Below are 115,343 nucleotides of genomic sequence, written 5' to 3'. Positions count from 1 at the left end.
AGAACAACAAAACTACGAGGAATGTAGTGATAAGGAGATATAAGATGACAAATCTAGCGGATGTAGAACAAATTAGTCATCATCAAAAAAATGCGGAAATTATTGCAAGACTCGAACGGCTACCCGTCACCGGACGATTGCAATTTATGCGAGTTACCATCGGTATCGCGACCTTTTTTGACGCTTATACTGTTCTTGCGATTGCCTTTGCTTTACCCCAACTCATTACCGAATGGCACCTGACACCTGCCTATGTCGGTGCGATCATTGCTGCGGGCTATGTCGGGCAACTGGTCGGTGCAATCTTCTTTGGTTCTCTTGCCGAAAAAGTCGGTCGTTTAAAAGTGCTGTCTTTTACCATTTTACTGTTTGTGGCAATGGACATTTCTTGTCTGTTTGCTTGGAGCGGAATGTCGCTGTTAATTTTCCGTTTCTTACAAGGTGTTGGCACAGGTGGTGAAGTGCCTGTTGCAAGTGCTTATATTAATGAGTTTATTGGTGCAGAAAAGCGCGGTAAGTTTTTCTTGCTCTATGAAGTTTTATTTCCACTCGGTCTTATGTTTGCAGGTATGGCAGCGTTTTTCCTGATGCCAATTTACGGCTGGAAAGTCATGTTTATTGTGGGCTTAATTCCATCAATCTTGGTCATTCCTTTACGGTTTTTCTTACCTGAGTCACCGCGTTGGCTTGCCTCAAAAGGTCGTTTTAAAGAAGCCGATCAAGTGGTTAAAAGCTTTGAAGACGGTGCCATTAAAAGCGGTAAAACTTTGCCTGAACCTGTGGTGAAAGAAATTAACCCGCAAGGCATGGCAAAAACCGACTGGCGCGAGCTGTTCCGTGGCATTTACCGCAAACGTACCTTTACCCTGTGGGGCATGTGGTTTTGCGTGTATATGGTGAACAATGCCATGGTGACTTGGCTGCCATCTCTTTACAAACAACACTTTGGTCTGTCGCTGCAAACCAGTTTAGGTTATGGCTGGATTACTTCAGGTGTGGGTGTGATTGCCTCTATTATCTGTGCCTTAATGATTGATAAAGTCGGTCGCCGTCCTTGGTACAGTGCAGCGTTTTTCTTGGCGATTATTCCACTCATGAGCCTCTCGGTTTTAGGCGCAAAATCGGCCATGCAAGTGGTGATTTTAGCAACGCTGAGCTATGCCATTTTGCAAACCATTTCATTCTCTTTATACCTTTACGCTGCTGAACTTTACCCAACTCGCCTACGTGCGATGGGTATTGGTTTTAGTACCGCTTGGCTACGTGCTGGCTCTGCAATTGGACCTGTTATGGTTGGTCTGGTTGTTGGTGGCTATGGCATTCAATATGTGTTTAGTGTGCTGGCTGTTGTGGCGCTCATTGGTGGCTTAGTGACCTTCTTGTTTGCCATTGAAACCAAAGGCCAAGTGCTCGAAAAACTCTCTCCTTAATTCATCCATTTCATAAAAAGCTTGCCTAACCCCAGCGTTAGGCAAAGGGCTTATTCATGCTTAAAAAAGGAATTTAAAATGAATAAATATTTGCTATGGAGCTGTATTGGTTTAGGCAGTGTGAGCAATGCGTATGCAGAGCTTCCTCAAGAATTTGGCAAGTTAGAATTAAAACTCAACACCCGTTACTGGAACGATGAAGGCACTGCCCACCCCACGCTTGCCAACCCTTCGTCTTCGTCGAGTGAATATGAACAAAGTGCCTTAGGGCTTGAGTTAAATTATCAGTCACCTTACTTGTGGGGCTGGCTTGGGATGGATGGTTCACTCTATGCAGTCACCAAGTTATTTGACTCTGGCAAGCCTAGCGCTCAGCTTTTAGAAGTCGAAAATAACGGTAAGCTTGATCAAAACTTTGCAACTTTAGGCCAACTCTACATCAAAGCAAAACTCGGCGACAAAGGTGAAATTAAATTAGGTCGCCAGTTGCAAGACTCGCTGTTGCTTAAAAGCACCAATAACCGCGCAGTACCCGATACTTTTTCAGGTGCGAGTGGTCAGTTTCAACTCAATGACCATCTACAAACTTACATCGCCTACTATGACCGCTGGAAACCGCGCAGCATGGACTCTTTTGAAAAACTGGTGACTGAAAATGACGAGCGAATTGATTATGTCGGTTTGCTTGGAGCCAAGTATCAGTACAAAAATTGGAGCGTGAATGCCGAATATTTAAATAGCAAAGATTATTTAAAAAAGTACGGGGCGATTGCTCAATATAAATTGCCCTTGCATGGCCTTGTGTGGACATTTAACACAGGTGCTTTTTTCTCACGTGACGATGGCAAGCTATTTAAATGCGGTGCCGAAACTGAGCTGGACTGTGTCAAAGGTCAAGACATTAACAATCGTGGTAATGGTTACTTTGTCGATGTAAATATGGCCAAGAATAATCTCGAAGGTGGCATTGCCGTTTCAAAGTTTGATGGTTTTTGGATTGAAGATAACTTTGCCGTGCACTCCGACCGCAACTCGGTTTTGACGCAAGACCACGGCACCAACCCATTTCCGACCTCTGCGACCATTGGCCCAGACTTTAGCAATAACGATGAAACCGCCGTTGCCCTTCGGTTGAAATATAACTGGAAAGACTACGTGAAAGGTTTAAAAACCGAAGCGAAGTATATTTATGGCTTTGGTGCTCACCAAAGTAACATCAGCAGTGATATTGAAGGTAAAGAGCGTTACTTTGACTTTACGGTGAGTTATGCCCTGCCGTGGGTGAAAAACTTAGATGTGCGTTATTCATTTTTGCATTATGAGTCGAAGTTTGAAAATGCAAACCTAGGTGAAAAAATAAATGGCATGACCCGTAAAGATTGGGACCAGCACCGAGTATTTATTAATTACCGTTATACATTTTAAGAGCAGGCTAAGCTCAACGCTTAGCCTTAAAAACCGCCTTTCAGCTTATGGAATTAAGCTATATACACTTTTTTTGCATTCAAAAAATGATTTATAGGCAAATTCCTGACTCACATAATATGTTGCCACTGTTTTTGCATAAACAGGCTCATTGTAGGCTTTATTTATTAAATACACCTGATATTTTGTGTACTCAGGAGATCTATAAGCAGTCTGCAAATTTGATTGTAGCTGGATTGCTTTACTCACTCCGGCTTGACGCTCATTCATAATATTTTCAGCCATCTCGAAAGCAGCTTTACACAATGCATCTTTTCTTTCGATCTCGCGCTTCTTGTGCCGCAGTTGAAACAAAGTTTCTTGATTTGGACCTACAGTATTTTGTCCAAGTTCTCTAACAGATCTATTAGAATTCTGGTTAATACGACTATAAGCGGGATCACTTGGATCACTTAATTTATAGATTTCATTAACCGCAGTTAAATTTTCAGCATGTAATGTATTGCAAACTGCAACAACCCCACACAAAAGTAATTTTTTCATATCATCAAGTTCTTTAATTTCGAACTAGAATACTCATTTTTATAAAGAAAATAAATAATTAACTTTATAAAGACAAAGACCTGAATTTTATATTTATGAGCTACTTTCATACATTTTAAAATTTATATAATGGTTTAGTTTAACTTTATTATCACTATTAATTTAATCATTTTAATGGTCCAACTTTTGAGTTTAATTAAAATATAAATTTATATTTAAAATTTTTATAATATTTTATTTAAATTGAATTGACCTATTAAAAACTTATGATTATTATGGTCCCGCTGGCCTACATTGCCAGTCGGTTTTGACAGACCGTTTTTACATACAGCACATCAGATTTATCCTTCTGAGGGAGAAATCTGTGTGAAAACCACCGTCCCCCTAATGTTACGGTAGGGCGGAAGGGGGACACCTTCGGGTGTGCTGGTTCTGTATGTCCGGTCTGTCAACCCTCTTTCGTTCTACCACCCTAATCAATTGACGGTGATTTTGGTGGTAGAGCTCCATACATTTTAAGGAGTTGACCATGCCACGATATAAACTTATCCCCTCTCCCTTATAAACTTTTTATTTATTTAAAATTTGGGTTTTCTATTATCTAAAGTTTTAAATCTATAAATTATTTTTATTTTAAAATTTAAGTCATTTTATTTTATTGCTTTTATAGGCGGGTTAACTATTGCCTTTAAAAATGATTTTAAAACTTAAAATATAGCGGTTTATTTTTTCTCATTGAGATATCCCCAAATCATCACGAGAATAATATGAAATTTTATAAAACTATTTTGGTTTTAGGCCTTGTTGTAGGCGATTACAGCGTTTCTGGTTGTGACATACACACTCAGCAGGAGTTTGAAAAAATTTGCCTGTCAGGTGGACACACCCAAACCAGTTGCGACTGTATTTACCAACGGCTTGAACAAGTGTATTCGCCTCAGCTCATGCAACGTCTAGAACATGTCAGTTTGCAAAGTCCTGCTCTCCCACAGAACTTTGCCCCTACTTTTTTTAGCGTCATGCGGCGGTGCGATAAAGAAGACATGGGCTAAGCGTTTGGCTTAGCTCCCTTATCTCTGTGTCGCAATGGTGGATGACTTTAAATCAGCGCAAAAAATTAAAGTTCTGTTGTGGCACGGGGGCCTGCTTATAAGAAAATATGAATAATGGTAATTTAAATTTTTAAAATAATTAATAGTGAAATATTTTTATAAAATAAACAATATGTTATATAACAATCTAAATTAAATACTAGATAAAACAAATGATTAGTCTTACTGCTATTACTACTGTATTGGGGGCCTTAGTCCCTTTAATGGTTGCGTATATTTCATCGCGGCATAACTTTAAAAAACATCCAAGATTGGAGTTTAGCGAAAGTATTGAAGCTGCTAAAGAGTTTGATGCAATTGTAATCTCTACTGAATCACAGTTAGTAAAAGATCGTGTTGCTCAAAAATTGACAATGAAAAAGAATATCAATTTTCTAGAAACACAGTATTTCTATAGCTATGTAGATATGGAATTTTGGGTTGAAAGATATGTTGATGTTCGGAAATACATAGAACCAATTATTGATGAGAACAATAAGATTGTGGACTTAAAGAATAAATATACTATGGCAAAGGGTATCTTATTTTTATGCATGTATTTCTTATTTGCCATTTTAGCCATGATCCCATTGATGTTTCTAAAGCATTATTTAGAAATCTTGCAGCGAACTATTGATACTATTAGCTTTTTAATAACATTTAATTTAATAATTTGGCCAATTCTATTTGGTCTCATAGCCTTAGGTGCTCTTCATAAAGCTAATAAAATATCGGATGCTTATAATTTTTTAAAGAATTTTGAAAATGAAAGAATAAAAGTTAAGGAATAGATAATTATGGGATGACTAGCAAGCATGAAAAATCCGTGTCCCATTAATTAAATGAAAAGAGCTCATTAGAGCTCTTAGCACTTACTACTTTCAATAAATTTTAGGAAATTGGTTAACGCTAATTTATCTTTAAAGTTAGCTCCTATTCCATATTCTGTAGGATTTCCCTCACACTTCGATAGATCACATTTGGGAAACTCAGCAAAGGCAGAATTCATATTACCTTTTTGCTCAAAATTGAATTCTACGTTTTCCAATTTTCTCAGCTCATCTTTATGATTCATATATTTAGGGTGGATCATTAATCTTGATGGCTCAGATACTCTTTTTTGATTATCTTTAAACCGCTTAACATAAATATATTGATCATTTTTTAATTTAAATTCATGAGCATATTCACGAATATTAGTTTGTGTATACCCTAGCTCTGTCATGAGCTCATAAATTTCCTTACAGCTTAAATATGTCATTTTTACCTATTAAACATTAAAATTTTATAAATTAGCAAAATATTGATCTTTCAACTATATCTTAATTTATTTCCAATTAGACAGTGATTGATATACTTAATAATAAATTATAACTCTTGATTTTAAAATATAATTTTCACCAAACCATAAAGATTTATTAATAAAAAAACCATATTAAAAATTAATTTATAATTTAGATATTATCTTACTTTAGATTAACCTTCACTAGAATAACTTTTAAATACACCTCTCAATTAGGAGCTGTATTCTTTTTAATATCTTCAAAACTACCAATATAAATTGCATCATTTGGTATTTCTACTCGTTTATTATCCTTATCCTTATCCTTATCCTTATCCTCTATTAAAAACTCTACCCATGCATTTTTTCCTAATCCCAAAAGTAAAATATTTGTATTTTTTAATTTAAAATAATCTTTATCTTGTTGGCCTTCTGTCTCTATATTTTCTGCAGGAATACGTGAAGAAAATTTTTTATCAACAAATATTGTCTTTTTATCATGAAAAACTGTAAATTGTTTAACAGAAACAAATAGTAATCTAGAATTCCCCTCATCATACAAATAACCTATTAAAGGCATAAAAATACCTACTAACAACAACGCTAGTAGATTTTTATTTTTTGCTTTCAAAGATTCTTTTTTAAAAGAATCTTTTGTACCTTTTAATAAAATTAATTTCCCTTTATAACCATAATTATTAGCACCATTTAACTCATCATAAAATACTTTTAATAAAAAATATGTACCCAAACCAGAAACTAAAAAAAGTAGAATAGCATACCACTCAAAATTATAAAAAAAGACAAAAAATAAAGATAAAAAAATTAAAAACAAAATATAGAATGTATTTATAAGTGGCGTAATAAAAATAGAACCTCTTTCTTCCCTAACTAAAAACAACTGCAAATTTATTAAACAAATTTTTCTCTTTTCTTTATTAAATATAATTATAAAACTATAAATTATATAATAAATAAAGAAGCCACCAGAGTAACTACATATTAAAAGTAAAACATAAACCAAACCAAAACTTATAGAAATTATTATAAGGTTTAAGGTATCAGTTATAGACAAACCAAGTGGATAATAATCAATTTTCATAAAATATAAAATTAAACCAAATACTCCTCCACCAATCATAAATTTCAATAAATAAGGAAAAAAATCTAAAATATTTTTAAATTTACCTAAAGCATAATCATGAAACTCATTCATTCCTATTTATACCTTATAAAACAATTAAATTATTAATAGATGCTTAACTAAAAACTATAAATATCTTTATTTAATTCATAGTGAAACATCTAAAACAAATATATCAATAAGCCCTTTTAGCTCAATTGGTAGCTGCTTATCCAAAATTTCTTTTAATTCCTGTGCTGAACTAACACCATGCTTAGTTGAGTTTGCAACTTTTTCATCCGCGCCAAACCATAATACAAAATAAATCCCCTGCTGTTCTGCATGTGGATGTATAGAGTATCGTTCAGATAATTGAGTTGTTGCAGCATTGTAGAGCTCTGAATGCCATTGACCTTTTGATTCCAACACCAAGAGTTTTCTTTGATTATCAATAATCTTTGAGAACGTTATATCACAACGATTAGCATTTTGAAGTTGATGCTCAGGTGTTACAGTAATTCCTTTATGCTCTAATCTCAACCGCAACCTATCAGCAACACGTAAAGTAGCCTCAACTTCACCTAATCGTTTAAATTCGCCTGTTTTAGCCGTCTTATATTGCAAATTATAAAAAATATTCTTAGAAGTTGTTTCACTACCATCCAAATCTAATTGAAATATTTTTAATTCCTCTAAAATTAATGATCTCAACCCTTCTACGGTAATTACTCCGTCACTATCTAAAAAATTAACTATTTCTTCTGGTGAAGGAGCATTAAAATTTTTTAGAGCAAGATTTCGAATAATTGTTGAACGAATACTTTTTAAGTCTAATAGCATAGCTTCAAATCTAGAATCTGAAATTAAATTACTTACGATTGACAAAGTATTTTCAGAAATATTTTTTGTAAAATTCCAAATTACATTACTTATAAATCTATATGCTATTTCATTAGGAGGATCCCCTGTTCCCCAAGAATCAGGTAGATTAACCTTCGGCCACTGATCTATGAATGTATCTAAAATCCACCCAATTTTTGTAGGCGTTAATGCCGGCCAAAATGGATAATCGCCATGTCGAATTCCTTCATGTCTATCACTTAAAAGAAATATCGTTTTTTCTTGCTCTTTTAAAAAACTCCAATAAGATACAACTTCTGATTCATCAAGAAAGAAAAATGCTCTTAAAAACCAAAACATAACTTTAGAATTCAAACTTTCAAAATCAATAGTACTTTTTTTAAGTAACGTATTTAACTCATCACATCGTTTTATAATTAGATTTTTTAATTTATTTCTATCACAAAATTGAGCACTTAGATCGAATAATGTTTTTGTGGTTTCTACACTGATATCTGAATATTTATATAACCATTCTAATGGTAACGTGTCTTGAAACTCTTTGAATGTATCACTGTAACGTAACCAGCTTACTTGTGTGTATTTACAGTCGTTATAGGTCAGTTGAGGTTCAATATAATCTTTTAGAAATTGTAGTCGACTTTTAGAGTCAGGGAAAAGTATTCTATCAACTTCCTGTCTAAATGCTTGATGTTCTTTTTCATCAACCGCATAAGAAGGACTATCTATATTTGTTCGTAAGACTTTTAATAATTCTAATTTAACATTTTCAAGATTTCCGCTATCTCTAAATATTTCCAAACACGCAGCATTTAAAATTTCTTCTGAAGAATAGCAAACAGAATCACATTGTGCCTTAGATAATTCAATTAAACTAGGAACATGAGTTTCAATAAATGGTAGACAGTTTCTAAGTGATGTCTTTACTAATTCTTCATCTCCAAATTCCTCTATTATTCTTTGAGGTTGATTCAAAGTTAAGTTTGCGAAATCCTTTAAAAGTCCCCAATGTTCTCCCCTCTCTATAAGTCTTCGATTATTATAGATATAATTTATGTTTTCATTTCTTATCTTTTGTCGTTTGAATTTACCATTTTTCACACGACGTTTATTTATTAAAGCTTGTGTCTCTTTATACTCTTGTTTAGAAGCTAAATTTTTTTTTACCCAAGCTTTTAAAAAATCAGATTTTTCTCTTGCCTGCAACTTTGCATATTTTCGTAGCTCATAGTTAGTCTCATTTCTACTAGTTGAATAAAATTGATGCGAACTTACAAAATATGTCCACAAATTTATATTATTATTTTCAAAGGCCCAATCTAAAATAAAATAATGATCTTGTAATCTTAAGGAAAGCCCGGAATGAGTATAATATGATAATGATTGCCAGCTTACTCGATGGATTTCCTCTAGAGATTTTAGTCCTTCAAATGCTAATAAAATAATATTCTGACGTAGATCATCTTCGTTTTGTAAAACTTTTACAGCAATGCTATCTTTTTCATTCTTACCTTGATGAAAATTTAAATTTCTTAGCCATTTCCAAATCTGATTAGCTTCATATGACTGTTTTTCAATTTCAAAATATCTGTCTAAAAGTGTTCCAATAATTTTGCTTACCCCATTTCGACAATAGCATTCATAATGCTCTTTCCTACAAATACATTGAAGATCATGACTTAAATCATCAAGTAAATTAATGACTAATTCATAATTAAATAAAGAAATAAGACTTTTGATAAAATAATGCTTTCCAAAAATTCTCTTTATACCTTGCTCATTATGACTTGGATATAAAAAAGAGCATTTTTTTAGAAAGCTTAAAATTATTTCATATTGCACAGATATTATGTCAATTTTTTCTATCAAATTAGCAGCAATATCTAATGAAGATTCTGTTCCAATTTCTATAAGTCTGACAATAGATTGTTTAACATCATAATTAATTACTTCACTTACTCTTAATCCAGCTAACTTTCTAATATACTTATCAATATTCTCATCTAATAGAATTTTTTCTAATTCTGGTGCTAAAGATTCAAGTATTCTTGCATTTTCTAGTAACTCTAGAATTAATCCTCTTAGTAATCCCTGTTCTGATTCAACTAATATTGATTTAACTATTAATATAGAATCATCGTCAAAAAAACCTGAGACTGAAAAATTTCTCCACATATCACTACGACGAAAATATGGATCTATATCAGCAAGATTAATTAATTCCTCTAATAAATACTTTTTTGATGAGGATAACAGTTGGGAAGGATCTCCGTTTGCTAAAACTGCATATGGATCGATATGGATTAGGGTTTCTTGCGTTAATTTATTACCTAACGCTGCCATCCACCCTAATAAGCCTCGCAATTCATCACGTACAACTCCATTAGGAGCTATAATTGAAAGACATTGAGATAGTGAAATACTATTACGGTTAGCATTAATTCTTCTTATTAAATAATGTGCAGCCGCGAATTCAGCAATAATTTTGTGGCTCGGCTGATGTTGACTTTCATTATCAGCTAGTTTGAAAAGTCTAGTGGATAATAAAGATGTATAGTGATCTGTATTATCCAAATTAATTAAGGAATCTATTCGCGGATATAGATTATCTAGATCATCTACATTAGTGCTTACACCCTCAGATCCCGATAGCAGTAATTTGGCAAATATTTCCTCAGTACATTCTATTTTTCTAAGTAAAGGTAGATCATTTCTTACATTGAAAGCAATATTTGTCTCTTTTACTAAAGCCTTAACAGCTTGACTAAATATTGATTTTCGATCAGTAAAAACTCTATTACTTTCAATATAAGCGTCTGCAAAAATCTTCAAAAACTGAGGATTGGAAAGCAATTGTTCTAAATTATATTTTTTTACTTCAGATTCAAATTTATGAAAATCTTCTTCTAATTTATAATTTTCAAAGATCTGTTTTTGTTCTAACTCATTAAAAGGAAACAGACGAAGAATGCGTGGTTCAATCTCAAAGTGATCTTTAATTATTCTAGTATAAGATTCATCCCATTCGCTGGATCTACTAGAAATAATTAAAGTAGATGGATCTAGATCTGCGGCTTTTCCTAGTAAACTATTAACCGCTGATTGATCTATTCTTACTAACTCATCTAATGCATCAATAATTAAAATTGAATTTTTTTCTAGATTATTCCTATACGAAAAAGTATTCGCTGTTCTTTTCTTAACATTTAAATAATTTGAAAAGCTCTGTAGTAAAGAGGTTTTACCAGCCCCAGGTTCAGCTAAGATAACTATTATTCTAAAATTCTTTATAACTTCGAGTTCATCGTAGTCTCGTTCATGATCATGAAGCTTTCTTTGCAAATAAAATTCAGAATTCATAGTAAAATATTATAAATATCATATGCATTTTTTACACTGAAATAGTTTGGATGTCTATCAAGAGTAGTTAATTTAAAATTTAAAAAATATTTTACATCCCCCCCTAAACAGATTTCAGCCTATTCATAAAATAACATTATGTTTTAGTAAATTATTTATTAAATTCAAACTCTAATAAAACATATGAGAACTACTATAAGTCTCTTATAATAAAATATTTTCCAATAAAAAACCCCGAAACTTACGTTTCAGGGTTTTTCACGAATCTTGGTGGAGATGGCGGGAGTTGAACCCGCGTCCGCCAGCATTACGCTCGAGAATACTACATGCTTAGATATCGTCTATTGTTTTAACACCAAGTGACCCGACGAACAGGGTACAAGGTGCGATCCTCTAAGTTTGGTATAAAGCCCCGAGGCTTGACTCTATACGGACTTGTGTGCGTGCGCTTCAGTCGGGTTCCCAGACCACAAGTATTCTAGGAAGCGGACAAGCGGCCCTTAGGCAGCTAGAGCGTAAGTTTCGTCGTTTGCGACTATTTAAATGCAAATTTTATTTACGAGAGAAAATGCGCTCTCGGCATGCATCTATGAGTTTCATCACCGGCGTCGAAGCCAATAACATCCCCATGAATGTCTGCACATCATAGCATAACTAAAATAAAATGCTGTGCATTTTATCAACAGTCTGCCACTGATGAACATACTTACATAATTGAGTGCCTTTTGTTTTTTTCAAGGCCCCTTATAAAAAAAAGCTGCCAAAAATGACAGCTTTTTTAAAGTTTGGCCTATAAAGCACCATTGCCTAACACAATCCCTTCACGGCGTGGGTCTACCCCACCTGCATATTTACTCTGATTATTTATATTTACTTTCATAATCGTTGAAATACCACTGGTTTGTGCAGTGTTAGAAATGCCATGCCCTTTTGCTTTTAAGCCTTCAATCAGGTCAACTAAGGAAAGCTGTACATTCGAGCTATCAATATTGGTGTTTTTGCTATTGGTTGCGCCAAAGTTTACAAGCGAAGTCGCCTGCTGTGCATTTAAGTTCCAGTCCAATGCACCCACTAAAGTTTTAACCACATATTGAATGATGGTACCGCCACCTGGTGAACCTGTTGCCATATAAAATTCATCTGGCGTGGTGCCTTTAAACACTAAGGTTGGTGCCATAGTACTACGTGGGCGTTTGCCACCCTCTACACGGTTGGCAACTGGTGCCCCAGTGCTGTCATAAGGGTTTGCGCTAAAGTCAGTTAACTGGTTTGACAGCAAGAAACCATCCACCATGTGGAATGAACCCATGCTCGATTCAACAGTCGATGTCATTGAAACCACATTGCCATAGGCATCTACAATCGTGAACTGAGTTGTGCCATGTTCGACAGTGGTATCTACACCTGCCGCTGTATTGAAATTACCTGCCGGTGCTACACCCATACTTAGGTTCGGATTAATCAGTGCTGCACGTTGTTTTAAGTAATTTTTATCAATAAAACTTGGAATACCCTGTGCCGGCAAACGAACAAAGTCGGTATCTGCTACATATTTGTCACGGTCAGCATAGGCCAAACGCTCTGCCTCAGACACTAAATGCACGCCCATGACATCGGGCACACCACCTTCATTTTCAGGTTTTTTAGGTGGATACAGCGACATATCAAAGTTTTCTAAAATACCCAGCGTCTGCGCAACTGCAATTCCTCCCGAAGATGGAGGCGGCATGGTACATACATAGTAACGGTCACGGTACGTTGTACAAATCGGGTCGCGTTTTTTCACCTGATAGTTCGATAAATCCTGCAAGGTCATCAAACTTGGGGTAATTGGAGTTTTTGCTGGGTCATCCCCTACGGTTTGCCCTGCTTTTGCCACAATGGCTTGTGCAATAGGTCCAGTGTGGAGAGCATTTGCCCCTTGTGAAGCAAGTGCTTCAAGTGTTCTGGCATAGGCTTTATTGGTCATGGTCTCACCGACTTTGCGTGGTGATCCATCTGGGTAGAAATAAGTCGCCATTGCATTTGCATCGAGTGCTAAATTGCCTGCATTACTTGCAATAGCATCTGCCAAACGCCCCGGAATACGAAAACCATTGTCAGCCAAACCAATCGCTTCACCAAAAAGCTGGTTCCATTTAAGTTTGCCATGTTCTTTTTGGGCTTGTTCAAGCAAACGCATCACACCCGGCACACCAATCGAGCGACCACTACGGCGCGCACTTGGTACAGGCGGAGGTGAATTTGGGTCATATATATTTTGGCGAATTAAATAAAATTCGTTGGCTGCCGCTGGTGCGGTTTCACGGCCATCATAAGCAGTGACCTGTTTGGTTTTGGCGTCGTAATACATCATAAAACCACTACCGGCAATGGTGCTCGACTGTGGCTCGACCAAACCAAGCACGGCTTGTACCGCTACGGCTGCATCAACTGCACTACCGCCTGCTTTTAAAACATCACAACCTGCTTTTACCGCAAGTGGCGTGTTTGCCACCACCATATATTTATCTGCGTATTTAACCGTGTTACCGAGTCTATAACCCGATGCACCTTCTGGCGCGGCGGGATCACCATTTTGGTTTGAACCGACCACCACGCTTGAACCGTCTTGTGCCAGTTTGCTACAACTGGTCGGGTCATTATCTACAATTAAATTGGGTGGGGTTGTATTTGAATCATCCTTGGGCTGATCTGACGAGGAGTCATCTCCACATCCTTGTAATAAACCGACTGCTAATAAACTACTGAACAAAAATGAATATCTTTTATTCACGTGATAACTCCAATATATACGCCTGCCTATCCATGCAATTGCCATACAAGCTTCTTTGTTTTCAGGTCTTCAGTTTTTTAATCTTTGATAAAAATAAAGTTTTAATAATATTAAATGATTAAGGGCATTAATCCTGTGCCCTGTGTTATGCCTCCTCGCTTGATATCACACTCTTTTATAACTGATTTGCCCAATTCTGGCATGCTTTATTTCTTTAAATACAGGCAAATTTTACTATTTATAAACTCGCTCATTTTGTAGCAAGCCTAAAAAAAGCACCTCCGAAGAGATGCTTTTTGATGTTTAGTGAGAAGGCATACCACTGACCTGTTTGGGTTTTGGACACAGCCAAATGACCAGCCCCGCAAAGACAAACACAATCGCAAATAGCAAAAATACATGGTTTGCTGACATGGTAATGGCTTCTTTATCGACAAGGTTAGAAATGATTCCTAAGGTCGAGTCAGTCGTAAAACCATTTTGCAGAAGGTTATTTTGTACTTCGGTTGGGTTCAGGTTAGACACCATTTCACTACGGGCAACTTTGGCATGGTCGTCCCACACGGTCACTGCAATTGAAGCACCAATCGCCCCTGCCATGGTTCTTAAGAAGTTCATGAGGCCTGCAGCAGATGCAATCTCTTGCTGGAGCACTGAACCAAGTGCAATGTTAGACAGTGGAATAAAGAAGAACGGTACTGCAAAACCTTGCAAAATTTGCGGCCAAGCCAGTGCCATAAAGTCGGCATCTGTAGTCCAGAATGCCCGCATTAAAGTCACTATACCCAGCAAAATTAAACCAAAACTTGCAAGCGCTCGTGGGTCATGTTTGGTCGAAAGTTTTGCCACAATTGGGGACATGGTCAAACTACCAAAGCCCATGGTTGCAGTTAAATAACCAGCCCAAGTTGCGGTATAGGAAAGGTTCATTTGCAGCCACTGCGGAATTAGTACAATACTGCCAAAGAATGCGCCAAAGCCAAGCGATAAGGCCAGTACCGAAATGGCAAAGCCCCTATGCCTAAAGACTTTGACATCTACCACGGGATGTTTATCGGTGAGTTCCCATATCAGGAACACTACAAAGCCAATGGCGGCAGTTAAAGCTAAAACCACAATGCTCGTGCTGTTAAACCAGTCGCGTTCATGCCCCAAGTCGAGCATAAGCTGTAACGCACCAATCCAGAGAATTAATAGACCTAAACCAACAGTGTCGATTCTTAAAGAAATGGTTTCTGTTTCAGCCACTCTTAACAAGCGCATTGCTGCTAATACACAGACAATACCAACCGGTAAGTTAATAAAGAAGATCCAGTGCCAAGACAGGTTGTCACTAATTAGACCACCCAAAATTGGCCCTAAAATTGGTCCAACGACTGTGGTCATTGCCCATAGGCCCATCGCCTGTGCATGTTTTTCTTGAGGGAAAATACGCATAAGCAAGGTTTGGCTGAGTGGCATAAGTGGACCGCCACAAAGACCCTGACCAATACGGAAAAACACCAACATTTCTAACGATGTTGCCAAACCGCAAAGGAAAGAAAAGACCGTAAAGCCAATTAAACCAAAAATAAAGACCCGCACCGTTCCAAAACGGCCAGCCAGCCATCCCGTTAAAGGTACACAAATCGCTTCTGCAACTGCATATGAAGTAACGACCCATGTCCCTTGTGTACTTGAAACAGCAAGGTTACCGGTAATGTGCGGTACAGAAACGTTGGCAATGGTCGTATCAAGTACGACCATAAAGTTCGACAAGGCAATAACAAACGCTGCCAGTAGTAAACGTCCACCGCTTAACTCGGCAAAAGGTGTTTGCGTTTTCATAAGCGTTTACTTCGCAGATAAGTCGACTTTTGCTTCCATCGACAAGCCAACACGCAATGGGTGTTCAGCAAGTTCTTTCGGGTCAAGTGCAATACGAACCGGTAAGCGTTGAACTACTTTAATCCAGTTACCTGTTGCGTTTTGAGCCGGAATTAAGGCAAAGGCAGAGCCTGTACCACCAGAGAAGCCCACCACTTTGCCGTGGTATTCAACATCATCACCATATAAATCAGACGTCAATGTGACTGGCTGACCTGGGCGGACTTTTTTCAACTGACTTTCTTTGAAGTTAGCATCTACATATAAATCGTTGAGCGGCACAATCATCATCATGCTTGTACCCGGCGCAACGCGTTGACCAACTTGAATATTACGGCGTGTAATCACACCATCAACTGGTGCACGAATCACGGTACGTTCCAAGTCAAGCTGAGCTTGTTCTACATGGGCTTGTGCAACTTGTACATCCGGTGTAGAGGTTTCGCTTACACCCTGAATTAAGGCTTCGTTTGCAGCTAAAGTGCTTTCGGCAGCTTTACGGCTAGAAGTCGCTTGTGCCAAGCCAGCTTTAGCAAGCTCTAACCCTGCTTTAGCAGTTTCAACTGCACTTTGTGCTTTGGTGAGTTCTTCTTTAGATACCGCACCAGAAGCGGCAAGCTGCGCACGGCGATTAAGTTCTAAAGCTGCTTTGTCATAGTCGGCCTGTGCTTGGGCAACTTGTGCTTTAGCACTGTTAATTTCGTCAGCACGAACCACAACTTGAGAGTTTAATGAGCTACTGTTTGCCGCAGTCTGTTTGTATTGGCGTTTTGCTTTGGCAAGCTCTGCCTCGGCTTGTGCCAATGCAATTTTGGCATCACGGTCATCAATACGAACCAGCACATCACCCCGATGTACTGTTTGAGTATCATTTACCAAAACCTGAGCGACCTGACCACTCACCATTGAGGTAATTTGCGCGGTTTCTGCACCGACATAAGCATTATCTGTACTCACCGAGTGATTTAAAAATAATGCCCAAATTGCATATAAAATAGCGGCGATCAATAAAATCAGCGCAAAAAAACCAAGAAATTTTTTGCGCTTGTTTTGGTTGTTGTCATCCGAGGCAGATGTTGTTGGCACTGTTTCTTGTACATTGCTTTGTGCATCAGTCATGGTATGTTCCTAAAGATGAGTTGGCTTTGCCATCAATCTTGCACTACACCTTGTTATAGAGTTTTTATTATTCTATAAACAAGACATATCGCATTGTCAAAGCAGTCAATTTTAACGCTAAAACCTCATGATGTGAGAATAAAAAAATATAACTCATGCGTTCGTTCTAATTAAATTAATGTTTATCTCAAGATTTTTATGAAAATTCTAGCTTTTCAAGCACTAAAAAAAGCGCACATGGCGCTTTTAAAGTGTTCAATTCATCGCCTAATAGGCATATGAAGCGATCCCCGCAGCGATGGGTTTATCTTCATCATTCACCATCGTCATACGCATAGTGCAGCCTTTACGACCTAAACGTAACACTTCTGCACGCGCAATAAAATACTTACCGCGTCCCGGCGCCAAATAATCTACACGCATATCGACGGTTGCCAAGCGTGTAACTTGTTTAATGGTTTCAGGCAGGGTTTCCGGCGTTGAGCGGCGATAGAGATGTTCCATTGCCACAATTCCACCAATGCTATCGAGCAAAGTTGCAGCCACACCACCATGCAAAACCTGAAAAGCCAAATTGCCAATGAGGTCAGGTTTCATTTCAACATAGCCTTCAATATGCCCATCTACCACATGCATAATCATTCCACTATGCTTAAAAAAAGGACAATTATTAAACGCTTTACACAATTGGTTGAGAACCACATTTAGGTCAGTTTTAGCGCCTAATTGTATGTTCCCCGTCCAATTTTTCTTTTCATCACTCATACGTTGCCTAAATTTAAAAGCATGATAAATACCCATAATTTTGTACAAATCTAGCATTATGGGTCTACAATACAGCAGTCGGTTGACAGTAATGGAATATCCGCCAACCTATCCTAGTGTAATACCGAACATCGAGATTGTTATGACTTATACGTTCAATCGTCCTGCATTTCCAGCTACTCGCATGCGCCGTATCCGTAAAAATGACCAGTTGCGTGCGATGGTCAGCGAAACACAGCTCACTACCAATCACTTGATTTATCCAGTATTTGTATTACCAGGACAAAATCAGACTCAAGATATTCCAAGTATGCCAAACATTCAGCGTTTGTCGGCAGATTTATTACTGAAAAAAGCTGAAAGACTTCTGGAATTAGGTGTATCTAAACTGGCTCTTTTCCCTGTAACACCTCAAGAAGATAAAAGCCTCACCGCAGAAGCTGCATGGCGTGAAGATGGTTTAGTTCAAACCACTTGTCGTTTGCTTAAAACAGAATTGCCAGAAATGGTTTTAATTACTGATGGTGCACTCGACCCATATACGACTCATGGTCAAGACGGCATTATTGATGAAACTGGCTATGTACTCAATGACGAGACTGTAGAATGCTTGATTAAACAAGCATTGAGTCACGCAGAAGCAGGCGCCGATGTCGTTGCACCAAGTGACATGATGGATGGCCGTATTGGCGCAATTCGTCAAGCTTTAGAAGCCAATGGTCACATCTATACCAACATCATGGCCTACTCTGCGAAATATGCATCTAGCTTCTATGGTCCGTTCCGTGATGCTGTTGGCTCTGCATCCAACCTAAAAGGTGGTAATAAATATAACTACCAGATGGACTTTGGTAACCGTGCCGAAGCTTTACACGAAGTTGCGCTAGATATTCAAGAAGGCGCTGACATGGTGATCGTAAAACCGGGCATGCCATATCTGGATGTGGTACGTGAAGTGAAAGATACCTTTGGTATTCCAACATTCATTTATCAAGTGAGTGGCGAATACGCCATGTTAGCGGGCGCAATTCAAAATGGCTGGTTATCAGACTCAGTGATTTTAGAATCACTCATGTGCTGCCGCCGTGCTGGTGCAGACGGAATCTGGACTTACTTTGCAGAAACCGCTGCTGAAAAACTCAAGGAAATGAACTAAGTTCGCAGAGAAAGGATAACACTGCATGCATATTGCAATTATTGGCGCGGGCATAAGTGGATTAATGTCTGCGCTGGAGTTGGTTGAACAAGGCTGTACCATCAGCATTTTTGATCAACAACAAGCGGGACAAGCAGCCTCTTGGGCTGGCGGAGGCATTCTCTCTCCGATGTATCCGTGGCGCTATGTGCATGCAGTGAACCAACTTGCCCAATTTGGTAAAGCCTCTTATCAAGCATGGAACCAAAAGCTCTACCCTATTACAGGGATTGATTTTGAAATTCATGACACAGGCATGCTGATTTTTGATGAAGAAGATTTTGACGTTGGGCTTTCTTACGCCGAGCAGTATCAAGAACCAATGCAACGCTGTGAATATTTACAGCGAGATGCCCTAGAGCAAGTCAATCCGCATATTTCCGATCAGTTTCAAGAAGCGATTTATTTCCCTGAACTGTCTAATATTCGTAATCCGCGTGTATTACAGTCCCTGATTCGCTATTTAAAGCAACATCCAAATGTTGAGTTTTTTGAACACACTCCTGTTAAAAAACTGATTCAACAAGGGGATGCCATACAAGCACTCCAAACCGAAGATGGTCGCAAACATACAGCAGACCATTTTGTAATAACTTCGGGCGCTTGGAGCCATTACTGGAACTCTCAATTACAACTCGAAATTCCAGTCGAACCTGTGCAAGGTCAAATGCTGTTATTTAAAACCCCTGCTCACTGGCTACCGACCATGTGTATGAATCGAGTCATGTATTTGATTCCACGTATGGACGGTCATATTGTGTGCGGGTCAAGTATGGCACATCGTGGTTTTGACACCTCTACCGATGAAACGACTCAGCACAATATTTTAGAAGCTTGTTTAGAAATGGTGCCTGAACTGGCCGATTTCCCGATTGTACATCGCTGGGCAGGACTCAGACCAAGTTCACCAAATGGCGTTCCGTATATTGGCAAAATGCCTGAAATGGATAACCTATGGGCAAACTTTGGTCACTTTAGGAATGGTTTGTGTATGGGCGCAGGTTCTGCACAATTGCTTCGTCAACTTATGCTAGGGCAACCAACTTTAGTTGATGCCAAAGCATATTCACCAGAGCGTTTGCAAAATAAAATCTTAGCCTGAGGCGAGTATATTCTCTAAAGCCATTTTTAATTGAGGATAAGCAAACTCAAATCCTTCAGCTTGTAAGGCAGCAGGTTTAACGTATTGCCCATTCAAAATCAATTGCGACTGCTCTCCTAACAAACAGCGGAAAACTGTGCTCGGCGCCGACAACATTGGTTTCTTATTTAAAACTTGTGCAGCTTGTTCAACAAAAGCTTGTTGGGTCACATTTTCTGGCGCTACCACATTATGAATTTGAGCAGATTGAGGATGCTGAAATATAAACTCGATGGCATTTAACACATCTTCAATATGTACCCAAACCACAGGCTGGCGCCCGTGACCAATTTGACCGACTAAATTAAGTCGTATAGGAAATAACATTTTAGGCAAGATACCACCACCCTGCCCGAACACTACGCCTAAACGAATAATTTTAGTATTTTGCTGAGCGTCTGCTAACGCTGCGCGCTCCCACTCTTGGCAAAGCTCGGACATAAAAATAGGTTGTGGCGAGCTTTGTTCAGTGCATACCTCTGTCCACTTTTCTTGAGCATCTATGCCGTAATAACCAATTGCAGAACCAGAGACAATCACTTCGGGAAAAATTTGAGATTGCTTGAGCCACGCATAAAGTTTTCGGGTCGTATTTACCCGGCTTTCAATGAGTTGTTTTTTACGTGACTCGGTCCAGCGTTTCTCACCAATATTGGCACCTGCCAAATTCACCACATAATCAATTTGACGGATTGAGATATCTTCGAACTTTTGTACCCACTGCAAGGCAGGATGGTCAGATTCCCTTCCAGCCTGCCGTGTCACCGCAATCACGTTATAATTTTTTTGTAATAGGAACTTAATTAAATGCGTTCCAATAAAGCCACTGGCACCAGTAATTAATACATTCTTATTCATATTTCCTCCTAAGCTGAGGATTCAAGTTTTATTTTATTGTATAAGACTCATTTATATTTAATCGTATGAGTTTTCGTAGTGATCTATTGCACATTAAACATTTTGTCTGCCATACGCTGTGCCTGTTTGCCATAAAACCAGTAAGTAATTAAATACAGCGGAATAGCCAACATTAAAATCATAATGACCATAATACTTAAGAACTGAGGCTGCTTGAGGTAAAGCATAAAGTTTTGCAAAATCTCAGGGTCTTTTCTTGAAAATAAAAACAGACCGAACAAAACACCACACAAGTTATAGCCCCAAAATATGAGGGTAAAGCCTAAAGTAAATTTCTTTTTTTCTGGTACAGTCGGTGCACGGCGTTCTTTCTTTAAAAATCTAAATAAGACAAAAATCATTGCGCCTAAATATGGAACGGCTGTTAAAATACCGCCTACACTCGCTGGTAATAGTGCTGCAATTACACCGACAATTAAAGTGAGCACGATGCATAAAGCAAAAAACCAGAGAAAGTAAGAACGTAATTTGGTCATATTTTTGCCTAATTTATGGGTTCAAAAAATAATTATAAATTTTTTTCGATTTTTTTTCATTTTTCTGTCAACCAATCCTGATCTCTTGACGTTATATAGGGTAACAAGGTCGCAGCAACCGAATACTTCCTTTGCACGGCATCCGCAAAATTGTTTCGGTGACCTTTCATTACGACTCTTTCTTCCTTCGGATTAGGTTTTGTTAGCAGCCGAAACCCTTGATGAAGTCTTTGACCGACGATTCTCTCATCACTCGAATCGTCGGTTTTTATTTTCTAGTACTTTCATTTATTTTACGCTCACCATACACAATAGTGCTTTCGTGGCTATAAAGGCTATACGTATACTTTTTACACCATAAAAATACGATTTAAATAATATGAACAATATTGCCTATTTCGAAATCCAGTCTTCAAACCCTGCCCGCGATGCGCAGTTTTATCAAGCTGTGTTTGGCTGGCAATTTAAACTCGATGAAAGCTTACCTATTGAATATTACCGCATAGAGACACCTTCAATTATGGGTGGTCTATTAAAACGCCCTGCTCAAACACCGCCAATGGAATATGGCACCAATGCATTTACTTGTTCGGTTCAGGTGGAAAATTTCGATGAGGTAGCTGCAAAAATTTTAGCGCAAGGTGGTATTGTCGCAATGGATAAATTCGCTATTCCGGGCCGCGCTTGGCATGGCTATTTTGTCGATTTAGACCATAACGTTTTTGGTATTTTTCAAGTCGATGAAAATGCAGCTTAAAGATTTTACTTAGCCCATTTATTTTAATTGATAGCCACCGCTTTTTTATCGGTGGCTATTTCATAGGGTCTATTCAGCAAAGCTAAAACTTGCTTCACATGTAATTGGAAAATTTACCGAATTGGCAATCATACATTCATGATGCGCTTCTTCATGCAATTTTGCTGCAAGCTCTGGGTCAGCACCTTTTTCTAAAACAACCTCGGGCCTTAAAATAATTTGAGTAAAGTGACCACGTTTGACCGGATCTGTATCTTCCATAAACCCAAGTGCATGGTCAACATAACTCACAACATGAATATGATTGACTGCACAAAGATGTAAATACCAAAGCTTATGACAAGCAGAGGCTGACGCGACCAATAAATCTTCCGGGTTCCATCTGGTCACATCGCCTAAATAGGCAGGGTCTGATGAACCTTGAATAGTCGTCTTTTGAGGATGCTGAATACTAAAGTCTCGTTTATAAGAACGATAAGATGAAGTGCCTGTACCTGTATTGCCTTCCCACTGTATTTTTACTTCGTATTTATGAATAGTCATTTTATTCTCAAAGTTCATGGTTTGACCTGATAGTAACAAAGCAAAGCTGAAAGGGACAAAATAATTCAGGTTTCATTGCTGGCTTAAATAACGAGCACTTTAAAATGTCTTGATAAAATGTCTTGATAAAATCTCCTGCCAATTTATGCTAACGTATCTGTGTTTATTTTGGCTTGATGTCTGTTTCTATGTCCGTACATTTTCTACATACTTCTGACTGGCATTTGGGGCAGTTTTTTTATAATCACTCACGACATTACGAACACCAAGAATTTTTAAGCTGGTTGCTCACTCAAATTCAAGAAAAACAACCGCATGCTCTGCTTATTGCTGGCGATATTTTTGATGTTATTAATCCGGGTTCTCAGGCACAAAAACAACTCTACCAATTTTTAGCAGATGCGCACCGCATTGCACCACACATGCAAACACTCATGATTGCGGGTAACCATGACTCAGGCTACCGTATTGAACAGGTCGAACCACTTTTAGAAAAATACAATGCAAAAACCGTGGGCGTAGTTCGCTGGAATGAAGATAAAACTCTAGATCTCGATCGGCTACTTTTACCTATTTATAATCAAAATCAAGATATTGTGGCGTGGTGCCTTGCCCTGCCTTTTTTACGCTCGGCCGAAATTACGGGCTTTAACGAATATACCACCAATAGCAAAAATGCGATTGCCTATTTGCACCAGCAACTCATTGCCGAAGCCAAACGTCGCAAGACACCGGATCAAGCGCTTATTTTGATGTCACATGCCCATATGCAAGGTGGCGAGACATCCGACTCTGAACGCCCAATTATTATTGGTAATGAAGAGGCGCTTTCAACGACATTATTTGAAGATGCGGTCGACTATGTCGCTTTAGGGCACTTACATAAACCACAAAAAGTAGGCCAGCCGCACATTCGTTATAGTGGTTCACCCATTCCACTTTCTTTTAGTGAAATTAACTATAAACACCAAGTAGTTGAGGTCAAAATTGACCCTTCTCAAGAGACAGATAGCCGTTTGCAATTTGAAGCTATCGAAATTCCGCGCTGCATACAATTGCACCGCATTCGTGGTGAGCTAAACGAAGTACTGCAACAACTCAAAGCCTTACCACACGGCGTGATTGAAAATATTGACCACCGTGAATATGTCGATATTGAATATTATAGTTTAACGCCGCCACAACCCAATTTACGTCAGCAGTTTGAAGCAGCCCTGCCATCTGACCGCTATCGTTTAGTGCGTATTTCACGTCAATATGTCAATAAAGACACCACTAATTCAAATACTACCCAGCACATTGCACTTGAACCGCCAACACCAGAAAAACTCTTTCAAAACATCTGGGAAAAACAAGGTTACAGCGCCGATGATGCGGTCTTAAAAGATTTTCTGAGCCTAGTACAAGAAGCACAAAAACATCTTGAAAATGATGCAAGCCATTAAGGATATGTCATGAAAATTTTATCCATTCGAATAAAAAATCTGGCATCGCTTGCTGATGAACATTTTATTGATTTTGAAAGCGCACCTCTGGCCCATGCAGGTCTTATTGCAATTGTGGGGAAAACTGGCGCAGGTAAATCGACCATTTTAGACGCGATGTGCCTAGCCTTATTTAATCGGGTTCCACGTCTAAAAGACAGCGATGGTAAGTTAAAAGATGTCGATGGTTCCGAGTTACTGACCAATTCGCCTTTAACCGTCTTACGCCGTGGTACAGGGCATGGTTTTGCTGAGCTTTGCTTTATTGCACAAGATCAAAAACGTTATTTGGCTCGTTGGGAAATTAAACGTGCACGTGAAAACCCAAATGGCAAATTACAAAGTGTGCAGCGCCACTTAAAATGCCTAACCGATGGTGTGGTACTTGCTGACAAAGCCAAAGCGGTTGATGAAAAAGTTAAACAAATTACCCAGCTTTCTTTTGAACAGTTTACGCGTGCCGTATTACTTGCCCAGTCCGAAGTGACCGCATTTTTAAAAGCTCGAGACAGCGAACGCGGTGAATTACTTGAGTACCTAACCAACTCCAGTATTTTTGCTAAAATTGGTGAACTGGCTTTTCGTAAAACAGCAGATATTGCAAAGCAGCGTAAACAGTTGGAAGAATTTTTAGGTCACATTGAAATTTTGTCTGATGAAGAGATTGCTGCATTTACCGAGCAATACCAGCAAGCTGAACAAAACTATCAACAGTTAGAACAACAAAAACATGTCTTAGACAAACAGCAACAATGGTTTGAACGCAAAGCAAAACTTGAACAAGAAGTTCAAGCTAAACAGCAACAGTTTCAAACTCAGCAAAATCACCATCAACAATTGGCTAGTGAACGTGAGCAATTAAAACGTCTCGAAGTTTTCTCTGAAATACGCCCACAAGTTTTTCAGCAAGCTCAAAATTTACAAACACTACAACAACTTGAGCCGCAAATTCAGCAAGCTCAAACTAAGTTTAATGACCTGCTACAAATTTTTGAAACGGGACAAAAACAATATCAACTTGCAGAACAACAGCTCAAACAAACCCTCGATTTTGAGCAACAGCATCAACATGCTTTAAATCAAGTTCGACAGTCCATTCAAGAACGTGCTTTTATTGCCGATGAATATAAAAAGTGCAAAGAAAAAAGACAGGTACTTGAGCAAAAGCTAAGCCCATTGCAACAACAGCAAAACGCTGTACAACAGCAGATTGCACAGCTTGAGCAGAACAAAATTCATTTACAACAGCAGCTGATCCAGACTCAGCAATATGCTGTATTAGATAAGGGTCTTTCAGCACATCTACATCAGCTTGGGCAATTTATTCAAAATTACCAAACGATTGAACAACAGATTGGAAACCCTACCCTTGCTCGCCAAAAGCTATCGGAAGCTAAAAGTGAACTCGAACAACTCACAGCTTCACTAGGCACCGTTGAACAGATTGAGTTAAAGCTTGAACAACAGCGAAAAGATAAAGATCAGAAACTTGCTCAAGTCACGCAGTTAGATCTGATTCAACAGAAAATAAAAATTTATCATGAGATATATGCTGAGCTTCAGCAATTCACTGAAAAACATACTCAAGCCTCCGCGCAAGAGCAGCAGCTTAAAACTGTTTGCCAGTTAGCTGAACAAGACTACCAAACAGCAAAAACTGAACGTGAAAAACTACAACACATCCTACAACAGCAGCGTTTACTACACACCGAAAATATTGAGCAGTTACGGGCCAATCTTAAAGAAGGTGAAGCGTGTTTAGTCTGTGGAAGTACCCATCACCCCTACCGTGTTGATGACAATGCGGTCTCCAAAGCCTTGTTCGATTTGCAGCAACAGCAAGAGCAACAAGCTATTGCACTCGAGCAAACTAAGTTTAATGCATGGCAAACCCAGCAACATGCACTTACTCAGTGCCGTGCCGAGCTTGAACAAGTTCAGAAATACCTAGCTCAACTGCAAGTAAAACAAACGCACTTACAGCAAGAACTTGAGCAAGGGTTTAACCTCAATCAATTACACATTGAGCTTAATCAAGCACCTGAACAAATCTTACAAACACTTAATGAGCTGAGACAAGCGACACAAACTGCCATAAGTTTATTTGACTCAGAAAACTTACGTTTAACCCAAGCCATTAAACAACACAATCAGCTTGTTCAAACTATTCAGCGTAATGAAAGTTTGCTTAATACAGCACAGCAATGGCAACAGCAAGTTCAACATATTGTCGAGTGTTTGTCGGAAACTGAACAGCAGGCATGGCAACAAGCAAGTAGCCAAACAGCTAAGCAGACTTGGGCTATTCTGGATGCACGTGCTAAGCAACTTGAACAACAAGAACAGCTTTCACAGCGTTTTGAACAACAGCAGCAAGAACTTAAAATGTTGACTGCTAGCCTTGAACAAATGGCTAAGCAAATTGATGAGATCGATCAAAATCTCCATGAGATTACGCTTAAAGGTCAACAAAATAATGAGAAAGCGGTATCGCTCATTCAGCAAATGACGGGCCGCACAGACATTAAACCGCATGAATGGTTAATTGAGCATGACGCTAAACGTCAGCACCAACAAACGGCGTATCATGAGGCTAAACAGCGTTTCGAACAAACCAGACAACACTTTGAACAGCAAAAGCAGGCGCTTGATCAACTTAAACATCAGTATCAACACACAGAACAACATCAACATCAGGTTGATGAGCAAATTCAAAACTGGTTAAAAGCCCACACTGATTTTCAAGCATCTGATCTTACGGCGCTCATACAGATTAATTCTGCACAAGAGCAAGACATTCGTAACCGTCTTAATCATGCCGAGCGTTTATTAAGTGAAGCTTCTTCTGCCCTTAAAACAATGCAAGAGCAATTAAGCGAGCACTTACAAACTCAGCCAGATATTGAATACGAAAAGCTCGTTACCCTCATTCAAGACAATATTGCAAAGCTCAAAGCACAGCTTGAAGTGCGTGACGGGCTAAAGCTGAAGCTTGAATTACATCAGCAAAACCTTGCCAAACAGCAACAATACGCTGAGCAAATTCAAAATATTCAGCAAGAAGAACATCGCTGGAGCAAAATTTCAGGCTTGATTGGTGACGCCAAAGGTAAAGAGTTCCGCGACTACGCTCAGCAATATCACCTAGATATTTTAGTTGAACATGCCAACCAACAACTGGCGATGCTTTCTCAGCGTTATACGCTAAAACGCCTAGATCAGTCCTTAAGCCTTGCCATTATTGACCACGATATGGATGGAGAAACCCGCTCCGTCGCTTCTTTATCTGGGGGGGAGTCATTCTTAACTGCACTGGCCTTGTCTTTAGCAATTGCCAATATGGCGTCGGGTTCAATGAAAATTGAATCACTATTTATTGATGAAGGCTTTGGTACTTTAGATGCTTCTTCTTTGCACATGGTCATGAATGCTTTAGACCAATTGCAAAATCAGGGACGTCAGGTCATTCTCATCTCACACATTCAAGAAATGCATGAACGTATTCCTGTACAAATACAAGTGAAACCACTGGGTGCTGGTGCGAGCACCATTGAAGTCGTAGGTTAATTTAATCTAGGTAGTTATCTTAAATTTGATTGAATCTTATATAACAAAGGGGCGTATGAATTACGCCCCCTCTTTTATTGTATGGTCTTGTACTAATTTTTTATTTTTTAAACATCAAAAAATTAATTCACGCAGAGTACGACAATTGCGAAACCAATACAGTACAAACCAAATAAATGCCAGCGTCCATGTTCTAACCATGAAGACAACCATTTTAATGCTAAAAGGCCAGCACCAAAGCTAAAGCACATCCCTACTAAGCTTGGAACTATCGAATGGAATACTTGTCCATGAGCTACGGTTTGTAAGCCTTGAGCGTGAACTAAACGATATAATTCTTTTAAGATTACTGCTGGCGTTAATACCACAGCCAATGCAAAACTGAACTCTTCAGCTTTTTGGCGAGATACCCCTAAAAATAATCCTGTAGAAATGGTTGCGCCAGAACGTGAAAAGCCACGGAAAGGTAAACATAACGCCTGTACTGCCCCAATAATAGAAGCACTACGCAAACTGATTTCACCTGATTGTCCGCGATCTAAACGCGAAGATAAAATAATCAGGACACCTGCCGAAATCAGTGCAGCCGCCATTAATTTTGAGTTACTAAACAAATGCTCAATTTCGAAACTGCTCGCGCCGCCGAAGAATACATGTTTAATAATAGATTGGAGCGCTAAACCGAGTACACCTGTAATGAGGGTTGCCAAAATAATATAGAAGGCTTGTTTTTTAAAACTTTCCCAAGAAGAAAAATAGGTCTTTTTCCAAGATTTCCAAAAGTAAACGATCACGGCAAACATCGTACCTGTGTGCAACATCACAAGTAAGAAGGTCATGTCAGGTGCAGATGGATCATACCCCATTAACTTTTCAGCTAAAATAACGTGGGCGGAACTAGAAACCGGCAATAATTCAGCAAAGCCCTGAATAATTGCCAGAATGAAAACATGCAACAAATCCATACATTACACACTCAAATATTAAAATATCTGGTTTATAAATGAGGAAAATTAAATTTAAATTAACCGATTACAGTTTCGCCACAAAATATTTAACTAAACCTTAAAAGTTATTTTTTTACAACAGGATCACGTTTTCCAAACAAAGCAGTTCCCACACGAACCATAGTTGAACCTGCAGCAATTGCAGCATCCAAATCGCCTGACATCCCCATACTTAACGTGTCCCAGTCTTGCGCGTGGGCATGTTGCTCTTTCACCTCATCAAATAGTTTTTTAGCATCTGCAAAAGCGGCAGTATTGTCTGGTGCCGGAATTACCATTAAGCCACGCAGCTTGATTTTTGGCAGTTGACTTATTTGAGCAACCAATTCGGCAACTTCTTCCGGTGCGCAGCCATCTTTAGTGTCTTGCCCATCAATATTGACTTGCAAACAAATATTAAGTGCAGCTTGGTCATCACCACGTTGGTTAGACAAACGCTCTGCAATAATTAAACGATCTACTCCATGTACCCAGTCAAACTTTTCAGCCAAATGCTTGGTTTTGTTACGTTGAACATGTCCAATAAAATGCCATTCAATATCTAAGTCATGCAGAGCTTCTATTTTATCCAAAGCTTCTTGTAAATAATTTTCGCCGAATGCTCTTTGTCCCGCTGCATACATTTCACGCAATCTTTCACTCGGATGTGTTTTAGATACGGCTAAAAGTTGCACAGTTTCAGGCGCACGCTGAGCATGTTCACAAGCAGTTCTGATTTGCTGTAATACGTGCTGCCGCGCATCTTGCAGGTAATTCATTGACAAGGTTCTCATTTTCAAAAAACTTTTTTGCTTTTCACCTAAAGCGAGGTGTTGGTAAGCCTCGGTGAAAGCCGTATATTATTCTACAAAATAATGACATATTTTGATTTACTTGGGGAAATTATGGATATTACAGAGCTACTTGCCTTCTCTGTGAAAAATGGCGCATCCGATTTGCACTTATCAGCTGGTATGCCACCAATGATTCGTGTCGATGGTGAAGTTCGTCGTATTAACTTGCCAGCCTTAGAACATAAAGATGTCCACCGCCTCGTTTATGACATCATGAATGATAAACAGCGCCGTGACTATGAAGAAAAACTCGAAACTGACTTTTCTTTTGAAGTACCGAATGTTGCGCGTTTCCGTGTGAATGCATTTAACCAAAACCGTGGTGCTGGTGCAGTATTTCGTACCATTCCATCTAAAGTCCTCACCATGGAAGATCTAGGTCTAGGGCAAATCTTTAAAGATATTTGCGACTATCCTCGCGGTATTGTATTGGTCACAGGACCAACAGGTTCGGGTAAATCAACTACGCTTGCAGCAATGCTCGATTATATTAATGAAAACCGCTATGACCATATTTTAACGGTGGAAGATCCAATCGAATTTGTACATCAGTCCAAGAAATGTCTGATTAACCAGCGTGAAGTGCATCGTGATACACATGGCTTTAATGAAGCCCTTCGCTCAGCACTACGTGAAGACCCAGATATTATTTTAGTCGGTGAGATGCGTGACCTTGAAACGATTCGATTAGCACTTACTGCTGCCGAAACAGGTCACTTGGTATTTGGTACGCTTCACACCACATCGGCTGCAAAAACCATTGACCGTGTGATTGACGTATTCCCTGCTGAAGAAAAAGACATGGTTCGTGCCATGCTGTCTGAATCTTTACAAGCAGTTATTTCTCAGACCCTGCTTAAAAAGAATGGTGGTGGTCGTGTTGCGGCACATGAAATTATGATTGGTATTCCGGCTATTCGTAACTTAATTCGTGAAAACAAAGTCGCACAAATGTATTCAGCTATTCAGACTGGTGCTAACCATGGCATGACAACCCTCGACCAAAGCCTAAAAGGTTTGGTTTCACGTGGTGTAATTAGTCCACAAACAGCCCGTACAGCGGCGAAACAGCCTGAATCATTCCTATAAAAACAATAAAATAGCGAGAATACAATTATGGATTTTAATGACTTGCTCAACCTGATGGTTGAAAAAAAATCATCGGATCTTTTTATTACAGATGGTGTTGCACCATCGATGAAGATTAACGGGCAAATTGTTCCAATTTCAAAAAATAGCCTTTCAGGTGAAGTGATTGGACAGCTCTTACATTCCATCATGAGTGAAAAACAACGTAAAGAATTTGCAGAGACTCGTGAATGTAACTTTGCCATCATGAACCGCGATAAAACGGCGCGTTTTCGTGTCAGTGCTTTTCAGCAACGTGACATGCCGGGTATGGTACTACGTCGAATTGAAACGAAAATTCCTTCAATTGATGACTTACAGTTGCCGACTGTGCTTAAAGATTTATCGATGACCAAACGCGGCATTATTATTTTCGTAGGTGCAACAGGTACAGGTAAATCGACTTCATTGGCTTCAATGATCAGCCATCGTAACCATAACTCTAAAGGCCATATCATTACCATTGAGGACCCGATTGAGTTTATTCACGAACATGCGGGCTGCATTATTACTCAACGTGAAGTCGGTATTGATACGGACTCATTCGAAATTGCGTTAAAAAACACGTTACGACAAGCGCCAGATGTGATCTTAATTGGTGAAATCCGCTCTCGTGAAGTCATGGACTACGCAATTGGCTTTGCTGAAACAGGACACCTTGTATTAGCTACAATGCATGCCAACAATGCCAACCAAGCACTCGACCGTATTATTCACTTCTTTGAAAGTGACCGTCATAGCCAGCTTTACATGGACTTGTCTCTTAACTTAAAAGCCATGATTGCACAACAGCTTATTCCAACACCAGATGGTAATTCACGCCGTGCAGCGATTGAGATCTTAATTAACTCACCATTAATTTCAGACTATATCCGTAAAGGTGAAATTCATGAAATTAAGGACTTGATGAAACGCTCACGTGAGCTTGGTATGCAGACCTTTGACCAAGCTTTATTTGATTTATACAAAGCAGGCCAAATTACTTATAAAGATGCGCTTAAACATGCCGACTCACCAAACGATTTACGTTTAACGATTAAACTTGCAAATGAAGGGCCTGATCAAATTACAGACGAAAAACAGCATTTAACTTTTGATCGTCAGTAATTTCTTCATAAAAAAAGGAAGGTTAAACGTAACCTTCCTTTTTTATTTGTTTTCTTTGTGTGAAAACGATTATTTCTTGCGCAATGCATCCTGACATTCAGGTTCATTACAGTAACCATAGAGATTTAATGAGTGACCCGTTAAGGTAAACCCATGTTGTTCTGCTACAGAATGCTGTTCTTTCTCGATAACATCATTAGTAAATTCAATAACTTTGTTGCAGTTTTGGCAAACCAAGTGATCGTGGTGATCTTCTTGCATAATTTCGAAAACAGAATGATTATTTTCAAAATGATGACGTTGAATAATACCCGCAGCTTCAAATTGTGTTAACACACGGTAAACTGTCGCAAGTCCGACATCTTCCCCTTGCTCTAACAAAGTCTTGTAAATATCTTCAGCGCTAAGATGATGTTGTTTTGAATTTTCTAATAATTCCAAAATCTTAATTCGTGGAAGGGTAACTTTAAGTCCAGCTTTGCGCAAATCTTGATTGGAAATAGGCATGAAAAAAGGTCTCTCAACAAATCTCAAGTTGGAATAGGCAATAGAATTTATATGAAGTATGATCTATCCTTTGATCAAATGCATCATAATTTATTGGGATAGTGTAGCAAAATGCAAAAACTCGTGCTGACGTTATTCGTCACTTCACTCCTAGCTGGTTGTTCAATCTTTGGTGTATATAAGGTTGATATTCCTCAAGGGACTCCATTGACTAAAGCTCAAGCCTCTCAAGTACAGGTCGGCATGAATTTCCAGCAAGTGCGCTTTTTGCTTGGTAGCCCAACAGTGACTGATCCCCTCAATCCACAACGTTGGGACTATATCTACAACTATATCCCGGGAACATATGCTAAAAAAGCGAAAATCCCCGCAGCACATGGTCAGCATTTAAAAATTTACTTTGATGGAACTGGAACTGTAACTAAAATTGAAGGTTTAGAGACTATTCCAGAATCGCAACCAGGTTTACCTGCTTCTAAAGAAGCAATTTTAACTGCCCCACCACTATAATCGTTTTTTCTAATAAAAAGAAACCCCTCAAGTGAAAAAACTTGAGGGGTTTTGCTTATTGAGCTGATTGCTTAAAGCGATTGCCTTTAATGTATCTGCCTACTGGGTTCTTCGCGGCACGTTTTCTACGAATATCTTTTGGATTAATCGTTAAAGGTCTATAAACCTCAACTCGATCACCTGCATGTAGCACGGCATCAGCTTCTACTTTTACTCCAAAAACGCCGAGCTGAAGTGGTTCAGGCAAATCAACTTGACTTGATAAACCACTGACTTGAACTGCCTGTGAAGCAGTCATTCCCTCTTCAAATGGAACAGAGATTAGAAACTGTTGCTCTGGCGCTGCAAACGCAACCCAAACTTGTTGAATGCGTTCCATTAGATACTTTGCCCAATTACAGCAATCATTGCCACAATAATTGAAAGCGGCAATACGATACGTACAGCAATACGCCATAGGTTATAAAAAAGTTCATTGCTGAAATTCATCGATTTACGTAAGTGACTAATTTTCATAATCCAACCTGCAAAAATTGCATAGATCAAACTAATGAGTAAGCCCCAAAGCATAAGAATCAACGTAAATAAGTTATGAAGTTCAGGCACAGCCCAAACTGCAATCGCAACAATAAGAATCACCCATTGTAAAACAGGCATAAGCTGACGCTGAGCAAGTTGTTCTCTTGCTAACTGCACAAATAATGCTGATGTCATCACGCCAGTAAATATCCATGTCAAGACAGGTAATTGAGCTTGAAGCGAGAAGAAACCAAAAGCAATTACAGCAATGAGCTGAGCCAACCAAATTGGAAGAACAGTTTTAGTTGCACCGTCTTGAGTCTGAACAGTACCAACACTATTTTGCCAGTAAAGTCCTAACCCTAACCCGCTCGCTACAAGTGCAAGTACGGTTGCATTACCCCACTCTTTAAACTCTACATTGGTCCAATGCCAAGGCTGTAACGTCGTACCCATCATATTTGCCAACACAATAGAAGCGATTACCCCTATGGTCATTAACAAAACAAGAATTTGACGAGGAATAAATGATAAGACCAAGGCAGCAACGGCAAGGCCCGCAAAAATGATTTGACCGGAAACGCCTGGGGCAAACTGCGCAACTAATATATTGCTTGCAGTGCTCAGTACATTACCCGCTAAGAAAGGAATAAAAACAACAGCAAGCCAGCCAACCACGCGCCATTTAGGTGAACTATCTGCTTCACGAGTTAAACTCGATAACGCATTTAAAGCGGTTGTTTTAGATCGTTTTGCTAAAGCAATTTCCAAATAACAAACTGGTAATGCCAATAACAACATTGTGCCAAACCACAATAACCAGAAATCGAGCTGACGATCAATCTGGATGCCCATGGTTGGTGCCAAAGTGGCCATGATGACAAAAGATAAGCAAAACGCCATAAGAGGCGATAACCAACGTGACATAGGTATGTCCTGCATTATGCATTCCTTGAAAAAGTCTTTAGATATTTTGCCCGTCTCATGCATGAAAATCAAAGTCTGCACAATAAAAAAAGCAAACCACCGAAACGATAGTTTGCCGCGCTAACTGTATATTAGAGTTTTTCGAGTTAAATTTATGAGAAAAAACGGGCGAACCAGTTCTTTCCTTTCTTCTTTTCTTTTTCTCTAATAATCCCCATCATATTTTCTTTTACTGCTCCTACATAATCAGCATCATCATGTTGAATATGATTAATTAACCATTTAGCTAAAATTTCTTGTAATTCAGCTTCTATAGTATGCCCCATTTCAAAACGCTCACGATATAACTCTATTTTTTTAATAAACAAGTCATGTACGCGTTTATGAGGTACTCTATATTTATAATCAGCTTCTTCTTGCAAACTTTCTTCAAAGGTAAAATGTGACTGTGTATAATCGATAATATTGTCTAAAACATCTTTAATACGACGTCTATCTTCATCATCTTTTACATCATCAATCTCATTAATATAATCGAGTATTCGTTTATGTTGCTCATCAATAACATCAATACCCGTATTATATTCTGAAGCCCATTTCATTTTCATACACCACCCCCAATGATGATCAATGACTGTTGCATAAAACGCATCTTATCTTTAAAGGGTATAAATAAAAACAAACCTATTTTGTCGGCTTTATATAAATAAAAATAAATAATTAATTAAGTTTTTGATTTATAAAATATTTAATAATATTAACCAACTAAAACAATAAAGTATTTTTTAAACAAAATACTTTATTATTAATTAAGTGAAATATATATTAGCCAAGCAATTACATTTATTTTTACTGAAGATTTAATACTGATCTGCACGAGTAATACGTTTAAGTTCAGGATTTTTTTCTTCACGTATTAATCTTTCAACATGTGTTATTGCTTTTTTTATAGGCTGGCCATGTTGAAATAAAATCATTTCACCAGGTTGATATGCTGTCCAAGTTTCATTATGTGTTAAAGGCTCAGTGGTTATTACTGCAACCCGATCTTCAGGAGTCGTTACTTGACTAAAATCGACTTCGACATCTAAATCGATTAAATGCGCATTATTAAATGGATATTCACGAACGAGCCAATGCAATTTAGTAATTGCATAACTAAATAAAGCTTTGCCATTAGATAAACAGAAATTAAATGTGCCATATTCCGCAATTTGTGGAGAAACTTTCTCTAGCACTTCAAATATCTGTTCAAGACTTGGTTCTTCATAGCCAAATACTTCTACAAGCTGGTCTAATAAATAACAAAATGCTCTTTCACTATCAGTATTTCCTACTGGTGTAAAACGCCCACTCAAGGGTGGATTAAAATCATGTAAATCGCCATTATGAGCAAAAATCCAGTGACGTCCCCATAGCTCACGAATAAAAGGATGTGAGTTCTCAAGTGTAATTTTGCCTTGGGTTGCCTTACGAATATGCGCGATTACGTTACGTGATTTGATAGGATAATTACGTATAAGATCAGCAATTGGTGATTCAACTGCAGACTGGTTGTCTACAAATAATCGGCATGCCTTATCTTCAAAAAAGGCTATACCAAAACCATCACTATGGTCAGAGGTAATTCCTGCGCGCTGTGAAAAACCACGGAAAGAAAAAGTGATATCCGTTGGTGTTGCACAATTCATTCCTAATAGCTGGCACATATTGTTTTAAACTTTTCGCTTCATTACCTCATACATACTATTGTGCATGAGAGTAAAATAGCTTGTAAATCCCAATATGCGCTCGCTATTACAAAATATAAGATATCTTTATCGCTGAGCCATTTTGTTCATTACAAAAGAAGTTGCGATTTTATTCACTTCCAAAAATACAAAATAGTCGAGACAATTAAATTCAGCATCAAAAAAGGCATCTTTAGATAGTTTAGACTGCATACTCAAATACATTTGAAACAGTTTCGGCATGCGTTCATCTTGAGGAAAGCTGAACTCAGGATATTCAGGTTCATAAATTTTTTTAGAACGAATATCGATGGTCTTACTGTCTGGTAATTGCTGAATCTGACGGTGCGTATAGTACGCTCTGGCCAAGTTATCTTGCAGATGAATACTGACACAGCCCATTAAATATTTAGCGCGCATTGACCACAACACTTTAGGTGCAAGATTCAACCATAATGTTGAAAGGGCCTTTCCATTACGGAAACGTGGATGTACACAGGTACGCCCTATTTCCAATACATTTGGCAAATGTGATAAGTGGGGAACAATATCAAATTCATGAGCACTATAGCTTTGTGCAATTTCATGGCCCTGAAAGAGTTTGAGGCGTGTATAAGCTACAATCTCTCCCGTCCATTTCTCACGTAATACTGCATGCTCACAGCTAAAGTCGTAAATATCTTGATCTAAGTTATCTTCAAAATGAATACCGAACTGTTTACTAAATTGTTGTGCACGAAACCGTTGTACATCTTGTAATTCTTTTAAATTATCAACCCATTCAAAGCGAAATTGTGTTTGATTCGTAGCCTTATGGCGATTTAGAGGTAAAGTCCACGTTTGGCGATATTGATTAAATTTTTCCAGCATAATGAACGCTCCTAGTGACACCCCCTACACTAGTCAAAGCTCATGACAAAAAAATGACCAAAATTAAATGGCATAAAAAAAGACCACTTAGCGTGATCTTTTAATGAAAATAATAATTTTAGTGGGCTGAATGAGTACGGTTAGAAATGAGCGTACCTACACCATGGTCTGTAAAGATTTCAAGTAATGTCGCGTGCGGTACACGGCCATCAACAATATGAGCACTCACGACACCGCCTTTTACAGCATCTAATGCACAACCTACTTTAGGAATCATTCCGCCGTAAATCACACCTGTCTCAATTAAACGGTCAACTTCTTGTGTGGTTAATCCGGTTAAGAGATTTTTGTTTTCATCTAATACGCCGGTAATATTCGTAAGCAGAATTAATTTTTCTGCACCCAGTGCTTCAGCAACCTTGCCAGCTACTAAGTCAGCATTAATGTTGTAAGTATTACCTTTTTCATCAACGCCTAAAGGAGCAATAACAGGAATAAAGTCACTTTGAGTAAACATCTCCAATACGTCTGTTTTTACCCCAGTCACTTCACCCACCATACCTAAGTCGATATGTTTGATAGAACCGTCTTCTTCGTGCTTTTCCATTAATAATTTACGGGCACGTAAAAGATTGCCGTCTTGACCCGTGAGGCCAATCGCACGTCCACCATGTTTATTAATTAAATTAACAATGGATTTGTTTACGCTACCACCTAATACCATTTCAACCACTTCCATAGTGGCTTCATCGGTCACACGCATACCGTCAATACGGTCAGACTCACGGCCTAATTGCTTCAAGAAAGAGTCAACTTGTGGGCCACCACCATGTACAACAACCGGGTTTAAGCCCACAGTTTTAAGTAAAACGATATCGCGAGCAAATGAACTTTCCAATTCCGGATCAGTCATCGCATTACCACCGTATTTCACCACCAGCGTCTTACCAGAAAAACGTTGAATATATGGCAAAGCTTCAATCAAGATTTTTGCTTTGTCGACGCCGAGATGCTGATCTTGTGGCATTGCGCCTCTCCTTATTAGGCCTCAGAAAGTTCTTGTGCAATTTGCGGGTAACGCTCTTGCAACATATCAATAAATTTTTGCTGGATTTCCTTTAAACGCAAAGGACTATCAGCGTCAAATCTTACGGTAAAATACTCACCCGTATTTGATGCTCGAATAATGCCAAAACCATCATCAAAATCAAGACGTACGCCATCAATTTTACTAATATGAGCGCCTAAACGATGGCTCAAAATTTCAATGTCTTGCAGTACATGCTTAGGATCTGATTGGTGAGTACTGATATAGGTATCTTCGGTACAGCATCTTTCAGGATAAATAGAAAATAAATCCGAAACTGTTGCGGCACTAGACTCGGTGAAATATTCCATTACACGCAGTGCAGCATATATACCATCGTCATACCCAAAACCACGTCCGTCATTAAACACATAGTGGCCAGCATATTCGCCACCAAAAATGGCTAGGCCTTTGGACTTAGACAAGTATGAACGGAGGAAACTGCTACCCGTACGAATCATTTTCGGTTTACCACCGAGTCGCTCTACGGTTCTTTGAACCATAAGCGAACATTTCACATCAAATACAATTTCTTTATCGGGCTGCTGTTCCAGACACATTTGTGCAAATAGCGACAGTAACCGATCAGCTGTAAGTATGTTGGCTTTTTCATCGAGTAATACGACGCGGTCACCATCACCATCAAGCGCAATACCAATATCTGCTCTTTGTTCGACAATTGTTTTACGTAACTCTTTCAAATGTGCAGCATGTGAAGGGTCTGGCGCATGATCAGGGAATTCGCCATTTGGCGTCGTACGTAAGGCAATAACCTCACAGCCCATCTTTTCGAGTACCAGTTTCGCACAGTGCCCTGCCGAACCATGTAAACCATCTAACACTACTTTTAATGGACGTTTGAGTTGAATGTCGTCAAAGATGGCTTGCTGATATTTTTTGCAAAATTCTGATTTAAATTGAGGGGTTGATAATTCTAATAATGAAATCGGATGAGTAGGAACATAAGTTTGCGCGAACTCACCTACTTGCTGAATCATTTCTGGAGATGGAGGTTCGCTTTTTAAAATCCACTTAATACCATTATCTGATTTTGGATTATGGCTAGCTGTCACCATAATTCCATTACCACCAAACTCACGTGCAATGTAATACATCATCGGAGTTGAGCAACAACCAATGTTTGTAACTTTGAGGCCCTGCTCTACTAATATCTCTTCAATTAAATGCGCATAAGCTGGGCTTGTAAGCCTGGCATCATAACCAATGACCAGTTGAGTTTGTTCTGCTTGTTTATATTGTTGTGCCAATCCATAGGCAATTGAACGGACGACATCCGTAGTTAAATAAGAAAGTTTGCCTCTAATATCGTAAGCACGGAAAATATTTTTTGGGAATGAGTGTCTTACATTCATAGCGTATCTTCTATTTAAAGATCAATCTGATCTATCGCAAAAATATAGAGTATTCAAAAAGGTATTTGCTAAAAAAGTTAAAAGAGTATGAGTAAAGCGTGTTGTAATATAATTCATTGTAACATTCAAGGTATAAAAAGAAACACCTGTAAAACAGGCGTTTCTTTTCATTATTTTTTATAAGTTAATTATTGTTTACCAGTGTGACCAAAGCCACCAGCACCGCGTAAAGTTTCTTCAAATTCCTCTACTTGTTCAAACTCAGCCTGAACAACTGGGACTAAAACATATTGTGCTAAACGTTCACCTGGTTCTAAACGGAATGCGGTTTGACCACGGTTCCAAACTGAAACCATCAATTCGCCTTGATAGTCTGAGTCAATTAATCCGACCAAGTTACCCAGAACAATGCCGTGTTTATGACCTAAACCTGAACGTGGCAAAATTAAACCAGCAAAATTCACATCATGAATATAAATTGCCATACCTGTTTTAACTAATACAGTTTGGCCTGGTTCAATATCAATTGCTTCATCTAAACAGGCACGTAAATCTAAACCTGCTGATCCTGCTGTTGCATACGAAGGTAAAGGCCATTCTTTACCTAAACGTGGATCGAGCAATTTAACTTGAACTTTCATGGGATTTCCTAAAAATTAAAAAAATTAACGCTTTAATAAAGCTTTTAAATTTGCCAAATATTGTTGAGCCTGTTCTTTAGGGTCAACATTTGCTGCAATTTTCTTTTTACGCCCTAACCATTCGAGCTCGTCTTGTGGAAGCTCATCAAGGAAACGGCTTGGGGTCATTTGTTTCATTTGACCACCATTTTTACGCTGTTCTGCCAAAGTTAAAGTTAAGCCTTGACGTGCACGAGTGATTCCCACGTACATAAGACGGCGTTCTTCTTCAATGGTTTCAGCTGCAATCGAGTTCTTATGCGGTAAAAGCTCTTCTTCAAGTCCCATAATATACACAAATGGGAACTCCAAACCTTTTGCTGCATGCAAAGTAAGTAGGTTTACTTTGTCAGTGTCCTCTTCTTCTTGCTGTTGTTCTAACAAATCGAGCAAGACCAGTTTTCGAATAACGCTTTCAATGTTCTTTTCATCAACATCTTCTGCACGATTAATCAGATTTTGAATACTGGTAAATAAATTCTCGATGTTATCGAGCTTACTTTTCTCTTGAGCAGGTGTTGCAGACTGCTCACGAATATAGTCGATATAACCTGCCTCATTCATCATTTGACGAACTTTAGGTACAGGCTCATCGTCTTCTAACAACTCACGAGTAAACGTTGCGATAAAGTCAGCAAACTCATGTAATTGAGTTTCTGCCTTTTTAGGAAGCACCATACTTAAACGCTGGTCGGAAGAGGCACCAAGTAAAGACAAATTATTTTCTTGCGCAAATAATCCTAGCTTCTCAAGAGTAACTGGGCCAATCGCACGTTTAGGCGTATTAATGATACGTAGAAAAGCACTGTCATCTTCAGGGTTAATAATAAGACGTAAGTAGCTCATTACGTCTTTAATTTCTGCACGAGCGAAGAATGATGTACCGCCAGAGAGCTTATACGGAATCTGCATTTGGCGAAGCTGGGTTTCTAATACACGCGCCTGAAAGTTACCACGGTACAATACAGCGTAATCTTTCCAGTTCTTACCATTCATCAGTTTATGAGTCAGTAAGTCTTTGACTACACGTTCAGCTTCATCGTCATCATTACGACAGGTAATAATTCTAATGACCTCACCATGGCCTTTATCACTCCACAATTTCTTATCAAAAATATGCGGGTTATTTTGAATCACACAGTTTGCAGCTTTCAAAATACGGCTGGTCGAACGGTAATTTTGCTCAAGCTTAATAATATGTAAATTTGGAAAATCCTGTTTAAGCAAAGCCATGTTTTCAGGCTTCGCCCCTCGCCATGCATAAATCGACTGGTCATCATCACCAACGGCAGTAAACTGCCCCATTACACCAACCAATAGTTTCACTAAAATATATTGTGCAGTGTTGGTATCTTGATATTCATCGACCAATAAATAACGAACACGGTTTTGCCACTTATCACGTACCTCTGCATTTTCTTGCAGTAATCGTGTTGGCATAACGATTAGATCATCAAAGTCGACTGCATTGTAGGCACGTAAATTACGCTCATAAAGTTGGTAAAGATGGGCAAATTGAACATCTTCGGGTGTTTCACACGTCGAATGTGCTTGTTCTGGCAAAATCAGATCATTTTTCCAATCTGAGATTTTCTTCATTGCCTTGGCAATTAACTCTTTACTCTCAGCACCTGACAAATTATCGCGATGCATCAGGTCCATCAAAATACGTTTACAGTCATCTGCATCCAAAATCGAAAAATTGGCTTTTAAAGGTAAATTTTTAAGTTCTAAACGTAAAAGATTTAAACCAAAAGTATGGAAAGTCGAGACTGATAAACCTTTTGCCTCTTCGCGTGATAAAAGCTTGGTTACACGCTCTTTCATTTCACGTGCAGCTTTATTAGTAAAAGTCATCGCTGTAATACGATGCGCTGGAATACGGCAATGTTGCACCAAATAGGCAATTTTACGAGTAATTACCGATGTTTTACCTGAACCAGCACCAGCAAGCACCAATAAAGGGCCTTGAGTATATTTCATGGCTTCTTCTTGCTTGTCGTTCAATTGACTGGCAGATGACATCGTGTATTACCTCTTAATTTTTCGAGCATGATTATAGTCATCTCTTTTTTAGAATCCCAATAGTAAATCTACGGATATGTATAAATGATGTCTAATAATGCAATTTATGCGCCGCAGAATGTCGTGATTATTTCTTGTACTGCACCCATAAAAAAACCACCCGAAGGTGGTTTTTGAAACAATAAATTAAATCTTATTGTTTAGCATAAATGCTGATTTCTACACGACGGTTTTGTTCACGACCAGAAGCAGTTGAGTTGTCTGCGATTGGGTTAGAAGAACCATAACCTTGTGCATCGATACGGCTTGAAGAAACGCCTTTACCAGCTAAATAGATTTTAACTGATTGAGCACGTGCTTGAGATAATGGAATATTGATAGAGTCATTACCTGTGTTATCTGTGTAACCAGTAACTAAAATCGCACTCTTGTTATCTTCAGCCAATGTTTGCGCTACTTTGTCCAAAGTTGCATAGAAGTTTGGCTTGATGTTTGATTTGTTCGTATCAAAAGTGATGCTACCAGGCATGATCAATTGAACAGAACCATCTGGGTTACGGCCTACTTCTACACCAGTACCCGCCATTTGTTCACGTAATTTTTTCTCTTTTTGGTCAAGATATAAACCACCAGCTGAACCAAGAACTGCACCGATTGCCGCAGCACGGTTGTTTTGACGGCTAGAGTTTGCACTTGATTTAGAAATACCATAACCTGCTGCTGCGCCGATTAATGTACCTAACGCGGCTTTATCGTATTCAATTCCACCAAGGTTGTTACCTGTTGTCTGACAACCAGAAAGTACTACTGCTGCCCCTACGACTGTTGAAATAACTAATGCACGCATTGCATGCCTCCTCACTTTGTGTGTTTTGTTGTCTGGATGAATAATGAAACAAAAAGGAAGTATAAAACATTGATATTTTGTTAATAATAAACAGTTTAGTTAGTTTTTTGTAATATTTTGATGCACTTTAAGACGTGCACTCATCACAATTTCTTCATTGTTGTCTAAGATACCGTTGTATTTCATTTCATGATAGTTATAGTTGAACAACTTTCTATGGATTTTGGATATTCGGGGCCATTTATATGTCAACTGCACCCAATAAGCAATCTGCGCTAAAAAAAATTACACGTGGACTCACTGTCGGTACAGTCATTACAGGTAGCACCTTTTTTCATGGACCACCTGTATTGGCTTTGGGTTTAACCAAGTTATTTAAAAAATCATCCAAAGTAGATGAAACCAACATTCAAATTACAAATAGCTGGCTCAGTGTCAACAATTGGCTCATTGACCATGTTCTACCTAATTTAAAATGGGACATTACGATCGATGAAGGTCTTGATTTAAGTATGCAAGGCCGTTACTTAATGACTTGTAACCATCAAAGTTGGGTTGATACGACTGTAAACCAGTATTTCGGCTTAACCCGTATGCCACTTACCCGTTTTTTTACCAAGTGGGAACTCATCTTTATTCCATTCGTTGGTCAAGCATTTAAAATTTTAGGCTTCCCAATGATGAAACGTCATACCAAAGAGCAAATCGCGAAAAACCCTGAATTAAAAGACCGCGATATGATGGAAGCACGTAAAGCATGCGAACAGCTCTTAAGCCAACCTTTTACATTATTAAACTATTTGGAAGGTACACGCTTTACTCAGGAAAAACATGATCAACAAAATTCGCCATATAAACACTTACTAAAACCTAAAGCAGGTGGTTTGGCACTGGCTTTAAATATTTTAGGCGACAAAATTGATGCTTTAGTTGATATGACGATTGTCTACCCTGACGGTGTACCAGGTTATGGCGATTTCTGGTTAGGTGATGTTTCACAAATTGCGGTAAATCTTCGTAAAATTGAAATACCAGCTTGGGTACTCGGCGGTAACTACGAAGATGACCCAGTTTACCGTGAGCGTTTTCAACAATGGGTACATGAACTCTGGACTGAAAAAGATCAACTCATCGAACAAATGAAAGCTCGATATACTACTTCAACTCATTAAAAGCATTTATAGCTATGCAAAACAGTTCCAGAAAACAAGCACAATATTACCATAAGGACCCAAACAGCATTTCATTTAAGCTGTTTTTGGTTTATGACATCTTTATGGTGTTTATTATTATTTTCAATCTGTTCTGTCTTGCAGCAAATTTCTTTTTAATGAGCAGTATTGGGGCATGGTTTTTCGAACATATTCACTTGCCCCAAGTACTCAGCTTTTATAAAACCTATTTACACCCATGGGTAATTACGACAGAAGCTTGGTTTATTGGCTTTTTAATTACTGAATTTTTTGTCCGTTGGGGCATTTCTATTGTTTATAAACACCATAAACGTTGGTTCTTCTTTCCATTTATTCACTGGTATGAAATTTTAGCCATCATTCCGCAATTGCGTTTTTTACGTTTGTTTCGTGCCGGCATTATTGCCTATCGCTTATATGAATTAGGCTATCCGGTTATTCCTGAAAGCTGGAGAAAAAACGGTTTATTTTATTATCGTGTCGTTATGGAAGAGCTATCTGATCGTGTGGTTATTACGGTTATTGATGGCATTCGTAATGAGCTTCAAACAAGCTCAACACATAAGCAAATTATCCATGAGCTGGTTAACCATCATCGTGAACAATTTACGGTTACCCTGACCTCCATATTACAAGAATCCTTAGCTACAGCATTAAAAGAACAAAAGCCCGCAATTACAAAAGGTGTTGGACAAATTGTTGATCAAGCCATAGAAGATACGCCAGAATTAACCCAATTATTACGCTTAATTCCTTTAGTCGGAGGCCGTATTGAACAGCAAATTCAAAGTATTGGTCAAAGACTTGGGGAAAATATCAGTGCAGGTTTAATAGAACCTTTAATTGAAGGGTCAAAAGAACAGCCCAATGCAACTTATCAATTAATTTCAGAAAAAATAAGTAACGTGAATATTAATAACCGTGAGCTTGAACAACTTGTAGAGTCTGTAGTGTTTGAAAGTCTCGAAGCAATTCGCAAACAAGTTAAAGTCAAACAGTGGCAACAAACCCTTGCGGAGCATGATCGAATCAAAGAATAAGCATTTACTTAATTTTTTATGAAACACGCTAGAGAATTGGCACGATTTGTTCTAGCATTTGCTCTATTTACAATAAACTTAACGATATTACAGCTCGTTTTAACGCCTTGAAGGAAGACTTATGGCTGATATCCGGATTACCGGCAGAATGGTTAACTTTAGCAGGATAACCTTCGATACGAATGATCATGATGTGATCCGCCAGCAATTATCAAATATTCTAAATGAAGGTTCCTATCAGGGAACTGTCGTTATTATAGATAGTACTGTGGAGCAAGAGCTCATTGCTTTAATTCAGTTGTTAGTCAGCTTAGGTTTACAGCCTATGGCGGTTATTGACGGTATTTTAGGTGATGAAGCACGCGCCATTCAGTTCCCTGTATTACCGGCAGACCAGCCATTACAACGCATTAAAGCAACTGCGGAGCAAGTTGCAATTGTAGATAAAGCTGCCCCTGCACAAGCTTCAACAGAAACAAAAAAACCACTAAATAATAATGCAGTTGCCCATATTACCTCTTATCATGATGAAATTTTGCGTACAGGCCAATCTCTTGTACAAGACCAAGGCGATATTATTTTAAAAGCTGGCATGAATAGTGGATCTGAAGTGATTGCTTCAGGAAATATACATATTTATGGCACGGTTCGTGGTAGAGTCATTGCTGGTGCGGGTGGGCACGCTGCTGCACGCATTTTTTGCCAATCTTTAGAGGCTGAACTCGTTTCCATTGCCGGAACATATTGTGTCGCAGATGATATCCCTAAACATGTGGTAAAAAAGCCAGTACATATTTATTTAAATGAAAAGCAAGAGCTTGAATTTGAAGCTCTAGAACTTTAGTTTATTAAGCAAATCACCAAAAAACAGCCCTTTTAAGGGTGTATGTATGACCATAATAGGAGTGGATTCGGTGGCCAAAATTGTTGTCGTAACATCAGGCAAAGGTGGTGTAGGTAAAACTACAACGAGTGCATCTTTTGCAACAGGTTTAGCCCTTCGTGGTCATAAAACTGTTGTGATTGACTTTGATGTAGGCTTACGTAACCTTGATTTAATTATGGGGTGTGAGCGTCGTGTTGTTTATGATTTCGTCAACGTAATTAATAATGAAGCACGTCTGCAACAAGCCCTTATTCGCGATAAAGATATCGAAAACCTTTACATTTTGCCGGCTTCACAAACCCGTGATAAAGATGCTTTGAGCGACGAAGGTGTTGCTCGTGTAATTGATGAGCTTTCTCAAGAATTTGATTACATTATTTGTGACTCACCTGCGGGGATCGAGCGTGGTGCGATTTTAGCAATGTACCATGCAGATGAAGCAATCATTGTGACAAACCCTGAAATTTCTTCAGTACGTGACTCTGACCGCATCATCGGAATGTTAGACAGCAAAACTAAAAAAGTTGAACACAACGAAGGACGTATACGTAAGCATTTATGTATTACACGTTTTAACCCTGAACGTGCTGACCGTCAGGAAATGCTGACGATTGATGATATTTCTAAAGATATTTTACGCGTACCGACATTAGGTGTTATTCCTGAATGTCCAAGTGTATTACAAGCATCAAACGAAGGTAAACCAGTTATTCTGTACTCAGAAACTAAAGCTGGCCAAGCGTATGATGACTTGGTTGCTCGCTTTCTTGGCGAAGACCGCCCTTATCGACACATCACAGCTCAACCTAAAGGCTGGTTAGCACGACTATTTGGAGCGTAGATATGGCAGGATTCTGGAGTAAATTATTTAGCAGTGAAGAAAAACCATCAAGTGCTCAAACTGCCAAAGATCGTTTAAAAGTTATTGTTGCATCAGAACAAGGTTTAGGCCGTCGTTTAAGCCAAGACAAGATTGACCAAATGAAGAAAGAAATCATGCAGGTGGTCAGTCGTTATGTAAGCGGTGTAGGCGAACAGCATATCCAAATGCAAGTTCGTTCTGAAGCAAATATCGAAATGTTAGAAATGAATATCAATTTACCTGAAGAACGATAATTCTATTTCTGACTATTCAATAAATCAGAATCAAGGCAAAATAACGCAAGTTATTTTGCCTTTTTTAAAATGAGGAGATTGTCATGGCATTATCACAGCCAGCAACTTTCAATGAAGAATGGTCCGATGAGCGTGTTTTTGCCTACCTCAACCAACTTCCTCCAAATGGTGTGAATGCAGACTTTCATGTGCTCTACCATGCTTTCAAACATATGCGTCCAAATGACTATGAACGTCTTTTGACTAAATTCGTTGCAGATGGACGAGATATCAATGCAACAAATCCGGAAGGTGAACGCATTCATGACGTGATTGCTAAGTTTCCGCGTCAATCAGCGCCGTTTTTAGAAGTTTTAGCAAAGTTTGCTTAAGCTTCTTTTATTTGAATAAGACTACATAATCTATCTTGGTAGAACTTAGTAGATAGATTATGTGGTTTATTCAAGTATCTAAATTATTTACTTTTATAAAAAATAATCTTAAAGTCATCAGCACTATTTCATTCCAAATATAAATTCATGAATCCAGAACCTATTAATTTAAATCAAACACAATCTATCCAATCAAATCATATAGAAAATTTAAAAGTTATTAGCCTTAATAAGTTTATCGTTCTATCCATAATTTCCTTTGGCCTATACCAAATTTGGTGGGTATTTAAAGCATGGCGATTTTTTCTAATCAAAGATAAATTAAATATTATGCCTGCTGCCCGTGCAGTTTTTTCTATATTCTTTTTATATTCACTATTTAATCGAATAAAAACCTATTCAAAAGAACAAGAATATCCTCATGACTTCTCGTCAGGCTGGATGTATTTAGCATATCTAATTACGAATTTACTGGTTTACTTACCAGAGCCCTATTGGCTCATCTCTCTCTGCGATATTATATTCTTAATACCAGCATTTAAAGCACTGAACTATGCACAAAAACAAATAGAAACGACAATTGAGCAAGAGAAATTCAATACATCTCAAATCACTTTAATTACTATAGGTTCTATTATGTGGCTACTGATTCTTATCAGTTTTATTATATGATTCCTGTATAAATGATCTAAAATTTAACTTATTGATATTTTAAAAATACTAAAATTTAGTGATTTAAAAAGCCTCTTTAAGAGGCTTTTTTTATTGTCTAGATTTACCGGTTTCCAATCAAGAAAATACCAAACACGGTGAAAATACCACCGGAAATACCATCAATCCATTTTGAAAAATTACGGTAAGCTACTCTGAAACTCGGTAATGAGAAAATAAAAGTCACAAAGCAGAACCATAAAATCGTTTCAACCGACACAATAATAAAAAGCAACCAATGAACTTGATCAAGCTGAGGGTTAGCTAAAAATAAAGAGAATACACTACCAAAATAAATCACGGCTTTAGGATTCGATAAATTGGTGAGTAATCCCTTCATAAAAAATAAGTAAGGTGCTTTAGGCAACTCAACAGCTGTAACCTCTTGCTGCTGATCTTTTGAAAATGCTGAACGCAACATTTGATAGCCTAACCAACATAGGTACAAACCACCTGCGATGAGTAACCCTTGCTTTAACCAAGCCATTTTCTCAAAAATAATATTTAAGCCCATCAATGCTAAAGAAGCCCAAAACATAACACCTGCTGTTATTCCTGCCACAACTAACATGGCTTCTTTACGAGAGCGGCTCACTGCGGTCTGCGATACCAGAAAAAAATCAGGCCCTGGAGTAATAAGCGCACAAAAATGAATAAAAGCTAACGTAATTAACGCGACTAACATGTTGTCCTCCTGATTTGTTTCATTGTTATTTATTGAGAAGCACACATTAGCATTTTTTACTATTTGATAAAATCTCAAACTGCCCGTAGTAATTATTATTTTTAACCATAAAAAAGCCTCCGAAGAGGCTTAATTTTAACTATAGATATTAAACTAAAATATCGCGCTTACCATTAGCACCCATAGCACTCACAATACCATTCTCTTCCATTTGGTCGATAATGCGGGCAGCACGGTTATAACCTAAGCTAAACTTACGCTGTAATGATGATGTAGATGCCTTACGAGTTTCTAGGACAAACGATACACATTGGTCATAAAGTGCATCACGGTCTGAAGCACCATCACCCTCTTCAAAGCCACGCGAAGCTGGCTCTTCATCAAATGGTGTTAAGATCTCATCTACGTAGTCTGGTTCACCACGTTCACGCCATGCATCACAAATACGGTTAACTTCATCATCACTAATAAATGCACCATGTACACGTTCTGGCTCAATTTTACCTGGCCCTAAGAACAGCATATCACCATGGCCTAACAAGTCTTCTGCACCACCTGCATCCAAAATAGTACGTGAGTCAATTTTACTGTTTACACGTAAAGCTACACGCGTTGGAATATTGGCTTTAATAAGACCCGTAATAACATCTACCGATGGACGCTGAGTTGCAAGTAACAGGTGAATACCAGCAGCACGAGATTTTTGCGCCAAACGCGTAATCATTTCTTCTGCTTTCTTACCTACCTGCATGATCATGTCGGCGAACTCATCTGCCACAATCACAATTGATGGTAATGGCGTTAAACGAGGTGCACGCTCTTGTGTCGCTGAATCACTTGGTTTCCATGTTGGATCAATCAAGTCTTCTCCATTCGCAATTGCTTCTTCAACTTTTCGGTTGTAGTCACTTAATTTACGAATTTTGAGGAACGACATAAGCTTATAACGGCGTTCCATTTCATTTACACACCAGTTTAGTGCACTAACTGCATCTTTCATGTCAGTGACTACAGGCGTTAATAAATGCGGAATATCGTTATAGTTAGCCAATTCAAGCTGTTTCGGGTCAATTAAAATTAAACGTAATTGATCTGGCGTATATTTAAGTAACATCGACAAAATCATCGAGTTAACGGCAACAGATTTACCTGAGCCAGTTGTACCCGCAACTAACATATGCGGTGCTTTTGCCAAGTCTGTTAGTACCGGATTACCCGAAATATCTTTACCCATTGCCATACTAATCAGAGCACTTGGGTCACGATATGCTGGTGTTTCCAACAGCTCAATTAAACGTACCATTTCACGGGCACTATTTGGTACTTCAATGCCAATATATGGTTTACCCGGAATAACCTCTACAACACGTACAGACGCCATAGACATTGAGCGCGCCAAGTCACGGGAAATATTAGTCACTTTAGATGCTTTCACACCCGGTGCTAAATCTAATTCAAAACGTGTAACAACTGGACCAGGCTGAGCTTCAACAACCTGCGCCTTCACATTAAATTCTTGTAATTTAATCTCAAGCAATTCAGACAAACGCGAAAGCTGCTCTTCGGTAAAGTTAACTTTCTTATTTGGGTCAACCTTATCAAGTAATTCAAAACCCGGTAATGTTGGTAAATCTAAACGCTTTTTGGCTACCTGCATTGCACGCGACATTGGTCGACCTGATGCATCTGTTAATGGCGCATCAAAATCGAATTCATCCTCAAGATTGTCTTCTGGCTTTCCAGCAGTTTCTTGCCAAGCTTCAATGAATTCTTCTTTTGAAAGCTTCTCTGCACCAATCGTAGTTTGAATAGGAGCTTTTACAAATGCTGAAGATTGCGCATAGCTACTTGCTTTGACCGGTTGAGTTGCTGGGGCAATATCTTCATCAATTAATAAGTCATCAAAATCATCAAATACTTGTTCATTTGATAAGTTTTTAGGTGACTGATTTAAATTTGATACAGGTGCAGATGTTTCAACTGATGGATGAGTTGTTTGCGGTGCTACTGCTGATTCAACATGATGATCTTGAACGAACGGAGTATGTACATCAGTAGCAGTTTTACTATTTGGAACTGCTGCAAGCAATTCATCAAAAATCTCATCATCATTCCAATCTAAGACTTGATGAATATTCGATGCTTGAGGTTGTGCTTGTTTAGCCTGATAAGCCGTTTCTTGGAATTGCTCATGACTTGGATGTTCATTTGAATCATCCGCAGCTCTTAACAGTGCATCAATTTCTTGCTTATGACTTGCATCATCGCGCTGTAGGGCACGCCAAACCTCACCTGTCGCTACTAAACGCTCACTGTCTTTTTTAAGCTGTTGAGCTTGTTCAAGCGTACGCTCAAAGTTTTCTGGCTGAGGCGCTGGTTTTTCTTCAACAGTTTCAGACTGACTTTGCTCTTTCGCTAACACATCGGCAAATAAACGCTCCGCCATTTCATCGTGTCGTGTAGAGCTAGCTTTGGTTTGAGTTTTTTCTGGCTGAACATTTAGCTCTGCTTCATCAGTAACGTCAGCATTAGGCATCTCGGCAACTTTTACCGTTGCTGTTTTATTTGCAGGCTGTGTAGTTAAATCATAAGCAGATTCATTTGGCGATACATTCTTATAGAATAAATCTTGTAAATAACTCGGCATTGCTTTGAGCGTAACCCATGTTTTGCTCCACTGCACCCCAAATGCCAAAGTGAACAATACCACTCCGAAAACCAATAAAAATAAGGTCGCACCATAAATTGTTAACAGTTGAGATAAGCTCTGCCCTAATTCATAACCAATAATCCCACCTGCCGCATTATCTAAAGTATCTGCAGGTACATTCCAGTGTAAGTAAAGCAAACTAGACACAACAAGAATTAAGAAGAACTGAGCAGCATAACGGAATGGACGGTTTAGAAAACTATGCGGCCACCAGACTTGAATCGCTTCAACAAATAAGAAAATTGGAATAAGTAAACTTGCCCAACCTAAAAAGCCAAACAGCAAATCTGCAATCCATGCACCGGCAATACCACTTGCATTGGATACTTGCTGAGTATCACTTGAAATATGCATCCAGCCCGGATCAAATGGCGTATATGTTACTGTCGCCAGAAACATATAAATACCAAAAGAGACCAAGAATAATGTCATCAATAAGCGCTGTGCATAAACACTTGACACCGCAGTCATATACTGTCCTGTAACCCATTTAATTATTGGTTTAGAGATGTGAAGACCTACATTTCAGATCTTCAACGAATGAACTTTATATTATGCACCTGTTCTTACAAAAAAGGTGCATGATTCTTTACAGTTGTTGTTAACATAAGGCTCTTCTATATTGTTATATAACTTAATTCGATTGTCCTGATCAATATTATCCACATTGATTTCACGCTATTGGTCGGCAATTTCACGTATAATTTTCAAAATTCTCGAAATAAATAAGGATACCCTCAATGAGTGCTCGTCATTCTCGGTTAATTATTCTCGGTTCTGGTCCTGCGGGTTATAGTGCAGCTGTATATGCAGCACGTGCAAATCTTAAACCAACACTTATTGCTGGTTTACAACTTGGCGGCCAACTTACAACGACAACCGAAGTTGACAACTGGCCGGGCGATCCTGAAGGTTTGACTGGTCCTGCTTTAATGGACCGTATGCAAGCACATGCTGAACGCTTCGGTACTGAACTCGTCTATGACCATATTAATGAAGTGGACTTAAATGTACGTCCTTTTGTTCTTAAAGGTGATATGGATGAGTACACTTGTGATGCATTAATTATTGCAACTGGTGCGACAGCTCAATATCTTGGTTTAGAGTCTGAACAAAAGTTTATGGGCCAAGGCGTGAGCGCATGTGCAACATGTGATGGCTTCTTCTATAAAAACCAAAAAGTAATGGTTGTAGGTGGTGGTAACACCGCTGTTGAAGAAGCGCTTTATTTATCAAATATTGCTGAACATGTAACACTGGTTCATCGCCGCGATTCTTTACGCTCTGAGAAGATTTTACAAGATCACTTATTTGCTAAAGAAAAAGAAGGCAAGATCAGTATTATTTGGAATCATGAAGTTGAAGAAGTCCTTGGTGACAATACTGGCGTAACAGGTGTTCGCTTAAAATCTACAAAAGATGAAAGCAAACAAGATGTACAAGTTCAAGGCTTATTTATTGCCATTGGTCATAAGCCAAACACTGGAATGTTTGAAGGCCAGTTAAACTTACGTGATGGCTATATTCAAGTACAAAGCGGTACTTCAGGTAATGCAACAGCAACTTCTGTAGCAGGTGTTTTCGCTGCGGGTGATGTTGCTGACAGTATCTACCGTCAAGCCATTACTTCAGCTGGTTCAGGCTGTATGGCAGCATTAGATGCAGAAAAATATCTAGATAATCTTTAAGTTTAGATATTTCAAACAGCCGTTATAAAACGGCTGTTTTTTTATCATTTATAATAATTGCTGGCTGCCTCAAATTAATTTTTATAGCATAACCCTTAAGCACACATTATTTTAGTTTTATGAACATACTACCTCTATCTCAATATATTTTTCCAGATCCAGAGGAAGCCGATCCAGATGGTCATGGTCTAATTTGCATTGGTGCTGACCTCTCCCCTTCTACCCTCTATGAAGCATATACTCACGGACTCTTTCCTTGGTTTAATGAAGATGAACCTATTTGTTGGTGGAGTCCTGAACCACGCTGTGTGATTTACCCTCAAAACTATAAACCAAGTAAATCGCTCATTCGGAACATGAAAAAGCACGATTACACCATTACGGTAAACCGTGCTTTTGAACAAGTCATTCGTTCATGTTCACTACCTCGAAGTTATGCTAACGAAACTTGGATTAGCGAAGATATTATTCAAGGTTACTGCGCGTTGTTTAATTCAGGTTATGGCTACAGCATAGAAGTTTGGCAAGACAAACAGCTGGTAGGCGGTTTATATGGAGTTACGATTGGTAAGGGTTGTTTTGGCGAGTCTATGTTTAGTACTCAAACCGATGTTTCTAAAATGGCTTTTTATACTTTAATGTTAATCGGTCAAGAAAATCAGCTTCCTTGGGTCGACTGCCAACTGGTAAATAGTCACTTAATTAGCTTGGGGGCTTGTACACTTTCTCGGCAGGAATATCTTAAATCGTTACAAGATGTAATTATTCACCCCTCTATCAATTGGAAAAAGTATCAAGAACGTGTATTTTCAAGTAAAACAATAGCATTAAATGCAAAATTAATGGAATGATAACAGGAGGGACCAATCATGAAATCATATCACCCGAAGTCCCTTTTAAATGATCTGCAGTACTATATTACTCCACCTCACGATTGCAGCTATTTAGAAAATAAGTCAGCACGTATGGTCTTTTTAGACCCGATTCACCGAATTGATGTGGTGACTCTGTCAGAGTTATCGCGATTAGGTTTTCGTCGTAGTGGTGACTTTGTATATCGTCCTGAATGTCATTTATGCAGACAGTGTTTGTCTTGTCGTGTACCAGTTGCCGACTTCCAAATGAACAGTATGCAAAAAAAAGCATGGAAGCGGAATCAAGACCTTACCATGACTGTTCTGCCAACACGGCAAGCTGCACAAATTCATTATGATTTATATGAACGTTACATTAACGAGCGCCATGCCGATGGTGATATGTTTCCGCCAAGTTTAGATCAATTTGAAAAATTCCTAGTTCATAGTTGTACAGATAGTTTCTTCTTAGAGTTATGGAAAGATAATCGTCTAATTAGCGTTTCTACATGTGATTTAATGGATGATGGATTATCTGCGGTCTATACATTTTTCGACCCAGACGAGCACCGCAGATCTTTAGGTGTTTATTCAATTTTGAATCAGATCGAATATGTAAAATCACTTGGTTTAGAATATCTTTACTTAGGCTATTGGGTACCCCACTCAGCTAAAATGAATTATAAGTCTCAATATACTCCACTAGAACTTTTATTAGATGGGCAATGGCGCCGCTTAAATAGATCATTATCGCCAGAGGAGATTAATCAGTTAGGTAACTCTCTCATGACAACGTTACCTTCTGAATGGAATAATTTAATTATTAAATAATCTGATTTTGTCTTGTTGTTAAAACAACAAGACAGTCATTTTAGAATAAAGACGCAAAATCGTCGGTACAGCTTTTTACCATAATAACGGCATTTTCACGCCCACCCTCTTGAGTTGGGTAATAATTGCGACGCACATCAATTTGATGAAAACCTGTTTTTTCGTATAAACCAATGGCTGCTTTATTACTTTCACGAACCTCTAGAAAAATTTGTACAGGTTGATTTTCTAACCGCTCAATCGAGGTTTCCAACAATTGATATCCTAAACCTTTACCTTGCATTTGAGGATCAATTGCCATAAGCAATAAGTTCGCTTCATCTAACACAGATTGTAAAATACAAAAACCGACGACCTTATTATTTAACTCAATTACCGTACACTGATAAGAGTTCACAGACTCTACAAATTGCTGCCTAGACCATGGATGTGTTTGAACAAGCTTCTCAATTTGGGCAACACTATCAATATCGGAGGCTTGCATAGTACGGATCATGAGTTTCAGCACATTTTTAGATTTCAAAGTAAACGTATTATAGAAACTTAAATAGAAAAAACGAGTAAAAAAAAGAGCAATTAAATTGCTCTTTTTCCGGACAGTTTTTTAAAGCCCTAACTTTTCACGCCAAGTGGCCAATAAAGCTGTCGTATCTGAATCATTTGGATGGAATTTTGGTCTTAAGAAATCAAGTAACTCAGGAATTTGACGGGTCATAAAACCTTTACGACCATACATAAACTTGAGCATGTACTTCGTATCTTTCCAAGTTAGCTTGTCATCAGTCTTAAGTAACTTAGCAGTAAAATAAGATTGTGTAGCGAAGATTAATGCCATCGCAATAATTAAAGCGGTTGAGCGCATAAAATAAGCTTTTGGCCCTTGCCCATACATACTTGTATACACATCAAACGCAACAGCTTTATGTTCATTTTCTTCTACTGCGTGCCACATCCATAAGTGATACATGGTGTCATCTTGGAACATGGCTTGAATTTCAGGATTTTGTAAAAGTTCAGCGGCAATCGTCGATGTAAAATGTTCTAAAGCACAAGTACCTGTCAAATCAATCATTTCTTTAGTATAGCCAAAAGGTTTCATTAACTTGGTTACAACTGCTGTACCCATTTTAATAACTGTACCTGTTTGCTTTTCCATTTTGCGAACATCATATCCATACGCTTGCGCAGAAGCGTTAAATGCTAAATGTTCTTTAGAATGCATAGCTTCTTGACCAATAAAAGCACTTATTTCTTTTTGAAGAGCCGGGTCAGCAAGCTTTGGATCATTTCGTACTGCACGTGTACTATTTACAAAGAACTGCTCGCCTTCAGGAAAAAGAGCCGATAATGCTGTCATAAAGTGAGTTAATCCTGCATCGTAATTTGCCCAATAACGTGGGACTTGAGCAAATTCAAAGTCCATACGACGTACAGGGAAACTTGCTCCAGCACGATTAGAAATATTTACTTTAGCATTCATGTCAGACTCCTTTAAGTGAACCATCAATTCACTTATATCCTTATTTATTTTCTTAATATTTATAATAATACGCCTTTGAAAGCGCTATTTAAGTGCAGATGAGGACAGCAAATTATCAGATGAGGTCATCACTAGCCCCTTTCTGGAGCAAAATGAACATATATCAATTTTAAAAACGAGCAGTGGTTTCAAGACAATAAAAAAGGACTGCTAACAGTCCTTTTCACTTTATTTTTAATTTAAAGTCCAAGTTTGGCTTTCCATGATTTTAATAGGCTAACTGTATCTAAATCATTAGGATGAAAGCCTGGTTTAAAATAAGCCAACATCTCTTTAGCCATAGCCGTAATAATGCCTTTCGACGGGCTATAACCATATTTATAAATCACAGACAATTCATCTAAGTTTAATTTTTTATCTTCTCTTAAAAGACGGAGTACAAACGAAGATTGAATTGCGAAAATAAGCGCCATCGCAAATACAAGTGAACTTGTACGTAATGCATAAGCTTTAACACCTTTGCCAAATACGCCTTCGTATACATCAAAAGCTACGGCTTTATATTCATTTTCTTCTATTGCGTGCCAATACCACATAGTTGACATTGTTTTGTCTGTCATAAGCTCTTGAATATGAGTATTAACTAAAAGCTGAGATGCAATCGTTGCAGTAAAATGCTCAAGAGCCGTAGTCGCAGTTAAATCTACCATTTCTTGCGTCATACCAAATGGTTTTACGATCTTTGCAAAAGTTTTACGGGCAGTCTGAATAGCTGTATCAGTAAATTTTTCCAACGACTCTACATCATGACCGAACTTTTGTGCAGATGCATTAAAGTTCACATGTTCTTGAGTATGCATAGCCTCTTGACCAATGAAAGCACTAATTTCTTTTTGTAGCTCTTCATTGTTTTTAATCGCTGGGTGATAACGCACCGCACGTACACTATCAATAAAGAACTTTTCACCAGCAGGAAATAGTGCTGATAATGCTGTCATAAAATGTGTAAGGCCAGCAGAACCATTCATCCAGTATTCTGGTACATCATTAAAGTCAAAGTTCATACGACGTACAGGAAAGCTTGCTCCGGCACGATTCGTAATATTTACTTTAGCGTTCATAGTGAAAGCTCCTTGCTAGTAACCGTAGTTACTTAAACTTTATTGTTCGTTTTCTTGATTCTTATCATACAAAGTTAATAAAAAGGCTTAAGTGCAAATAGGGACATTGAAGTATCAGTTAAGGCCAGCTTTCTATTGAATTGTCGAACAATTAAACATAAAAAAAGCGCCCCAAAAGGAGCGCTTTTTCACTGAAAAGTGATTATGCAGTTACTTTCGCAACAACACCAGCACCTACAGTACGACCACCTTCACGGATCGCAAAACGTAGACCTGGGTCCATTGCGATTGGGTGGATTAATTCTACTGACATTTCAACGTTGTCACCTGGCATTACCATTTCAACGCCTTCTTTCAACTGGATCGCACCAGTTACGTCAGTTGTACGGAAGTAGAACTGTGGACGGTAACCATTTAAGAATGGAGTGTGACGACCACCTTCTTCTTTAGAAAGTACGTATACTTCTGCGTCGAATTTAGTGTGCGGCTTGATTGTACCTGGTTTAGCAAGTACTTGACCACGTTGTACGTCTTCACGTTTAGTACCACGAAGTAATACACCACAGTTCTCGCCTGCACGGCCTTCGTCAAGAAGTTTACGGAACATTTCTACGCCAGTTACAGTTGTTTTAACTGTATCTTTAATACCAACGATCTCTACTTCTTCACCAACTTTAACGATACCAGATTCTACACGGCCTGTTACTACTGTACCACGACCAGAAATTGAGAATACGTCTTCGATTGGCATTAAGAATGCTTTGTCGATAGCACGTTCTGGTTCTGGGATGTAAGAGTCAAGAGCTGCTACAAGAGCAAGAACTGATTCTTCACCGTAAGGACCTGCTTCACCGTTAAGAGCAGCAAGAGCTGAACCACGGATTACTGGAGTGTCATCACCTGGGAAGTCGTAAGTAGAAAGAAGTTCACGAACTTCCATTTCTACTAATTCAAGTAATTCTTCGTCGTCAACAAGGTCGCATTTGTTTAAGAATACGATGATGTAAGGTACACCAACCTGACGAGAAAGAAGGATGTGTTCACGAGTTTGTGGCATTGGACCGTCAGTCGCAGCACATACAAGGATCGCGCCGTCCATCTGAGCAGCACCAGTGATCATGTTTTTAACGTAATCGGCGTGGCCCGGGCAGTCAACGTGTGCGTAGTGACGAATTGGAGAATCGTATTCTACGTGTGAAGTATTAATTGTAATACCACGTGCTTTTTCTTCAGGTGCTGAGTCGATTTGCGAGTAATCTTTCGCTTCACCGCCGTAAGTTTTTGCACAAATAGTTGCAATCGCAGCAGTTAAAGTTGTTTTACCATGGTCAACGTGACCGATTGTACCCACGTTTACGTGTGGTTTATTACGTTCAAACTTGGCTTTAGCCATGATGATCTTCCTTTATTAACTACTCATGGAGGGTCACCCCATGAGCACTTGGTTTTCAACTAAGAATTAGTTAGGGCTTATAGTAATCGAAAGATTACTCGTCGTCACCTTTTTTACCGCCAGCTTGGAATTTAGCAATGATGCCTTCAGCCACGTTACGTGGAGTTTCAGCATATTTAGCAAATTCCATTGAGTAAGTCGCACGACCTTGAGACATAGAACGCATTTGAGTCGCGTAACCAAACATCTCAGCAAGAGGAACTTCTGCTTTAATTGCTTTTGTTCCACCAGGAAGATCGTCCATACCTTGAACCATACCACGACGACGGTTTAAGTCACCCATGATATCGCCCATGTAGTCTTCTGGAGTTTCTACTTCAACTTTCATGATAGGTTCAAGAAGGATAGGATCCGCTTTCATGAAACCATCACGGAAGGCATAAGAACCAGCCATTTTGAACGATAATTCGTCAGAGTCGACATCGTGGTAAGAACCGTCGAAAAGAACAGCTTTAACGCCTACAACTGGGTAACCAGCCAAGACACCATTCTTCATACGTTCTTGAATACCTTTATCAACTGCACCGAAGAATTCTTTAGGTACTACACCACCAACAACTTCTTCAGCGAATTCGTATTCTTTACCAGCAGTTTCAACGTCAAGCGGTTCTAAACGAACATATACGTGACCGAACTTACCTTTACCACCTGTTTGACGTACGAATTTACCTTCTTGCTCAACAGTTTTCTTAATCGTTTCACGATAAGCAACCATTGGTTTACCGATATTCGCTTCAACACCGAATTCACGCTTCATACGGTCAACGATGATGTCAAGGTGAAGCTCACCCATACCAGCAATAATTGTTTGACCAGATTCTTCATCAGTACGAACACGGAACGATGGATCTTCTTTCGCCAAACGGCCTAAAGCGATAGACATTTTTTCTTGGTCTGCTTTAGTTTTTGGTTCTACAGCCAATGAAATTACTGGCTCTGGGAATTCCATACGCTCAAGAGTAATGATGTTTTTCTCATCACATAATGTATCACCAGTTGTAACGTCTTTAAGACCTACACACGCTGCGATATCACCTGCACGGATTTCATCAAGATCTTGACGCTCGTTCGCGTGCATTTGCACGATACGACCGATACGTTCACGCTTAGCTTTAACTGGGTTATAAACCGGATCACCTTGTTTAAGAACACCAGAGTAAACACGTACGAATGTTAAGTTACCTACGAATTTGTCGTTCATGATTTTGAACGCAAGTGCAGAGAACGGAGCTTCGTCAGATGCTTCACGAGACGCTTTAGTTTCGTCTTTATCGTCAAGGATACCTTCGATCGCTTTAACTTCTGTAGGTGATGGTAAGAATTCAATTACAGCGTCCAACATACGTTGAACACCTTTGTTTTTGAACGCAGAACCACAAAGCATTACTTGAATTTCAGAAGCTAATGTACGAGCACGTAAACCAGCAATGATGTCTTCTTTAGAAAGATCACCTTCTTCTAGGTACTTGTCCATTAATTCTTCAGAAGCTTCAGCAGCTGCTTCAACCATGTTAGTACGCCATTCTTGAGCAGTATCAACTAGGTCAGCAGGAATATCACCGTATTCAAACTTCATACCTTGAGAAGCTTCATCCCAGATGATTGCCTTCATTTCGATAAGGTCAACAACACCTTGGAATGTGTCTTCAGCACCGATTGGCACAACGATTGGCACAGGGTTACCGCCCAAACGTGTTTTCATTTGTTCAACAACACGGAAGAAGTTTGCACCAGTACGGTCCATCTTGTTCACGAATGCTAAACGAGGCACTTTATATTTGTTTGCTTGACGCCATACAGTTTCAGACTGAGGCTGTACACCACCAACTGCACAGTAAACCATGCACGCACCGTCAAGAACACGCATAGAACGTTCAACTTCAATTGTGAAGTCTACGTGTCCCGGTGTATCAATTACGTTGATACGGTGTTGTTGGAATTGGTTAGCCATACCAGACCAGAAACAAGTTGTAGCAGCAGAGGTAATTGTAATACCACGCTCTTGCTCTTGTTCCATCCAGTCCATTGTTGCTGCACCGTCGTGTACTTCACCAATTTTGTGAGATACACCTGTGTAGAACAAAATACGTTCAGTTGTAGTTGTTTTACCTGCGTCAATGTGCGCAGAGATACCGATGTTACGGTAACGAGTAATTGGGGTTTGGCGAGCCATGATGTCTACATTCCTAAATGTTATCTTTAAAACAGGGCGCATCAATTAAATTGATGCGCACGAATACTCAAACGGGGCAACTTAAATACCCGCAAAGCCCCCACTTTGGTAGAGAGCAATGTTGAATCTAGCTACTGTATGCATGAGTATTCTCCTGATTAGGGACTGTTTTATCCGCTTAGAAACGGTAGTGAGAGAAGGCTTTGTTAGCTTCTGCCATACGATGCACGTCTTCACGTTTTTTGATCGCGGCACCTTTGCCTTCAGCTGCATCAAGCAACTCGCCAGCAAGACGTAAAGCCATAGTTTTTTCAGAACGCTTAGCAGCAGCATCTACTAACCAACGCATTGCTAAGGCAGTACGACGGGATGGGCGTACTTCCATAGGTACTTGATAAGTAGCACCACCAACACGGCGTGCTTTTACTTCGACCATAGGACGAACTTTCTCAAGAGTAGTCTCGAAAAATTCAACTGGGTCTACTTTGTTTTTTTCTTGAACGCGTTCTAAAGCACCGTAAACGATACTTTCAGCAATAGATTTTTTACCATCTTGCATTACGTGGTTCATGAATTTAGCGATTGTTTGGCTGCTAAATTTTGGATCTGGAAGGATCTCACGAGCAGCGACTACGCGACGTCTTGGCATTTTAATACACCTAATAATATGACACTTCAGGATAATCCAGCAGTTTGTACAAGTGTCATGTACACGACGCTGGCCTTACTATACGTCGCTTGAATTACAAATCTATGAAGAATTCAAACAAGCGAAACGCTAAAGGGCTTTTGGACTAGTTTCCTAGAATTACTTCTTAGGACGCTTAGTACCGTATTTAGAACGTGATTGATTACGATCTTTAACGCCGGCACAGTCTAAAGAACCACGAACGGTATGGTAACGTACACCTGGTAAGTCTTTAACACGACCACCACGGATAAGAACAACACTGTGCTCTTGTAAGTTATGACCTTCACCACCGATGTAGCTAGATACTTCAAAACCTGAAGTTAAGCGAACACGGCAAACCTTACGCATAGCTGAGTTAGGTTTTTTTGGTGTAGTTGTATAAACACGTGTACAAACACCACGACGTTGTGGACAAGCCTTCAACGCAGGAACTTTGGATTTTTCAACCAAAGTCGTACGACCCTTACGGATCAACTGATTCGTTGTTGCCATATGGCAATTCTCCCGTTATTAAAAAACCTTAAAAAGAAAATACCTCTTTTTAAGGGCACATAATTGTAAGCCAAGATGCAAAAATGGTCAACATGGCAATACTTACCAAATGTTGACCATATCAATGTTTGACAGGATGATTTACAAATTTAAATAAGGCTGAAACTTAATTTTCAAACCCTGTCTTTGTAATTGTATTGTTAAGAGTACTTTTGATCCTCTACAACCTCATCATTTTCAATTTCTAATGCTGGTTTTTGTTCACTGTGTTCATGCTCAACCACATGTTTTTCTGCAAGCTGCTCGATACCGTTATGAACATTTTCTTGCACTTTTTCTTCACTTTTTTCAGAAGTATTAGATTTGACCACAACAGATACTTTTGAAATTACATCATGATTTTCAATTTTATGATGTTGTGTTGCATGAACACTGCCATTTTCTCCAACATTTAAAAGACGCGGACTTGCCTTTTGAATAAGAGTTACTGCAGCATAGTAAGCTTGTAATGGTGACAAATGCTCACTTGGGTGTTCATTTAAATAATGTCGTGCTGCACCAAAAATAGCTTGTGCTTTATGGCCTACGTCTTCTTGTAACTTCCAGCTATAAACAGCACTAAGTACTGCACCAGCAACTGGAGTAAACTTGCCAACCGCAGCAAGTTGAGGAACTTTATTTAACCAGCTCCATTTGAACTCACCATTTTCATCGACTAACCAGCTTTTTAAAGTCTCAATATCATTTGAAGACCCAAGTACTTGCTGAAACTGTTGAATATCTTGTGTCTCTAACATATTACGTAAAGCTTTAAGTGCTAAAAGCACTGTCTGCTTCTCTGCAATCAGACTAATATCAACTTCTTTAAAAATAAATTCAACGACATCTTGATCAGTGGCTTCAGTCAAATCAAAACCGTGTGATCGTCCTGTTTGATAAATTGTTCTTAAAACCAATACTAAAGAAACAGGAATATCTACGGCTGCACCGACCATACCCGATACACCCGTAATTGCACCTTGAATACTTGCGATTAGTTTATTTTGTTCAATTAAAGCCTGACTTAAACGTTGTGAACGTGAAGTATCTTTTGTCAGCTCAAATAGGTCTTTAGCACCCGCCTCTTCTAAGATTTTTTCAGTCAGCGTACTTTTTGAACTAAAGTCATTTAGCCAATCAAATAAATAGCTCGATATTTTTTCATTCCAGTCAGGCGAAATAAATGTCGCAATACCATTGACCTTTCTAAAATGACGACCAAACACCTGACGCGTAACTTTAGGTAAATGTTCACGTAACATTTGTTGTGGACTTTCATACTGTTCCACTTCAAACGGACTTTTACTTCTAGCATTACCTTCTACTGTTTTACCACTTGCAAGTGGCTCAGCCAACTTACTAACCTCACCTATTTGGCTTTGCTGCAAGATGTTTAAAACAGTAGAACTGAGCTTTTTAGCCACTCCGAAGACCTGAGAAAACAAATTGTCAGATTGATTATTATTAAATTTTGTCATCCAGTACCTCGATTTTTTAATTTATCTAATTAGAGATAAATACTAGGTGGAATGTGGATTTATCTCAACTTGAATGTGTGTATTTTAGTTAACCCTAAATGCAACATACTGTGTATTTGGTTATTTTTTTTAAATGCAAAATTGACATAAAGATTTGCCATAAGAAATAAAAAACCTTTCTGCTATCATGGTAACAACGAAAACATATGTCTAATGTTCTTACAGCTATATTCTCCTATCATTTAATAGCTGCTCATGTTCATAGACTTTAAATATCACCATAAAGGGACCTGTAGATGAAACGTGTTGTAATCACTGGTATGGGTATTAACTCATGTATCGGTAACTCTTTAGAAGCAGTTACTCACTCACTTCAAAATGGAATCTCCGGGACACGTTTTAACCCAACTTATGCTGAACTCAATTTTAAGAGTCATGTCAGCGCTGCTGCAGAACAAGATTTTGACAATATTGATCGTAAATTAAAACGATTCATGGGCGTATGTGCAATGTACGCTTATAACTCTGCTGTTGCCGCTGTTGAACATGCTGGCTTAAAAGCAGAAGATTTAGCAGATAATCCACGTTATGGTATTGCTGGCGGTTCAGGTGGTGGTTCAACTGCTTCTGTTGTAGAAATGACTGAGCTTTTAGAAACTAAAGGTGCTCGTAAAGTTGGTCCTTTCTTCGTGCCACGTAACATGACAAACACAATTACTGCAAACGTGGGTGTTGCATTTAAACTTCAAGGTATTGCTCACTCAATCGCAAGTGCTTGTGCAACTTCTGCAGATGCAATTGGTTATGCATATAACCTTATTCAACTTGGTAAACAAGACCTTATGCTTGCTGGTGGTGGTGAAGAAGATCACTGGTCTCAAAGCTTATTGTTTGATGCTATGGGTGCTTTATGTTCTAAATACAACGACACACCTGAAACAGCATCTCGTCCATATTCAAAAGACCGTGACGGTTTCGTTATTGCTGGTGGTGGCGGTTTCGTTGTTCTTGAATCTCTTGAACATGCTCAAGCACGTGGTGCAAAAATTCTTGCTGAAGTTGTTGCTTATGCTGCGAACAGTGACGGTGCAGACATGGTTGCTCCAAGCGGTGAAGGTGCGACTCGTTGTATCTTGATGGCTCTTGAAGAAGCAAAACAACACGGCGTAGAAAAAATTGACTATGTAAATACCCATGGTACTTCTACACCAGCTGGTGATGTTACTGAACTTAAAGCAATGGAACGTGCTTTTGGTGAAGGTAAAGTTCCACCTTTAAGCTCAACTAAATCTATGACTGGTCATAGCTTGGGTGCTGCTGGTGTTCATGAAGCAATTTACTCTGTATTAATGCTTCAAAATGACTTTATTGCTCCAAACATTAACGTGACTGAGCTTGATGATGGCACTGAAGGTTTTGATATTGTGCTTGAAAAACGTGATGCAAAATTGAATACTGTAATGAGTAACAGTTTTGGCTTTGGCGGTGTAAACGCTTGCCTAATTTTCAAGAAGTGGGATGCATAATCCCACCTAGGATTAACGATGGATGCACCTTCTGATGCTTTTTTGTGGGTAAAAGCATTACATATTATTGCTGTGGTTTGTTGGTTCGCTGCTTTGTTCTACTTACCACGTCTTTATGTTTACCATGCAATGAGTGAGGATGCGGCAAGTCATCAACGCTTTGAAGTGATGGAACGTAAGTTGTATCGAGGTATTATGTGGCCATCTATGATTGCCACATTAATTACCGCCCATTTTCTCGTAGACTGGGGCGATGCAACTCGACATTACCATGAAGCCACATGGTTCTATTTAAAAGTTGGATTAGTGGCTTTATTAGTGATTTATCATTTAGTTTGTGGTTACTATCGCAAAAAGCTTATTGGAAATGCTCACTATAAATCACATAAGTTCTGGCGTTTTTTCAATGAAATGCCAACCTTAATTTTATTTGCTGTTGTGATTTTAGTTGTCGTAAAACCTCAGTTTTAACTGGGGTTTTTTATTATCTAAGATTTTTAACTGAATTCTTTTATTCATTTCACTGGCTTAACCTATTCATAATTTATTTTTCCGAGCAAAAGACTTTTACAGCAATCTTGATACATTCTTATAAAAACACCTCATCTTTTTTATAAATTCAATAAACAGTAAGGATAAAGCATGAAAAGTCTGGCTTTTATTCATCGTAACGATACTCGTTTTGCAGTCGGCGATTTTTATCCAGTTCTTTCTGTTTTTTCCTACCATGAGTTAGGTAATACACTCTCCCCCTTTTTACTACTCGACCATTTAGGCCCCGGAAAAATTGCACCGTCTATAAAACGTAGAGGAGTCAATGAGCACCCCCATCGTGGGTTCGAAACGGTAACATTTGTTTATGCAGGTGAATTGGAACACAAAGATTCATCTGGCGGAGGTGGGTCTATAAGTGCTGGCGATGTGCAATGGATGACAGCAGGCGCTGGTGTAATTCATCGGGAATTGTTTAGTGAAGAATTTTCTAAATCTGGCGGTGCTTTTGAAATGATCCAGCTTTGGGTCAATTTACCAGCAGCAGATAAAATGAATTCTCCACGCTATCAAAGTTTAAAGAAAGCTGAAATACCAGTGGTAAAACTGGAAAATGAGGCTGGATTTGTACGTATTATTGCCGGGCGGTTTAATCATGTTATAGGACCCGCGCTTACCCACACCCCTATTACTGTTTTGGATGTAGAGCTCCGCGCAGGTCAGCAAGCCATTTTCCCTGCTCAATCTGGCGAAACAACATTAGTTTATTTACGTTCAGGCCGAGTACAATTTCAAAAAGATGAAGAAGTCCTAGAGGAACAAGGTTTAGCAGTGATGTCAAACCAAGGAGAGCATTTCTCTATTACGGCTTTACAAAGTTGTAAGTTACTTATTTTGACAGGACAACCCATTACAGAACCGATTAATGGTCATGGTCCATTTGTAATGAATACTTATGATGAGATTTTACAAGCCTATGATGATATTAAAAATGGAAGATTTGCCAAGTAAAACAGCCTAACTACCGCATGCGAAACAAATCACAGTTATTTGCGTCTGTCTTTCAACATAGTTGATGTATGTTATGCTACAAATTAACAGATGAACTTATTTACTAGCAAAACTATGTTCACTCTCAACGCTTTTAAACTTCTCATATATCGGCAATTTATTATTTTCACCCTTTTTATTTTTCGTCACTTAAAAAGCTATCCAATTCGATTTCTTACACCAGAAGAAAAAGCTTTAGCGCAAAAGGTTTTTGGAGATTTTTTAGATTGTGACCGCCCTAAAATTATTGCTACTCGTTACTTACCTTGGCAAGCCCATGGAATTTTGATGGCTCCAAATGGAAATATTTATGTCAATCTTTCTGACTACAGTAGTAATTACGCGCTAGAGTCTAAATTCATACAAGGCATTTTTATTCATGAGTTGGCTCATGTCATGCAATACCAACGAGGTATTCATGTACTACTAAAAGGCGCCTTACTACAAACGGCCTACTATCTGAGTTTTAAATATTACAACCCATATAAATACACTTACCATCCTCAGAAAGCTTTTAGCTCTTACAATATTGAGCAGCAAGGAGAAATTGCTAGAGATATCTGTTCAGGTAAGCTACCAAATATTATTTGTTCACCTCACTTTGATTTGTAACTAAATAATCAAGATCGTCTTCAACGTAACTTTTTTGCTAACTTACTGGTAGAAAATTTATAAACAAAAAAATATGAAAATAAAGTTGAGATCTGAGTTTATTAATGTCAAATTATTGAAAATAAGTATAAAAACTTATTCCAAAATTTGGAGTGTTAAGGCAGTATACAAACAATAAAAATAATGAAGCTTGTTTCTATTGTATACAGAAAATCTCGTTATTTTTACGCAGAAAATATGTGATTGGTATATATTATTGATCTTGACATTTTTGTTTACTATTTTACTTGTTTATTATCGTGCTATACACATCGTTGAAAAATTATATTCATAAAAATCAACACTATGTGTATTTATATTCGTTATGATCTAGGATTAGGTTTGAATGAAAAGTTTTAAAGTTGCCCTTGCTCAGTTTTCTCCGCATATTGGCAATATTGACTCAAACACCCAAAAGATGATTGAGCAAGCAAATCAGGCGAAAAAACAAGATGCTGACCTGATTATTTTTCCTGAGCTTTCTGTGATTGGTTATCCAGCTGAAGACTTATTGTTACGTCCAAATTTAAATAAACGTATGCAAAAGGCTTTTGCTCAACTTAGCGAAGTTAAAGATATTGTGATGGTTTTCGGCTTCGTAAACCAGACAGAAGATGGTCAACGTTATAATTCAGCTGCTGTCATGAAAGACGGTCAGGTTTTAGGTGTCTTCAATAAACATAACTTGCCAAACTATGGCGTTTTTGATGAAAAACGTTATTTCCAAAAAGGCCATCAGCACTTGGTATTTGAGTACTTAGGTCATAAGTTTGGTGTACTCATTTGTGAAGATATCTGGTCAATCAATACAGTAAAACAATTAAGCCAATTAAATGTTGATACTGTACTTGTGCTTAATTCATCGCCATATGAAGTGGGTAAACCACAGCATCGTAAGCAAACATTAAGTGAACTTGCAAAACAACTTCATTTAAACATTGTTTATGTCAACCAAGTCGGTGGACAAGATGATTTAATTTTTGATGGCACAAGTTTTGTCAGCAACCAAAATGGTGAAATTGCTTTACAAGCACCAAGCTTTAAAGAAGACCTGTATATAGCTGAATTTGACCGCGATACAAAATTATATAAGGTCACCGAGTCTGCTCCTGCATTGGAAACTTTTGCAGAGATCTATCAAGGCTTAGTCATGGCAACACGTGACTATGTAGAGCGCTCAGGTTTTCCTGGAGTAATTTTAGGTCTTTCTGGCGGTATTGACTCTGCCCTTACGCTCGCTATTGCAGTTGATGCTATCGGTGCTGAAAGAGTTCAAGCTGTGATGATGCCTTATACCTACACTTCTCAAATTAGTGTGGAAGATGCAGCTGAACAAGCTCGCCGTATGGGCGTGACTTTCGGTATTGCTGAAATCCACTCAATCGTAAATAGCTTCATGCAAACTTTATATCCGTTCTTTGGTAATTCACCAGCCGATGCGACTGAAGAAAATTTACAAGCGCGCGCTCGTGGTACATTGCTTATGGGCTTATCTAACAAGTTTGGTAATTTAGTCCTTTCTACAGGTAATAAATCTGAACTTTCAGTTGGCTATTGCACACTTTATGGTGACATGGTGGGTGGCTTTGCTGTTCTCAAAGATGTTTATAAAACAATCGTGTTTGAATTAGCAAAATACCGTAATAGCTTAAGTGAAACTCCGGTTATTCCTGAGCGTGTGATTACTCGCCCACCTTCAGCAGAACTTCGTCCAGATCAAAAAGACCAAGACTCTTTACCTGCGTATGATGTATTGGATGCTATCCTTTATGCATACATTGAAGAAGATTTAGGTCAGGCAGACATTATTGCCAAAGGTTTTGATAAAGAAGTTGTTGAAAAAGTCATCCGTTTAGTTGATCGTAATGAATACAAACGTCGTCAAGGTGCGATTGGCCCGAGAATTACTTCTCGTGCATTTAGTCGCGAACGACGTTATCCGATTGTCAACGGTTGGACAGCGAATGACTGAGCAGAAAAACTCATCAAAAACCACAGCACTCGCTCAAGCACTTTTGCTTGAGCAGGTGGAATTTTTCAAAAAACAATTATCGATAGAAAACTCACCTATTTATTTCCAGCAGTTCATTCAACTGTTTATGCAACATGCTGACGAAATTAAACTTTATGAAGTTGTAGATTTAGAACAATTACAAGGCGTTGTGAAACGCTATGCTTTTGAAATGCAGCTGGGTGCAGGCTTACTTGAGTTTATTGGGGAAATTGCACAGCGTATTTATTTATCTGCCATGAAATCTCCAATTCAGCTACAAGACTTGGTATCCGATCACCAGTTTGAAATGTGGCTTTCCAAGTTTTTGGAAATGGAGCATATTCCTCAATATCTGAATGAGTTTTTAAGAACCAGCCCTTCTGTTCAACAGCTGTGCCAATATATTGCTACTTCAACCTTAGAACAAAAATTACCAAAATTTTTAACTGCCACTAAAGTGAATGACTACCATTTTGAATGGCAACATAAACTTAAAAAATTCTCGTTTTTACAGCAACAACGTCTCGAGCATAAACTTGAAACTTGGATTGCTAGTTTTATTCATGAACAACTTACAGAATTAAGTCTTTTGTCGGCTGAAGATTTAGAAAGCTTAGTGCGTCATATCTGGGAAGATATTAGGCATAAAAAAATGTATGAGTTTATGAAACAGCTCACTCCTCTCGATGTGGAAGAGTTCTTTGTTTTAATTTATGAATACTGGAAAGAATTACGTCAATCGCAATTTATGCAAGATCTTATTTTATATGGCGTCGAAGTTTTTTATGATTTTTATAAAGACCAAAGTCTATTTGAAGTGTTAAGTGAGATTGGTTTAACCGAAACCGATTTACAAACTGAAGCTTTACGTTTTTATCCGAAGGTTATGGATGCCTTTAATGAGCATGGTATTTTGGAACCGTTACTTCAAGCGCTCTTAGCTCCTTTTTATCAAAGCTCAAAAACACTCGATATGATTGCAAAACATTTTAGTGAGTAAAAAATAGATAAAAAGAAACCACGCAGGAGCGTGGTTTTTAAAATGGTGGCTATGACGAGACTTGAACTTGTGACCCCCGCATTATGAGTGCGGTGCTCTAACCAACTGAGCTACATAGCCGTAAACTGTGTGCGCATTATCTATAGTTCTGTATAGCAGGTCAATACTTCAAAACTCTTAATGCCCACCAAATGAACAAATATGATTCAGATCATCATTATTTGTTCATTTTTTAGCAAATTCATACTTTAAGCAATTGATCGGCCACAGAAATATATTAAAGATCTAATACTAGTTTTTTACCTTTTGCTCTTGATACACAAATCATCATGCTCTTTTGTGAAGCCTTTTCGGCATCACTTAAGTATTGATCGAAATGCTCTGCTTCACCTTCTAAAATAGCCGTTTCACATGTACCACAAACCCCTTCTCGGCATAGACATTCCACATCAATATTTAATGTCTCAATAGCTTGTAAAATAGTCTGGTTACTTTGTACTTCAATTTCCTGATTAGATTTGGCAAGTACCACCGTAAATGCTTCACCATCTTCTGGAACCGTTGAGGCAAATTGTTCCCAGTGAATGTATTCATCGCGGTAACGGTGCTTGTTACAACAATCAATCACCGCATCAATCATAGGTTTAGGTCCACATACATATACATGTGTGCCTTTTGGTTGCGATGAAATTAATTCGTCTAAGTTAAGCATGCAGCCTTCTGAATCAACATAACTAAATACGTGCTCTGCATGTTTTTGCTTTAGCTCATCAAGTAAAGCCGCGTGTTCAGGTGAACGGTAAGCATAATGTAGCTCAAAGTCAGCACCACGTGCCGCAAGCTCATCCATTTGCGGTAAAAACGGTGTAATACCAATACCACCTGCAATTAAGATATGTTTAGTACCTGTTTCAGCTAGCGGGAATAAATTTTTTGGTTCTGATATCTGGATTTCACAGCCTTCATTGCACTGATCATGCATGAAAACTGATCCCCCCTTACCTTCGACATCCTTACGAACACAGACTTGATAAGTTGATAAGTCTTGCGTACAGCCCATCAATGAGTAAGCATTGGAAAGTTGATCATTCATTTTGACAATAATATGGCTTCCCCCACTAAATCGAGGAAAGTTCTGCCCATCTTGACGTTTGAACGTAAACCGTTTGATTAAAGGGGTTAGCTGTTCCACACGAGTAACAACTGCTGGGAACATTTCATAATGACTAGCCATATTAGAATCCTTCTTTTACCGCATATTCTTGTTGTTAGGGCTTATCCTTAAAGCCCTAAACACATGTATTTAATAGTCATGAATTCTTCAAGACCATATTTTGAACCTTCACGTCCAACGCCTGATTGCTTCACACCACCAAATGGTACAACTTCATTTGAAATTGCTGTGGCATTCATACCGACCATTCCATATTCAAGCTGTTCCGACACTCGCCATAAACGTGAAATATTTTCGCTATACACATACGCTGCCAAACCGAAAATCGTGTCATTTGCTTGAGCAACCACATCTGCTTCATCTGTAAAACAAATAAGCGGCGCAACTGGACCAAAAATTTCTTCTTGGACAATTTCCATTGTACGGTCAACGTTCGTTAGAACTGATGGTTCATAAAAGGTTTGTCCTAAAGCATGCTGTTTACCACCACAGGCAATCTTAGCGCCTTTGCTCACTGCATCATCAATTAACTGTTGTGCTTTCAAAACTGCTTTTTCATTAATTAATGGGCCAATTTGTACGCCATCTTCCAAACCATTACCAACTTTAAATTTTTGTACTTCTTGTACAAACTTCTCGGCAAAAGCTTGATAAATATTGTCATGTACATAAATACGGTTAGCACATACACAGGTTTGACCTGCATTACGGAACTTGGCAAAAATCGCGCCTTGTACAGCTTTATCTAAATCGGCATCGTCAAACACAATCAGAGGAGCATTTCCGCCTAACTCAAGCGCCAATTTTTTAATGGTGCTTGAACACTGCTGCATCAGTAAACGGCCCACTGGCGTTGAACCAGTGAAAGTCAACTTTTTCACTTTTTCATGTGAAGTAAATACCGAGCCAATTTCTTGAGATTTACCAGTAACAACATTAATCACACCAGCTGGTATACCCGCCTTTTCTGCAAGCTTTGCAATCGCTAATGCACAGTAAGGTGTTTCATTGGCTGGCTTAATCACGACCGTACAACCCGCTGCTAAAGCTGGCGCTGCTTTACGGGTAATCATGGCAATTGGGAAATTCCACGGCGTAATCGCAGCCACAACACCCACAGGTTCTTTACTGATAATAAAACGCTGCTGGTTATTTACGGTTGGAATCACATCACCATAAATACGCTTGCCTTCTTCGGCAAACCATTGAATAAATGATGCAGCATAGCGAACCTCACCTTTTGCTTCTGCTAAAGGCTTGCCTTGCTCAATGGTCATGATTAAAGCAAGTTCATCGGTATGATCGAGAACCAGTTTATGCCAAGCCAACAAGATATCAGCACGATTTTGGGCAGTTAAAGCTTTCCAACTTTGTAAAGCCATATAGGCAGCTTCAACTGCTTGCGTTGCCTCTGCCGCTCCCATATTCGGAATTGTGCCAATTTCTTCCCCTGTAGCTGGGTTACTCACCGGAACAGTCGCATTCGACTGTGCAGCTAGCCATTGCCCATTAATATAGGCTTGTTGCTGAAATAGTTCAGTACTTTGTAAACTCGACATATCATCTTCCTAACTGAAGAATCAGGTGTAAGTCATCTTTACACCTGAATAAATCCATTTGTTTTATTTATGATGCTGCGCCACTAAATGTTGGAAGTAAGCGATACCATGCTCACTAATTCCTGAGCGTTGCTTGTCAGTCATAATACGGCCTTGACCACGATAACCACGTGATTTCAAACCACGTTGTACGCTCTCTACCAAGTTCAAATCTTCAGGACGGAATACATTGCGATACCATTCAATCAAATCTTTTTGATCTTGAGTCAGTTCTTCGTTAGTGAAGTAAATATCGTAATGCTGCAACGTCGTTTCTGCATCAACTGGAAACTCATAGATCACAGTCATGAAGTTGCTGCCCGGTGGTACGTTGAACATGGTACAAGGCCAAGTCCAGAACCCATGAAACTCAGGATCTGTTACTGATGGATCAAGCTTAAATGACTTCTCAGATGAACGCGCAAAACCGTACTGTAATGTCCAGTTTTGATGTGTGGTGTGCCAATATTTGTCGACTTGTACTGAGTCAGCAAAGCCCGGATGAGCAGGCCCACAGTGATAACATTCCAAGTAGTTATCGACAATAACTTTCCAGTTTGCTGGCGTTTCTGTTACAAAACGTGCCGCCAGTTTCAAATCTTTAATTACACTACATGCTTGATTTAAACGCTCAGCAAAGCCTGGAAGCTGGTCTTCTACACAAGTCGCATTTTCATCCATATTAATGAAAACAAAGCCTGCATATTCCTCGACTTTTAAAGGCACCATACTTGAGTTTTCTTTATCGAAAGATTCAACATGGTCACAGTTACGTGCCAATGCCAAGCTACCGTCTAGCTTGAAAGTCCATGCATGATATGGGCAAGTAATGACATTTTTTGCTTTACCACTGCCACTTAAAAGCTCATGGCCTCGGTGTGGACACACATTATAAAACGCACGTAGAACACTATCTTTACCGCGAATGATGACAATATTTTCACCAATTACTTTGCGGGTAATATAGTCATTTGGCTGAGCCAACTCACTGCCATGTGCAACACAAATCCAGCTTTTAGCAAAGATTGATTCTTTTTCATGCTCATAAACTTGAGATGAAGTATAGAAAACTTTAGGGAAAGTCCATGCAACATCTGGGTTTGCGCAAAAATCTTCAGGTAATTTTTCAACTGCACTCATGTTTTTACTCCATTAAATTCTTTTCGTCCAAATGACTCGATATTAAATTGATGTCTTTTCGGCACTGCTCAACATGCGATGTATTGCACTTAGCATGTGTTGATATAAATGTTGAACTTCCGGACAGTCACGCATCAGACGTAAACTGCCATGTAATAAACCTTTACCTAAATGAAACTCGTTAGGGATGCCTGCTTGTTCCAGTTTTTGGGTAAAGAGAGAACCGTCATCACTTAAAGGGTCATATTCTGCAACTGCCACAAAACTTGTAGGCATATCTGAAAAATCAGTTGCCAATAAAAGTGCTAGACGTAAATCCTGCCACTCTTGTGAATTCGGTGCATATTCCTTTAAATAAAAATGCATATCTTCAGCCGTTAACAACGGCGCATGGGCGTGCTTTTGCACGGCTGGGGTATCAAATGCTGTCGTTAAACATGGATAAACCAATGCCAGCCCTTGAGCTTGCAAACCACTATGTTGTAGATCCACTGCAAGAGCTGCTGCTAAATTACCGCCTGCGCTATCACCTGCTAGAACGATATTTTCGCTATCGATATGCCAAGCTGAACCATGCTGTTTAAGCCATTGATATACCGCTAAACAATCTTCAAAAGCTGCAGGAAAATGATGTTCTGGTGCTAAGCGGTAATCTACACCAATGACAATTGCATTTAAGTCCTGACATAAATAACTGGTAATAAACTCATGTGAATCGAGTCCACCGACCATCCAACCACCGCCATGTAAATACAACACACACGGCCAACCAGCTTCAGGTCGATTTGTTTTTGGTAAATACACACGAACAGGTACAGGATGCTCTGCATTTGCAACAACTCGGTCTTCTACTTCGATCTTGCCATCACGTGGCAAAGTGTAGTGTCGGCACATCGCGTCATATGCTGCACGAATTGAGTCAATATCTGCATCTGCTGGTGAATAAATGCTGCTCCAGTACACTAGGCTTTGCATTTCTTCACTTAAGACATAAGTAGTCTGTTCACGTGTCGTCATTACCGTTCCCTCTAGCTGGTTTTTCTATCCAGTTTGATTGAGCTTGCAAGCTCAAGCTGCATCCGTTTTGCATGTTCATCTTGAGACTGGTTTAAACCAATTTCCGCATCATCATAACCTTGTTGCTCAATTAAATGCGATGGGACTTTGGCATAATCCTGAATTAGCCATTTCACTAAGCCATAGGTTTGAATCAGAATAATCACGATGAATGGTAAAGCCGTCACAATAGTTGCCGTTTTCATGGTGTCTAACGGTGCTTTACTAAAAATCATGGCAATTGGAACTAAAGTCAGCATGACACACCAGAACAGACGAGCGTTTGGTGATGGATCTTGTCCTTCACTTAAACCGCGTGTACATGTTGCTGAAACCGCATATCCGACCGCATCCATATGTGCTGCCAAGAACACCACCATGATGCCGAGGAAAATCCACATCATGAGTTTTCCGGCAGGTAACAGACTGAGCAATTGACCAATCGCAACCTCACCACCCTGTTGACTTAAGATTTGCGGTACATTGACAGCCCCATGAATAAAGCTATAAACGCTGTAGTTTTCAAACACACCAAAGATAAACCAAAGACCGACACTGCCACCAATTACCATGGCAAAGATCACTTCTTTAATGGTACGACCTTTAGAAACACGCGTTACAAAGAGTGCCACACCCGGTGCATATGAAATCCACCATAACCAGTAGAAAACAGTCCATTCTCGAGTAAACTTGCCGTCACCCATTGGGTCGGTAAACAAACTCATATCGACAAAGTTGGTAGCCATTAACCCAAAACTCATTAATGAGTTATTCAAAATGAACTGAGTCGGGCCAAAGCAAAGTACATAAATTGCAAATAACACTACACCCAAGCACACCATATGGCTTAAACGCTGCATGCCCTTGTCCATACCTACATAAGAACTGAGTGCGAACAGAACTGAAACTGCCAAAATAATGATGACCTTGGTCATAAAGGTATTTGGTATGCCTGTGAGCTGAGACAAAATATTGGTAAATGTCACGGCAGTGAGTACCAATGAAATCGTCAATGCACCAAACATGCAAAGTAAGAACATTAAGTCGACTAAACGACCAACCACGCCAGTTGCTTTAAAACCTGTCACAGCCTCAATTACTGAAGCTAAGCTTAATCCCTTGTTTTTTCTCACATGATAGCTGTAGCACAACGAAATTGATGCCAAAGCATAAATTGCCCAAGCACTTAAGCCAGAGTGAAAAAACGAGTAAGCCACGCTATATTTCAATGCTTCTGCTGACTCAGGCGGTAAGCTCAAACCAGGAGTTTGATAATAGTAGGCCCAGTCCAAAAAGCCCCAGTACAGTGTGGAAGAACCAATACCTGACAAGATGAACATAAAAATCCATGACATTGTGCTGTATTGAGGTTTTCCTTCTCCAAGCTTAATTTTTCCGTATTTACTAAAGGCAAGACCAAAAGTAAAAATGATGGCTAAAAAAGCAAACAGTAATACTGGGGTTGTAAATACCGATGTCGTCCATTGCATCCACGTTGCAGCAATCTTGATCGACTCTTGCGAATAAATCGCCAAACCAGCAACTGAAATAAATACAAACAGTAAGCTGGTTACGGCAAGAACTTTATCCGTATAAATTTTTGTGTTTTGATTATCCATATCCATACATCCATTTTTGGATGGCGTTATTCCATAGCGAATACGTCCATTTTAGTTTGGGCTACACATGATGCAATTGCATCTCCTACCTCATAAGTTTTCGCCTGACCACCGATATCGGCTGTTTTTGGTCCATTAATTAAGACATTCTCAATCGCGTGCATAATATCCTGACCTGCTTGGATACAACGCTCGTCTTCTTCACCAAAGAATTCGAACATCATGGCACCCGACCAAATCGCAGCGATTGGGTTGGCAATTTGTTTACCGTAAATATCTGGTGCTGAACCATGGACAGGTTCAAACAGTGATGGAAATTTTCTTTCTGGGTTTAAATTTGCCGATGCCGCTAAGCCAATGGTTCCCGTACATGCAGGACCTAAATCGGAAAGAATATCGCCAAATAAATTCGATGCTACAACCACATCAAAACGCTCAGGCTGCAACACAAAACGCGCCGCTAAAATATCAACATGCTGTTTATCAGCTTGAATTTGTGGATATTGTTTTGCCATCGCATCAACGCGCTCATCCCAGTACGGCATGCTCACTGCAATACCATTTGACTTGGTCGCTGCGGTAATTTTTTTTGCATTACGCTGATTTGCAAACTCAAATGCATAACGCAAAATTCGATCTACGCCATGACGTGTAAATACGGCTTCTTGTAAAACAAACTCTCGGTCTGTCCCTTCAAAAGCTTTACCACCAATGGCTGAGTATTCACCTTCACTGTTTTCACGAACCACGTAAAAATCGATGTCACCCGGTTTTTTACCCACTAATGGACATTTCACCCCTGGCATTAAGCGCACTGGACGTAAATTCACATATTGGTCAAAACCACGACGGAACTGGAGCAGCGAACCCCAAAGCGAAATATGGTCAGGCACTTTATCTGGCCAGCCTACAGCGCCAAAATAGATTGCATCGTAACCTTTTAAGATTTCAAACCAGTCATCCGGCATCATTTTGCCGTGCTCAAGGTAGTAATCGCAGCTTGCCCAATCAAAAGCATCTAACTGAAGATCAATGCCGTACTTTTCTGCTGCTGCCTTTACAACCTTAATGCCTTCTGGTAGAACTTCTAAACCAATGCCATCGCCTGCAATCGTGGCAACTTTATATCTTTTTGCCATAAGCTTCCTTCACACCTTCGACTAATATCCTTGTATGACTTAAACATGATGTTTTAAGCAAAAATGATCAACAACAGAACTATCACTCCAATGGACACGGATCGTGAATAATCTACCTAACCTATCGGATTTAAAGGTTTTTTGCACAGTCGCCAAACTAAAAAGTTTTGTCGAATCTGCTGAGGAACTCGGGACATCGCCAGCTTTTATTAGCAAGCGAATTAATATTTTAGAAAACACGTTGAGCTGCAAACTTTTTCATCGCAGCACGCGTCACGTTAGCCTGACAGAAGATGGCAAACTCATTCTTGAGAGAGTTTCAAATATTCTTGAAGAATTTGATGAAGTCTGCGAACTGGTCAATAACCCGCTCAGTACGCCTACGGGTCGTATGGATATTATTAGTAGCTTTGGTTTTGGCAGAAAACATGTCGCACCAATTTTGTCTAAATTAATGATGCTCTATCCAAAACTACAGATTCATTTTGATACCATCGACAATACCAAAGACCTGATTCAACACAGTATTGATTTAGACATCAGAATTGGTAATGAAATTGCACCCAATATGATTGCGAAGAAGCTGGCTTCTAATTTTCGTATTTTGTGCGCGTCACCGAGTTATTTACTTAAACACGGCGTACCTGACAGTATTGAAGATTTGCAAACACATGACTGTTTAACAATTAGTGAGCGCGATCAATCCTCAGTTTTATGGAAATTTAGACATGCTTCTGAAGATGTCTCAGTACATATCAAACCACGTTTTGTTTCAAATAACGGTGAAATTATTCATCAACTTGCCATAGAAGGTCACGGTATCATTTTCCGCTCGATTTGGGATGTTGCAGATGAATTGATTACCGGCCAACTTCAACATATTTTGCCTGCGTACTGGCAAGATGCAGATATTTGGGCAGTTTATCCATCACGTCTGAAAAGCTCCTCCAAACTGCAAACCTGTATTTTGTTTATTCAAAACGAATTGCTCAATCGTTTACAGCATGTGCAAAACCTAAACCGCGGACAACTCATTTCACCAGCCGTCAAACGAGAACCACCGCCTGAAAAAGTCTTTCTATAAAAAAAACCTAAGTGAGCCTATTCACTTAGGGTAATCGTTTGCTTTTAAATATTAGAAATAATATCCAATTGAAAGATAAAACAGTTTATCCCAGTCATTACTACTACCTTGTGCAAGGCCATTTGCCCCACCACCTACCATTGGATCATTTTTACTCATAATATATTCACCCTGAATACCAATAGCTTTGTAATTAAAATAAACGCCTGCAATTAAACGCTCAGAGTCTTTATAGCCATCCTCATCTTTGAAAAAGCGACTATGAGAAATATAAGGCTTAATATTGGTAAGTTGATGAAATGGCTGAGCGAAGGTGTAATTAATTTCATTAACCAAATACTTACCCTTATTCGCTACTTGATATGGATAGTCGAAAGCACCAATAGTTGAACTATTTGGAAATAAATCATCTCCATTCGTGACATGTTGCTTACCTGCTAAGAACATCCATTGCCAAGCTTGGTATTGTGTTTGAGCAAACACATTCCATGACTTACGATGTCCATCTATGTTTGTTCTTTTATTTTCTAAATCAGAATACCAAAACGAACCACCCAATTCTGTTGAAAAATTTTGAGCTTTATCAATTTCAAATTTTCTAGATGCGCGGCCAATCCACATATTTTTTTCTTCAATATTAGTGCCATTGGACAAGTCATCAGCTTCAACAAAATTACCACTATATCGGCTTGAGTCCTTTGAAGTACCCTTATAATTTCCACCATCAGATGGATAAAAACCTAAGGTCAAATTATATTTATCATCTGCAAATTTATATTTAATTCCTAAATTATCAATATCTTCTAAACCAACGGTATTTAAAAGTGTCTCGTAATAACTGCTGCCCCAAAATTCTCCAAAGCCAAAATCAACAGGTTGTAAACCTACTGTAACTCTTTGTTGGTCAGACAGTTTATAACCTGCCCATGCTTTTTTTAGAAAAATTGCATCACACAGGCGATTATATTGGTAACAACGAGCATCTAAGCCCGCAATCCAATCTGGATTTTCGTAACCCAACACTAATTTAATATCTGTGAGTCGCCAGTCATCATTTTGAGAGCCTTCATTGGCCCCAACCACATAGTCCTTATGTAAATAACGGGAACGTACCGCACCAGACACTTTAAATTGACCCGAATCTAAAGTTGGATCACCCCAACTCAAATCAGCCGCAGAAACTTGTGCTCCAGCAGTTAAGCTTAGAATTCCTAAAAATAATAATGACCTTTTCATGTCTTCAACATCCTTGTTAAGTGTTATAAGAACATGAAGAAATTGGGTTAGACAAACAATGCCAGAACTATAAAGTCGGTCTTTACAAACTGTGTTTAATCAAAAAATAAGCATAAAAAAAGACCACGCAGGAGCGTGGTCTGTAAAATGGTGGCTATGACGAGACTTGAACTTGTGACCCCCGCATTATGAGTGCGGTGCTCTAACCAACTGAGCTACATAGCCGTAAACTGTGCGCGCATTATCTTAGCTTCTTTACCGCGCGTCAAGAAAAATTTTAAATAAAATGAGGTGAAGTGAGCCTATAAGCCGGGTTCTGTCGAGGATGGTCATTCCTCTAGGCGTACAATCACTCATACGCTCAAGCGACCTACCCGAATCCAGTACGGGCCGCACCTAGGATTCCTATTTGGTCTTGCTTCTGGTGGGGTTTGCCATGCCGTGAACTGTTACCAGACACGCGGTGCGCTCTTACCGCACCCTTTCACCCTTACCTCACGAATGAGGCGGTCTACTCTCTGCTGCACTTTCCGTCGGCTTTCACCGCCCAGGCGTTACCTGGCACCCTGCCCTATGAAGCCCGGACTTTCCTCTCCTGCTTCAGTCACGGAGACCTCCACAGCAGCGACCATCCGGCTCACTTCGAGGGCGCATATTAACAAATTTATTCACTAATTGCTTGTGCTTTTTTGAGCAATTAATCTTTTATATTTGTCTAATAGCTGTTCTTCCGTTTCCTCATGCTGCGGATCTTTAGGAATACAGTCGACTGGACAAAATAATTGACATTGTGGCTGATCATGGTGACCAACACACTCTGTACATAAATCTGGATTAATTTCATAAATCACTTCACCCATAAAAATAGCTTCATTTGGGCAAACTGGTTCACAAACATCACAGTTTATGCACTCATCGGTGATATATAACGACACTTTACCAACCTTGTTGATGTTTACGTTCAAAAGCTTCAACCACAGCTTGCGGAACAAACTTGGTTACATCACCTTTTAAGCGTGCAATTTCTCGAATCAACGTCGAAGAAATAAAAGAATACTGTTCGGAAGGTGTTAAAAACACGGCTTCAAAATGTGGGTCCAACTGGCGATTCATATTAGCCAATTGAAACTCATATTCAAAATCAGATACTGCTCTTAAACCGCGAAGTACTGCTGTAGCCTTTTGTTCTTTGAAAAAATTAACCAATAAACCATCAAAACCTACAAATTCAACATTTGATAGATGGCCTAATGATGACTGTGCCAGTGCAACTCTCTCTTCTAGACTGAACAAAGGATTTTTATGATGTCCAATTGCAATTGCTACTACGACCTCATCAAACATTCTTGATGCTCTAGTAACTAAATCAACGTGCCCATTTGTGATAGGGTCAAATGTTCCAGGATAAATTACACGCGTTTTAGACATCCGCTAGTACTCTAATTGTATTGTGCACCTATTTTAGCAAAAGTTATACATGAGGCGAAATATTGATATGTGGGAAAAAACTTCACCTTGGCATCAGTTTACGGCACAATAGGGGCAATTGTGGAAGTTTGAATTATGGCGAAAGCAACAGTAGTAAAGAAACATAATGGCGGAACCATCGCACAAAATAAACGTGCCCGTCATGATTATTTTATCGAAGAAAAATTTGAAGCTGGCATGTCTTTACTCGGCTGGGAAGTAAAGTCTTTACGTGCTGGTCGTATGAGTTTGACAGAAAGTTATGTCATTTTTAAAAACGGTGAAGCATTTTTATTTGGTGCACAAATTCAACCGCTCCTTTCTGCATCTACACATATCGTGCCGGAAGCTACACGTACACGTAAATTATTATTATCTCGTCGTGAACTTGAAAAGCTTATGGGTGCAGTGAACCAAAAAGGTTATTCGTGCGTTCCATTAGCATGTTACTGGAAAGGTCATCTGGTCAAGCTTGAAATTGCACTCGTGAAAGGTAAACAACTCCACGATAAACGTGCGACTGAAAAAGAACGTGACTGGCAACGTGATAAAGCCCGTATATTTCATAAATAATAGACTAAAAAGCCTCTATAAAGAGGCTTTTTTATTTTTTACTAATTTAATCTATATAAAAGTCCAGCAATATATTCACCAAACCATTTAGCAGTATCTAAATCACCTTGTGGCGGTGTAATTTCAACTGGTGCATTATCTGATTGAGTCATTAAACCTAAACAGCTCGATAAACGGTTTAAATCAGTTTCGGTATGACCTGTTGTCATTAAAGGCAAACCAGACCAGAGCATGCCATGCTGCATCGCAAAAATATTAAGTTGTTGCAAAACCGCTAGCTTATCACCACTCAGGCCACCTGAGTTTGCAAAACCCGCTGCTAATTTGCCTTGCCATAAACGATTTTTCCAGCGTTTGGAGGTACTATCCATAAACTTTTTAAAGTCGGCAGTTACACTCCCCATATATGTTGGAGAACCAAAAATAATACCCTGTGAGGCATCTAAAACATTCCAGTCAATGTGCTCAATATTCATCACATGTACTTTAACACCCATCACTTGTGCACCAGCAGCAATAGCAGATGCTACCTTTGCGGTATGACCATATGGACTATGATAGACGATAGAGAGATGTTTTTCAGGCAAAGACATAAGCTTAATATTTTAGCGATTTTTTGTATTTTATCATTTTATTAAAAGTTGCTAAACCGTGATCTAAGAATATCAAAAATTAGCTTTTAAGCAGTTTATTTAAGTAAATACTGAAAATACAAAAAAATAAAAAAACTCCCTTATATTATTTTTAAATTTAAATAACATAAGGGAGTAATATCACAACAATCGTACTTCTAAAATTAAATACGATTTTTATAAATTACATAAAAACAAAAGTTGCCATACGGCCAGTTTTAGCATCACGGCGGTAAGAGAAATACTCTTCTTGCTGTTGATATGAACATTGATCGCCGCCTAAAACTTGCTTAACACCAAGGCTTTGCAAAATAAAACGAGCAATCGCGTATAAATCTGCATGAAATTTATCTGGAGCTGCTCCATCAATAAATGCAGTTTCCAATTCAGGATATTTACTACAAAAAGCAGTTTTTACTTCGGCTCCAATTTCAAAACAAGGTTGACTAATCGCAGCTCCTAACCACGCCCAAGTTGGAGGGCTTTGCATTGCAGCAACTGTATTTTCAATAATACCGCCCGCCAATCCTCGCCACCCTGCATGTAAGTTGGCAACTTCAGTGCCCTCTGCGTTACCAAGTACTACAGGCAAACAATCGGCTGTCATCATCATTAACGCATGACCTTTGGTTTGAGTAACCAATCCATCGCCAATTAATGCTGTAAAGGGAATTTGTTCATTTACCGTATGACAAATCGTACTATGCGTTTGGGTCATCCATGTCATTTTCTTAACACCAAACTGAGCAAATTCGTCTAAAAGCATCATTCGATGCTGCTGAACGCGTGCAGCTTCGTCTTTAACGTGTAAAGCAAGATTAAACCCAGTTAATTCGGTTTGGTCCGTTGGCAAAGCCAAAGGATGTTGAACACGTGTCTGCCCTACAAATACGCCTTGCGGTAAACCTTGAACAAATTCCATATGCATGTCCTTAATATGCAGCGTTTTCTGAACGTAGCACATTAACCAACTGAGTAAAATCTTCAGGCCAAGGTGCTTCAAATAACATTTCTTCACCAGTACGCGGATGTTTTAAACCCAACTTAGCTGCATGCAATGCTTGACGTTTGAAACCACGTAAAGTTTCAATGAGTAATTCAGATGCACCAGCAGGTACACGTACACGGTTCATATAAACCTGATCACCAATCAAACCGTAACCAATATAACTAAAATGCACACGAATCTGATGAGTTCGGCCTGTTTCAAGACGAGCTTGCACACGAGTAAAATCTTTAAAACGCTCTTTTACGTTGTAATGCGTCACTGCATCACGCCCACCCGGTAAAATCGCCATTTTCACACGGTCAACTGGGTGACGTTTAATTGGCTCATCAATCGTACCACCAGCAATAATATTTCCATAAACAACTAAGTCATATACACGATAAACCGACTTATTTGCCAATTGTTTACTTAAAGAAAATTGCGCTTCTAGTGTTTTAGCAACAACTAATAGTCCACTGGTGTCTTTATCAATACGATGTACTAAACCAGCACGAGAAAGTTCTGCCAATTTTGGAAAATGATAAAGCAAGGCATTCACTAAAGTTCCAGAGGTATTACCTGCTCCTGGATGTACAACCATCCCTACTGGTTTATTAATGACTAAAATATCATCATCTTCATAAACAATATTAAGTGGAATGTTTTCAGGTTGACTCGTCGTCTGAGCTTCAAGCTCAACTTCGAGCGTAAGTAGCTCTGTCCCTTCACAACGATGCTTAGGTTTAACAATGTTACCATTCACCAACAGATGGCCATCCTTCAACCATTGCTTGAGCTTTTCACGCGAAAACTCACTCCACACCATGGCTGCAACTTGGTCGATACGTTGCCCTAAGTAGCTTTCATCTAACTGAACTTGCAACGATAAACGTGTTGCAGTTGTATCAGAAGTATGGTTATCTGCATCCTCAGAATCTTCAAGTAAATTGAAGTCGGTTTCAGAGAAGTTTGTGTTTGAAGATTGTGCTGAAGTCATTTGATCATTGAGATAAAAGTGGTTTAATAGCGCAATTGTAGCTCATTGCCCAACATAACAGAGGAGTTTTTATGTCGCTACCACGTTATAAAATTACGATGCTTGCCTTATCTCTAGGTGTAGCGTCTGCATTTGTGGGCTGTAGCAGCAATCCAAGTAAAAAAGAAGTGGTCGATACTGGCCCGCAATCTAGTGAACAAGCATATTTTGAAAAGGCCCAAAAATCTCTTGATCGTGGTCAATATCTTGAAGCTACTAAATCTTTAGAAGCGATTGACACCTATTATCCAACTGGACAATACGCGCAACAAGCACAACTCGAACTTCTCTATTCAAAATTTAAACAAAAAGATTATGAAGGGGCGATTGCTCTAGCTGAACGCTTTATTCGTTTAAATCCTCAGCATCCAAATGTAGATTATGCCTACTATGTACGTGGCGTATCTAACATGGAGCTGAACTATGACAGTTTATTGCGCTACACATCTTTGCAACAATCACACCGTGACATCAGTTATTTAAAAGTTGCTTATCAAAACTTTGTTGATCTGATTCGCCGCTTCCCAAGCAGCCAATATTCTGTCGATGCAGCACAACGTATGAAATTTATTGGTCAAGAGCTTGCTGAAAGCGAAATGAATGCTGCACGCTTTAACGTTAAACGTAAAGCATGGGTTGCAGCAGCTGAGCGTTCACAATGGGTTATTGAACACTATCCACAAACACCTCAAATACCAGAAGCATTAGCAACTTTGGCATATAGCTATGACCAGTTGGGTGACAAAGCAACTTCACAACAATACATTGAAGTTTTAAAGCTTAATTATCCTAGCCTTGTTAATAAAAATGGCACAGTAAACATGCGTGCTGCCCGTAAAGAAGGCAACTGGATTAACCGTGCTACCTTGGGTATTCTCGGCCGTGAATCTAAGTCTACAACACCTGATACTACGACTACTGAAACAGAACCTAAACGTAGTCTACTGAACCGTGTAAGCTTTGGTTTAATGGGTAATTCTGGCAAAGAAGAAACTCAAGAAACAACAAAAGCACCGGTTGAGACTCCAAAAACTGAACGTAGCTGGACTAACCGTTTAAGCTTCGGTTTACTTGATAAGCCTGAAAAAGCAGCAGAAGGTGCAACCACTGCACCTGCAGCATCTTCAACTGAACCGGACGACGCTGCTCAATAAGTCATAACAGCTTAAAAATAACCAACAAACAGGCAAGTGATATGACTTGCCTGTTTGTTTTTATAAAATAGTAAAATATTTATCGGGCATATCTCGTTTCATCATGTCAGAATAATCTGACCTATCGCATCATTAGTTTAAACACGGTTATCTGAATTATGGCAATTCCACAGCATACGATTGATCAGATTCTAGATCGGACAGATATTGTCGATCTGATTGGTCAACGTGTGAAATTGAAAAAGACCGGACGAACATATTCTGGTTGTTGCCCTTTTCATCAAGAGAAAACCCCTTCTTTCCATGTTTATCGCGATAAACAGTACTATCATTGCTTCGGTTGCCAAGCAAACGGCAATGCCATCCGTTTCCTAATGGATATTGATAACCGAAACTTTATCGATGTAATGAAAGAGTTATCGAGCAATGCAGGTGTCGAATTACCCAAAGATAATACCGATAATAAAAAACTGTCTTATACACGCCAGGTTACCAAACCACCAGTTCCAGCAAAAACAGTTGTTGAACCCAGTACTCAAGCACCTGTAGATGATCAGTACAATACACTTGAACCAGTGTATTTTGATGATCCTTTTGCCCAGTTCGAACAGCCATTTAATTTTGAGGAACCTGTACAAGAAGGTAATTTATACGACCTTCTAGAAAATGTTGCCCAGTTTTATGAGCATCAATTACCGACTAGTCAAAAAGCCAAAAATTACTTTAAGCAACGTGGTTTAAGTGACCAGACTATTCAGTTCTGGCGTTTAGGTTATGCACCAGAAGACTGGCAGCATCTAGAAAAAGCTTTTCCTTATGATATTGAGGGCTTAAAGCAACTTGGCCTCATCCGTTCAAGCGATAGTGGTCGTGACTTTGACCTTTTACGTGATCGTGTCATTTTTCCAATTCGAGACCCGAAGGGTCGTGTAGTTGGTTTTGGTGGTCGTGCACTCAATGACGAAATTAAACCTAAATACATCAACTCACCAGACTCAGAAGTTTTCCATAAAAACCAATTACTTTATGGTTTATATGAAGGTAGAAAATTAAAGTCTAACGACTGGTTAATGGTTGAAGGATATATGGATGTTATTGCTTTACAGCAATATGGTATTACAGGCGCTGTCGCGACTTTAGGAACGGCAAGTAATACAGAACACCTTAATATTTTATTTAAACAAAATAATCGAATTACAATTGCCTTTGACGGCGATATAGCAGGTCAAAAAGCAGCACGTCGAACTTTAGAAATTGCGTTACCACTTCTAAATGATGGACGTGAGCTTAAGTTCTTTGTATTACCAAATGATCACGATCCAGACTCATTAATTCGACGTGAAGGCCTCGAAAACTTCCAAAGACTTTTACAGCAAGCGCCCCTGCTCTCTGACTTTGTTTTTGCCCATCTTACTGGCCAACATGACATTAGTACGCCTGAGGGCAAAAGTCTTGTCATGGGCGAACTAAGAGAACTTACCGAGTTATTACCCAAACAGGGATCTTTCCGTTATCTATTAACCCAATCTTTCCGTGAAAAGTTAGGGTTAGGTAAGCGCTTTACCCCACAAATTAGTCATGATGCATCGTTATCTTTTAATATACAGACAAAAGATGAAGACTTTGCTGTCGCAATTTTGATGCACCATCCGTTTCTTTATATTCATTTTGAAGGATTACGGGCTTATATTCCACAAGATGAATTATTGGCTAAAATATTAGCAATTCTAAATCGTATATTTGATGAATTGCCTGATGACCAAGAGTTAGCGACATATTATGTGTTAGGTGCGTGTAGCAGTTATTGCCATGAAATTGCAGATATTATGCAAAGAACTAATATTCAGGCATTAACTCAAGCACCAGAAGTAGCAGATAAACTCGCTAAAGAATATGCCTTAGGCTTACAAGAAAGATATTTACGTCAAAAGCTAAAATCTAAAATTTCTTTAGTTGAGTCAAGAAACCTAAGACAACAACTCAATGAACTCACCAAACAAATTAGCTTAAGATTATTGTCTTAACGTTTCGGTTTTCGCTCATGATCAAATACATCCTGTAGATGCTGTTGGAGCCACTCGAAATAATCAGGACTTTCTGCTTTAGCAGCTTCACGTAACAACATAGACGTTGGATGCATTAACTTTTGTGTTAAGCGGTGAGCAAATTCTTTGAGTACTTGCTCTGGATTGCCGCCATGGTGCAATGCATCTAAAGCATGAGCAAGTTCTTGCTGACTAATTTCTTCACTATGGTGGCGATAAGCATGGATTGTACTGCCTGCTTCTTTGACTTTTTGATGTGTAATCAGTTGGGTGGCTAATTGATTCACCATCACCTCAGCTTCAACAGCTGCTTGACGGCGTTGGGCTAGGTTTTCATCAATTACACTTTGTAAGTCATCAACTCCGTATAGATATACGCCATCAAGTGATTCCACTTTAGGGTCAATATCGCGCGGTACAGCTAAATCAACCATTAACATTTGTTGATAACGGCGCTTTTTTAATGCCGTTTTAACATCTGCATACGCAATAACTTGATGCAAACTACCTGTGCAACTTGAAACAACATCTGCACGGTATAAATTTTCTGATAAAGCTGAAAAATCAATAATCTCAACTTCAACTTGATGGGCAATTTCTTGAGCTAGCAGGTCAGCACGTTCACGGCTACGATTACAGATAATAATCTTGGCAACACCCATTTCCGCTAAGTGCTTGGCCACCAGACTATTCATTTCACCTGCTGCAACCACCATAACAGTGAGTTTTTCAGGTTTACTAAAGACTTGTAAGGCTAATTGTGCAACAGCATAACCCATTGAAACTGCATGACTACCTACAGCTGTTTCTGTACGCACACGTTTTGCTGCATAAAAAGCGTATTCAAATACACTGTTTAACTCAGGAGAAACCGTCTGCGCTTCTTTAGACAATGCTAGAGCATTTTTTACCTGCCCTAAAATTTGTGGTTCACCTAACATTAAGGAATCTAAACCACTTGCAACACGCATTAAATGTGTGATCGCTTGAGCATTCTCGTAACGATAAACATGATGAATTAACTGCTTTACATCAATATTATTGGCATCGGCTAACCATTTCAGAAGGCTTTCGGCATCTTCCGCCATGGCGTAGACTTCTGTACGGTTACAGGTTGAGACAACCACTAAGTCTTTTAAAGACTCATGATGGCGTTGCTCGGCAAGCAAATTACTTAATCGCTCTGCATTGAAAGCAATTTGCTCGCGGAGTTCTACAGAAGCTGTTTGATGGTTGACACCCAATGCAAAGAAAGACATATCAGATCATCATTTCGCTAAATTTATGCTATTGTGCAACATCGGTGTCATAAAAAGCATTACTTTGGATCAATAAAAATTGCGTCAAATGAATAGCCGTATTAATTTTAACGGTGCTTCGATAAGACAGTATTCTACCACATTCTTATTGTTAGGTAGCATGTCCTCATATGTCTATGCACGTCCGTTGCAAGAGACCTATGCCGTGCATTCATTTGATCAGGCTCTACAACAGAGTATGGTCGCTGAATTTGCCTTAGCTTATGACGATATTCCTACGGCACTGCATAATTACACCGTACTTGCAATTAGAAGCAACTCAACAACCATTAAACAGCGTGCCTTAGATGTTGCACTTGAATACAACGACTTACAAGCTGCACTGAATATCGCAACACATTGGGTCGTTCAAGAGCCTAAAGACGTCCCTGCTTTGTTTTATTTATCGCATATTGCATTAAAGACACATGAATATCAGCTTGCTGCTGAAACTTTGGATAAAATTTTAAAAATAGATCCAACTGCCGATCTTGAACAAATTTTGGCAAGTATTGCACCCGAAAATGCACAAGACCGAGAAGTTTTATTAACCGCTTTACGTTCAAGTGCAGAAAAGGAAAATCCTTCTATTTTAGCGCTTATCGCTAATCTGGAAGCACAAAATGGCCAATTAGAACCAGCACTAAACACCATTAATCGTGCTCTACGCCGTCGTCCTAAAGTAACCAGTTTTATCTTGATGAAAGCCAACCTGTTGATTGCCCTAAGTGATCAAGAAGGTGCTTTAAAATGGTATGCAAAATCCAGCCGTAAATATAAGAAAAATCTAGATATTCGATTAGCTGAAGTACGATATCTCATTCAGATTAATCAGCCCCAGCTTGCTCTTGAAAAATTAGAAAAAATTATTGAGAGCAATCCTCGTGCTGAAGAAGCATTATTTATTGCAGGCTTAACCAGTATTGACCTAAAGCAATATGATAAAGCTGAACAATATTTGGTTGATTTACGCAACTCTGCAAAGTATCAAAATGAAGCGTATTACTACTTAGCAATCAATGCTGAACGAAAACAGCACTATGAGACTGCTAAAGCCTATTACCGTTTAGTAGATGGTAGCCTTTACATTGTTTCCAGACGTAATCTTATTGCGATTTATGATAAGCAAGAAAATTTACATGATGCATTACGTTTTTTAACTCAAGAGCGAGTCAATTATCCGCAGCATGCAAGCTTTCTCTATCAAGCTCAAGCTGAAATTTTAAAGAAGATGGGTAATAAAAAAGCTGCATTAAATTTATTAGATGAAGCGATCAAAAACTTACCAGATGATCCAGAACTCATCTATGCAGAAGTTTTATTATTAGACCCTTATACCGACCGCGACAAACTAGATAAAACACTGAAGCAATTATTACAGTTAGAACCGAATAGCCCGACTTATCTAAATGCTTATGCGTATACGTTGGCTTTACAAAACCGTAGATTAAAAGAAGCACGACAATATGCTGAACAGGCATTGGAATATGCACCTGAGCAAGCCTCAATTCTTGATACGCTGGGCTATATTGCATTCTTACAAAATGATTATGAAGCAGCAGCGGAAGCTTTAGGCAAAGCATATGAACTCAGCCATAACATAAATATTGGCATTCGTTACGCTAAAGCATTGTATATGCAAGGATCGTTAACTCAATTTAGTACCGTGTTACAACAACTGAAACAAAAGCACGCGAATGATCCACAATTGCATCAGCTTGATGCGTTAATTTTACCTACATCTGTAAAAAAGAGTTAAATTTATGAGCAAACTTGCCCAACTGTGCACAGCGATCTGTGGATCAAGTGTATTATTTTTAACCGGTTGTCAGCATTTTACTCAGCCTAAACCCGCAGTTACCCACCAAGTACAAGATGAAAAACACTTCAATTTGCAAGGTAAAATTGGAGTACGTACTCCCCAACAAAGTGGTAGTGCTTTTTTCACATGGGTTCAACAGCAAGATAATTTTGATATCGAGTTAAGTGGAATTTTAGGTGTTGGAAAAACACAAATTCAAGGAAAACCGGGTGAAGTCACTCTAAACAGCGCTAAAACTGGCGTTATTACAGCAGCATCTCCTGAAGAGCTTTTAGAGCGTGCTACTGGTTGGCAAGCACCCATTACTCATTTAACCAGCTGGATTTTAGCGAAACCTGCAACTTTAAATGCCCAAATTAGCAAAGATAATGCAAACCGTGTGAGCCAACTCATCGAAGATGGTTGGACGGTTAATTTTAGTTATGATGGTGAACAAACTTTACCAAATAAACTGGTTTTAAAGCAGGCGCTTGCTGAAGATAAAGAAAACCGTATTACAATGGTTATCCAAAACCGTTAAGTCTAACTATATAAATCTATGATTCGAGTTCCTTCTCCAGCCAAGCTCAACCTGTTTTTACATATAACGGGACGTCGTGAAAATGGTTACCATGAATTACAAACCATTTTTCAACTCATTGATTTATATGACTGGATGACTTTTTCCCCTATTGAGAAAGATGAAATCCAGATTGAAGGTTTAGGGGAGGTTCAACTTGAGCAAAATCTGATTTATCGGGCTGCTCAAATATTAAAACCGCATGCAAAAAAATTGTGTGGCCTACACATTAACATTGAAAAAAATATTCCAATGGGTGCAGGTCTAGGCGGAGGTTCTTCGAATGCCGCCACAACGCTCATTGTTTTAAATCAGTTATGGCAATGTGGCCTAACTCAGACAGAGCTTGCTGACTATGGTTTAAAACTTGGTGCCGACGTTCCTATTTTTATTTATGGTAAAAATGCATGGGCTGAAGGTATTGGTGAACATTTAACATTCATAGACTTAGATCAAAAACAGTTCATTATTTTAAAACCTGATTGTTTTATCAGCACTCAATTGCTTTTTTCACAAAAAACATTGACAAGAGACACTAAGACCACTAAATTTTGCGCCTATCAGTTAGAACCTTCTAATTTTGGAAATAACTTTGAGCCTTTGGCTAGAAAGTTATACCCTGAAGTTGAAGAAGCAATGCAATATCTTGATCAATTTGGTCATGCAAAGCTTACAGGTACAGGTGCTTGTGTTTTTACTGAAGTAACCGATGAAATGAATGTTGATGACATTCTTAAACATGCACCATGTAAAGCTTACTTGGTACATAGTTTAAAAGAATCTCCTTTACATCATTTTAAAGTTGCAAGTTAGGGGCGTCGCCAAGTGGTAAGGCAGCGGGTTTTGATCTCGCCATCCGTTGGTTCGAATCCAGCCGCCCCTGCCAATTTCACCTGTAATGATGATTATATTAGGGGCGTCGCCAAGTGGTAAGGCAGCGGGTTTTGATCTCGCCATCCGTTGGTTCGAATCCAGCCGCCCCTGCCATCATATATATCATCGAATTTAGGGGCGTCGCCAAGTGGTAAGGCAGCGGGTTTTGATCTCGCCATCCGTTGGTTCGAATCCAGCCGCCCCTGCCATTCTTCTTATTTTAAAGACAGACTTAATTGCCTTGCTTTTTGTTGATTATTCTTGACATTGCATTGCAAAAATATTAAAGTTCTGCCGCATTAGGGGCGTCGCCAAGTGGTAAGGCAGCGGGTTTTGATCTCGCCATCCGTTGGTTCGAATCCAGCCGCCCCTGCCATCTATTTCATTACATACCAACCGCCAAGGGTGCTTCATGCCCAATCTTGTCGTTTTTAGTGGAAATGCTCATCCACAGTTCGCTCAAAAAGTCGTAAGTCACTTACATATCCCTCTAGGTGCTGCATCAGTCGGTCACTTTTCTGATGGAGAAATTTCAGTAGAAATTACTGAAAATGTTCGTGGTAAAGACGTATTTATCGTTCAGCCTACTTGTGCGCCTACCAATGATAACCTTATGGAAATCTTGGTTATGGCAGATGCTTTGCGTCGTGCAAGTGCTGGTCGTATTACCGCTGTTATTCCTTATTTTGGTTATGCTCGCCAAGACCGTCGTCCACGTTCTGCACGTGTGCCGATTACAGCTAAAGTTGTTGCAGACATGCTTACCACTGTTGGTATTGATCGTGTCGTAATGATTGACTTACATGCTGACCAAATCCAAGGTTTCTTCGATATTCCAGTCGACAACATCTACGGTACTCCTGCTTTGCTTGCTGACTTACGTCAACAACAACATGATAACCTTATGGTGGTTTCTCCTGACGTTGGTGGTGTAGTACGTGCTCGTGCTGTTGCCAAACAGATGGGTGACATCGATTTAGCAATTATCGACAAACGTCGTCAAAAAGCCAACGAATCGCAAGTTATGCATTTGATTGGTGATGTAAAAGATCGTGATTGCGTTATTGTAGATGACATGGTTGATACTGCTGGTACATTGTGTAAAGCAGCTGATGCACTTAAGCAATTCGGTGCACGTCGTGTTGTTGCATATGCAACTCACCCTGTACTTTCAGGTAAAGCAATTGAGAACTTACGTAACTCAGTAATTGATGAGTTAGTCGTAACTGACACAATTCCTCTTTCTGAAGAAGCATTGAACTTGGGCAAAATCCGTCAAGTTTCTGTTGCTAGCATGGTTGCTGAAACGATTCGTCGTATTAATAACGAAGAGTCTATCAGCGCGATGTTCGATAGTTTATAATATTGCAGCTTTTTCTTAACCCTGGCCTTGGCTGGGGTTTTCTATCACTAAACTGGTCGCAAGTTTAGTTTATTTAATCTTTAATGAGGATTTATCTCATGGCAAACTTCGTATTCAACGCTCAAGCGCGTGCTGAAGACAAACAAGGGAAAGGTGCGAGCCGCCGCCTTCGTCGCGAATCTTTAGTTCCAGCTATCATCTACGGTGGTAACGCTGAACCTGTAAGTGTTACTTTAGAACTTCGTGAGCTTGTAAAAGCTTTAGAAAGCAATGCTTTCTTTGAAGAAGTTGTAGAAATCAAAGTGGGCGATAAAGTTGAAAACGTTAAAATCCAAGCGTTACAACGTCACCCATCTAAAAACACTCCTATGCACGCTGACTTCAAACGCGCGTAAGTGTTTAAAGGCGTAAATTAGTGTCAAATATTTCGCTAATTGTTGGTTTGGGCAATCCTGGTTCAGAATATGCCCAAACCCGCCATAATGCAGGTTTTTGGTTCGTTGAACAGCTTGCAGATAAATATGGCATTACATTAAAAAATGATCCAAAATTTCACGGAATTAGTGGTCGTGGTAATATAGAAGGGCACGATGTTCGTTTACTTCTCCCAACGACTTATATGAATCGTTCCGGACAAAGTGTTGTTCCTTTCTCAAAGTTCTATCAAATTGCTCCTGAAGCAATTTTGATTGCTCATGATGAACTTGATATGAACCCTGGTGTAATTCGTCTTAAAACAGGCGGTGGGCACGGCGGTCATAACGGTTTACGTGATATTGTCCCACATATTGGTCCAAATTTTCATCGTTTACGAATTGGTATTGGACATCCAGGTTCAAAAGAAAGAGTTTCTGGGCATGTACTCGGAAAAGCGCCAAGTAGTGAACAAAGCCTGATGGATGGAGCAATTGATCACGCTCTTTCTAAAGTGAAGTTACTTGTTCAAGGACAAGTATCACAGGCCATGAACCAAATTAATGCGTATAAACCAGCTTAAATTGTTGAACAATCAAGCTTGCTATCTTGCTTTTTTAGGAGCAAAATGCGCATCAGCCACATTGCCAGAACGGCAAAGGCAAAAGATTTCACTATAAGATCTTCTTAGGTCTACTCAGGAGACGCTAGCCATGCTATCTCGTTTATTAAAATGCAAAATTCACCGTGCAGTTGTAACCCATGCTGAACTTCACTATGAAGGTTCTTGTGCAATTGATGGCGTATTAATGGATTTAGCTGGTATTCGTGAATACGAAGAAATCCACGTTTGGAACGTAACTAATGGCAAGCGCTTCACAACTTACGCGATTCGTGGTGAAGATAACTCTGGCATTATTTCAGTAAATGGTGGTGCTGCTCACCAAGCAGATGTTGGCGATCTTGTAATTATTGCTACTTTTGGTGATTTCACCGAAGCTGAAGCAAATGCTCACAAACCACGTTTGGTATATGCAAACCCAGACAATACAGTCAACCACACAGCGAACTGCATTCCTGTGCAAGTTGCCTAATTAAAGATTTAAAAGTAAAAAAGCCCGTAAATACGGGCTTTTTTATACGCCTTTATAAACTTCTAGCAGTCCCCTTCCACCAACTGTGCTGTTGCTTACAGTTTAAAGGCTGTAGCTCTTCTCCACGTAAATCAAATAAAATCACCTCTCCTTTTGTATTTACCTTAAATTCAGCATACTTTGCTTTCTCATAGCATTGAGCTAGACCTTCGGCAAATAAGAAGCTTCGAGAAGCTGGATATAAAGCCTGTAAACGATTTTCAGGATTTTTTAAAATTAAACGCTGCCCAGCAAATGAATTGTGAGTATCTAAAATGGTACGAACTACTCGATTTTGTGAATCTAAAATAACTTTTGCTGGAACAGAAGCATGATTAAAAATCACTTGATCTAAAGCCTCACTTTCACTTCCCGAAAGCGCTTTGAGAGATTGTAAATTTAATTCATATGCGAGCGCCATATAGTCCCCCTGTAAAATAGAGCGAGGGTCAACCGGCTTAAGCTTAATAAAAATACTTTTACTCTGATGCAGGTGCCATTCATTTTTCGCAACCAAACCTACAAAAAATAATACAGTGGCTACTGCAAGCATAAGGGAGAAATACTTTTTCATTACTTTTCCCCCTCAATAAAATTGCTTTTAGCTTCCTTCAGAAGCAATCCATATAAAGCCAACAATATAATTCCTGACACCAAGATTGATGCACTTTTAGCTAAAAAACTTAATTGTAAACTGTAATAAAGTTGCCAAAGCACAAAGGTAAATACTATGAGCGTAACACCATAAACAATGCGATCTTGATTTTTTAAAGCCCATGTCAAAATTACAAATAGAATGAATACATCAAAATAGCCGAGTGCAATAAGTGCTATGCCAAAAATTAAAAAAGCAACGAAAGTGAGAGCTTGAAGCTGCCTATATAAATAGAAAAGGCTAAAGCACAATAACCATAGACTTGGAAAAATATAGATAAACCATAATGGCTGATCAGCAGAATCAATCAACGCGAGCCCCATAAAATTGTCAAAGAATGAGCTCACAAAAATGACACTAAGTAAACATAAAAAAATACTCCGCTCATACGATATAACCGCTTTACTTCCTATCAGTAGTATCAAGCTAAAAATCAAATAGTTAATTAAAGTTAAATTGAAATAAGTTTGAGTAGAATGTACCGACCACAATGAATAGTCTAGTTGCAGTATGTAGATAAATGCTATGCCATAAGTTGCGAGCATTTGAATTAAAACAAAGAACCAATGAGGCTTAAGAAAATAACTGACGCATAGAATAAAAATCTGGGCAATCAATACCCATAAAATTTGATTTGTTTCAGAACCAAGATGAAATAAAAAAGCAGTCTGTCCACTCACAAATAAACAATATGCAAATTGCCGAATGAAATAGCTTTGCGATTTTGTTAGTAAAGTTATAGCTACAGCAACAAAGATGATTCCAATAACTAAGGAAATAGTTTCCCAAAACACTAAAGTAAATGCTGCAAGTGCTAAGCCAGCAAGCCAAGCACCAATTGCTAAAGGAATGATATAAAAACGGCTTTGGCGAAAAATTCTTATTAAGAAATAACTAATGAGTGCAAACCAAATGAAAATAATGCCCGCGATCAATAAAAAGATGAATTCATTAGAATCTTTAAATAGATGATTAATACCATCTACAAGCCATATTGTAGCTGTCACGCCAAGAATAGCAGCCATTAAACTGGCACATAGCTGATCATTCTTTTTGAAGAAATAATAAAAAGCAATAATTCCTAGTAAGAACGCCGATATCAGATAAGGTAAATTTTCACTTGATAAGAATTGAATCATCCCCGTTATTGAAATGACAGCAAACCAAGCAATAAAAACAAAACGTAAGGCTATATATTTCTTTTGACAGATCCAGAACTGTACAAGACTTAATAAATTTAGAGCAAAGAGATAAAGATAAGGAAACTTTTCTGCCCAGAAAGTCTGTTTAAAAAATAAAAATAGGGCGAGTTGGCTTGTAATACAAATTAAAGCAAAGATTCCAATATTTGGTCGATATAGCCACGGCAATAAAAGCAAAGTCCAAATCAAGAAAAGTAAATAACTGTCTGCACCAGTTTGATAAACTTGCCCAATTACAGCCAAACTCAAACCGATCATTAAGCCGCAAGTACCATGTAAAGTCTGCCGTATTCCCTCGCTTAAGGTATCGTTTATGCTCACCCAAGCTGTGATAAGCAATATAACAGGTGGAATAATGAGTTGAATGCTATCAGGAAGCATCAACCAATTAGCAGCAATTAAATAAAGAATACTGAGCGCCATAAATACATAACTGAAAATATGGAGATGCTGAATAAATAAAGTATTCCTAAATGGGTAATAGTCTCTTAGAGGTGGTCCCACATGTTTGAACAACTAAAAGCTTATTTATAAGTGATACTCTGCTCTAGTTAAGCTACCTTATTTTGTTGTGGTAGCTGGTCATAGTAAAACTCATCTGGAGTCATTTTGTCCAGACTCGAATGAGGTCGTTTCAAATTATAAAATTCAAAATATGCGTTTAATTGCTTCTTCGCATCCAAAACATTGCTGTAGGCTTTGAGATACACCTCTTCATATTTAACGCTCCGCCATAATCGTTCAACCATCACATTATCAACCCATCGACCTTTACCATCCATGCTGATTTGGATGTCATTTGATTTCAATACATCAATAAATGCATCACTGGTAAACTGACTGCCTTGGTCTGTATTAAATATTTCAGGTCGACCATATTTTTCAATAGCTTCATTTAATGTTTCTATGCAAAATGTAACCTCCATACTAATCGATACTCTATGCGCAAGTACCTTGCGGCTATGCCAATCAATCACAGCACATAAATAAACAAAGCCTTTTGCCATAGGGATATACGTTATATCCGTAGACCACACTTGATTACTGCGCTGAATAGCCAATCCTTTGAGCAGATATGGATATTTGCGGTGAGCTTGATTAGCCTGGCTTAAATTTGGTTTGCAATATAACGCATTAATGCCCATTTTCTTCATTAAAGTACGTGTATGACGTCGTCCTATATGATGTCCTTGACGATTCAACAAATCACGCATCATACGGCTACCTGCAAAAGGGTATTGCATATGTAACTCATCCATACAGCGCATCAGCTTCAGATCTGATGCACTCACAGGTTTTGGGCGATAGTAATAACAACCACGGGAGACTTTCAGCAGCTGAGCTTGCTTAGATACTGAAATCTGAAGTGAGTCATCGATTAACTTTTGTGGTTGAAGCGGCCCAGTTTCTTCAACACACCTTCTAAAAAATCAATTTCTAATGCCTGCTCACCGATTTTTGCATGTAGTTTTTTTAGATCGATGGGTGGTTCTGTTGGAGCTTTTGATTGATCGAAAGCTTGCGAGGAAGCTGAAATCAGTTGATTTTTCCAGTCGATAATTTGGTTTTGATGAACATCAAATTCAGCACTCAATTCAGCAAGTGTTTTTTCTGCTTTAATCGCAGCAAGTGCTACCTTAGCTTTAAAATCATTTGAATGATTTCTTCTTGGTCTACGTGCCATAAAATACTCCATATATTGATGTTTATAACATCATTTGGGGAGCAAAATATCACTTATAAGTGTTGTTCAAATTTCCTGATCCACCTCTCTTATCTGCATGAAACACCTGTTTTATTTATAATTTTCTATAAAAAAACATAGCATTCCCTTTTAAAGCCAACAAGTAAGCGCTTGTTAAAAAACCTATTTCATTTTATGAAAATGCTTATTCATAATGAGACTTAGCATTCTACAAAAGCATCTAGCCAATTTTGCCAAGCGCGCTATAATAAAACTCATCGCTTCAGGGCGGGGTGTAATTCCCCACCGGTGGTAAAGTTAATTTTCATATATAAATTAACAAGCCCACGAGCTTAAATTATTTAATTTGAGCAGATTTGGTGAAACTCCAAAGCCGACGGTATAGTCCGGATGAAAGAAGACGACGAACTGGGATAAATCCGTTTTATTTCAGTGCCAGCCTGTTTTTACATCAGTCCTGAAATGTTCAACCGTATTTTTACGAGAGCGTTTCATTATGTCTAGCTTAATTCAACCAGAACTTTTTTTCTCAGCCCTCTCTCCTGCAGAACAGCGCATTCAACAAGCATTAGAAGATATCCGTCAAGGTAAACCTGTATTGGTGATGGATGACTTTGATCGTGAAAATGAAGCAGATTTAATTGTTGCAGCCGAAACCCTAACTGTTGAGACCATGGCACGTATGATTCGTGATGGCTCAGGTATTGTATGTTTATGCCTGACAGAAGAATTAGCAGATCATTTAGATCTTCCACCAATGGTTTCTCAAAACTCAAGTCAGTTTCATACTGCTTTTACAGTAACCATTGAAGCTGCTCAAGGCGTTACTACTGGTGTTTCTGCAAAAGACCGTGTAACAACGATTAAAACTGCTATTAAAGATGGTGCTGTTGCAAGTGACTTAAATCGTCCTGGTCACGTTTTCCCATTACGTGCACGTAATGGCGGCGTGCTCACTCGACGTGGTCATACTGAGGGAACAATTGATTTAGCAAGATTAGCCGGTCTAAAACCTGCTGGTGTGTTATGTGAATTAACTAATCCGGATGGCACTATGGCATCCGGCATTCAAGTTTTGGCTTATGCACAAACTCATCACTTAACAGTGATTACAATTGAAGAACTTGTTCAATACCGTCAACAACACGGTATTTAAATAAAAAAGGTTTGGCTTTAGATCAGATCAGAGCCAAACCTATAAATTAAAACTTACTTATATTTAAGAAACTTTCTTTTGTGCTGCCAGTTCTTCAACATAGACCAAAAGTTCAGAGAATTGATTAATCATTGCTTTTGGCTGTGCTTGAGCAAGTTCCTCTGCTGTTCCATAACCATAAGTCACAGCTACCGCCTCAATACCATTGTGGCGAGCACCTAAAATATCATATTGACGATCACCCACCATTAAACACTCTTCTGGATTTAATTGCTCACGTTCAAGAATATAATGGATAAGCTCAGCTTTATTGGTCCGCTCACCCGTTAATTCACTGCCATAAATATGTACAAAATACTGGCTTAATTCAAAATGGTCTAAAATTCGTTTTGCATAAATCGTTGGTTTAGCAGTAGCAACGAACAAACGATATCCTTCTGCTTTTAAAGCTTTAAGGGTTTCTGCAACAGATGGATATACTTCATTTTCAAATAAGCCAATCACCGAAAAACGCTCACGGTAAGCAAGTAAAGCTTGCTCAGCTAGAGCATCATCTTGGGTAGCTAATAATTTTGCTAATGATGCTTTTAATGGCGGTCCAATTGTCCAATCAATATTTAAATCGGCAGCTAAAGGATAACCAAGCTTCTCCATTGCATAACGAATTGATGTATGGATGCCAACTTTAGGGTCTGTTAAGGTTCCATCTAAATCAATCAAAATATGTTTTATAGCCATTCAATCACTAACCCAGTAAAGTATTTAATTCAATTGGTCGAGAGTTTAATTAAACTCTCTTATACTAACGTAAATTTAAATTGAAAAGGAAATAACCGTGCGTCCAACCGTAGTTTGTTTCTCGGGTTTAGACCCTTCAGGTGGTGCAGGTTTACAAGCCGATATTGAAGCGATTGGACAAAGTGGTGCCCATGCAGCAATTGCGTGTACAGCTCTTACCATTCAAAACTCACAACAAGTATTTGGCTTTGAAGCAACCTCAAAAGAACTATTATTAGCCCAAGCAAATGCTGTTGTAGGCGATTTACCGATTAAATGTGTTAAGTCGGGTATGCTTGGCACAACAGATAATATTGCGGCTCTAGCCGAATTTTTACGTGCCCATCCTGACTATCAGTATGTATTAGACCCAGTATTAGTTGCTAATAGCGGTGGTTCTTTAGGAGATCAGGCAACTTTAGTTAAAGCATTTGTTGAGCTGATTCCCCTAGCGACACTTATTACCCCAAATACAGTTGAATTACGTGCATTAACAGGTATTGATGACTTAGAAGAAGCGACTCATAAGCTCTTTGAAATGGGTGCTAAAGCTGTATTAGTAAAGGGGGGACATGAAGATACCCCTAACTTCATTAAAAATAGTTTATATATTGATGGTGAACTTACAGCGAGTAGTACTTGCCCTCGCCTTGAAGGTGAATATCATGGCTCAGGGTGTTCATTAGCAAGTTTTATTGCAGGTCGCTTAGCTTTAGGTGATTCTCTAAAAATTGCAGTACAGCATGCAGAAACATGGTTATTTGGTGTTTTAAAAAATGCCGAAACACCTGTACCTAATGGACAAAAGATTCCAAAACGATTTTAACAACCAAATAAAAAGGCGCTTAAAGCGCCTTTTTATTTATTCCAATTACTGTGGAATACGTAAAACTTGCCCAGGGAAAATCTCATCCGGATCTTTGAGCATTGGTTTATTTGCTTCAAAGATTTTCGGATACTGGTTGGCATCACCATAAAACTCTTTCGCAATTTTTGAAAGATTATCACCAGATTTTACCGTATAAAATTTGCTTTCCGGTTCAGGCGTAGCAACGGTCATCTGGTCATCTACATGTGCAACATGATCGACGTTACCAACAATAAGAATAATCTTTTCTTTATCCGCTTGGCTTTGTACTTGACCATTAATAGTCGCAGTATCAGTTGAACCATTATATGTTACAGATAAGCCTTCCACCCCGAGGCCTAAACTTTTAATCAATCCCAATAATTTATTCGCTACTTCTTGTGCAGAAGGTTCTGCTGGCGTTGCTGGAGCTGGTTGTGGTTCTGCTGGTGCGGTATTTTTCTTACCAATACCTTTTACAAAATCAAAAAGACCCATTTTTAGTCCTCATCTTATTGTTTATAGTAAAGTCATTAAACTGACCCTTATTGTTATACTTGAAAAAAGAGACACCTCTGCTATCAATTGAGGTTGATCTTGTAAAAATATGTATCTCTCTCAATTATTTTACTCAAATAAAAAAAGCCACCTTACGGTGGCCTTCTTTTTAATCAGCAATATGCGAATTAACCAAGTTTTTTAGTTACATAGTCAATTGCAGATTGAACTGTAGTGATTTCGTTTGAATCTTCATCAGGGATAGTGATGTCGAAGTCATTTTCGAAAGACATAACAAGTTCAACTAAATCTAAAGAGTCAGCACCCAAGTCATCCATGAAAGATGCTTCGTTTTTAATCTCTTCAGCTTTAAGACCAAGTTGTTCTGCAACCGCTTGTTTAACGCGTTGTTCGATATCGCTCACAGGAATTCTCCTCATTGCTTGTGGCGTTTGATTTGCCACTAGTTTAATTGAATATAAAAATTTTTAAAAGTTTATACATCGGCGTTAGGCCATGTATAAACCACCATTTACATGTAATACCGTACCGGTAATGTAACCTGCTTTATCACTTGCAAGGAAACTCACCGCATTTGCGATATCTTGTGGCTCGCCTAAGCGATTTAAAGCCACTTGATCACTCATTTTTTTGCGAATGTCTTCACTAAGTACATCTGTCATTTCTGTTGCAATAAAACCTGGTGCCACACTGTTTACAGTGATTTGGCGGCTACCCATCTCTTTTGCAAGACTACGGCTAAATGCTTCAATACCTGCTTTAGCAGCAGAATAGTTCGCTTGGCCTGGGTTTGCAAAGTGAGCTACAACAGAACTGATATTAATAATGCGACCAAAACGTGCTTTCGTCATACCCTTAAGGACGCGTTTAGATAAACGATAAACGGCTTTAAGGTGGATATTGAGGATGTCATCCCAATCATCTTCAGACATACGAAGCAACAAATTGTCTTTCGTAATACCTGCATTGTTAACGAGAACAAGTACAGGACCATAGTTCTGTTCAATATGAGACACGACTGCTTCAATCTCATCGAGATTACGCACATCGAGAGCCAAACCTGCACCTTGTTCACCAAAGCTATCAGTTAGCTTTTGTGCACCAGATTCAGAAGTCGCAGTACCTACGACAAAATAACCGTCTTGAATAAGTTGCTGGGCAATTGCAGCGCCAATGCCCCGACTCGCGCCCGTTACTAATGCAACTTTGCGTTCTTGTGTCATGCAATTTTTCCTTCTGCCACTAAAACAGCATTTAGGGCATCTTCCATTTTGCTCTTACTATCAATAGAAAAAGCTTTTTCAATATTTGGTAAACGCTTTGCGAGATTACTCAATACTGTACCTGGGCCACACTCAACAATGTACTGAATACCTTGGTCTTGAAGAGACTGCATGGTACGAGTCCATTGTACAGACTGGTACAATTGTGCTGTTAAAGCCTGACGTAATTGAGCAACATCGGTAGCAATTCCCGCGTTGACATTTTGTATTACAGGAATGGTAGGTAGCTCAATGGCAGTTTGTTCCAAAGCTTCTGCAAATTTTTCTGCTGCCGGCTTCATCAATGAACAATGCGATGGAACAGAAACCGGTAAAGCAATTGCTTTAGCAGATTGTTCTTTTGCAAGTGCCATAACTTGCTGTACAGATGCAGTACTACCAGCAATCACAACTTGACCTTGTGAATTATAGTTTGCTGCTTCAACTGAACCTTGACCTGATGCACTCACGCTCTGGCACAATTCAACTACTTTATCATCAGCTAAACCAAGAATAGCAGCCATAGCGCCTTCCCCTTGAGGAACAGCATTTTGCATGAGTTTTCCACGCAAATTAACTAATTTAACTGCATCCGCCAAACTCATTGAACCTGCTGCAACTAAAGCGCTGTATTCACCTAAAGAGTGACCTGCAAGGTATTTAGGGGCTAAACCACCTAAATCTAACCATAAACGCCATAAAGCAATACTGGCAGTTAATAATACAGGTTGGGTATTTTCTGTTTGGTCTAAACCTTCACCACTTTGTGCAATGTGCCAAAGATCAAATCCTAGCGCGTCTGAAGCTTCGGCAAAAGTTTGCCCAACTCCACTAAACTGTTCTGCGAGTTCAGCGAGCATACCAACTTTTTGTGAACCTTGACCTGGAAACACAAATGCAGTTTTTGTGGCTAAAGCTACTTGTTCAAGACGTTTAGCAGACATAAGAAATCCTTTTTGGGTTTTCACTCATTTCTCTGGAGCGGAAATTTAACATTTAATTTGTATATTTATAATTGCGAAAAACAACAAAAAAAGGGAGCTTTCGCTCCCATTTTTTCTATACTTAAGCATCACGCTTAATGCATATCATGCAATTATTCAGCATCAGCTGCTTTAGCGAATAATTGGCGACCACGGTAGAAACCGTCTTTAGTCACGTGGTGACGACGATGAGTTTCACCAGTTGCTTGGTCTACTGTTAATGCATTCTCGGTTAAAGCGTCATGTGAACGGCGCATGTCACGGCGAGAGCGACTTTTACGGTTTTGCTGAACGGCCATGATGGCTCCTTACAAAGATCGAAAAAATGGATCAGAACAAATTCAGTTGTCTTATCTCATAATCATAACACAAATTATGAGTTAAGTTTACCCTTCAAACCTGCCAAAACATCAAACGGGTTATCCCGTTTCTCTTCGACAACGTTCTGAATGGTAGGTTGATGTTTATGTTCACAAGCATCATGCTTGGGAGATAAAGGCATCAACAATAACAGTTCATCTTCTAGTAATGCGAGTAAGTTGATCGAAGCAGGTGTATCAAAATCACCTTTTGTCGAAGACTCACTTTCACCTAAAACGATGAAATCAGCATCCTCATCCAAGCGCTCTATCAGTGACTCATCATCTACAAGTGCAATATGAAAGTCAGAAACAATTGGCATTTCAACAGGTTCCAAACAACGTTGGCACTCCATTGGAACTTTTGTTTCCATGTGACCATCTAACCACACAATGCGATGATAGGCATCCATTGATAGCTTACAGTCTATGTTGATCAATTGGTTATCAATTGATCCAACAGCTTCACGAGCAATACGTGCAAGACGAGACAATGGCAGTTGACCTGACCATGTAAAGCCTTGTTCAGCCCATTTAAACGGCTCAATCTGTGCCGGAAAGGTATTTGCTGACATAATTAAGGCGGCAATTCTACAAATTCATCGGTACTCTGTCAAAGATTAAGATACAATTTTGTACTTCTTTAGACAGAACTCGGGGTAAATTAAGCAATGCACCTGTTGCAGCCGCAACCTGAAGTTAACACTTCATTACTCGTTTGCACCCATTCAACTCACCAAAACACTCTTTTACCTGACGTGGTGCAACTCTCACCATGGCCAAGCTCAAAATTAGAGTCTGAGCAAGTTGATTGGCTTATTTTACACTTTAATCACTGGTTTTCCCACCATAATGTGACATTAGTTCGTGGAGAATTTGAACCAGAATATTTCCCAGCAAATGAACATGAGCCAGCTAAAATCCAATTTGCTCATGGTTTTTTCAATAGCGCTTTGCATGAAATTAGCCATTGGACAATTGCAGGTGCAAAACGACGTCTGTTGCCCGATTTAGGTTATTGGTATGCGCCAGATGGCCGAACTAAAGAACAGCAGGATTTATTTGAACAAGTAGAAATCAAACCTCAAGCCATTGAATGGTTATTTGCCCAATCGTTTGGCAGAAAATTTAGAGTATCTCTAGATAACCTAACAGGTGATGGCGGAGATGGCAAAAAGTTTAAAGATAATGTTTATACCCAAGTCCAACGTTACTTTTCTGGTGAAGCTAAACTACCTGTTGATGCAGCAAGATTCATTGAATGTATTTGCCAATGTACACGAGCAGGTACAGCGTTACAATTAGATGAATTTAAACGTGAACTCCTTGATTAAATGACAAAAAAACTACGTAAGTTACTTGCTTCCGAAGTTTGAAAAGTCTAATACTATTTTTAATACTGGCGTGATGGAGTCTCTAAAATATGCTGCATTTACATGTACATCCTGAAAATCCACAGCAACGCCTCATTGATCAAGCGGTTGAGCGTATTCGTGCAGGCGATGTTGTGGTCTACCCGACAGATGCTGCCTATGCAATCGGATGTCAGATTGGTAATAAAAATGCGATGGAACGTATTGCCCAGATTCGTGATTTAGGCCCTAAGCATCAATACGCAATTATGTGTTGTGATTTATCAGATATCGCGACTTATGCAAAAGTTGATAATGCGACGTATCGGTTATTAAAAGCAAATACACCTGCCATTACGACTTTCATTTTACCTGCAACAAGTGAAGTTCCACGCAGGTTAATGCATCCTAAAAAGAAAACGATTGGTTTACGCATTCCAAGTAACCCGATTTGTCAGGCTTTATTAAAAGAACTTGGTGAGCCTTTACTTACAAGTACATTAATTTTACCTGGACAAGAAGACCCACTTGATGATCCTTACGATATTGAAAGTCAGTTGTCTAAACGTATTGATGTCTTTATCGATGGTGGTTTTGGTACTTTAACAACAACTAGTATTGTTGATTTATCGGGTGAACATCCGGAAATTATACGTCACGGTGCTGGAGATGTAAGTGCTTTCGAATAAGCACTTATTCTCCTTTTTACCAATAGTTAAAAAAAAAGTATTATCAAGAAAAAAAATACTCTTTATTTAGTTTGGATTTTTTTTACACTTTAGTCGTTAAGCAATTTATTAAAAGCCACAATTCCTTTAGAATGTTTTTCACTATCTGCTGTTCTTCTGCTACAGCTCTTATTGACTTGAAAACAAGTCTCATGCTTTTGAAAATTCGCGTGGCTTATAATCGTAATGAACCAATCACTTCATCAATCCATGGAAGACGTTCCACACATCCGTGTTTTAGATGAGTGGCACGACACAATTCCTGAAGATCTTTATATTCCTCCGGCTGCTTTTGAGATTTTACTCGAACAGTTTGAAGGACCACTCGACTTTTTAATTTATCTGATTCAGAAAAACGGTTTTGATTTAATTCAGCTCGATATTGCACCTATTGCAACTCAATATTTAGCTTATATGGATAGCATGAAATCCTTAAATATTGAGTTGACTGCCGACTATATGGTGATGGCTGCTCTATTGGCTGATTTGAAATCTCGCTTACTCTTACCTAAACCTACAGTAGTGAGTATCGAAAAAGATCCTAAACAGGATCTTATTGATCGACTTGAAACTTATTTACGTATTAAACAAGCTGCTGAGCGTTTAGGTCAAATGCCAGTTCTTGACCGTGATACATTTAGTGCCAATGTAAGCTTAGGTCATATCGCGCCTGTTTATGAAGGTTATGATGTTTCAGCATTACATGACGCTTTGTTTTGCGTATTTAATCGTCCTGAACCCGTAACACACACAATTGCGCAAGAGCCTGTACTGTTAGAAGAACGTATTGCTTATATTGAAGAGAAATTAGAGTCAGGCGACGTGTTAAGTTTTAAAGAATTACTTAATCCCCAACAAGGCCGTATGGGAATGGTTGTAACTTTTATGGCTGTTTTAGAATTGACCCGACAACAAAAGATTAAAATTATTGCTACAGGTATTGAAGCTCCATTGGCTATTCAAGGGTCTGCGGCATGAGTTTTGAACAAAATAATAATGATTTGTCATTAGCTGACATTCATCACGAAGTTTTATTGCAACTTGAAGCGATTATTTTTGCCAGTGAAGCACCTGTTTCGATTGCTCGTTTAAAAGAAGCTTTTAATAATCAATATAACAAACAACAGCTTCGTCAGCTTTTACAACAACTTGCCCTCTTACAACATGGCCGCTCTATTGAGTTGATTGAAACCGCGCAAGGCTTTCGTTTTCAGGTAAGATCCAAATATCGCAATATTATTGCGCAGATTTGGCCAGAGCGACCAACAAAACTGTCGCCATCTTTACTAGAAACCTTGGCTGTCATTGCGTATCATCAACCAGTCACGCGTGCTGATATTGAACAAATTCGTGGTGTATCTAATAATAGTCAGATTCTCAGAACGCTATTTGACTGGAACTGGATTAAAGAAGCCGGTTTTAGAGATTTACCCGGAAGACCTGCGTTGCTAATTACAACGCCTCAATTTCTGAATGCTTTTGGTCTAGCCTCTTTAGGCCAATTGCCTCCCCTACAGAACGCCAAGGAAGCATTTATGGCTCTCGATGCGAATGCACCGAAATCATAAAGAGGTGGACTGTTGATCATTATGTCTAAGGTTGTGCTGTCATGAGTGAAAAATTGCAAAAAGTATTAGCGCGAATCGGATTAGGTTCTCGCCGATATATGGAAGAGGTTATTGCCGCAGGACGCGTGAGTGTAAACGGCCGCGTTGCCCAAGTGGGTGAGCGCATTGAACCAGGCGATGAATTACGCATTGATGGCCGTAAAGTTCAGTTCCAGATCGAAGATGAAATTCGTCGTCGTGTACTGATTTATTATAAACCAGAGGGTGAGATCTGTTCACGTAATGACCCAGAAAAACGCCCAACTGTATTTGATCATTTGCCACAAATTGCAAATGACCGTTGGGTAATGGTAGGTCGTCTGGATATTAACAGTACAGGTTTATTACTATTTACAAACGATGGTGAGCTTGCTAACCGCTTAATGCATCCATCTAATGAAATTGAACGTGAATACGCTGTACGTGTAATGGGTGAAGTAACACCACAATTACGCCAAAACATGGTCAATGGTGTAGAGCTTGAAGATGGCCCAGCCAAGTTCGAATCTTTCTCTGAAATTGGTGGTGAAGGTATTAACCGCTGGTATCAAGTTGTAGTGAAAGAAGGCCGTAACCGTGAGGTTCGCCGTATTTTCGAATCGCAAGGTCTTAAAGTAAGCCGCTTATTACGTACTCGCTACGGTACTGTTATTTTACCACGCGAATTACGTACTGGTCGTTGGATGGAACTCGATAAAACTGATATCGACAACTTAGCTAAATCTGTTGAGTTGAAACCACGTCAAGGTACAGGTTTATTTGGTATGGCAAAACGTCGTACTGATCGTATGACCGAAAAACCAATGGCAGCACGTCGTGGTGGTTATTTACGTCAACAACGTCGTGATGATGAAAAAGAAGCACCAGCTAACACAGGTAATCAGCGTAAATCGACTGGTTTTAACCGTGGATTTAAAAAGTTCTAAGTAAAATTTTTAAATCAAAAAAACCGCTCACTTTAGAGCGGTTTTTTATTATTTAATTTCAATTAATTCATTTTTGCTAGTTCAATCCATTCAGCTTCTGGAAAATGAATAGCTAAGTAGTTCTTTAAATAATTTGAAGTATCCTGCGAAATTAATGGATCTTTTGATTCATCTTTTAAGTTATAAACCAAAGCTTTTAATTTCAGACCGCGTGACTTAAGTGCTTCGAGACTAAGCAAAGTATGGTTAATACTTCCTAGACGACCAGATGTCACCAAAATAACAGGAAACTGATGCTGAGCAACATAATCAATGGTGAGTAAACTGGTGGTTAAGGGCACCATTAAGCCACCCGCCCCTTCTAATAATACAATTTCAAAACGCTCAGCTAATGTTTGAGTCGCATTTTCAATTTTTTGAAAATCGATTTCTCGGTTATCAAGTCGCGTTGCTAAATGAGGTGAAGCAGGATAACTAAAAATTTCGGGCATAGTCAGCTTATCGTGATCTTCTTGAAACCAACCTTGCCCCATAATTTCACGATGCTTTTCAATATCTTCAGAAATATCAGCATTACCTGTTTGAATGAGTTTTTGGGTAATTACTTTTTTACCCTGCTCAGTCCATAATTTTGCTAAAAAACCTGTCGCGTAGGTTTTACCAATTTCGGTATCAATCCCACTGACAAAATAGATCTGACCACTCATTTACTTCATTCTCCGGGCAATACAATAAATTGGGTGATATGTTAGGGCATATCCCTCGGCGTGCTTATACCGATCATAATCTTGATAAAACTGCTGTAAAGTTTGCTTCGTCCAACGGTGCTGCGCTGTCGCTGTTACACCAGTCGCTTTTAAATGTTGTAATACAGCTTTAGGTAAATCGAAATAGAGCTGAGTTTCTGACTCAGATAGATACAGAACTTCAAAACCAGCCTGAGTTAAGGCACTGTTCCAACTTTCAAGATTCCAATAATTTAAACCTTGTCCGGTTAGCTCTTTAATTTCAATGAGGTTCTTAGGGCCAAATGTTGAAAAGCATAGCCAACCACTGTCAGTTAAAACATCATTACAACGCTTCAGCAAAAGCGGCAAATCCTGCATCCATTGCAAGGCAGAACCTGAAACAATCATATCGAGCTGCTGAGGGAGTTCTAAGGTTTCAACATCTCCAATTAACCATTTTAAATGCTCTTCATGATTGAAGTGCTCCTGCACCTCTGAGTACAAATCATTCAAAATTAAATCTTCAATTTGAAAAGCTTCAACAAGCAGACGAGTTAAATTACCAGAACCACAACCAATTTCAAAAACACGTCGTATCTTGCTTGGGCAAAACTGCTTGAGTAAGCTTGTTAAATTTTGACAAATTTGTTTTTGAACAACTGCGTGCTCTGAATAGCTTTGACCTGCTTTAGCAAAACGCTCGGCAACTAAATTTTTATTCAGACTCACAGAAAACTCACCAGTGCTTCAAGCTCGTGTTGCTCGACCATTGACGTTAAAGAAATACGTAAACGCGAACTATTTTTAGGTACTGTTGGTGGGCGTACAGGCATGGCATAAAAGCCGCTTTCCTGAACCTGTTTCGCCTTATCGATAGCAGCCTGACTTTCTCCCACAATCACTGGAATAATATGGCTGGTCGATGGGCTCAGATAACCCTTTTGTACCACTGCTTGTTGAAGATATTGGCTAATATTTTTTAAGTGTTCACGCTGAGGTTGAGCCACTAATACTTTTTGAAAAATAAAATTTGCCCAAGCCATAACAATCGGAGGTTGAGCGGTACTAAAAATAAGTGGGCGCATTTTGTTAATGAGATAATCTTTAATAATTGGATGGCAAATAATATAACCACCGACTGCTGCTAATGCTTTACCTAAGGTACCAACTAGAAAATCAATTTCCTGAATTACATTATATTGTTCAGCGCACCCTAAACCTTGCTGTCCTCGTACGCCAATTGAATGCGCTTCATCGACATATAGCATGGTTTTAGCAAAACGTTTTTTAAGCTGGACTAAAGCGGTTAAATCCGTTTCATCACCATCCATACTAAAAATACTTTCTGTGACCACAATGATTCGTTCAATCTTGTCATCATCATGATACTTTTGTAGAAGTTGCTCTAAATGCTGTAAATCATTATGTCGATACCGTACATACTGGGCACCAGACAAACGGATCCCATCAATCATACTGGCATGAACTAACTTATCTGCCAAAATTAAAGTTTTACTATCAGCAACAGCGGGCAAAATACCAATATTCATATGGTAGCCACTATTGAATAATAGAGCCGCCCGACCACCAAATGCTTGGCTTAGGCTATTTTCCAACTGTTCATATTCATCAAAATTGCCCGTTAATAAACGTGAAGATGAAGAACTAAAATAGCTGCGTTCTAATGGATAGCTATCTAAAAACTCTTGACGAAGATTGATATCAGCTGCCAAACCAAGATAGTCATTTGAAGCCAAGTTAAGCATCGTTTTATTTTGAATCGTAATAAAACGACCATGCTGCACATTTTGGGTAAATTGTCTGAAGTTACCTTGTCGTTTTAACTCATCTAACTCTGTAGCAAAATGATCGAGCAATGACATCTTAATGTGCCCTCTGCATCGTTTTAACTACTTCAACCAACTGTTCGAGCAAGTCACTTAACTCTTGCTGAGTGATGACATAAGGCGGCATGACATAAACTAATTTTCCAAAAGGACGAATCCAGATTCCACGCTCTACAAATTGTTGCTGTAAAGTTTTCATATCAACATTAAAGGTGAGTTCTACCACACCAATCGCCCCGAGCACTCTTACATCAGCAACATAATCAAGCTGGCTTAAAGGTGCTAGATATTGGCTAAGCTGTTGCTCAATTCGCTTAATATTGGCCTGCCAATCTTGCTCAATTAATAATTGCGTACTTTTTAAAGCAACGGCACAAGCGAGTGGATTGGCCATAAAAGTTGGGCCGTGCATAAATACCCCAGCCTCACCGCGACTAATGGTTTCTGCTACATGCTTTGTCGTTAAAGTCGCAGACAAAGTCATATAACCGCCCGTTAACCCTTTACCTAGGCACATAATATCCGGCTCGACTTGAGCATGTTCCCAAGCAAAGAGCTTACCTGTACGACCAAAACCAGTGGCAATTTCATCCAAAATTAATAACAGATGATATTTTTCACAAAGCGCTTTAGCCTGACGTAAATATTCAGGATGATAAAAGCGCATGCCCCCTGCACCTTGGACAATCGGCTCAATAATAAGTGCAGCCAGGTTTTCATGATTTTGCTGAATAGCTTGCTCTAGCTCGGCAATATCTTCTTGGTTCCACTCTTCATGAAATTTGGTTTGCGGTGCTGCTACAAAAAGACGGTTCGGTAAACTTGTACCAAAAATCTGATGCATGCCTGTCACAGGATCACACACAGACATCGCATTCCAAGTATCACCGTGATAACCAGAACGTGTAGTAATAAAATTTGTTTTTTGTGGTTGGCCTTGTGCTGTCCAGAATTGCACAGCCATTTTCAAAGCCACTTCAACGGCAACCGATCCTGAATCTGCATAAAAAATTTTATCGAGACTCGGTGGTGTAATTTTTAAAAGAATTTTGCCAAGTTCAATAGCAGGATCATGAGTTAAGCCACCAAACATGATATGTGACATGTTTTGTAGTTGATCGGTCACTGCCTGATTAAGTTCAGGGTGATTATAGCCGTGAATTGCACACCACCAAGACGACATACCATCAATTAAAGTTCTACCATCATCAAGTTCAATCGTTGCCCCATAGGCACGCTTCACTTTAAATGTTGGTAAAGGTTGGGTCATTGAAGTATATGGATGCCAAATATGTTCCAAATCAAAATTATCGGTCATCCTCTATACCCTTTTACAGCAATCAAATCTTTCATTTAGCACATGTTAAACCTGTTAAGAATGAAAGAAAATTGCGAGATCAACCAAAGCTTATGAACTTTGCTGATGAATTGTTAAAAATTGGCAGATTTCTTCAATTGTTCTTTCAGCCTGCAAGTAAGGAAAAGCGTGTGTAGCGTCTTTTAGCAACTTATAAGTCATGTTTTCTGTAGCGAAATCCTTAAAATTATCGATAATTTTGCAAGGAATGACATTATCTTGTTCAGCAAACAGGTGAAGCTGTAGACCTGGATAATTTTTCAAGTTATCTACCAAGTTTAACTGTTCTAGCATTTTTAAACCGTCTACCAGTATTTCCTGTACGGGTGGATTTGCGATATTTTGTACGCTCATCCAATCTTGTTTCGCTTGAGATGAGCCAAGTGTAATCAAATAATAAAAACGCTTTAAAGTGGCTTGTGGGTTTTGTAAAAAAGACCCTTTAAATTGACTAAATACATCAGCAGGCATTGCAGTTTGCCAATTATCATGAGCAACAAAACAAGGATTCGACGCGAGCGTAATTAAAGTTTTTGTTTGCCCTGTTTGCTTGTAAAAAATATCAACCAGTTGAGTTGCTAACTGCCCACCTAAGGACCAGCCTATTACCACATCAACTTCAGCCACTAAATCAAGCTGTGCTTGAAAGCTACTATCTAAAAGATTAAAAATATTAATCAGTTGTGTGTCATAGCCAAATTTATTCAAACCTAATTTTAACGATTGCAGAGGTTCTATACCTACTCCCCACCCTGTAATCAATAAAATTTTATTTTGTAACTTCATGTGCCTATCCACAGTCAACTTTAGGAAGATTATATATGAAGTTCAATTCTAAATATCTTTTAAAATCAACAGAACGCTTGAATTTCAAAAAGTAAAATCAGACATTTATAGTCAATAAATATTCTGAAATATATTGATATACAAGAGCTAAAATATTTATATGAAATATACAAAACTTTAATTATCTAAACATTGAAGCAAATCAAAAAACAACATAATCCACACTTCACCCATAAATCCATTGTGCAATGTAATTAATGTTAATACTTATGTTTTTTTATTAAAAAAAATGACTCATCAATTCATTTTAATGTTAGAAGATTAATTAATGATCAAAATAATGGGCAGATTAATATGAATACTCAAAGTGAAATATCTGACGGGAGAGAAAAAGATACATATTTTGTTACACCCAACGATATTATAAATACCTTACCTGTAGATCAAAATTATTGTTTATTTCTGGATATTGATGGAACATTAGCTCCATTTCAAATTCATCCTGAGCATAGTTTTATACCTAATACTACATTAGAAGTTATAAAAAA

At 38.8% G+C, this 115,343-nt stretch carries 109 protein-coding genes, 6 tRNA genes, 2 other RNA genes and 1 riboswitch (1 of these 118 only partly in view); of the genes, 51 read left to right on the top strand and 66 right to left on the bottom strand.

The features are described from left to right. Window positions 1-44 precede the first annotated feature (44 nt). Entirely contained in the window at window positions 45-1,430 is a 1,386-nt protein-coding gene (locus tag ABLC00_RS04650; protein WP_033854255.1) for an MFS transporter, read from the top strand. Between the two features lie 78 nt (window positions 1,431-1,508). Further along, a complete protein-coding gene (locus ABLC00_RS04645; protein WP_033846658.1) occupies window positions 1,509-2,855 on the top strand; it encodes an OprD family outer membrane porin in 1,347 nt (448 codons plus the stop codon). A gap of 45 nt (window positions 2,856-2,900) precedes the next feature. On the opposite strand, the gene ABLC00_RS04640 is transcribed toward ABLC00_RS04645, so the two are convergent. Beyond that, on the bottom strand, window positions 2,901-3,398 hold the full coding sequence (locus ABLC00_RS04640; RefSeq protein WP_033846657.1) for a hypothetical protein: 498 nt from the start codon (window positions 3,396-3,398) through the stop codon (window positions 2,901-2,903). Between the two features lie 767 nt (window positions 3,399-4,165). On the opposite strand from ABLC00_RS04640, the gene ABLC00_RS04635 reads away from it, so the two are divergent. Next, a complete protein-coding gene (locus ABLC00_RS04635) occupies window positions 4,166-4,450 on the top strand; it encodes a hypothetical protein (RefSeq protein ID WP_033846656.1) in 285 nt (94 codons plus the stop codon). A 212-nt stretch (window positions 4,451-4,662) separates the two neighbouring features. Continuing rightward, window positions 4,663-5,280, top strand: a complete 618-nt coding sequence (locus tag ABLC00_RS04630; protein ID WP_033846655.1) for a hypothetical protein — start codon at window positions 4,663-4,665, stop codon at window positions 5,278-5,280. Between the two features lie 74 nt (window positions 5,281-5,354). On the opposite strand, the gene ABLC00_RS04625 is transcribed toward ABLC00_RS04630, so the two are convergent. The 8 genes from ABLC00_RS04625 to ABLC00_RS04590 all read right to left on the bottom strand — a co-directional run bounded on the left by ABLC00_RS04625 (window position 5,355) and on the right by ABLC00_RS04590 (window position 17,641). Then, on the bottom strand, window positions 5,355-5,750 hold the full coding sequence (locus ABLC00_RS04625) for a DUF2002 family protein (RefSeq protein WP_033846653.1): 396 nt from the start codon (window positions 5,748-5,750) through the stop codon (window positions 5,355-5,357). Between the two features lie 250 nt (window positions 5,751-6,000). Then, window positions 6,001-6,987, bottom strand: a complete 987-nt coding sequence (locus ABLC00_RS04620) for a hypothetical protein (protein WP_033846652.1) — start codon at window positions 6,985-6,987, stop codon at window positions 6,001-6,003. Between the two features lie 75 nt (window positions 6,988-7,062). Further along, window positions 7,063-11,115 (bottom strand): NACHT domain-containing NTPase, encoded by a 4,053-nt coding sequence (locus tag ABLC00_RS04615; RefSeq protein ID WP_033846651.1) that lies wholly within the window; start codon window positions 11,113-11,115, stop codon window positions 7,063-7,065. 268 nt (window positions 11,116-11,383) lie between these two features. After that, window positions 11,384-11,743, bottom strand: a transfer-messenger RNA (tmRNA) gene (ssrA, locus tag ABLC00_RS04610). A 162-nt stretch (window positions 11,744-11,905) separates the two neighbouring features. Continuing rightward, entirely contained in the window at window positions 11,906-13,891 is a 1,986-nt protein-coding gene (gene ggt, locus ABLC00_RS04605) for a gamma-glutamyltransferase (protein WP_033846650.1), read from the bottom strand. A gap of 303 nt (window positions 13,892-14,194) precedes the next feature. Continuing rightward, the gene (locus ABLC00_RS04600) at window positions 14,195-15,718 is read right to left on the bottom strand and encodes a DHA2 family efflux MFS transporter permease subunit (protein WP_002051997.1); all 1,524 of its coding nucleotides are present in this window, start codon (window positions 15,716-15,718) and stop codon (window positions 14,195-14,197) included. Window positions 15,719-15,724: 6 nt separating this feature from the next. Continuing rightward, complete coding sequence (locus ABLC00_RS04595; protein ID WP_032048002.1) at window positions 15,725-16,876, bottom strand: EmrA/EmrK family multidrug efflux transporter periplasmic adaptor subunit; 1,152 nt, start codon at window positions 16,874-16,876, stop codon at window positions 15,725-15,727. A gap of 267 nt (window positions 16,877-17,143) precedes the next feature. Next, complete coding sequence (locus ABLC00_RS04590) at window positions 17,144-17,641, bottom strand: thioesterase family protein (protein ID WP_033846681.1); 498 nt, start codon at window positions 17,639-17,641, stop codon at window positions 17,144-17,146. 142 nt (window positions 17,642-17,783) lie between these two features. On the opposite strand from ABLC00_RS04590, the gene hemB reads away from it, so the two are divergent. Next, a complete protein-coding gene (gene hemB, locus ABLC00_RS04585) occupies window positions 17,784-18,797 on the top strand; it encodes a porphobilinogen synthase (RefSeq protein ID WP_033846648.1) in 1,014 nt (337 codons plus the stop codon). Between the two features lie 25 nt (window positions 18,798-18,822). After that, window positions 18,823-19,938 (top strand): FAD-binding oxidoreductase, encoded by a 1,116-nt coding sequence (locus tag ABLC00_RS04580; protein ID WP_033846647.1) that lies wholly within the window; start codon window positions 18,823-18,825, stop codon window positions 19,936-19,938. On the opposite strand, the gene ABLC00_RS04575 is transcribed toward ABLC00_RS04580, so the two are convergent. Together ABLC00_RS04575 and ABLC00_RS04570 are read right to left on the bottom strand one after the other, a co-directional pair. Continuing rightward, entirely contained in the window at window positions 19,930-20,835 is a 906-nt protein-coding gene (locus tag ABLC00_RS04575) for a TIGR01777 family oxidoreductase (RefSeq protein ID WP_033846646.1), read from the bottom strand. The genes ABLC00_RS04580 and ABLC00_RS04575 overlap by 9 nt on opposite strands. 83 nt (window positions 20,836-20,918) lie before the next feature. Further along, window positions 20,919-21,371 (bottom strand): ABZJ_00895 family protein, encoded by a 453-nt coding sequence (locus ABLC00_RS04570; protein ID WP_017398091.1) that lies wholly within the window; start codon window positions 21,369-21,371, stop codon window positions 20,919-20,921. Between the two features lie 379 nt (window positions 21,372-21,750). On the opposite strand from ABLC00_RS04570, the gene ABLC00_RS04565 reads away from it, so the two are divergent. Further along, entirely contained in the window at window positions 21,751-22,128 is a 378-nt protein-coding gene (locus ABLC00_RS04565; RefSeq protein ID WP_001059437.1) for a VOC family protein, read from the top strand. A 69-nt stretch (window positions 22,129-22,197) separates the two neighbouring features. Here the strand turns inward: ABLC00_RS04565 and ABLC00_RS04560 are convergent, their stop codons facing one another. Next, a complete protein-coding gene (locus tag ABLC00_RS04560; protein ID WP_032010889.1) occupies window positions 22,198-22,671 on the bottom strand; it encodes an OsmC family protein in 474 nt (157 codons plus the stop codon). 176 nt (window positions 22,672-22,847) lie between these two features. Here ABLC00_RS04560 and ABLC00_RS04555 point away from each other — a divergent pair, with 176 nt between their 5' ends. Both ABLC00_RS04555 and ABLC00_RS04550 read left to right on the top strand, forming a co-directional pair. Continuing rightward, window positions 22,848-24,116: an exonuclease SbcCD subunit D gene (locus ABLC00_RS04555; RefSeq protein ID WP_033846645.1), complete on the top strand. Its 1,269-nt coding sequence runs from the start codon at window positions 22,848-22,850 to the stop codon at window positions 24,114-24,116. Window positions 24,117-24,125: 9 nt separating this feature from the next. Beyond that, window positions 24,126-27,722: an AAA family ATPase gene (locus tag ABLC00_RS04550; protein WP_033846644.1), complete on the top strand. Its 3,597-nt coding sequence runs from the start codon at window positions 24,126-24,128 to the stop codon at window positions 27,720-27,722. Between the two features lie 122 nt (window positions 27,723-27,844). On the opposite strand, the gene ABLC00_RS04545 is transcribed toward ABLC00_RS04550, so the two are convergent. After that, on the bottom strand, window positions 27,845-28,687 hold the full coding sequence (locus ABLC00_RS04545; RefSeq protein ID WP_033846643.1) for an undecaprenyl-diphosphate phosphatase: 843 nt from the start codon (window positions 28,685-28,687) through the stop codon (window positions 27,845-27,847). A gap of 107 nt (window positions 28,688-28,794) precedes the next feature. Further along, a complete protein-coding gene (locus ABLC00_RS04540) occupies window positions 28,795-29,487 on the bottom strand; it encodes a YggS family pyridoxal phosphate-dependent enzyme (protein WP_032010894.1) in 693 nt (230 codons plus the stop codon). 126 nt (window positions 29,488-29,613) lie between these two features. On the opposite strand from ABLC00_RS04540, the gene ABLC00_RS04535 reads away from it, so the two are divergent. Together ABLC00_RS04535 and ABLC00_RS04530 are read left to right on the top strand one after the other, a co-directional pair. Further along, on the top strand, window positions 29,614-30,651 hold the full coding sequence (locus tag ABLC00_RS04535; RefSeq protein WP_006581387.1) for a type IV pilus twitching motility protein PilT: 1,038 nt from the start codon (window positions 29,614-29,616) through the stop codon (window positions 30,649-30,651). Between the two features lie 27 nt (window positions 30,652-30,678). After that, window positions 30,679-31,797, top strand: a complete 1,119-nt coding sequence (locus ABLC00_RS04530) for a PilT/PilU family type 4a pilus ATPase (RefSeq protein ID WP_002052019.1) — start codon at window positions 30,679-30,681, stop codon at window positions 31,795-31,797. 69 nt (window positions 31,798-31,866) lie between these two features. Here the strand turns inward: ABLC00_RS04530 and fur are convergent, their stop codons facing one another. After that, window positions 31,867-32,304 carry a ferric iron uptake transcriptional regulator gene (gene fur, locus ABLC00_RS04525; protein WP_002052029.1) on the bottom strand — a complete coding sequence of 146 codons (438 nt, stop codon included), beginning with the start codon at window positions 32,302-32,304 and terminating at the stop codon, window positions 31,867-31,869. A gap of 111 nt (window positions 32,305-32,415) precedes the next feature. Between fur and ABLC00_RS04520 the strand changes: the two genes are divergently transcribed. Continuing rightward, window positions 32,416-32,814 (top strand): outer membrane protein assembly factor BamE, encoded by a 399-nt coding sequence (locus tag ABLC00_RS04520; protein WP_001170994.1) that lies wholly within the window; start codon window positions 32,416-32,418, stop codon window positions 32,812-32,814. Between the two features lie 55 nt (window positions 32,815-32,869). Here the strand turns inward: ABLC00_RS04520 and ABLC00_RS04515 are convergent, their stop codons facing one another. From ABLC00_RS04515 to ABLC00_RS04470, 10 genes are all read right to left on the bottom strand, one after another. Next, window positions 32,870-33,193, bottom strand: a complete 324-nt coding sequence (locus tag ABLC00_RS04515) for an RnfH family protein (protein WP_002052062.1) — start codon at window positions 33,191-33,193, stop codon at window positions 32,870-32,872. Then, window positions 33,193-34,260, bottom strand: a complete 1,068-nt coding sequence (locus tag ABLC00_RS04510; protein WP_033846680.1) for a membrane protein — start codon at window positions 34,258-34,260, stop codon at window positions 33,193-33,195. Before ABLC00_RS04510 ends, ABLC00_RS04515 begins: the two co-directional genes overlap by 1 nt. A gap of 152 nt (window positions 34,261-34,412) precedes the next feature. After that, window positions 34,413-34,868: a bacteriohemerythrin gene (locus ABLC00_RS04505; protein WP_000782976.1), complete on the bottom strand. Its 456-nt coding sequence runs from the start codon at window positions 34,866-34,868 to the stop codon at window positions 34,413-34,415. Window positions 34,869-35,120: 252 nt separating this feature from the next. Then, window positions 35,121-35,969, bottom strand: coding sequence for a class II glutamine amidotransferase (locus ABLC00_RS04500; protein WP_022575107.1), 849 nt, complete (start codon window positions 35,967-35,969; stop codon window positions 35,121-35,123). Between the two features lie 108 nt (window positions 35,970-36,077). Beyond that, on the bottom strand, window positions 36,078-36,860 hold the full coding sequence (locus tag ABLC00_RS04495) for a GNAT family N-acetyltransferase (protein ID WP_004710230.1): 783 nt from the start codon (window positions 36,858-36,860) through the stop codon (window positions 36,078-36,080). 118 nt (window positions 36,861-36,978) lie between these two features. After that, on the bottom strand, window positions 36,979-37,887 hold the full coding sequence (argB, locus tag ABLC00_RS04490) for an acetylglutamate kinase (RefSeq protein WP_002052003.1): 909 nt from the start codon (window positions 37,885-37,887) through the stop codon (window positions 36,979-36,981). 14 nt (window positions 37,888-37,901) lie between these two features. Continuing rightward, on the bottom strand, window positions 37,902-39,320 hold the full coding sequence (locus tag ABLC00_RS04485; RefSeq protein ID WP_033846641.1) for a phosphomannomutase/phosphoglucomutase: 1,419 nt from the start codon (window positions 39,318-39,320) through the stop codon (window positions 37,902-37,904). A 188-nt stretch (window positions 39,321-39,508) separates the two neighbouring features. Beyond that, window positions 39,509-39,961 (bottom strand): dUTP diphosphatase, encoded by a 453-nt coding sequence (gene dut, locus ABLC00_RS04480; RefSeq protein WP_004710234.1) that lies wholly within the window; start codon window positions 39,959-39,961, stop codon window positions 39,509-39,511. A gap of 24 nt (window positions 39,962-39,985) precedes the next feature. After that, window positions 39,986-42,025, bottom strand: coding sequence for a UvrD-helicase domain-containing protein (locus ABLC00_RS04475; protein WP_002052000.1), 2,040 nt, complete (start codon window positions 42,023-42,025; stop codon window positions 39,986-39,988). Window positions 42,026-42,218: 193 nt separating this feature from the next. Next, window positions 42,219-42,872 carry an OmpA family protein gene (locus ABLC00_RS04470; RefSeq protein ID WP_033846640.1) on the bottom strand — a complete coding sequence of 218 codons (654 nt, stop codon included), beginning with the start codon at window positions 42,870-42,872 and terminating at the stop codon, window positions 42,219-42,221. Between the two features lie 245 nt (window positions 42,873-43,117). Between ABLC00_RS04470 and ABLC00_RS04465 the strand changes: the two genes are divergently transcribed. The 7 genes from ABLC00_RS04465 (at window position 43,118) to ABLC00_RS04435 (ending at window position 48,150) form a co-directional block, all read left to right on the top strand. Continuing rightward, a complete protein-coding gene (locus ABLC00_RS04465) occupies window positions 43,118-44,044 on the top strand; it encodes an acyltransferase (RefSeq protein WP_002051994.1) in 927 nt (308 codons plus the stop codon). 14 nt (window positions 44,045-44,058) lie between these two features. Continuing rightward, window positions 44,059-45,105 carry a hypothetical protein gene (locus tag ABLC00_RS04460; protein ID WP_033846639.1) on the top strand — a complete coding sequence of 349 codons (1,047 nt, stop codon included), beginning with the start codon at window positions 44,059-44,061 and terminating at the stop codon, window positions 45,103-45,105. 121 nt (window positions 45,106-45,226) lie between these two features. After that, a complete protein-coding gene (gene minC, locus ABLC00_RS04455; protein ID WP_031997463.1) occupies window positions 45,227-45,949 on the top strand; it encodes a septum site-determining protein MinC in 723 nt (240 codons plus the stop codon). Window positions 45,950-46,019: 70 nt separating this feature from the next. Next, window positions 46,020-46,832: a septum site-determining protein MinD gene (minD, locus tag ABLC00_RS04450; RefSeq protein ID WP_001074362.1), complete on the top strand. Its 813-nt coding sequence runs from the start codon at window positions 46,020-46,022 to the stop codon at window positions 46,830-46,832. A gap of 2 nt (window positions 46,833-46,834) precedes the next feature. Beyond that, window positions 46,835-47,107: a cell division topological specificity factor MinE gene (gene minE, locus ABLC00_RS04445; protein WP_000896934.1), complete on the top strand. Its 273-nt coding sequence runs from the start codon at window positions 46,835-46,837 to the stop codon at window positions 47,105-47,107. Window positions 47,108-47,190: 83 nt separating this feature from the next. Further along, window positions 47,191-47,478, top strand: coding sequence for a PA4642 family protein (locus ABLC00_RS04440; protein ID WP_001218560.1), 288 nt, complete (start codon window positions 47,191-47,193; stop codon window positions 47,476-47,478). A 147-nt stretch (window positions 47,479-47,625) separates the two neighbouring features. Further along, the gene (locus ABLC00_RS04435; RefSeq protein ID WP_033846638.1) at window positions 47,626-48,150 is read left to right on the top strand and encodes a tyrosyl-tRNA synthetase; all 525 of its coding nucleotides are present in this window, start codon (window positions 47,626-47,628) and stop codon (window positions 48,148-48,150) included. A gap of 103 nt (window positions 48,151-48,253) precedes the next feature. On the opposite strand, the gene rhtC is transcribed toward ABLC00_RS04435, so the two are convergent. After that, window positions 48,254-48,874 (bottom strand): threonine export protein RhtC, encoded by a 621-nt coding sequence (gene rhtC, locus ABLC00_RS04430; protein ID WP_002052086.1) that lies wholly within the window; start codon window positions 48,872-48,874, stop codon window positions 48,254-48,256. 148 nt (window positions 48,875-49,022) lie between these two features. Beyond that, window positions 49,023-52,055 (bottom strand): DNA translocase FtsK, encoded by a 3,033-nt coding sequence (locus ABLC00_RS04425; RefSeq protein WP_033846637.1) that lies wholly within the window; start codon window positions 52,053-52,055, stop codon window positions 49,023-49,025. A 269-nt stretch (window positions 52,056-52,324) separates the two neighbouring features. Between ABLC00_RS04425 and trxB the strand changes: the two genes are divergently transcribed. The 3 genes from trxB (at window position 52,325) to ABLC00_RS04410 (ending at window position 54,957) form a co-directional block, all read left to right on the top strand. Next, on the top strand, window positions 52,325-53,272 hold the full coding sequence (gene trxB, locus ABLC00_RS04420) for a thioredoxin-disulfide reductase (RefSeq protein WP_033846636.1): 948 nt from the start codon (window positions 52,325-52,327) through the stop codon (window positions 53,270-53,272). A 119-nt stretch (window positions 53,273-53,391) separates the two neighbouring features. Further along, a complete protein-coding gene (gene aat, locus ABLC00_RS04415) occupies window positions 53,392-54,123 on the top strand; it encodes a leucyl/phenylalanyl-tRNA--protein transferase (RefSeq protein ID WP_004710244.1) in 732 nt (243 codons plus the stop codon). An 18-nt stretch (window positions 54,124-54,141) separates the two neighbouring features. Then, on the top strand, window positions 54,142-54,957 hold the full coding sequence (locus ABLC00_RS04410; RefSeq protein WP_002052085.1) for an arginyltransferase: 816 nt from the start codon (window positions 54,142-54,144) through the stop codon (window positions 54,955-54,957). A 40-nt stretch (window positions 54,958-54,997) separates the two neighbouring features. Here ABLC00_RS04410 and rimI read toward each other — a convergent pair whose 3' ends face one another. From rimI to ABLC00_RS04370, 8 genes are all read right to left on the bottom strand, one after another. After that, window positions 54,998-55,453, bottom strand: coding sequence for a ribosomal protein S18-alanine N-acetyltransferase (gene rimI, locus ABLC00_RS04405; protein WP_033846635.1), 456 nt, complete (start codon window positions 55,451-55,453; stop codon window positions 54,998-55,000). 108 nt (window positions 55,454-55,561) lie between these two features. Beyond that, on the bottom strand, window positions 55,562-56,437 hold the full coding sequence (locus tag ABLC00_RS04400; protein ID WP_002052039.1) for a metal-dependent hydrolase: 876 nt from the start codon (window positions 56,435-56,437) through the stop codon (window positions 55,562-55,564). A 239-nt stretch (window positions 56,438-56,676) separates the two neighbouring features. Next, window positions 56,677-57,558: a metal-dependent hydrolase gene (locus ABLC00_RS04395; protein WP_348941220.1), complete on the bottom strand. Its 882-nt coding sequence runs from the start codon at window positions 57,556-57,558 to the stop codon at window positions 56,677-56,679. A 202-nt stretch (window positions 57,559-57,760) separates the two neighbouring features. Next, window positions 57,761-58,951: an elongation factor Tu gene (gene tuf, locus ABLC00_RS04390; protein WP_002157016.1), complete on the bottom strand. Its 1,191-nt coding sequence runs from the start codon at window positions 58,949-58,951 to the stop codon at window positions 57,761-57,763. 94 nt (window positions 58,952-59,045) lie between these two features. After that, complete coding sequence (gene fusA / locus ABLC00_RS04385; RefSeq protein WP_002050327.1) at window positions 59,046-61,184, bottom strand: elongation factor G; 2,139 nt, start codon at window positions 61,182-61,184, stop codon at window positions 59,046-59,048. Window positions 61,185-61,362: 178 nt separating this feature from the next. Continuing rightward, a complete protein-coding gene (gene rpsG, locus ABLC00_RS04380) occupies window positions 61,363-61,833 on the bottom strand; it encodes a 30S ribosomal protein S7 (RefSeq protein WP_001138055.1) in 471 nt (156 codons plus the stop codon). A gap of 159 nt (window positions 61,834-61,992) precedes the next feature. After that, on the bottom strand, window positions 61,993-62,367 hold the full coding sequence (gene rpsL, locus ABLC00_RS04375) for a 30S ribosomal protein S12 (RefSeq protein ID WP_002050319.1): 375 nt from the start codon (window positions 62,365-62,367) through the stop codon (window positions 61,993-61,995). 200 nt (window positions 62,368-62,567) lie between these two features. Continuing rightward, window positions 62,568-63,884 carry an EcsC family protein gene (locus ABLC00_RS04370; protein WP_348941242.1) on the bottom strand — a complete coding sequence of 439 codons (1,317 nt, stop codon included), beginning with the start codon at window positions 63,882-63,884 and terminating at the stop codon, window positions 62,568-62,570. 296 nt (window positions 63,885-64,180) lie between these two features. Between ABLC00_RS04370 and ABLC00_RS04365 the strand changes: the two genes are divergently transcribed. From ABLC00_RS04365 to ABLC00_RS04340, 6 genes are all read left to right on the top strand, one after another. Further along, complete coding sequence (locus ABLC00_RS04365) at window positions 64,181-65,410, top strand: beta-ketoacyl-ACP synthase II (protein WP_002050356.1); 1,230 nt, start codon at window positions 64,181-64,183, stop codon at window positions 65,408-65,410. An 18-nt stretch (window positions 65,411-65,428) separates the two neighbouring features. Then, complete coding sequence (gene hemJ, locus ABLC00_RS04360; RefSeq protein ID WP_002050435.1) at window positions 65,429-65,881, top strand: protoporphyrinogen oxidase HemJ; 453 nt, start codon at window positions 65,429-65,431, stop codon at window positions 65,879-65,881. A 171-nt stretch (window positions 65,882-66,052) separates the two neighbouring features. Further along, the gene (locus tag ABLC00_RS04355; protein WP_033846633.1) at window positions 66,053-66,913 is read left to right on the top strand and encodes a pirin family protein; all 861 of its coding nucleotides are present in this window, start codon (window positions 66,053-66,055) and stop codon (window positions 66,911-66,913) included. Between the two features lie 90 nt (window positions 66,914-67,003). Then, window positions 67,004-67,564 (top strand): hypothetical protein, encoded by a 561-nt coding sequence (locus ABLC00_RS04350; RefSeq protein WP_033846632.1) that lies wholly within the window; start codon window positions 67,004-67,006, stop codon window positions 67,562-67,564. Window positions 67,565-67,949: 385 nt separating this feature from the next. After that, window positions 67,950-69,575 carry an NAD+ synthase gene (locus ABLC00_RS04345; protein ID WP_004710259.1) on the top strand — a complete coding sequence of 542 codons (1,626 nt, stop codon included), beginning with the start codon at window positions 67,950-67,952 and terminating at the stop codon, window positions 69,573-69,575. Continuing rightward, the gene (locus tag ABLC00_RS04340; RefSeq protein WP_033846631.1) at window positions 69,568-70,596 is read left to right on the top strand and encodes a hypothetical protein; all 1,029 of its coding nucleotides are present in this window, start codon (window positions 69,568-69,570) and stop codon (window positions 70,594-70,596) included. The genes ABLC00_RS04345 and ABLC00_RS04340 overlap by 8 nt, the downstream gene beginning before the upstream one ends. 43 nt (window positions 70,597-70,639) lie before the next feature. Here ABLC00_RS04340 and ABLC00_RS04335 read toward each other — a convergent pair. From ABLC00_RS04335 to ABLC00_RS04305, 7 genes are all read right to left on the bottom strand, one after another. Further along, window positions 70,640-70,716 (bottom strand) — tRNA-Met (locus ABLC00_RS04335). 157 nt (window positions 70,717-70,873) lie between these two features. Then, window positions 70,874-71,830 carry a carnitine monooxygenase, reductase subunit CntB gene (cntB, locus tag ABLC00_RS04330; RefSeq protein WP_002050363.1) on the bottom strand — a complete coding sequence of 319 codons (957 nt, stop codon included), beginning with the start codon at window positions 71,828-71,830 and terminating at the stop codon, window positions 70,874-70,876. A gap of 47 nt (window positions 71,831-71,877) precedes the next feature. After that, window positions 71,878-73,329 carry an NAD-dependent succinate-semialdehyde dehydrogenase gene (locus ABLC00_RS04325; protein WP_033854549.1) on the bottom strand — a complete coding sequence of 484 codons (1,452 nt, stop codon included), beginning with the start codon at window positions 73,327-73,329 and terminating at the stop codon, window positions 71,878-71,880. Window positions 73,330-73,392: 63 nt separating this feature from the next. Then, the gene (gene cntA / locus ABLC00_RS04320) at window positions 73,393-74,508 is read right to left on the bottom strand and encodes a carnitine monooxygenase subunit alpha (RefSeq protein WP_004710265.1); all 1,116 of its coding nucleotides are present in this window, start codon (window positions 74,506-74,508) and stop codon (window positions 73,393-73,395) included. A 42-nt stretch (window positions 74,509-74,550) separates the two neighbouring features. Then, on the bottom strand, window positions 74,551-75,525 hold the full coding sequence (locus ABLC00_RS04315) for an alpha/beta hydrolase (RefSeq protein ID WP_033846629.1): 975 nt from the start codon (window positions 75,523-75,525) through the stop codon (window positions 74,551-74,553). A gap of 11 nt (window positions 75,526-75,536) precedes the next feature. Beyond that, entirely contained in the window at window positions 75,537-77,189 is a 1,653-nt protein-coding gene (locus ABLC00_RS04310; protein WP_080775611.1) for a BCCT family carnitine transporter, read from the bottom strand. Between the two features lie 20 nt (window positions 77,190-77,209). Next, the gene (locus ABLC00_RS04305; protein ID WP_033846627.1) at window positions 77,210-78,322 is read right to left on the bottom strand and encodes a tartrate dehydrogenase; all 1,113 of its coding nucleotides are present in this window, start codon (window positions 78,320-78,322) and stop codon (window positions 77,210-77,212) included. Window positions 78,323-78,425: 103 nt separating this feature from the next. On the opposite strand from ABLC00_RS04305, the gene ABLC00_RS04300 reads away from it, so the two are divergent. Next, entirely contained in the window at window positions 78,426-79,406 is a 981-nt protein-coding gene (locus ABLC00_RS04300) for a LysR family transcriptional regulator (RefSeq protein WP_033846626.1), read from the top strand. Between the two features lie 51 nt (window positions 79,407-79,457). Here ABLC00_RS04300 and ABLC00_RS04295 read toward each other — a convergent pair whose 3' ends face one another. The 5 genes from ABLC00_RS04295 to coaD form a co-directional block, all read right to left on the bottom strand. Continuing rightward, on the bottom strand, window positions 79,458-80,642 hold the full coding sequence (locus ABLC00_RS04295; protein ID WP_033846625.1) for a porin: 1,185 nt from the start codon (window positions 80,640-80,642) through the stop codon (window positions 79,458-79,460). Between the two features lie 148 nt (window positions 80,643-80,790). Further along, a tRNA-Met gene (locus ABLC00_RS04290) sits at window positions 80,791-80,867 on the bottom strand. A 64-nt stretch (window positions 80,868-80,931) separates the two neighbouring features. After that, window positions 80,932-81,286: RNase P RNA component class A (rnpB, locus tag ABLC00_RS04285), an RNA gene on the bottom strand. Window positions 81,287-81,313: 27 nt separating this feature from the next. Continuing rightward, window positions 81,314-81,577, bottom strand: a complete 264-nt coding sequence (locus ABLC00_RS04280; RefSeq protein ID WP_001979799.1) for a YfhL family 4Fe-4S dicluster ferredoxin — start codon at window positions 81,575-81,577, stop codon at window positions 81,314-81,316. 1 nt (window position 81,578) lies between these two features. Further along, window positions 81,579-82,070, bottom strand: a complete 492-nt coding sequence (coaD, locus tag ABLC00_RS04275) for a pantetheine-phosphate adenylyltransferase (RefSeq protein ID WP_000047853.1) — start codon at window positions 82,068-82,070, stop codon at window positions 81,579-81,581. Between the two features lie 135 nt (window positions 82,071-82,205). Between coaD and smpB the strand changes: the two genes are divergently transcribed. Continuing rightward, window positions 82,206-82,682, top strand: coding sequence for an SsrA-binding protein SmpB (gene smpB / locus ABLC00_RS04270; protein WP_001029798.1), 477 nt, complete (start codon window positions 82,206-82,208; stop codon window positions 82,680-82,682). A gap of 41 nt (window positions 82,683-82,723) precedes the next feature. Here smpB and ABLC00_RS04265 read toward each other — a convergent pair whose 3' ends face one another. The 3 genes from ABLC00_RS04265 to rluD all read right to left on the bottom strand — a co-directional run bounded on the left by ABLC00_RS04265 (window position 82,724) and on the right by rluD (window position 85,299). Further along, the gene (locus ABLC00_RS04265) at window positions 82,724-83,275 is read right to left on the bottom strand and encodes a flavodoxin family protein (protein ID WP_033846751.1); all 552 of its coding nucleotides are present in this window, start codon (window positions 83,273-83,275) and stop codon (window positions 82,724-82,726) included. A gap of 223 nt (window positions 83,276-83,498) precedes the next feature. Beyond that, the gene (gene pgeF, locus ABLC00_RS04260; RefSeq protein WP_017394211.1) at window positions 83,499-84,236 is read right to left on the bottom strand and encodes a peptidoglycan editing factor PgeF; all 738 of its coding nucleotides are present in this window, start codon (window positions 84,234-84,236) and stop codon (window positions 83,499-83,501) included. 10 nt (window positions 84,237-84,246) lie between these two features. Next, a complete protein-coding gene (gene rluD, locus ABLC00_RS04255; protein ID WP_002050385.1) occupies window positions 84,247-85,299 on the bottom strand; it encodes a 23S rRNA pseudouridine(1911/1915/1917) synthase RluD in 1,053 nt (350 codons plus the stop codon). 71 nt (window positions 85,300-85,370) lie between these two features. Between rluD and ABLC00_RS04250 the strand changes: the two genes are divergently transcribed. Continuing rightward, window positions 85,371-86,492 carry an outer membrane protein assembly factor BamD gene (locus ABLC00_RS04250; RefSeq protein WP_002050442.1) on the top strand — a complete coding sequence of 374 codons (1,122 nt, stop codon included), beginning with the start codon at window positions 85,371-85,373 and terminating at the stop codon, window positions 86,490-86,492. Window positions 86,493-86,650: 158 nt separating this feature from the next. Beyond that, complete coding sequence (locus ABLC00_RS04245; RefSeq protein ID WP_002050427.1) at window positions 86,651-88,516, top strand: DNA primase; 1,866 nt, start codon at window positions 86,651-86,653, stop codon at window positions 88,514-88,516. Here ABLC00_RS04245 and hemA read toward each other — a convergent pair. Continuing rightward, on the bottom strand, window positions 88,513-89,796 hold the full coding sequence (gene hemA, locus ABLC00_RS04240; RefSeq protein ID WP_002050406.1) for a glutamyl-tRNA reductase: 1,284 nt from the start codon (window positions 89,794-89,796) through the stop codon (window positions 88,513-88,515). The two genes, ABLC00_RS04245 and hemA, sit on opposite strands and share 4 nt — an antisense overlap. 88 nt (window positions 89,797-89,884) lie before the next feature. Between hemA and ABLC00_RS04235 the strand changes: the two genes are divergently transcribed. From ABLC00_RS04235 to panD, 11 genes are all read left to right on the top strand, one after another. Next, window positions 89,885-91,594, top strand: coding sequence for a tetratricopeptide repeat protein (locus ABLC00_RS04235; protein ID WP_004888494.1), 1,710 nt, complete (start codon window positions 89,885-89,887; stop codon window positions 91,592-91,594). A gap of 4 nt (window positions 91,595-91,598) precedes the next feature. Beyond that, window positions 91,599-92,177 carry a lipoprotein insertase outer membrane protein LolB gene (gene lolB / locus ABLC00_RS04230; protein ID WP_002050400.1) on the top strand — a complete coding sequence of 193 codons (579 nt, stop codon included), beginning with the start codon at window positions 91,599-91,601 and terminating at the stop codon, window positions 92,175-92,177. Between the two features lie 18 nt (window positions 92,178-92,195). After that, entirely contained in the window at window positions 92,196-93,029 is an 834-nt protein-coding gene (gene ispE / locus ABLC00_RS04225; protein WP_033846748.1) for a 4-(cytidine 5'-diphospho)-2-C-methyl-D-erythritol kinase, read from the top strand. Continuing rightward, window positions 93,028-93,102, top strand: a tRNA-Gln gene (locus ABLC00_RS04220). The genes ispE and ABLC00_RS04220 overlap by 2 nt, the downstream gene beginning before the upstream one ends. Window positions 93,103-93,128: 26 nt before the next feature. After that, window positions 93,129-93,203, top strand: a tRNA-Gln gene (locus tag ABLC00_RS04215). A gap of 20 nt (window positions 93,204-93,223) precedes the next feature. Next, window positions 93,224-93,298: transfer RNA gene (locus ABLC00_RS04210), tRNA-Gln, on the top strand. Window positions 93,299-93,390: 92 nt separating this feature from the next. Then, window positions 93,391-93,465, top strand: a tRNA-Gln gene (locus ABLC00_RS04205). Between the two features lie 36 nt (window positions 93,466-93,501). Further along, a complete protein-coding gene (locus ABLC00_RS04200) occupies window positions 93,502-94,452 on the top strand; it encodes a ribose-phosphate pyrophosphokinase (RefSeq protein ID WP_002050293.1) in 951 nt (316 codons plus the stop codon). Window positions 94,453-94,550: 98 nt separating this feature from the next. Then, window positions 94,551-94,847 (top strand): 50S ribosomal protein L25, encoded by a 297-nt coding sequence (gene rplY / locus ABLC00_RS04195; protein WP_002050375.1) that lies wholly within the window; start codon window positions 94,551-94,553, stop codon window positions 94,845-94,847. Between the two features lie 20 nt (window positions 94,848-94,867). Further along, window positions 94,868-95,449 (top strand): aminoacyl-tRNA hydrolase, encoded by a 582-nt coding sequence (gene pth, locus ABLC00_RS04190; RefSeq protein WP_002050315.1) that lies wholly within the window; start codon window positions 94,868-94,870, stop codon window positions 95,447-95,449. Window positions 95,450-95,579: 130 nt separating this feature from the next. Next, window positions 95,580-95,960 (top strand): aspartate 1-decarboxylase, encoded by a 381-nt coding sequence (panD, locus tag ABLC00_RS04185; protein WP_000952664.1) that lies wholly within the window; start codon window positions 95,580-95,582, stop codon window positions 95,958-95,960. 52 nt (window positions 95,961-96,012) lie between these two features. Here panD and ABLC00_RS04180 read toward each other — a convergent pair whose 3' ends face one another. The 3 genes from ABLC00_RS04180 to ABLC00_RS04170 form a co-directional block, all read right to left on the bottom strand. Beyond that, on the bottom strand, window positions 96,013-96,573 hold the full coding sequence (locus ABLC00_RS04180; RefSeq protein ID WP_033846747.1) for a GDYXXLXY domain-containing protein: 561 nt from the start codon (window positions 96,571-96,573) through the stop codon (window positions 96,013-96,015). Continuing rightward, window positions 96,573-98,360: a DUF2157 domain-containing protein gene (locus ABLC00_RS04175; protein ID WP_348941244.1), complete on the bottom strand. Its 1,788-nt coding sequence runs from the start codon at window positions 98,358-98,360 to the stop codon at window positions 96,573-96,575. Before ABLC00_RS04175 ends, ABLC00_RS04180 begins: the two co-directional genes overlap by 1 nt. A gap of 47 nt (window positions 98,361-98,407) precedes the next feature. Next, a protein-coding gene (locus ABLC00_RS04170; protein WP_225367773.1) for an IS3 family transposase occupies window positions 98,408-99,540 on the bottom strand; the annotation gives its coding sequence in 2 pieces (ribosomal slippage) (window positions 98,408-99,288 and window positions 99,288-99,540; 1,134 coding nt in all). A gap of 276 nt (window positions 99,541-99,816) precedes the next feature. Next, a riboswitch (FMN riboswitch) is annotated at window positions 99,817-99,967 on the top strand. A 90-nt stretch (window positions 99,968-100,057) separates the two neighbouring features. Between ABLC00_RS04170 and ribB the strand changes: the two genes are divergently transcribed. Beyond that, entirely contained in the window at window positions 100,058-100,717 is a 660-nt protein-coding gene (gene ribB, locus ABLC00_RS04165; RefSeq protein WP_004710300.1) for a 3,4-dihydroxy-2-butanone-4-phosphate synthase, read from the top strand. A 63-nt stretch (window positions 100,718-100,780) separates the two neighbouring features. Here ribB and ABLC00_RS04160 read toward each other — a convergent pair whose 3' ends face one another. Next, window positions 100,781-101,455 (bottom strand): HAD-IA family hydrolase, encoded by a 675-nt coding sequence (locus ABLC00_RS04160; RefSeq protein WP_017398083.1) that lies wholly within the window; start codon window positions 101,453-101,455, stop codon window positions 100,781-100,783. 97 nt (window positions 101,456-101,552) lie between these two features. On the opposite strand from ABLC00_RS04160, the gene ABLC00_RS04155 reads away from it, so the two are divergent. Continuing rightward, on the top strand, window positions 101,553-102,320 hold the full coding sequence (locus ABLC00_RS04155; protein WP_044423277.1) for a hydroxymethylpyrimidine/phosphomethylpyrimidine kinase: 768 nt from the start codon (window positions 101,553-101,555) through the stop codon (window positions 102,318-102,320). A gap of 45 nt (window positions 102,321-102,365) precedes the next feature. On the opposite strand, the gene lysM is transcribed toward ABLC00_RS04155, so the two are convergent. The 6 genes from lysM to ABLC00_RS04125 form a co-directional block, all read right to left on the bottom strand. Then, window positions 102,366-102,839, bottom strand: coding sequence for a peptidoglycan-binding protein LysM (gene lysM, locus ABLC00_RS04150; RefSeq protein ID WP_002050305.1), 474 nt, complete (start codon window positions 102,837-102,839; stop codon window positions 102,366-102,368). Between the two features lie 188 nt (window positions 102,840-103,027). After that, window positions 103,028-103,264, bottom strand: coding sequence for an acyl carrier protein (gene acpP, locus ABLC00_RS04145; RefSeq protein WP_001279871.1), 237 nt, complete (start codon window positions 103,262-103,264; stop codon window positions 103,028-103,030). 84 nt (window positions 103,265-103,348) lie between these two features. Next, window positions 103,349-104,083 carry a 3-oxoacyl-ACP reductase FabG gene (gene fabG / locus ABLC00_RS04140; protein ID WP_033846744.1) on the bottom strand — a complete coding sequence of 245 codons (735 nt, stop codon included), beginning with the start codon at window positions 104,081-104,083 and terminating at the stop codon, window positions 103,349-103,351. Continuing rightward, entirely contained in the window at window positions 104,080-105,066 is a 987-nt protein-coding gene (gene fabD, locus ABLC00_RS04135) for an ACP S-malonyltransferase (protein ID WP_001274818.1), read from the bottom strand. Before fabD ends, fabG begins: the two co-directional genes overlap by 4 nt. A 152-nt stretch (window positions 105,067-105,218) precedes the next feature. Then, window positions 105,219-105,404, bottom strand: coding sequence for a 50S ribosomal protein L32 (rpmF, locus tag ABLC00_RS04130; RefSeq protein WP_000290730.1), 186 nt, complete (start codon window positions 105,402-105,404; stop codon window positions 105,219-105,221). Window positions 105,405-105,478: 74 nt separating this feature from the next. Then, window positions 105,479-106,039 (bottom strand): DUF177 domain-containing protein, encoded by a 561-nt coding sequence (locus ABLC00_RS04125; protein ID WP_002050389.1) that lies wholly within the window; start codon window positions 106,037-106,039, stop codon window positions 105,479-105,481. Window positions 106,040-106,135: 96 nt separating this feature from the next. Between ABLC00_RS04125 and ABLC00_RS04120 the strand changes: the two genes are divergently transcribed. From ABLC00_RS04120 to rluB, 5 genes are all read left to right on the top strand, one after another. Next, window positions 106,136-106,798: an elongation factor P hydroxylase gene (locus tag ABLC00_RS04120; RefSeq protein ID WP_033846743.1), complete on the top strand. Its 663-nt coding sequence runs from the start codon at window positions 106,136-106,138 to the stop codon at window positions 106,796-106,798. 89 nt (window positions 106,799-106,887) lie between these two features. Continuing rightward, window positions 106,888-107,505 (top strand): L-threonylcarbamoyladenylate synthase, encoded by a 618-nt coding sequence (locus ABLC00_RS04115; protein ID WP_002050309.1) that lies wholly within the window; start codon window positions 106,888-106,890, stop codon window positions 107,503-107,505. Window positions 107,506-107,730: 225 nt separating this feature from the next. Further along, window positions 107,731-108,522: a ScpA family protein gene (locus ABLC00_RS04110; RefSeq protein ID WP_006581110.1), complete on the top strand. Its 792-nt coding sequence runs from the start codon at window positions 107,731-107,733 to the stop codon at window positions 108,520-108,522. Then, window positions 108,519-109,112 carry an SMC-Scp complex subunit ScpB gene (scpB, locus tag ABLC00_RS04105; protein WP_002050325.1) on the top strand — a complete coding sequence of 198 codons (594 nt, stop codon included), beginning with the start codon at window positions 108,519-108,521 and terminating at the stop codon, window positions 109,110-109,112. Before ABLC00_RS04110 ends, scpB begins: the two co-directional genes overlap by 4 nt. Window positions 109,113-109,153: 41 nt before the next feature. Then, a complete protein-coding gene (gene rluB / locus ABLC00_RS04100; protein WP_004710314.1) occupies window positions 109,154-110,077 on the top strand; it encodes a 23S rRNA pseudouridine(2605) synthase RluB in 924 nt (307 codons plus the stop codon). Window positions 110,078-110,139: 62 nt separating this feature from the next. On the opposite strand, the gene bioD is transcribed toward rluB, so the two are convergent. From bioD to ABLC00_RS04075, 5 genes are all read right to left on the bottom strand, one after another. Then, a complete protein-coding gene (gene bioD, locus ABLC00_RS04095) occupies window positions 110,140-110,784 on the bottom strand; it encodes a dethiobiotin synthase (protein ID WP_002050388.1) in 645 nt (214 codons plus the stop codon). Beyond that, a complete protein-coding gene (gene bioC, locus ABLC00_RS04090; RefSeq protein WP_002050352.1) occupies window positions 110,785-111,534 on the bottom strand; it encodes a malonyl-ACP O-methyltransferase BioC in 750 nt (249 codons plus the stop codon). Next, the gene (locus ABLC00_RS04085; protein ID WP_033846742.1) at window positions 111,531-112,688 is read right to left on the bottom strand and encodes an 8-amino-7-oxononanoate synthase; all 1,158 of its coding nucleotides are present in this window, start codon (window positions 112,686-112,688) and stop codon (window positions 111,531-111,533) included. The genes bioC and ABLC00_RS04085 overlap by 4 nt, the downstream gene beginning before the upstream one ends. Window position 112,689: 1 nt before the next feature. Next, entirely contained in the window at window positions 112,690-113,970 is a 1,281-nt protein-coding gene (gene bioA, locus ABLC00_RS04080; RefSeq protein ID WP_033846741.1) for an adenosylmethionine--8-amino-7-oxononanoate transaminase, read from the bottom strand. 90 nt (window positions 113,971-114,060) lie between these two features. Beyond that, window positions 114,061-114,795 (bottom strand): alpha/beta fold hydrolase, encoded by a 735-nt coding sequence (locus ABLC00_RS04075; protein ID WP_044423260.1) that lies wholly within the window; start codon window positions 114,793-114,795, stop codon window positions 114,061-114,063. Between the two features lie 354 nt (window positions 114,796-115,149). Here ABLC00_RS04075 and otsB point away from each other — a divergent pair, with 354 nt between their 5' ends. Further along, on the top strand, window positions 115,150-115,343 hold the 5' end (the start) of the coding sequence (gene otsB / locus ABLC00_RS04070; RefSeq protein WP_033846739.1) for a trehalose-phosphatase. Its footprint extends 658 nt past the window's final position; the window shows 194 of its 852 coding nt (coding positions 1-194); its start codon is at window positions 115,150-115,152; the stop codon falls past the right edge of the window.

The sequence above is a fragment of the Acinetobacter nosocomialis genome, assembly GCF_041021905.1.
Classification (GTDB): Bacteria; Pseudomonadota; Gammaproteobacteria; order Pseudomonadales; family Moraxellaceae; genus Acinetobacter; species Acinetobacter nosocomialis.
This window is presented reverse-complemented; position numbering and strand designations above follow the sequence as displayed.

Bases quoted from the DNA above. Each gene is read 5' to 3' on its own strand.
- ABLC00_RS04650 (WP_033854255.1), top strand. From the start codon at position 45: ATGACAAATCTAGCGGATGTAGAACAAATTAGTCATCATCAAAAAAAT.
- ABLC00_RS04645 (WP_033846658.1), top strand. From the start codon at position 1,509: ATGAATAAATATTTGCTATGGAGCTGTATTGGTTTAGGCAGTGTGAGC.
- ABLC00_RS04640 (WP_033846657.1), bottom strand. From the start codon at position 3,398: ATGAAAAAATTACTTTTGTGTGGGGTTGTTGCAGTTTGCAATACATTA.
- ABLC00_RS04635 (WP_033846656.1), top strand. From the start codon at position 4,166: ATGAAATTTTATAAAACTATTTTGGTTTTAGGCCTTGTTGTAGGCGAT.
- ABLC00_RS04630 (WP_033846655.1), top strand. From the start codon at position 4,663: ATGATTAGTCTTACTGCTATTACTACTGTATTGGGGGCCTTAGTCCCT.
- ABLC00_RS04625 (WP_033846653.1), bottom strand. From the start codon at position 5,750: ATGACATATTTAAGCTGTAAGGAAATTTATGAGCTCATGACAGAGCTA.
- ABLC00_RS04620 (WP_033846652.1), bottom strand. From the start codon at position 6,987: ATGAATGAGTTTCATGATTATGCTTTAGGTAAATTTAAAAATATTTTA.
- ABLC00_RS04615 (WP_033846651.1), bottom strand. From the start codon at position 11,115: ATGAATTCTGAATTTTATTTGCAAAGAAAGCTTCATGATCATGAACGA.
- ABLC00_RS04600 (WP_002051997.1), bottom strand. From the start codon at position 15,718: ATGAAAACGCAAACACCTTTTGCCGAGTTAAGCGGTGGACGTTTACTA.
- ABLC00_RS04595 (WP_032048002.1), bottom strand. From the start codon at position 16,876: ATGACTGATGCACAAAGCAATGTACAAGAAACAGTGCCAACAACATCT.
- ABLC00_RS04590 (WP_033846681.1), bottom strand. From the start codon at position 17,641: ATGAGTGATGAAAAGAAAAATTGGACGGGGAACATACAATTAGGCGCT.
- hemB (WP_033846648.1), top strand. From the start codon at position 17,784: ATGACTTATACGTTCAATCGTCCTGCATTTCCAGCTACTCGCATGCGC.
- ABLC00_RS04580 (WP_033846647.1), top strand. From the start codon at position 18,823: ATGCATATTGCAATTATTGGCGCGGGCATAAGTGGATTAATGTCTGCG.
- ABLC00_RS04575 (WP_033846646.1), bottom strand. From the start codon at position 20,835: ATGAATAAGAATGTATTAATTACTGGTGCCAGTGGCTTTATTGGAACG.
- ABLC00_RS04570 (WP_017398091.1), bottom strand. From the start codon at position 21,371: ATGACCAAATTACGTTCTTACTTTCTCTGGTTTTTTGCTTTATGCATC.
- ABLC00_RS04565 (WP_001059437.1), top strand. From the start codon at position 21,751: ATGAACAATATTGCCTATTTCGAAATCCAGTCTTCAAACCCTGCCCGC.
- ABLC00_RS04560 (WP_032010889.1), bottom strand. From the start codon at position 22,671: ATGACTATTCATAAATACGAAGTAAAAATACAGTGGGAAGGCAATACA.
- ABLC00_RS04555 (WP_033846645.1), top strand. From the start codon at position 22,848: ATGTCTGTTTCTATGTCCGTACATTTTCTACATACTTCTGACTGGCAT.
- ABLC00_RS04550 (WP_033846644.1), top strand. From the start codon at position 24,126: ATGAAAATTTTATCCATTCGAATAAAAAATCTGGCATCGCTTGCTGAT.
- ABLC00_RS04545 (WP_033846643.1), bottom strand. From the start codon at position 28,687: ATGGATTTGTTGCATGTTTTCATTCTGGCAATTATTCAGGGCTTTGCT.
- ABLC00_RS04540 (WP_032010894.1), bottom strand. From the start codon at position 29,487: ATGAATTACCTGCAAGATGCGCGGCAGCACGTATTACAGCAAATCAGA.
- ABLC00_RS04535 (WP_006581387.1), top strand. From the start codon at position 29,614: ATGGATATTACAGAGCTACTTGCCTTCTCTGTGAAAAATGGCGCATCC.
- ABLC00_RS04530 (WP_002052019.1), top strand. From the start codon at position 30,679: ATGGATTTTAATGACTTGCTCAACCTGATGGTTGAAAAAAAATCATCG.
- fur (WP_002052029.1), bottom strand. From the start codon at position 32,304: ATGCCTATTTCCAATCAAGATTTGCGCAAAGCTGGACTTAAAGTTACC.
- ABLC00_RS04520 (WP_001170994.1), top strand. From the start codon at position 32,416: ATGCAAAAACTCGTGCTGACGTTATTCGTCACTTCACTCCTAGCTGGT.
- ABLC00_RS04515 (WP_002052062.1), bottom strand. From the start codon at position 33,193: ATGGAACGCATTCAACAAGTTTGGGTTGCGTTTGCAGCGCCAGAGCAA.
- ABLC00_RS04510 (WP_033846680.1), bottom strand. From the start codon at position 34,260: ATGTCACGTTGGTTATCGCCTCTTATGGCGTTTTGCTTATCTTTTGTC.
- ABLC00_RS04505 (WP_000782976.1), bottom strand. From the start codon at position 34,868: ATGAAAATGAAATGGGCTTCAGAATATAATACGGGTATTGATGTTATT.
- ABLC00_RS04500 (WP_022575107.1), bottom strand. From the start codon at position 35,969: ATGTGCCAGCTATTAGGAATGAATTGTGCAACACCAACGGATATCACT.
- ABLC00_RS04495 (WP_004710230.1), bottom strand. From the start codon at position 36,860: ATGCTGGAAAAATTTAATCAATATCGCCAAACGTGGACTTTACCTCTA.
- argB (WP_002052003.1), bottom strand. From the start codon at position 37,887: ATGCCACAAGATCAGCATCTCGGCGTCGACAAAGCAAAAATCTTGATT.
- ABLC00_RS04485 (WP_033846641.1), bottom strand. From the start codon at position 39,320: ATGAATGTAAGACACTCATTCCCAAAAAATATTTTCCGTGCTTACGAT.
- dut (WP_004710234.1), bottom strand. From the start codon at position 39,961: ATGAAAGTTCAAGTTAAATTGCTCGATCCACGTTTAGGTAAAGAATGG.
- ABLC00_RS04475 (WP_002052000.1), bottom strand. From the start codon at position 42,025: ATGTCATCTGCCAGTCAATTGAACGACAAGCAAGAAGAAGCCATGAAA.
- ABLC00_RS04470 (WP_033846640.1), bottom strand. From the start codon at position 42,872: ATGCGTGCATTAGTTATTTCAACAGTCGTAGGGGCAGCAGTAGTACTT.
- ABLC00_RS04465 (WP_002051994.1), top strand. From the start codon at position 43,118: ATGTCAACTGCACCCAATAAGCAATCTGCGCTAAAAAAAATTACACGT.
- ABLC00_RS04460 (WP_033846639.1), top strand. From the start codon at position 44,059: ATGCAAAACAGTTCCAGAAAACAAGCACAATATTACCATAAGGACCCA.
- minC (WP_031997463.1), top strand. From the start codon at position 45,227: ATGGCTGATATCCGGATTACCGGCAGAATGGTTAACTTTAGCAGGATA.
- minE (WP_000896934.1), top strand. From the start codon at position 46,835: ATGGCAGGATTCTGGAGTAAATTATTTAGCAGTGAAGAAAAACCATCA.
- ABLC00_RS04440 (WP_001218560.1), top strand. From the start codon at position 47,191: ATGGCATTATCACAGCCAGCAACTTTCAATGAAGAATGGTCCGATGAG.
- ABLC00_RS04435 (WP_033846638.1), top strand. From the start codon at position 47,626: ATGAATCCAGAACCTATTAATTTAAATCAAACACAATCTATCCAATCA.
- rhtC (WP_002052086.1), bottom strand. From the start codon at position 48,874: ATGTTAGTCGCGTTAATTACGTTAGCTTTTATTCATTTTTGTGCGCTT.
- ABLC00_RS04425 (WP_033846637.1), bottom strand. From the start codon at position 52,055: ATGACTGCGGTGTCAAGTGTTTATGCACAGCGCTTATTGATGACATTA.
- trxB (WP_033846636.1), top strand. From the start codon at position 52,325: ATGAGTGCTCGTCATTCTCGGTTAATTATTCTCGGTTCTGGTCCTGCG.
- aat (WP_004710244.1), top strand. From the start codon at position 53,392: ATGAACATACTACCTCTATCTCAATATATTTTTCCAGATCCAGAGGAA.
- ABLC00_RS04410 (WP_002052085.1), top strand. From the start codon at position 54,142: ATGAAATCATATCACCCGAAGTCCCTTTTAAATGATCTGCAGTACTAT.
- rimI (WP_033846635.1), bottom strand. From the start codon at position 55,453: ATGATCCGTACTATGCAAGCCTCCGATATTGATAGTGTTGCCCAAATT.
- ABLC00_RS04400 (WP_002052039.1), bottom strand. From the start codon at position 56,437: ATGAATGCTAAAGTAAATATTTCTAATCGTGCTGGAGCAAGTTTCCCT.
- ABLC00_RS04395 (WP_348941220.1), bottom strand. From the start codon at position 57,558: ATGAACGCTAAAGTAAATATTACGAATCGTGCCGGAGCAAGCTTTCCT.
- tuf (WP_002157016.1), bottom strand. From the start codon at position 58,951: ATGGCTAAAGCCAAGTTTGAACGTAATAAACCACACGTAAACGTGGGT.
- fusA (WP_002050327.1), bottom strand. From the start codon at position 61,184: ATGGCTCGCCAAACCCCAATTACTCGTTACCGTAACATCGGTATCTCT.
- rpsG (WP_001138055.1), bottom strand. From the start codon at position 61,833: ATGCCAAGACGTCGCGTAGTCGCTGCTCGTGAGATCCTTCCAGATCCA.
- rpsL (WP_002050319.1), bottom strand. From the start codon at position 62,367: ATGGCAACAACGAATCAGTTGATCCGTAAGGGTCGTACGACTTTGGTT.
- ABLC00_RS04370 (WP_348941242.1), bottom strand. From the start codon at position 63,884: ATGACAAAATTTAATAATAATCAATCTGACAATTTGTTTTCTCAGGTC.
- ABLC00_RS04365 (WP_002050356.1), top strand. From the start codon at position 64,181: ATGAAACGTGTTGTAATCACTGGTATGGGTATTAACTCATGTATCGGT.
- hemJ (WP_002050435.1), top strand. From the start codon at position 65,429: ATGGATGCACCTTCTGATGCTTTTTTGTGGGTAAAAGCATTACATATT.
- ABLC00_RS04355 (WP_033846633.1), top strand. From the start codon at position 66,053: ATGAAAAGTCTGGCTTTTATTCATCGTAACGATACTCGTTTTGCAGTC.
- ABLC00_RS04350 (WP_033846632.1), top strand. From the start codon at position 67,004: ATGAACTTATTTACTAGCAAAACTATGTTCACTCTCAACGCTTTTAAA.
- ABLC00_RS04345 (WP_004710259.1), top strand. From the start codon at position 67,950: ATGAAAAGTTTTAAAGTTGCCCTTGCTCAGTTTTCTCCGCATATTGGC.
- ABLC00_RS04340 (WP_033846631.1), top strand. From the start codon at position 69,568: ATGACTGAGCAGAAAAACTCATCAAAAACCACAGCACTCGCTCAAGCA.
- cntB (WP_002050363.1), bottom strand. From the start codon at position 71,830: ATGGCTAGTCATTATGAAATGTTCCCAGCAGTTGTTACTCGTGTGGAA.
- ABLC00_RS04325 (WP_033854549.1), bottom strand. From the start codon at position 73,329: ATGTCGAGTTTACAAAGTACTGAACTATTTCAGCAACAAGCCTATATT.
- cntA (WP_004710265.1), bottom strand. From the start codon at position 74,508: ATGAGTGCAGTTGAAAAATTACCTGAAGATTTTTGCGCAAACCCAGAT.
- ABLC00_RS04315 (WP_033846629.1), bottom strand. From the start codon at position 75,525: ATGACGACACGTGAACAGACTACTTATGTCTTAAGTGAAGAAATGCAA.
- ABLC00_RS04310 (WP_080775611.1), bottom strand. From the start codon at position 77,189: ATGGATATGGATAATCAAAACACAAAAATTTATACGGATAAAGTTCTT.
- ABLC00_RS04305 (WP_033846627.1), bottom strand. From the start codon at position 78,322: ATGGCAAAAAGATATAAAGTTGCCACGATTGCAGGCGATGGCATTGGT.
- ABLC00_RS04295 (WP_033846625.1), bottom strand. From the start codon at position 80,642: ATGAAAAGGTCATTATTATTTTTAGGAATTCTAAGCTTAACTGCTGGA.
- coaD (WP_000047853.1), bottom strand. From the start codon at position 82,070: ATGTCTAAAACGCGTGTAATTTATCCTGGAACATTTGACCCTATCACA.
- smpB (WP_001029798.1), top strand. From the start codon at position 82,206: ATGGCGAAAGCAACAGTAGTAAAGAAACATAATGGCGGAACCATCGCA.
- ABLC00_RS04265 (WP_033846751.1), bottom strand. From the start codon at position 83,275: ATGTCTTTGCCTGAAAAACATCTCTCTATCGTCTATCATAGTCCATAT.
- pgeF (WP_017394211.1), bottom strand. From the start codon at position 84,236: ATGGAATTTGTTCAAGGTTTACCGCAAGGCGTATTTGTAGGGCAGACA.
- rluD (WP_002050385.1), bottom strand. From the start codon at position 85,299: ATGACTTCAGCACAATCTTCAAACACAAACTTCTCTGAAACCGACTTC.
- ABLC00_RS04250 (WP_002050442.1), top strand. From the start codon at position 85,371: ATGTCGCTACCACGTTATAAAATTACGATGCTTGCCTTATCTCTAGGT.
- ABLC00_RS04245 (WP_002050427.1), top strand. From the start codon at position 86,651: ATGGCAATTCCACAGCATACGATTGATCAGATTCTAGATCGGACAGAT.
- hemA (WP_002050406.1), bottom strand. From the start codon at position 89,796: ATGTCTTTCTTTGCATTGGGTGTCAACCATCAAACAGCTTCTGTAGAA.
- ABLC00_RS04235 (WP_004888494.1), top strand. From the start codon at position 89,885: ATGAATAGCCGTATTAATTTTAACGGTGCTTCGATAAGACAGTATTCT.
- lolB (WP_002050400.1), top strand. From the start codon at position 91,599: ATGAGCAAACTTGCCCAACTGTGCACAGCGATCTGTGGATCAAGTGTA.
- ispE (WP_033846748.1), top strand. From the start codon at position 92,196: ATGATTCGAGTTCCTTCTCCAGCCAAGCTCAACCTGTTTTTACATATA.
- ABLC00_RS04200 (WP_002050293.1), top strand. From the start codon at position 93,502: ATGCCCAATCTTGTCGTTTTTAGTGGAAATGCTCATCCACAGTTCGCT.
- rplY (WP_002050375.1), top strand. From the start codon at position 94,551: ATGGCAAACTTCGTATTCAACGCTCAAGCGCGTGCTGAAGACAAACAA.
- panD (WP_000952664.1), top strand. From the start codon at position 95,580: ATGCTATCTCGTTTATTAAAATGCAAAATTCACCGTGCAGTTGTAACC.
- ABLC00_RS04180 (WP_033846747.1), bottom strand. From the start codon at position 96,573: ATGAAAAAGTATTTCTCCCTTATGCTTGCAGTAGCCACTGTATTATTT.
- ribB (WP_004710300.1), top strand. From the start codon at position 100,058: ATGTCTAGCTTAATTCAACCAGAACTTTTTTTCTCAGCCCTCTCTCCT.
- ABLC00_RS04160 (WP_017398083.1), bottom strand. From the start codon at position 101,455: ATGGCTATAAAACATATTTTGATTGATTTAGATGGAACCTTAACAGAC.
- lysM (WP_002050305.1), bottom strand. From the start codon at position 102,839: ATGGGTCTTTTTGATTTTGTAAAAGGTATTGGTAAGAAAAATACCGCA.
- fabG (WP_033846744.1), bottom strand. From the start codon at position 104,083: ATGACACAAGAACGCAAAGTTGCATTAGTAACGGGCGCGAGTCGGGGC.
- fabD (WP_001274818.1), bottom strand. From the start codon at position 105,066: ATGTCTGCTAAACGTCTTGAACAAGTAGCTTTAGCCACAAAAACTGCA.
- rpmF (WP_000290730.1), bottom strand. From the start codon at position 105,404: ATGGCCGTTCAGCAAAACCGTAAAAGTCGCTCTCGCCGTGACATGCGC.
- ABLC00_RS04125 (WP_002050389.1), bottom strand. From the start codon at position 106,039: ATGTCAGCAAATACCTTTCCGGCACAGATTGAGCCGTTTAAATGGGCT.
- ABLC00_RS04120 (WP_033846743.1), top strand. From the start codon at position 106,136: ATGCACCTGTTGCAGCCGCAACCTGAAGTTAACACTTCATTACTCGTT.
- ABLC00_RS04115 (WP_002050309.1), top strand. From the start codon at position 106,888: ATGCTGCATTTACATGTACATCCTGAAAATCCACAGCAACGCCTCATT.
- ABLC00_RS04110 (WP_006581110.1), top strand. From the start codon at position 107,731: ATGAACCAATCACTTCATCAATCCATGGAAGACGTTCCACACATCCGT.
- scpB (WP_002050325.1), top strand. From the start codon at position 108,519: ATGAGTTTTGAACAAAATAATAATGATTTGTCATTAGCTGACATTCAT.
- rluB (WP_004710314.1), top strand. From the start codon at position 109,154: ATGAGTGAAAAATTGCAAAAAGTATTAGCGCGAATCGGATTAGGTTCT.
- bioD (WP_002050388.1), bottom strand. From the start codon at position 110,784: ATGAGTGGTCAGATCTATTTTGTCAGTGGGATTGATACCGAAATTGGT.
- ABLC00_RS04085 (WP_033846742.1), bottom strand. From the start codon at position 112,688: ATGTCATTGCTCGATCATTTTGCTACAGAGTTAGATGAGTTAAAACGA.
- bioA (WP_033846741.1), bottom strand. From the start codon at position 113,970: ATGACCGATAATTTTGATTTGGAACATATTTGGCATCCATATACTTCA.
- ABLC00_RS04075 (WP_044423260.1), bottom strand. From the start codon at position 114,795: ATGAAGTTACAAAATAAAATTTTATTGATTACAGGGTGGGGAGTAGGT.